General features: G+C 60.1%; 99 protein-coding genes and 1 pseudogene (1 of these 100 only partly in view). 57 read left to right on the top strand and 43 right to left on the bottom strand.

The window, feature by feature from the left end:
• Positions 1–66 carry the 3' portion of an AraC family transcriptional regulator gene (locus tag J3A64_RS01005; RefSeq protein ID WP_286176124.1) on the top strand. 711 nt of this gene lie to the left of the window's left edge, so 66 of the gene's 777 nt are visible here — the last part of the coding sequence; the start codon falls outside the window, past its left edge; it ends in the stop codon at positions 64–66.
• A 26-nt stretch (positions 67–92) separates the two neighbouring features.
• On the opposite strand, the pseudogene J3A64_RS23550 reads toward J3A64_RS01005, so the two are convergent.
• Positions 93–173: pseudogene (locus J3A64_RS23550) on the bottom strand (VOC family protein); the annotation flags it as partial.
• 168 nt (positions 174–341) lie between these two features.
• Between J3A64_RS23550 and J3A64_RS01000 the strand changes: the two are divergent.
• Positions 342–1,130 carry a hypothetical protein gene (locus tag J3A64_RS01000; protein ID WP_210063462.1) on the top strand — a complete coding sequence of 263 codons (789 nt, stop codon included), beginning with the start codon at positions 342–344 and terminating at the stop codon, positions 1,128–1,130.
• A gap of 42 nt (positions 1,131–1,172) precedes the next feature.
• Here the strand turns inward: J3A64_RS01000 and J3A64_RS00995 are convergent, their stop codons facing one another.
• The 6 genes from J3A64_RS00995 to pdhA all read right to left on the bottom strand — a co-directional run bounded on the left by J3A64_RS00995 (position 1,173) and on the right by pdhA (position 6,417).
• Positions 1,173–1,460 (bottom strand): helix-turn-helix domain-containing protein, encoded by a 288-nt coding sequence (locus J3A64_RS00995; RefSeq protein ID WP_210063461.1) that lies wholly within the window; start codon positions 1,458–1,460, stop codon positions 1,173–1,175.
• The gene (locus J3A64_RS00990; protein WP_043806617.1) at positions 1,457–1,861 is read right to left on the bottom strand and encodes a VOC family protein; all 405 of its coding nucleotides are present in this window, start codon (positions 1,859–1,861) and stop codon (positions 1,457–1,459) included. Before J3A64_RS00990 ends, J3A64_RS00995 begins: the two co-directional genes overlap by 4 nt.
• A 132-nt stretch (positions 1,862–1,993) precedes the next feature.
• Complete coding sequence (locus J3A64_RS00985; RefSeq protein WP_210063460.1) at positions 1,994–2,299, bottom strand: glycine betaine ABC transporter substrate-binding protein; 306 nt, start codon at positions 2,297–2,299, stop codon at positions 1,994–1,996.
• A gap of 322 nt (positions 2,300–2,621) precedes the next feature.
• Entirely contained in the window at positions 2,622–4,103 is a 1,482-nt protein-coding gene (locus tag J3A64_RS00980) for a dihydrolipoamide acetyltransferase family protein (RefSeq protein WP_286176122.1), read from the bottom strand.
• Between the two features lie 2 nt (positions 4,104–4,105).
• Positions 4,106–5,206 (bottom strand): alpha-ketoacid dehydrogenase subunit beta, encoded by a 1,101-nt coding sequence (locus J3A64_RS00975; RefSeq protein ID WP_210063458.1) that lies wholly within the window; start codon positions 5,204–5,206, stop codon positions 4,106–4,108.
• Positions 5,203–6,417, bottom strand: a complete 1,215-nt coding sequence (gene pdhA, locus J3A64_RS00970) for a pyruvate dehydrogenase (acetyl-transferring) E1 component subunit alpha (RefSeq protein ID WP_210063457.1) — start codon at positions 6,415–6,417, stop codon at positions 5,203–5,205. Before pdhA ends, J3A64_RS00975 begins: the two co-directional genes overlap by 4 nt.
• Before the next feature lie 171 nt (positions 6,418–6,588).
• Between pdhA and J3A64_RS00965 the strand changes: the two genes are divergently transcribed.
• Complete coding sequence (locus tag J3A64_RS00965; RefSeq protein WP_043806261.1) at positions 6,589–7,053, top strand: Lrp/AsnC family transcriptional regulator; 465 nt, start codon at positions 6,589–6,591, stop codon at positions 7,051–7,053.
• Positions 7,050–7,598 carry a YdcF family protein gene (locus J3A64_RS00960; RefSeq protein ID WP_210063456.1) on the top strand — a complete coding sequence of 183 codons (549 nt, stop codon included), beginning with the start codon at positions 7,050–7,052 and terminating at the stop codon, positions 7,596–7,598. The genes J3A64_RS00965 and J3A64_RS00960 overlap by 4 nt, the downstream gene beginning before the upstream one ends.
• 205 nt (positions 7,599–7,803) lie before the next feature.
• Here the strand turns inward: J3A64_RS00960 and J3A64_RS00955 are convergent, their stop codons facing one another.
• Both J3A64_RS00955 and rfbA read right to left on the bottom strand, forming a co-directional pair.
• The gene (locus J3A64_RS00955) at positions 7,804–7,995 is read right to left on the bottom strand and encodes a hypothetical protein (RefSeq protein ID WP_210063455.1); all 192 of its coding nucleotides are present in this window, start codon (positions 7,993–7,995) and stop codon (positions 7,804–7,806) included.
• Between the two features lie 223 nt (positions 7,996–8,218).
• A complete protein-coding gene (gene rfbA, locus J3A64_RS00950) occupies positions 8,219–9,115 on the bottom strand; it encodes a glucose-1-phosphate thymidylyltransferase RfbA (protein WP_210063454.1) in 897 nt (298 codons plus the stop codon).
• A gap of 55 nt (positions 9,116–9,170) precedes the next feature.
• Here rfbA and rfbB point away from each other — a divergent pair, with 55 nt between their 5' ends.
• The 14 genes from rfbB (at position 9,171) to J3A64_RS00880 (ending at position 29,038) form a co-directional block, all read left to right on the top strand.
• Positions 9,171–10,169: a dTDP-glucose 4,6-dehydratase gene (rfbB, locus tag J3A64_RS00945; protein ID WP_210063453.1), complete on the top strand. Its 999-nt coding sequence runs from the start codon at positions 9,171–9,173 to the stop codon at positions 10,167–10,169.
• A gap of 1 nt (position 10,170) precedes the next feature.
• Positions 10,171–11,586: a bifunctional dTDP-4-dehydrorhamnose 3,5-epimerase family protein/NAD(P)-dependent oxidoreductase gene (locus J3A64_RS00940; RefSeq protein WP_210063452.1), complete on the top strand. Its 1,416-nt coding sequence runs from the start codon at positions 10,171–10,173 to the stop codon at positions 11,584–11,586.
• A 289-nt stretch (positions 11,587–11,875) separates the two neighbouring features.
• Positions 11,876–13,360 carry a polysaccharide biosynthesis tyrosine autokinase gene (locus J3A64_RS00935; RefSeq protein ID WP_210066035.1) on the top strand — a complete coding sequence of 495 codons (1,485 nt, stop codon included), beginning with the start codon at positions 11,876–11,878 and terminating at the stop codon, positions 13,358–13,360.
• A gap of 147 nt (positions 13,361–13,507) precedes the next feature.
• On the top strand, positions 13,508–14,623 hold the full coding sequence (locus J3A64_RS00930) for a glycosyltransferase (RefSeq protein WP_210063451.1): 1,116 nt from the start codon (positions 13,508–13,510) through the stop codon (positions 14,621–14,623).
• A gap of 7 nt (positions 14,624–14,630) precedes the next feature.
• On the top strand, positions 14,631–15,821 hold the full coding sequence (locus J3A64_RS00925) for a lipopolysaccharide biosynthesis protein (protein WP_210063450.1): 1,191 nt from the start codon (positions 14,631–14,633) through the stop codon (positions 15,819–15,821).
• Positions 15,822–16,047: 226 nt separating this feature from the next.
• The gene (locus J3A64_RS00920; protein ID WP_210063449.1) at positions 16,048–16,971 is read left to right on the top strand and encodes a glycosyltransferase; all 924 of its coding nucleotides are present in this window, start codon (positions 16,048–16,050) and stop codon (positions 16,969–16,971) included.
• Positions 16,972–17,023: 52 nt separating this feature from the next.
• Positions 17,024–18,172, top strand: a complete 1,149-nt coding sequence (locus J3A64_RS00915) for a glycosyltransferase (protein WP_210063448.1) — start codon at positions 17,024–17,026, stop codon at positions 18,170–18,172.
• A 182-nt stretch (positions 18,173–18,354) separates the two neighbouring features.
• Complete coding sequence (locus J3A64_RS00910; RefSeq protein ID WP_210063447.1) at positions 18,355–19,791, top strand: sugar transferase; 1,437 nt, start codon at positions 18,355–18,357, stop codon at positions 19,789–19,791.
• Positions 19,792–19,835: 44 nt separating this feature from the next.
• On the top strand, positions 19,836–21,149 hold the full coding sequence (locus J3A64_RS00905) for a UDP-glucose/GDP-mannose dehydrogenase family protein (protein ID WP_210063446.1): 1,314 nt from the start codon (positions 19,836–19,838) through the stop codon (positions 21,147–21,149).
• Positions 21,150–21,152: 3 nt separating this feature from the next.
• A complete protein-coding gene (locus J3A64_RS00900; protein ID WP_210063445.1) occupies positions 21,153–23,030 on the top strand; it encodes a DUF4012 domain-containing protein in 1,878 nt (625 codons plus the stop codon).
• 174 nt (positions 23,031–23,204) lie between these two features.
• On the top strand, positions 23,205–23,831 hold the full coding sequence (locus J3A64_RS00895; protein WP_210063444.1) for an LPXTG cell wall anchor domain-containing protein: 627 nt from the start codon (positions 23,205–23,207) through the stop codon (positions 23,829–23,831).
• A 281-nt stretch (positions 23,832–24,112) separates the two neighbouring features.
• Positions 24,113–24,589 (top strand): VanZ family protein, encoded by a 477-nt coding sequence (locus tag J3A64_RS00890; RefSeq protein WP_286176119.1) that lies wholly within the window; start codon positions 24,113–24,115, stop codon positions 24,587–24,589.
• Positions 24,590–26,134: 1,545 nt separating this feature from the next.
• Positions 26,135–28,588 carry an acyltransferase gene (locus tag J3A64_RS00885; protein WP_307807223.1) on the top strand — a complete coding sequence of 818 codons (2,454 nt, stop codon included), beginning with the start codon at positions 26,135–26,137 and terminating at the stop codon, positions 28,586–28,588.
• 177 nt (positions 28,589–28,765) lie between these two features.
• Entirely contained in the window at positions 28,766–29,038 is a 273-nt protein-coding gene (locus J3A64_RS00880) for a hypothetical protein (protein WP_210063442.1), read from the top strand.
• Between the two features lie 170 nt (positions 29,039–29,208).
• On the opposite strand, the gene J3A64_RS00875 is transcribed toward J3A64_RS00880, so the two are convergent.
• From J3A64_RS00875 to J3A64_RS00855, 5 genes are all read right to left on the bottom strand, one after another.
• Positions 29,209–30,030: an alpha/beta fold hydrolase gene (locus J3A64_RS00875; protein WP_210063441.1), complete on the bottom strand. Its 822-nt coding sequence runs from the start codon at positions 30,028–30,030 to the stop codon at positions 29,209–29,211.
• Between the two features lie 369 nt (positions 30,031–30,399).
• A complete protein-coding gene (locus J3A64_RS00870; protein ID WP_210063440.1) occupies positions 30,400–30,630 on the bottom strand; it encodes a helix-turn-helix domain-containing protein in 231 nt (76 codons plus the stop codon).
• A 162-nt stretch (positions 30,631–30,792) separates the two neighbouring features.
• Positions 30,793–31,953 (bottom strand): acyl-CoA desaturase, encoded by a 1,161-nt coding sequence (locus tag J3A64_RS00865; protein WP_210063439.1) that lies wholly within the window; start codon positions 31,951–31,953, stop codon positions 30,793–30,795.
• A 13-nt stretch (positions 31,954–31,966) separates the two neighbouring features.
• Entirely contained in the window at positions 31,967–33,067 is a 1,101-nt protein-coding gene (locus tag J3A64_RS00860; RefSeq protein WP_210063438.1) for a ferredoxin reductase, read from the bottom strand.
• A gap of 462 nt (positions 33,068–33,529) precedes the next feature.
• Positions 33,530–33,670 carry a hypothetical protein gene (locus J3A64_RS00855; RefSeq protein WP_210063437.1) on the bottom strand — a complete coding sequence of 47 codons (141 nt, stop codon included), beginning with the start codon at positions 33,668–33,670 and terminating at the stop codon, positions 33,530–33,532.
• 165 nt (positions 33,671–33,835) lie between these two features.
• Here J3A64_RS00855 and J3A64_RS00850 point away from each other — a divergent pair, with 165 nt between their 5' ends.
• The 8 genes from J3A64_RS00850 (at position 33,836) to J3A64_RS00815 (ending at position 46,059) form a co-directional block, all read left to right on the top strand.
• Positions 33,836–34,348: a hypothetical protein gene (locus J3A64_RS00850; protein WP_210063436.1), complete on the top strand. Its 513-nt coding sequence runs from the start codon at positions 33,836–33,838 to the stop codon at positions 34,346–34,348.
• Positions 34,349–34,382: 34 nt separating this feature from the next.
• On the top strand, positions 34,383–35,339 hold the full coding sequence (locus J3A64_RS00845) for an FHA domain-containing protein (RefSeq protein WP_210063435.1): 957 nt from the start codon (positions 34,383–34,385) through the stop codon (positions 35,337–35,339).
• A complete protein-coding gene (locus tag J3A64_RS00840) occupies positions 35,336–37,999 on the top strand; it encodes a penicillin-binding transpeptidase domain-containing protein (RefSeq protein WP_210063434.1) in 2,664 nt (887 codons plus the stop codon). Before J3A64_RS00845 ends, J3A64_RS00840 begins: the two co-directional genes overlap by 4 nt.
• A gap of 12 nt (positions 38,000–38,011) precedes the next feature.
• The gene (locus tag J3A64_RS00835; RefSeq protein ID WP_210063433.1) at positions 38,012–39,028 is read left to right on the top strand and encodes a hypothetical protein; all 1,017 of its coding nucleotides are present in this window, start codon (positions 38,012–38,014) and stop codon (positions 39,026–39,028) included.
• Entirely contained in the window at positions 39,025–39,729 is a 705-nt protein-coding gene (locus J3A64_RS00830; RefSeq protein ID WP_011775811.1) for a PP2C family serine/threonine-protein phosphatase, read from the top strand. The genes J3A64_RS00835 and J3A64_RS00830 overlap by 4 nt, the downstream gene beginning before the upstream one ends.
• A 5-nt stretch (positions 39,730–39,734) precedes the next feature.
• The gene (locus J3A64_RS00825) at positions 39,735–42,635 is read left to right on the top strand and encodes a hypothetical protein (RefSeq protein ID WP_210063432.1); all 2,901 of its coding nucleotides are present in this window, start codon (positions 39,735–39,737) and stop codon (positions 42,633–42,635) included.
• Between the two features lie 185 nt (positions 42,636–42,820).
• On the top strand, positions 42,821–43,771 hold the full coding sequence (locus J3A64_RS00820) for a hypothetical protein (RefSeq protein WP_210063431.1): 951 nt from the start codon (positions 42,821–42,823) through the stop codon (positions 43,769–43,771).
• Complete coding sequence (locus tag J3A64_RS00815; RefSeq protein ID WP_210063430.1) at positions 43,768–46,059, top strand: hypothetical protein; 2,292 nt, start codon at positions 43,768–43,770, stop codon at positions 46,057–46,059. Before J3A64_RS00820 ends, J3A64_RS00815 begins: the two co-directional genes overlap by 4 nt.
• 7 nt (positions 46,060–46,066) lie before the next feature.
• On the opposite strand, the gene J3A64_RS00810 is transcribed toward J3A64_RS00815, so the two are convergent.
• Together J3A64_RS00810 and J3A64_RS00805 are read right to left on the bottom strand one after the other, a co-directional pair.
• Positions 46,067–46,975, bottom strand: coding sequence for an alpha/beta hydrolase (locus tag J3A64_RS00810; RefSeq protein ID WP_307807154.1), 909 nt, complete (start codon positions 46,973–46,975; stop codon positions 46,067–46,069).
• 153 nt (positions 46,976–47,128) lie between these two features.
• Positions 47,129–48,376 carry a VCBS repeat-containing protein gene (locus J3A64_RS00805; RefSeq protein WP_210063428.1) on the bottom strand — a complete coding sequence of 416 codons (1,248 nt, stop codon included), beginning with the start codon at positions 48,374–48,376 and terminating at the stop codon, positions 47,129–47,131.
• A 349-nt stretch (positions 48,377–48,725) separates the two neighbouring features.
• Here J3A64_RS00805 and J3A64_RS00800 point away from each other — a divergent pair, with 349 nt between their 5' ends.
• Positions 48,726–48,890: a hypothetical protein gene (locus tag J3A64_RS00800; RefSeq protein WP_210063427.1), complete on the top strand. Its 165-nt coding sequence runs from the start codon at positions 48,726–48,728 to the stop codon at positions 48,888–48,890.
• 57 nt (positions 48,891–48,947) lie between these two features.
• On the opposite strand, the gene J3A64_RS00795 is transcribed toward J3A64_RS00800, so the two are convergent.
• Entirely contained in the window at positions 48,948–50,372 is a 1,425-nt protein-coding gene (locus J3A64_RS00795; protein ID WP_210063426.1) for a TrkH family potassium uptake protein, read from the bottom strand.
• Between the two features lie 375 nt (positions 50,373–50,747).
• Between J3A64_RS00795 and J3A64_RS24035 the strand changes: the two genes are divergently transcribed.
• The 8 genes from J3A64_RS24035 to J3A64_RS00755 all read left to right on the top strand — a co-directional run bounded on the left by J3A64_RS24035 (position 50,748) and on the right by J3A64_RS00755 (position 59,324).
• Positions 50,748–50,846: a potassium-transporting ATPase subunit F gene (locus J3A64_RS24035; RefSeq protein WP_081765928.1), complete on the top strand. Its 99-nt coding sequence runs from the start codon at positions 50,748–50,750 to the stop codon at positions 50,844–50,846.
• Positions 50,847–50,852: 6 nt separating this feature from the next.
• Positions 50,853–52,520, top strand: coding sequence for a potassium-transporting ATPase subunit KdpA (gene kdpA, locus J3A64_RS00785; protein WP_210063425.1), 1,668 nt, complete (start codon positions 50,853–50,855; stop codon positions 52,518–52,520).
• Positions 52,517–54,652, top strand: a complete 2,136-nt coding sequence (kdpB, locus tag J3A64_RS00780) for a potassium-transporting ATPase subunit KdpB (RefSeq protein WP_210063424.1) — start codon at positions 52,517–52,519, stop codon at positions 54,650–54,652. The genes kdpA and kdpB overlap by 4 nt, the downstream gene beginning before the upstream one ends.
• Before the next feature lie 9 nt (positions 54,653–54,661).
• Complete coding sequence (locus J3A64_RS00775) at positions 54,662–55,276, top strand: potassium-transporting ATPase subunit C (RefSeq protein ID WP_210063423.1); 615 nt, start codon at positions 54,662–54,664, stop codon at positions 55,274–55,276.
• Positions 55,277–55,305: 29 nt separating this feature from the next.
• Positions 55,306–57,951: a DUF4118 domain-containing protein gene (locus tag J3A64_RS00770; RefSeq protein WP_210063422.1), complete on the top strand. Its 2,646-nt coding sequence runs from the start codon at positions 55,306–55,308 to the stop codon at positions 57,949–57,951.
• Positions 57,948–58,625, top strand: a complete 678-nt coding sequence (locus J3A64_RS00765) for a response regulator (protein ID WP_210063421.1) — start codon at positions 57,948–57,950, stop codon at positions 58,623–58,625. The genes J3A64_RS00770 and J3A64_RS00765 overlap by 4 nt, the downstream gene beginning before the upstream one ends.
• On the top strand, positions 58,615–58,872 hold the full coding sequence (locus J3A64_RS00760) for a hypothetical protein (RefSeq protein WP_210063420.1): 258 nt from the start codon (positions 58,615–58,617) through the stop codon (positions 58,870–58,872). Before J3A64_RS00765 ends, J3A64_RS00760 begins: the two co-directional genes overlap by 11 nt.
• A 134-nt stretch (positions 58,873–59,006) precedes the next feature.
• Positions 59,007–59,324, top strand: a complete 318-nt coding sequence (locus J3A64_RS00755) for a hypothetical protein (protein ID WP_286176117.1) — start codon at positions 59,007–59,009, stop codon at positions 59,322–59,324.
• A 21-nt stretch (positions 59,325–59,345) separates the two neighbouring features.
• Here J3A64_RS00755 and J3A64_RS00750 read toward each other — a convergent pair whose 3' ends face one another.
• Genes J3A64_RS00750 through J3A64_RS00735 form a run of 4 tightly spaced genes read right to left on the bottom strand, consistent with a single transcriptional unit; the run spans position 59,346 to position 61,381 of the window.
• The gene (locus J3A64_RS00750; protein WP_210063419.1) at positions 59,346–59,747 is read right to left on the bottom strand and encodes a hypothetical protein; all 402 of its coding nucleotides are present in this window, start codon (positions 59,745–59,747) and stop codon (positions 59,346–59,348) included.
• 56 nt (positions 59,748–59,803) lie between these two features.
• Complete coding sequence (locus J3A64_RS00745) at positions 59,804–60,229, bottom strand: hypothetical protein (protein WP_210063418.1); 426 nt, start codon at positions 60,227–60,229, stop codon at positions 59,804–59,806.
• Between the two features lie 36 nt (positions 60,230–60,265).
• Positions 60,266–60,688, bottom strand: a complete 423-nt coding sequence (locus tag J3A64_RS00740; RefSeq protein WP_011775819.1) for a hypothetical protein — start codon at positions 60,686–60,688, stop codon at positions 60,266–60,268.
• Between the two features lie 45 nt (positions 60,689–60,733).
• Positions 60,734–61,381, bottom strand: a complete 648-nt coding sequence (locus J3A64_RS00735; protein WP_286176116.1) for a hypothetical protein — start codon at positions 61,379–61,381, stop codon at positions 60,734–60,736.
• 217 nt (positions 61,382–61,598) lie between these two features.
• Between J3A64_RS00735 and J3A64_RS00730 the strand changes: the two genes are divergently transcribed.
• Complete coding sequence (locus tag J3A64_RS00730) at positions 61,599–62,621, top strand: hypothetical protein (RefSeq protein ID WP_286176115.1); 1,023 nt, start codon at positions 61,599–61,601, stop codon at positions 62,619–62,621.
• Positions 62,622–62,669: 48 nt separating this feature from the next.
• On the opposite strand, the gene J3A64_RS00725 is transcribed toward J3A64_RS00730, so the two are convergent.
• A complete protein-coding gene (locus tag J3A64_RS00725) occupies positions 62,670–63,029 on the bottom strand; it encodes an iron chaperone (protein WP_014922566.1) in 360 nt (119 codons plus the stop codon).
• A gap of 201 nt (positions 63,030–63,230) precedes the next feature.
• Between J3A64_RS00725 and J3A64_RS00720 the strand changes: the two genes are divergently transcribed.
• Positions 63,231–63,674 (top strand): peptidase inhibitor family I36 protein, encoded by a 444-nt coding sequence (locus J3A64_RS00720; RefSeq protein ID WP_011775823.1) that lies wholly within the window; start codon positions 63,231–63,233, stop codon positions 63,672–63,674.
• 198 nt (positions 63,675–63,872) lie between these two features.
• Here J3A64_RS00720 and J3A64_RS00715 read toward each other — a convergent pair whose 3' ends face one another.
• The 3 genes from J3A64_RS00715 to J3A64_RS23540 form a co-directional block, all read right to left on the bottom strand.
• Entirely contained in the window at positions 63,873–64,292 is a 420-nt protein-coding gene (locus tag J3A64_RS00715) for a GNAT family N-acetyltransferase (RefSeq protein WP_210063416.1), read from the bottom strand.
• A 171-nt stretch (positions 64,293–64,463) separates the two neighbouring features.
• Positions 64,464–65,039 carry an Ltp family lipoprotein gene (locus tag J3A64_RS23545; RefSeq protein WP_286176114.1) on the bottom strand — a complete coding sequence of 192 codons (576 nt, stop codon included), beginning with the start codon at positions 65,037–65,039 and terminating at the stop codon, positions 64,464–64,466.
• 17 nt (positions 65,040–65,056) lie between these two features.
• Positions 65,057–65,413 carry a hypothetical protein gene (locus tag J3A64_RS23540; RefSeq protein ID WP_286176111.1) on the bottom strand — a complete coding sequence of 119 codons (357 nt, stop codon included), beginning with the start codon at positions 65,411–65,413 and terminating at the stop codon, positions 65,057–65,059.
• 329 nt (positions 65,414–65,742) lie between these two features.
• Here J3A64_RS23540 and J3A64_RS00705 point away from each other — a divergent pair, with 329 nt between their 5' ends.
• From J3A64_RS00705 to J3A64_RS00690, 4 genes are all read left to right on the top strand, one after another.
• Positions 65,743–66,324, top strand: coding sequence for a DUF1349 domain-containing protein (locus tag J3A64_RS00705; protein WP_210063415.1), 582 nt, complete (start codon positions 65,743–65,745; stop codon positions 66,322–66,324).
• A 127-nt stretch (positions 66,325–66,451) separates the two neighbouring features.
• Positions 66,452–66,964, top strand: coding sequence for a hypothetical protein (locus J3A64_RS00700; RefSeq protein ID WP_011775827.1), 513 nt, complete (start codon positions 66,452–66,454; stop codon positions 66,962–66,964).
• Between the two features lie 108 nt (positions 66,965–67,072).
• Complete coding sequence (locus tag J3A64_RS00695; protein ID WP_210063414.1) at positions 67,073–68,293, top strand: VCBS repeat-containing protein; 1,221 nt, start codon at positions 67,073–67,075, stop codon at positions 68,291–68,293.
• A 165-nt stretch (positions 68,294–68,458) separates the two neighbouring features.
• Positions 68,459–68,866, top strand: a complete 408-nt coding sequence (locus J3A64_RS00690) for a MarR family winged helix-turn-helix transcriptional regulator (RefSeq protein ID WP_014922573.1) — start codon at positions 68,459–68,461, stop codon at positions 68,864–68,866.
• A 399-nt stretch (positions 68,867–69,265) separates the two neighbouring features.
• Here the strand turns inward: J3A64_RS00690 and J3A64_RS00685 are convergent, their stop codons facing one another.
• Positions 69,266–70,729, bottom strand: a complete 1,464-nt coding sequence (locus tag J3A64_RS00685; protein WP_210063413.1) for a YdiU family protein — start codon at positions 70,727–70,729, stop codon at positions 69,266–69,268.
• 255 nt (positions 70,730–70,984) lie between these two features.
• Here J3A64_RS00685 and J3A64_RS23535 point away from each other — a divergent pair, with 255 nt between their 5' ends.
• The 4 genes from J3A64_RS23535 to J3A64_RS00670 all read left to right on the top strand — a co-directional run bounded on the left by J3A64_RS23535 (position 70,985) and on the right by J3A64_RS00670 (position 74,704).
• A complete protein-coding gene (locus J3A64_RS23535; RefSeq protein ID WP_286176109.1) occupies positions 70,985–71,116 on the top strand; it encodes a hypothetical protein in 132 nt (43 codons plus the stop codon).
• Between the two features lie 432 nt (positions 71,117–71,548).
• Positions 71,549–72,634, top strand: a complete 1,086-nt coding sequence (locus tag J3A64_RS00680; RefSeq protein ID WP_286176108.1) for a hypothetical protein — start codon at positions 71,549–71,551, stop codon at positions 72,632–72,634.
• 147 nt (positions 72,635–72,781) lie between these two features.
• Positions 72,782–73,450 (top strand): hypothetical protein, encoded by a 669-nt coding sequence (locus J3A64_RS00675; protein ID WP_043806278.1) that lies wholly within the window; start codon positions 72,782–72,784, stop codon positions 73,448–73,450.
• Positions 73,451–73,696: 246 nt separating this feature from the next.
• Positions 73,697–74,704 carry a PASTA domain-containing protein gene (locus J3A64_RS00670; RefSeq protein ID WP_210063411.1) on the top strand — a complete coding sequence of 336 codons (1,008 nt, stop codon included), beginning with the start codon at positions 73,697–73,699 and terminating at the stop codon, positions 74,702–74,704.
• Positions 74,705–74,934: 230 nt separating this feature from the next.
• Here J3A64_RS00670 and J3A64_RS00665 read toward each other — a convergent pair whose 3' ends face one another.
• Entirely contained in the window at positions 74,935–77,643 is a 2,709-nt protein-coding gene (locus J3A64_RS00665) for a S8 family serine peptidase (RefSeq protein ID WP_210066030.1), read from the bottom strand.
• Positions 77,644–77,939: 296 nt separating this feature from the next.
• Here J3A64_RS00665 and J3A64_RS00660 point away from each other — a divergent pair, with 296 nt between their 5' ends.
• On the top strand, positions 77,940–80,099 hold the full coding sequence (locus J3A64_RS00660) for an S-layer homology domain-containing protein (RefSeq protein WP_210063410.1): 2,160 nt from the start codon (positions 77,940–77,942) through the stop codon (positions 80,097–80,099).
• Positions 80,100–80,227: 128 nt separating this feature from the next.
• Complete coding sequence (locus J3A64_RS00655) at positions 80,228–81,739, top strand: DUF1524 domain-containing protein (RefSeq protein WP_210063409.1); 1,512 nt, start codon at positions 80,228–80,230, stop codon at positions 81,737–81,739.
• 58 nt (positions 81,740–81,797) lie between these two features.
• Here the strand turns inward: J3A64_RS00655 and J3A64_RS00650 are convergent, their stop codons facing one another.
• Together J3A64_RS00650 and J3A64_RS00645 are read right to left on the bottom strand one after the other, a co-directional pair.
• Positions 81,798–82,376 carry a hypothetical protein gene (locus J3A64_RS00650; RefSeq protein ID WP_286176107.1) on the bottom strand — a complete coding sequence of 193 codons (579 nt, stop codon included), beginning with the start codon at positions 82,374–82,376 and terminating at the stop codon, positions 81,798–81,800.
• Between the two features lie 297 nt (positions 82,377–82,673).
• A complete protein-coding gene (locus tag J3A64_RS00645; RefSeq protein ID WP_210063407.1) occupies positions 82,674–83,864 on the bottom strand; it encodes an S-layer homology domain-containing protein in 1,191 nt (396 codons plus the stop codon).
• A 159-nt stretch (positions 83,865–84,023) separates the two neighbouring features.
• Between J3A64_RS00645 and J3A64_RS00640 the strand changes: the two genes are divergently transcribed.
• Both J3A64_RS00640 and J3A64_RS00635 read left to right on the top strand, forming a co-directional pair.
• On the top strand, positions 84,024–85,529 hold the full coding sequence (locus J3A64_RS00640) for a PQQ-binding-like beta-propeller repeat protein (RefSeq protein ID WP_307807153.1): 1,506 nt from the start codon (positions 84,024–84,026) through the stop codon (positions 85,527–85,529).
• Between the two features lie 374 nt (positions 85,530–85,903).
• The gene (locus J3A64_RS00635) at positions 85,904–88,372 is read left to right on the top strand and encodes a choice-of-anchor L domain-containing protein (RefSeq protein ID WP_286176106.1); all 2,469 of its coding nucleotides are present in this window, start codon (positions 85,904–85,906) and stop codon (positions 88,370–88,372) included.
• Between the two features lie 75 nt (positions 88,373–88,447).
• Here the strand turns inward: J3A64_RS00635 and J3A64_RS00630 are convergent, their stop codons facing one another.
• The gene (locus J3A64_RS00630) at positions 88,448–90,748 is read right to left on the bottom strand and encodes a glycosyltransferase family 2 protein (RefSeq protein WP_210066029.1); all 2,301 of its coding nucleotides are present in this window, start codon (positions 90,746–90,748) and stop codon (positions 88,448–88,450) included.
• A 284-nt stretch (positions 90,749–91,032) separates the two neighbouring features.
• Between J3A64_RS00630 and J3A64_RS00625 the strand changes: the two genes are divergently transcribed.
• The gene (locus J3A64_RS00625; protein WP_011775843.1) at positions 91,033–92,592 is read left to right on the top strand and encodes a chitinase; all 1,560 of its coding nucleotides are present in this window, start codon (positions 91,033–91,035) and stop codon (positions 92,590–92,592) included.
• 470 nt (positions 92,593–93,062) lie between these two features.
• Positions 93,063–94,514 (top strand): PQQ-binding-like beta-propeller repeat protein, encoded by a 1,452-nt coding sequence (locus J3A64_RS00620; RefSeq protein ID WP_286176105.1) that lies wholly within the window; start codon positions 93,063–93,065, stop codon positions 94,512–94,514.
• On the opposite strand, the gene J3A64_RS00615 is transcribed toward J3A64_RS00620, so the two are convergent.
• From J3A64_RS00615 to paaA, 6 genes are read right to left on the bottom strand one after another with little or no spacing between them, the layout of a single operon-like run.
• Entirely contained in the window at positions 94,511–95,290 is a 780-nt protein-coding gene (locus tag J3A64_RS00615; protein WP_210063403.1) for an enoyl-CoA hydratase/isomerase family protein, read from the bottom strand. The genes J3A64_RS00620 and J3A64_RS00615 overlap by 4 nt on opposite strands.
• A 9-nt stretch (positions 95,291–95,299) precedes the next feature.
• Positions 95,300–96,505 (bottom strand): 1,2-phenylacetyl-CoA epoxidase subunit PaaE, encoded by a 1,206-nt coding sequence (gene paaE, locus J3A64_RS00610; RefSeq protein WP_210063402.1) that lies wholly within the window; start codon positions 96,503–96,505, stop codon positions 95,300–95,302.
• 8 nt (positions 96,506–96,513) lie between these two features.
• On the bottom strand, positions 96,514–97,083 hold the full coding sequence (gene paaD / locus J3A64_RS00605) for a 1,2-phenylacetyl-CoA epoxidase subunit PaaD (RefSeq protein WP_187329897.1): 570 nt from the start codon (positions 97,081–97,083) through the stop codon (positions 96,514–96,516).
• A 5-nt stretch (positions 97,084–97,088) separates the two neighbouring features.
• Positions 97,089–98,006, bottom strand: a complete 918-nt coding sequence (gene paaC, locus J3A64_RS00600) for a 1,2-phenylacetyl-CoA epoxidase subunit PaaC (protein WP_011775849.1) — start codon at positions 98,004–98,006, stop codon at positions 97,089–97,091.
• On the bottom strand, positions 98,003–98,380 hold the full coding sequence (gene paaB / locus J3A64_RS00595; protein WP_011775850.1) for a 1,2-phenylacetyl-CoA epoxidase subunit PaaB: 378 nt from the start codon (positions 98,378–98,380) through the stop codon (positions 98,003–98,005). Before paaB ends, paaC begins: the two co-directional genes overlap by 4 nt.
• Positions 98,377–99,372: a 1,2-phenylacetyl-CoA epoxidase subunit PaaA gene (paaA, locus tag J3A64_RS00590; protein ID WP_011775851.1), complete on the bottom strand. Its 996-nt coding sequence runs from the start codon at positions 99,370–99,372 to the stop codon at positions 98,377–98,379. Before paaA ends, paaB begins: the two co-directional genes overlap by 4 nt.
• Before the next feature lie 189 nt (positions 99,373–99,561).
• Between paaA and J3A64_RS00585 the strand changes: the two genes are divergently transcribed.
• Positions 99,562–100,158 (top strand): low molecular weight phosphatase family protein, encoded by a 597-nt coding sequence (locus J3A64_RS00585; RefSeq protein ID WP_011775852.1) that lies wholly within the window; start codon positions 99,562–99,564, stop codon positions 100,156–100,158.
• A 10-nt stretch (positions 100,159–100,168) separates the two neighbouring features.
• Here J3A64_RS00585 and J3A64_RS00580 read toward each other — a convergent pair whose 3' ends face one another.
• A complete protein-coding gene (locus J3A64_RS00580; protein WP_210063401.1) occupies positions 100,169–101,182 on the bottom strand; it encodes a LysM domain-containing protein in 1,014 nt (337 codons plus the stop codon).
• Positions 101,183–101,684: 502 nt separating this feature from the next.
• Here J3A64_RS00580 and J3A64_RS00575 point away from each other — a divergent pair.
• Positions 101,685–102,752 carry an LCP family protein gene (locus tag J3A64_RS00575; RefSeq protein ID WP_051025018.1) on the top strand — a complete coding sequence of 356 codons (1,068 nt, stop codon included), beginning with the start codon at positions 101,685–101,687 and terminating at the stop codon, positions 102,750–102,752.
• A 44-nt stretch (positions 102,753–102,796) separates the two neighbouring features.
• Here the strand turns inward: J3A64_RS00575 and lepB are convergent, their stop codons facing one another.
• The 3 genes from lepB to J3A64_RS00560 all read right to left on the bottom strand — a co-directional run bounded on the left by lepB (position 102,797) and on the right by J3A64_RS00560 (position 104,927).
• A complete protein-coding gene (gene lepB / locus J3A64_RS00570) occupies positions 102,797–103,480 on the bottom strand; it encodes a signal peptidase I (RefSeq protein WP_307807152.1) in 684 nt (227 codons plus the stop codon).
• 79 nt (positions 103,481–103,559) lie between these two features.
• Positions 103,560–104,201, bottom strand: a complete 642-nt coding sequence (locus J3A64_RS00565; protein ID WP_238324368.1) for a hypothetical protein — start codon at positions 104,199–104,201, stop codon at positions 103,560–103,562.
• Positions 104,202–104,438: 237 nt separating this feature from the next.
• Positions 104,439–104,927: a VanZ family protein gene (locus J3A64_RS00560; RefSeq protein WP_210066028.1), complete on the bottom strand. Its 489-nt coding sequence runs from the start codon at positions 104,925–104,927 to the stop codon at positions 104,439–104,441.
• Positions 104,928–105,098: 171 nt separating this feature from the next.
• Here J3A64_RS00560 and J3A64_RS00555 point away from each other — a divergent pair, with 171 nt between their 5' ends.
• The 3 genes from J3A64_RS00555 (at position 105,099) to J3A64_RS00545 (ending at position 111,766) form a co-directional block, all read left to right on the top strand.
• Entirely contained in the window at positions 105,099–108,560 is a 3,462-nt protein-coding gene (locus tag J3A64_RS00555) for a response regulator (protein WP_210063398.1), read from the top strand.
• Positions 108,557–109,465 carry a diguanylate cyclase gene (locus J3A64_RS00550; RefSeq protein ID WP_014922594.1) on the top strand — a complete coding sequence of 303 codons (909 nt, stop codon included), beginning with the start codon at positions 108,557–108,559 and terminating at the stop codon, positions 109,463–109,465. The genes J3A64_RS00555 and J3A64_RS00550 overlap by 4 nt, the downstream gene beginning before the upstream one ends.
• 75 nt (positions 109,466–109,540) lie before the next feature.
• Positions 109,541–111,766: a S9 family peptidase gene (locus J3A64_RS00545; RefSeq protein WP_210063397.1), complete on the top strand. Its 2,226-nt coding sequence runs from the start codon at positions 109,541–109,543 to the stop codon at positions 111,764–111,766.
• A gap of 114 nt (positions 111,767–111,880) precedes the next feature.
• Here J3A64_RS00545 and J3A64_RS00540 read toward each other — a convergent pair whose 3' ends face one another.
• Both J3A64_RS00540 and J3A64_RS00535 read right to left on the bottom strand, forming a co-directional pair.
• Entirely contained in the window at positions 111,881–112,684 is an 804-nt protein-coding gene (locus J3A64_RS00540) for a class I SAM-dependent methyltransferase (RefSeq protein WP_011775861.1), read from the bottom strand.
• Positions 112,685–112,703: 19 nt separating this feature from the next.
• On the bottom strand, positions 112,704–113,087 hold the full coding sequence (locus J3A64_RS00535) for an STAS/SEC14 domain-containing protein (protein ID WP_011775862.1): 384 nt from the start codon (positions 113,085–113,087) through the stop codon (positions 112,704–112,706).
• A gap of 220 nt (positions 113,088–113,307) precedes the next feature.
• Here J3A64_RS00535 and J3A64_RS00530 point away from each other — a divergent pair, with 220 nt between their 5' ends.
• Entirely contained in the window at positions 113,308–114,951 is a 1,644-nt protein-coding gene (locus tag J3A64_RS00530; protein WP_210063396.1) for an ATP-binding protein, read from the top strand.
• A 168-nt stretch (positions 114,952–115,119) separates the two neighbouring features.
• On the opposite strand, the gene J3A64_RS00525 is transcribed toward J3A64_RS00530, so the two are convergent.
• Positions 115,120–115,290, bottom strand: a complete 171-nt coding sequence (locus J3A64_RS00525; RefSeq protein WP_017199100.1) for a hypothetical protein — start codon at positions 115,288–115,290, stop codon at positions 115,120–115,122.
• Positions 115,291–115,343 lie beyond the last annotated feature (53 nt).

Here is a 115,343-nt window from a genome sequence, read left to right as displayed (position 1 = left end):
CAGTCGCACCTCACCAGGCATTTCCGTCGTGTTCTGGGTACCACGCCGGGAGCCTTCACGGCCTGACCTTCACGCCGTCGCGGTTGTAGCGGCTAAGACCGGTCGTGAAGCGTCACGTGGTAACTGTCGGCGTCGGCGAAGGTGAACCTGCGGCCGAATGGACCGTCAATGGGGGGCGGTGACCCCCAGCGTGAGTTCGTCGAAACTGATCTCCTTACAACTCTTATTGTCATGGGTTCTGTGCCGGAGGAGACTTGTGGCGACGGCATCCCATCTGGGGCCGCCCGCGAGGCCACTGAGCTGCGGGGCATCGCAGTACCCAAAAGCGGCTTGGTGGATCGATGAGCTCCATGACACCCCTTGAACTGGCCACTCAGCGATGGCGCTATCTCTTACCCTTGCTGGTTATCGCACTCATTGGATGTCTCGGTGGGTGCGACTCCAAGCCCGACGACGCCTCCCTCCCGTCCGCAAGTTCTTCGACAACGGAGGCTCGCACGGCCCCGGCACAGCCGGACAGTGGCGCCCCTCGAACAGTCCCACTGCTGCCGGAGAGTGGCGACCTCGACGCCGGCACCTACCGCGTCCTCGTCAAGGGCTACCCGGCGCCTTTCGAGATCACCGTCCCAGCCGGTTGGTCGACTGACGACGGCGATGGTGTGGCCAAGGACGACCCGAATCACCCTGATGAATGGGGGGTCTTCGTGGGTTGGTGGCCCGCCGAGTATGTGCCGACGGACGCATGCGCTTGGGAGGGCGCGCTCGTCAAGATCGATCCGTCAGTTAAGGACTTCGTCGACGCGTTGACGGCGCAGACGTCAACGGCGAGCACCCCTCCCGTCAAGGTCAAGGTGGGTGATTACTCCGGCTTCGAGTTCGACCACTTCGTCAAGGGCGACGTGGATATCACAGCCTGCGACCGCGACAAATTCTGCATCCACTCTGAATTCTCAAACGAATGCACACGCTGGTACTCGAGCGCCGCTGAGCGCGAAACCTACCGGGTGATGGACTTGAACGGCAAGCGCGCTGTGAGCTGGGTGGTCCAATTCCACGAATCGATCAATCCGGAGCTGACGAGAGAGGCACGCGCCGTTTTCGACTCGATCGTGTTCAGTCCCGGCAACTGATCAGGTGATGCGGTAGATCGGAGCGCATCGCGATTCTGCGCCTCACCCAGGCCATTCCTCGTGGCCCCAGCGAGCCAGCGCATCAATCGCCTCCCGCAAGGCGAGCCCCCTATCGGTCAGCGCGTAGGCCCGCGTGTTGTGCCGGAGGGGCAGGCGGGACAGTACGCCAGCGGCCTCGAGCTCGCGCAGTCGGGTCGCGAGAATGTTGGTCGGCACTCCGAGGTCGCGCTGCAGATCGCCGTAGCGCTGTGGCCCGTCGAGGAGCCGCTCCACGATGAGCAGGGCCCACCGCGCTCCGACGACGTCGAGGGCCGCGGCGAGGCTGCTCACGCGGTCGGATCGACGTCCGGCTTCATCCAAAACGGCGAGTAGTGGTAGCCGTCGGGGTCGTCGAATTGGCGCTGGTACATGAAGGGGTAGTCGTCGGTGTCACCGATCCGGCCGCCGGCGGCACCGGCGCGTTCAATGAGCTCGTCCACCGCCTCCCGGCTGCCGAGGTCGAAGGACACCGTGACCTTCGAGGGGGTGTCGGGTCCGCCGACCAGTTCCTCGGCGCCGCCGACGCTCGCGTACATCTCGCGGCTGCCGAGCATGACGTACTGCTCCGGTGCGATCGCGAAGCATGACACGTTGTGATCGGACATCTCGGTGTTGAGGGTCCAGCCGAGGGCGGTATAGAAAGCGGTCGCGCGCTCGACGCTGTCAACAGGGCAAGTGATGAAGAGGCTCATGCGGCCCATACTTGCAAAATGCAAGTGCGGCGTCAATGGTTGTTCGCGCACAATGTGCCCTGCGCGTCCTGCACGCCAGGCCGGAGGCTCGTGGTCTCTCCTGTTAACCGAATGACTTGTATTAGTGGTGGATCACCAGACTGGGAAAAACAGGGTGCGCCCACGCCGCAGGGCTCTCCCTAACTGATCGACAGCATGGGCAGATTCAGCCGTTCCGACGTCGGAGAAAGATCCGTTGCCGCCGTAAAGCGAGAGCGCCGAAGCCGCGGCCTCACGGAGAGTTGGAGCGTCGTCGACTCCAACAAACTGTTTGTCGAGCCAATCGGCGGTGCGCTGGCGCTGCACGTCGTGCTCGAGTTGCGCGACTGACCGCACCTCGGCAATTGCGGATGTGATCTCGTCTCGGACGGCGTCGACGTTTCTGTGCTGGTTTCCCATCATCCAAGCGTACGGAGTTGGAAGACATACAACAGAGGCCACGGCCCGAAGGCTCGTGGTCTCTGCTGTTCGCTCTAGAGATGAGATGTGAGAGAGGGACCCGCCCAAACCCGCGGGATGTGAGAGAGGGACCCGCCCAAACCCGCGGGATGTGAGAGAGGGACCCCCCCCAAACCTAGGGATGTGAGAGAGGGACCCGCCCAAACCCGCGGGATGTGAGAGAGGGACCCGCCCAAACCCGCGGGATGTGAGAGAGGGACCCGCCCAAACCCTTGGGATGTGAGAGAGGAACCCGCCCAAACCCGCGGGATGTGAGAGAGGGTTACATGTCTGCGAGCGCGCCGCCAGGGTTCTCGATCGCGTCGGCAACGTACCGGAGGAAGCCGGCCGCGGTTTCGCCGTCGCACACGCGGTGGTCGAAGGCGAGGGTCAGCTCGGTGACCTTGCGAACGGCAAGCTCGCCGTTGACTACCCAGGGCTTGTCGATGATGCGGCCAACGCCCAGCATCGCGACCTCGGGATAGTTGATGATGGCAGCCGAGCCGTCCACACCGAACACGCCATAGTTGTTCAGCGTGAACGTGCCCGAGCCCAGTTCCGTGGGGGTCGCCTTTCCGTCACGTGCGACGGCGGTGAGTCGGCGGATCTCTGTGTCCAGTTCGCGGGCACTCAGCTGGTGCGCGTTCCGTACCGACGGGACCACGAGCCCGCGGTCGGTTTGGGCGGCGAAGCCGAGGTTGATTCCTTCAAACCCGACGATCTCCTGAGAGCCATCCGAAGCGGTTTCAAAGCGCGTGTTCAAGGCCGGGTACTTTTTTAACCCAGCCGTGACAAAACGGGCAATGAAGGCCAACAGGCCAGGGGTATCGTGCGGTGCGCGCTTCTTGAGCTCGGCACGCATTTCCAGCAGTGCGGTTGCATCGACGTCCACCCAAACGGTGGCTTCAGGGATTTCCGAGCGGCTGCGGGTCATGTTTGCGGCCACGGCCTTGCGGACTCCACGGACAGGCGTCCGCGCAGAGACAGACAAGCCGGTACGGCTATCAACGGCACCCGCAGAAGCAGGAGCAGAAACGGGAGCAGCAGGAATGGCAGCAACAGAAGGCGCAGCAGCAACCGAGGGCGAAGCAATAACAGCCTCCACATCCTTACGCATGATCAACCCGCTGGCGCCCGAGCCCTCAATAGCGTCGAGGGAAACACCGTGGTCGCGTGCCATTTTGCGGACAAGCGGAGAGATGACGGCACTGAGCTTGCCCGGGATGCGCGTTCCGGCCACAGCCGGCTCCATCTCTGGCACAGCAGCAGGCTCAGCAACAGCAGAAGCAACAACAGAAGCACTCGCCTTCCGCGGCCGGGTCCGGCCACCGGTGGCTCCCCCGGGCGTACCGTAACCAATCAGCACATTGCCCGAGCCTGCCTTTTCCTCGGTCCGGTACGTCTCGGCAGCAGCTTCCACGGCGGACGAAACGTCAAGACCCGAGGACACCGGCGATGGATCCACAGAACCAGCCGGAGCAGGAACAGGCGCGGCAGCGGGCGAACTCGCCGCAGAACCAGCGCGAGCGATCGAGATCAGCGGCTTGCCGACGTCGAGCGTTTGACCGGCTTCACCGTGCAACTCGGCGACGGTGCCGGCGTAAGGCGAGGGCACCTCAACCATGGACTTGGCGGTCTCAACCTCGGCGATGGGCTGGTCAACTACGATCTCGTCGCCCACGGCAACGAGCCAGTTCACCAGTTCGGCCTCGGTGAGGCCCTCCCCAAGATCGGGCAGTTTGAAGACCTGCATATCTGAACTCATGGTCAGTCCTCCCATTGAAGGTCGTCGACGGCGTCGAGGATGCGGTCGACGCTTGGCAGGTAGTAGTGCTCCAGCTTGGGAGACGGGAACGGGACATCGAAGCCGGTCACTCGAAGGACGGGCGCGGCGAGGTAGTGGAAAGCGCGTTCCTGGACGCGGGCCACGATCTCGGAGGACACGGACGCGAAGCCATGCGCTTCGGCGATCACGACGGCGCGTCCCGTCTTGCGTACGGACGCGCAGACGGTTTCGTCGTCGAAGGGGACCAGGGTGCGGACATCGATGACTTCGAGTGAGCGGCCCTCTTCGGCGGCGGCAGCGGCAGCGGCGAGCGCGGTGGGGACGGACGGGCCGTAGGCGATGAGCGTCGCGTCCGTACCGGGTCGGGCAACAGCTGCGCGGCCCTCGGTGGAGGTGCCGGCGTCGTGCTCTGCTCGCAGGGCACCCAAGTCCACCTGGTCCTTGGACCAGTAGAGCTTCTTGGGTTCCATGAACATGACGGGGTCGTCGGAGTCGATGGCTTCGCGGAGCATGCGGTAGCCGTCGGCCACGGTGGCCGGGGTGTAGACCTTCAGGCCGGCAGTGTGGGCGTAGTAGGACTCGGAGGAGTCGCAGTGGTGTTCCACTCCCCCGATGCCGCCGGCGTAGGGAACACGGATGACCATGGGCATTTTGAGCTTGCCCTTGGTGCGGTTGTGCATTTTGGCTACGTGGCTGACGATCTGTTCGAAGGCGGGGTAGGCGAAGGCGTCGAACTGCATTTCGACGACTGGTCGCATGCCGTTGATGGCCATGCCCACGGCCATGCCGACGATGCCGGACTCTGCCAGCGGGGTGTCGAAGCAGCGCTGTTCGCCGAACTCGGCCATGAGGCCGTCGGTGATGCGGAAGACGCCGCCCAACATGCCGACGTCCTCGCCGAATACCAAGACGGAGGAGTCGGCGCGCATGGCGTCGGCCATGGCAGTGTTAAGGGCCTTGGCCATGGTGAGGCTTTGCGGGCCGGTGGCCTCGGCAGTGGCCGCGGCGGAAGCGGCGGCGCTGGCGGTGGCTGCGCTGACGTTGGCTGTGGTGGTGCCGGTCGCACTGGTGGTGACGGTCATTTTGCGCTCTCCGTTCCGTGGTTGGCGCTTTCGGCGCGGGCGAGTTCGCCGGCGAGCATCTCGGACTGCTCTTTCAGCTGCGGGGTTTGCTTGGCGAAGACGTACTTGAAGAGGTCCAGCGGCTGCACCGGAACCTCCTCCCCCAGGCCTTCACGAAGCTGGGTGGCCACGGCTTCGGCATGCGCAGCGATCCGCTCATTGGCGGAATCGTCCAGCAGGCCCTTATCCGTGAGGTATGACTTCATGCGCGTCAGCGGATCCTTGGCCTGCCATTCGGCAACTTCGCTGTCCGGACGGTAGCGGGTGGCGTCGTCGGCGTTGGTGTGGGCTTGCATGCGATAGGTGTGGGCTTCGATCAGGAGCGGGCCGGATCCTTCGCGGGCCAGCTTCACGGCCCGGTCCATCACGGCGAGCAGTGCGACGAGGTCGTTGCCGTCAACGCGCTCACCGGCCATGCCGTAGCCAACAGCCTTGTGGGCCAGCGACGGCGCCACGGACTGGTGGCTGAGCGGTACGGAGATGGCGTACTTGTTGTTCTGCACGAAGAAGATGACGGGCAGGTGGAAGACTGCGGCGAAGTTCAGTGCCTCGTGGAAGTCGCCTTCGCTGGTGGCGCCGTCGCCACACATGGCCATCACTACAGTGTTTTCACCGCGGAGCTTGGCAGCGTGCGCGACGCCGACGGCGTGGAGCAGCTGGGTGGTCAGCGGGGTGCATTGGATGCCGACGTTGTGCGCGCTGGGGTCGTACCCGCCGTGCCAGTCGCCGCGGAAGATGGTCATCACCTCAACGGGGTCCACCCCGCGGGTCATGACGGCGACGGCGTCGCGGTAGGTGGGGAACAGCCAGTCACCTTCGCTGAGGCACATGGCAGCTGCAACCTGGCAGGCTTCTTGGCCGTGGCTTGAGGGGTAGACGGCCATGCGGCCCTGCCGGACCAGCGCAGAGTTCTGATCGTTGACGCGGCGTCCGACGACGAGCTGCTCGTAAGCGGCCATCAGTTCAGCGTCGCCGGGTGTGGGGTATTCGTGGCCGGGTTCGGTGCCTTGCTCGTCATGGGAGCGGAGGGTGCCGTCCGGGTTCACCATTTGGATCTGGTGCCGGGCGGGGAGCATGTAGTCCTCAACGCTGATGCCGAATTTTGTCCGAACGTCAGCAGCTTGGTCCTCTACAGCCGTTTCCGGCGCAGAGTGATCTGCGTGGATCGTCATTGGTCCGTCCTTCTCTAGCCACTATGTGCTTCCAGTATGTTCCCCGGCTCTGTTTCGTATCCAGCTTTCCGCCGAATCATGGAAGCCCTTGCCTAAACTGGGTATTCTGAAAGACGAATTGCAATTGTGAGCTGGGTAACGTGCCCGTGCTGAAGACGAATTGGAGAGCCAGTGAGCGAGGCCGAGGCGGAGCAGACCGCCGTACCGCTGGACAGTGTGGACCGGGACATCATCCGCGAGCTGACCACCGACGGGCGCATGTCCATCACGCAGGTGGCGGAGAACGTGCACATCAGCCGGGCCCACGCGTACTCCCGGATCGCCCGGCTCACGGGCGAGGGCGTGCTGACCAAGTTCACGGCACTGGTGGATCCCATCAAGGCGGGCCTGCGGTCCTCTGCCTACGTGACGTTGAAGGTTCAGCAGCACTCCTGGCGCGAATTGAAGGAACAGCTGCGGGCCATCCCGGAGATTCACCACATCGCTTTGGTGGGCGGCGACTTCGACGTCATCCTCCTGGTCCGCGCCACAGACAACATCCACCTCCGCCGCGTCATCTTCGATCAACTGCAGTCCATGGACGGCATCCTGGACACCCAAACGTTCCTGGTGTTCGAGGACGTCGATACCCGGTGACCTTCAAGCGAAAGCTCGCCTGGACGCTGGTGGCTTGCGTCCTGGCGGGTGTCCTGTGGCTGGTCGCTGCCTTCCAGCTCTTCCACAACCCGCCCCGCGCCACTCCCCAGAAGACCGATGCGATTGTGGTGCTGGGCGGCATGAGCGACGAACGGCTCCCGGTGGGCCTCGAGCTTCGGGACCAGCTGGGCATAGAAGACTTGGTGGTCGTCACCACCGGTCTACCGGCCAACGCCGGGTCGGATGAGTTTTGTGAAGAGCACGACGGCGCCACTCACCTGGACTGCTTCCGTCCGGACCCGCTGAACACCCGAGGCGAAGCGTTGCGGCTGCGCGACCTTGCGGCAGAACACGGATGGACGTCCGTGACCGTGGTGACCTCCGACTATCACGTCCAGCGGGCCGGCACTCTCATGAAGCAGTGCATCGCTGCCGACGTACATATGGTGGGTACCGAGCCGGAGCTCTCCCCAGTGGCGTGGGTGTGGCGATTCGTGGTGGAAACGGGTGGTCTGTTGGATGTGTGGGTGCGGCCGGAATGCTGAGTGTTCTGCGGATGGCCCTGCGCCGGAGCGCACGATTGCGGCTATTGCTGAGCTCCTGGACGTGCTGCGGGTGGATGAGTTCGGGAAGAGTCTGTTTCCTTAGACGCAAGGCATAAGGATTCCGCGGCCTTCGAATCCGCCGGCGTGACGCCTGCAGCGTGCACACTGAACCCGACGCAGGTCCCCTCATCCCGGCGCACTCGGATCAGTAGACGTGACGGCTGCGCCTTCCTGACGGCATAAGTGCGCGTAGGGCTTCGTCGATTGCGATCACAGGGAGTAACACCAATGCCGTTGTGATCGACAACGCTGTCCACCCGGCGTCTTGGAGTACCTCAACAGCCCTGCGACCTGCTTGTTCCGGGGACTCACCGCCGGCATTTAATAGGGTGATCATGCCTCGACACTAGAGAAGTTCAGGCAGCAAGCACACGAGTAGTTAGTACTTGTGTTTTTTGGGCCCACTACTTGGTCTCAGCTTCGAAGTACTCGGCAATTTTGACCAGAATGGCCCTGACCACGCGTCTACTTCGCCCCAGTGGCTGGCGCCCCGGGGTGGCGCCAGCCCACCCGAGGCAGCATGCTACCCGGGCAGCATGACAACCTGCGAAACCACCGCCTTAGTGAACGGGAACCGAGCTTGAATCGGATTTCCTCGCTTCGAGAAGACCCAAGAGGTACGAGCCGTAGCCGCTCTTGACCAAAGGCTCCGCCCGCTCACGTAGTTCATCGTCCGTGAGGAAACCCGAACGCCAAGCGATTTCTTCAGGAGCACCGACCTTCAAACCCTGCCGGTTCTCAACAGTTCGGATGAAGTTCGATGCGTCGCTCAGGTCCTCGAAGGTTCCCGTGTCTAGCCATGCGGTTCCCCTACGCAACACTTCGACCTGCAGTTTGCCTCGCTCCAAGTACGTTTTGTTGACATCAGTGATTTCAAGCTCACCACGATCTGATGGCTTAAGGTTTCGGGCAATCTCAACAACGTCATTGTCGTAGAAGTAGAGACCGGGGACAGCGTAGTTACTGCGAGGGTTCTCGGGCTTTTCCTGTAGAGAGATCGCACGACCGTCCTGATCGAACTCGACCACACCATATGCTTTGGGGTCCTTTACCCAATAACCAAAGACCGCACCACCGTCAACGTCTGCGTATCGGCGCAGTTGGGTGCCCATGCCCTGGCCGTAGAAGATATTGTCGCCGAGGACCAGGGCAACGGTATCGCTACCGATGTGGTCAGCTCCCAACGTGAAAGCCTGCGCCAAGCCATCGGGCGAGGGCTGCTGGACGTAACTTAGGTTCACACCAAAACGGGAGCCATCTCCCAAGAGACGTTGGAACTGCTCCGCATCATGAGGAGTCGTGATAATAAGAATGTCGCGAATGCCAGCCAGAATCAGCGTCGACAAAGGGTAATAGATCATCGGTTTGTCGTAGACAGGGACAAGTTGCTTGCTGATGCCGAGGGTGATCGGGTGCAGACGCGATCCAGTTCCCCCAGCCAAGATGATTCCTCGCATGATCAGATCATTCCGTGTTCGTGCGGGCATCCGCAAACCCGTAAGGTTATGCGTCATGGGGCAGATACTCGTAACCGGCGGCGCCGGCTTCATTGGTTCAAACTTTGTTCACTTTGTTGTTGAAAACACGGATCACACCGTCACCGTGCTTGACAAGCTGACATACGCCGGGAACTTAGAATCCCTGGCAGGGCTTCCCAGCAACCGCGTCACGCTGGTTCAAGGTGACATCGCGGATGCAGAGGTCGTCGATGGCCTCGTCAAAACGCATGATGTGGTAGTCCACTATGCAGCTGAATCGCACAACGATAACTCGTTGCATGATCCGCGCCCTTTTCTGGACACCAACATCATCGGCACCTACACGCTGATTGAAGCCGCACGCAAGCACGACAAGCGTTTCCACCACATTTCGACTGACGAGGTGTATGGGGATCTGGAACTCGACGACCCGGAGCGATTCACCGAGAACACTCCATACAACCCCTCCAGTCCGTATTCGTCGACTAAAGCGGGTTCGGATCTATTGGTTCGGGCGTGGGTGCGTTCATTTGGCTTGCAGGCCACAATCAGCAACTGCTCCAACAACTATGGCCCTTACCAGCATGTCGAGAAGTTCATACCTCGCCAGATCACGAACGTCATTGATGGTGTCCGCCCCAAGCTCTATGGCAAGGGTGAAAACGTCCGCGACTGGATCCACGCCAACGACCACTCTTCGGCCGTGCTTGCGATCATCGAAAAGGGCCGCATTGGTGAGACTTATCTGATCGGCGCCGACGGCGAAAAGAACAATAAAGACGTAGTGGAACTAATCCTTGAGCACATGGGGCAAAGTCGCGATGCTTACGACCATGTCATCGATCGTCCAGGCCATGACCTTCGATATGCAATCGACTCCTCCAAGCTGCGCACGGAGTTGGGCTGGAGCCCTGAGTACTCAAACTTTGACTCTGGCCTTAAGAACACCATTGAGTGGTACCGCGACAACGAAGCATGGTGGCGTCCGCAGAAAGCCCAAACCGAGGCCAAGTACACGAAGCAGGGGCAATAGTATGTCCATCGAGTTCTCCAAGCAGTTGACAGCGACAGAAACGTCCATTCCCGGCGTGGTACTCTTTGACCTTCCCGTCCACGGTGATAACCGGGGTTGGTTCAAAGAGAACTGGCAACGCGAGAAGATGCTGGCACTAGCCCTCCCCGACTTCAAGCCTGTCCAAAACAACATTTCCTTCAACGAAAAAGCGGGGACAACGCGCGGCATCCACGCGGAACCCTGGGACAAATTCATCTCGGTTGCCAGCGGCAAGATCTTCGGAGCCTGGGTCGACCTCAGGCAAGGGCCCACATTCGGGAACGTGTTCACTGCGACTCTGGATGCGAGCCAGGCGATCTTCATTCCTCGGGGCGTCGGAAATGCCTTCCAGACTCTCGAAGACAACACGGCCTACACGTACTTGGTTAACGATCACTGGAGCGCCGACGCCCAGGGACAATACACGTTCTTGAATTTGGCGGATGAGACCGTAGCTATTCAGTGGCCTATCCCTCTGTCCAGCGCCGAACTCTCAGAAAAGGACAGAGTTCACCCGCGTCTCGCACAAGTTGTTCCCATGCCACCGCGGATGACCCTGGTCTTGGGGGCGAACGGACAACTTGGGAAGGCACTCCGCGAAGCATACAAAGATGACCTGTCCGTACAGTTTGCTGGCAGGGCTGACTTCGACCTCAATTCGGAGAAAGCCTTCGCTTCTCGCAACTGGAAGAACTACAACACCGTCATCAACGCGGCTGCGTACACAGCAGTCGATGCTGCAGAATCTGCTGACGGCCGCAGAGCTGCTTGGCAGACCAACGTTACTGGCGTAGCACGGCTGGCGCGCATCGCAGTCGAACACGACCTGACCTTGGTGCACGTCTCGTCGGACTACGTATTCGACGGGACAAAAGACCTGCATTCTGAGGATGAAGAGTTCTCCCCGCTCGGGGTGTACGGTCAGACCAAAGCCGCAGGCGACGCGGTGGTAAGCGTGGTTCCCAAGCATTACATCGTCCGCGCCAGTTGGGTGATTGGTGAGGGTAACAACTTTGTCCGTACGATGGCCAGACTTGCAGCCGCAGGAGTCAAACCTGCCGTCGTAAATGACCAAACCGGGCGGCTCACCTTTGCCGTGGACATAGCCGAATCCATTCGGCATCTGCTCGAATCAGGAGCAGAATACGGCACGTACAACCTGAGCAGCGAAGGGACGACCCAGTCGTGGGCAGATATCGCCGCCGACGTCTTTGAGCTTGCGGGAGCGTCTCGAAACGACGTGAGTGGCGTAAGCACTGCCGAGTACTTTCACGGCAAAGAAGCTGCACCCCGACCGCTCAAAAGCACGCTGGATCTCCAGAAGATCAGCACCGCCGGGTTCATTCCGCCACACGCAAAAGATCGTCTCTCAGCATCCCTGACCGTCGCGCCTTGACTAGTGCCGGCAGGGTTTGTGACTGTTTTTACCAGATCTTAACTCTCCCGTAACACCGCGTGGTGTGCTGGGTCGCTTGAGTTGCAAGCGTCCCAAGGATTGGTGACTTCTGCGCAAATTCTGGCTTACTTTTGCTCTTACACGTCATTCTTGGATGAAGAAATGCGTCCTCACCTCAAGTAAAGACCCACCGCATGAGACGGGTACAATTGCCCTGAGGCGCAGTCCCAACGACTCATGCGGACGCAGCACGAGCGCCTTCAGCTTAACAACACAGGGGGAATCCGGTTTGGACCTACGCGATTACCTGCGCATTCTGCGCCGTAATTGGATACTGATCACAGCGATCACAGTTGGCGGTGTCCTAGCAGGAGGCCTCACCTCCGTCCTGGTGAAGCAGAGCTACACGGCTGAGACGCAATTGTTTGTAGCTATCCAAAGTTCCGGTTCTGTCCAGGAACTCCAGCAAGGCAATACGTTCACCCAAGCCAGGGTGCAATCGTATGTGAAGACCGTTGACACCCCTGTAGTGCTTCAGCCTGTAATCGACAGCCTGGGTCTACCAATCGCAGCGGAAGATCTGGCCCCCAAGGTAACAGCAAGCACAGATGCCAACACCGTGCTCATCAACATCGCTGTGACCGATGATTCACCTGCTCAATCCGCAGCCATTGCGCAAGCTGTTGCTGACAGCTTGATCAAAGCCGTCGATTCATTGGAAAAGCCCAAAACCGGCGGCTCATCTCCCGTAAGCCTTTCGGTCATTAAGCCGGCCAAGGCGCCCTCAAGTCCCTCAGCACCGAACACAAAGCTAAATCTACTGCTGGGCCTGATCGTTGGACTCGCTGTAGGTGTCTCCGCAGCTGTCCTGCGCACCACGTTGGACAGCCGCATTCGTGGTGAAGAGGACCTCCGGCGCATCACGGATGCCCCCTTACTGGGTGCCATCACGTATGACCCTGATGCGAGCGATAGGCCGCTTCTGACCCAGGCTCCAGCACAAAGCCCGAGAGCGGAATCGTTCAGGCAGCTTCGTACAAATCTTCAGTTTGCAAATGTCTCAGGCCAAGCCCGGACGGTACTCATGACGTCCTCGCTGCCTGGCGAAGGTAAGAGCACAACAGCAACAAACCTGGCACTGGCGCTGGCGCAAGCCGGCCAAACGGTGTGCCTCATCGACGCCGACCTACGACGGCCTATGGTAAACGAGTACCTCGGGCTGGATCGAGGAGCGGGGCTCACCACTGCGCTGGTTGGTCTTGCAGACGTTGATGACCTGCTGCAGCCCTGGGGAGAGGACAATCTCTACGTCTTGACCTCGGGTCAAATTCCGCCGAATCCCAGCGAGCTATTGGCTTCGAGCGAAATGAAGCACCTTATTTCGAGACTGGAAAAGGTCTTTGACTCCGTAATTATTGACGCCCCACCTCTCCTTCCGGTGACGGATGCTGCTGTCCTTTCACAGCATGTCGGCGGTGTGGTGGTCGTCGTTGGATCACAGAAACTCCGACACCACGACTTGGAAAAGTCGATGTCTTCGCTGAAGTTGGTGGGAGCCTCCGTTCTCGGAATTGTCCTGAATCGCTTGCCATCCAAGGGCCCCGACGCCTACGCATACAGTTACTACAGCCATGACGAGAAGGCTCAGCTAATGGACGCCGAAGTGCGATCGCGTGCTGGCTCCCGTGCGAAAGTTCGGTCGACCGCTGTTGTCAATGAGCATCTCGATCCCGACAGCACTCGCCCTGCCACTGTTTTCCCTTTGAAGCGCTAACCGACAATACGTAGCATCAACCCGATTCTGCTTCCTAGTCCCAAATCAACATGATCTGGGACTAGGACCAGGGGTGTCGTATATGCCGATTTATGCCGAAGTTGTCACGACGAGTGTCGACTCCCATGACCCCTTTTGGAGACGTTAATGCCAGCCGACGAAAAGGAACACGATCACGCCTTCGACTTCGTGGTCATTGGCCACGCCATCGACTCAAACGCCCTCGGCAGGGCAATTTCCATGGCAATGGTGGCCGAGGCTATCGGTCCCACCCGCCTCCTGGCCTTCGGTGACGGCCCGATTTGGAAGGGTGCTAGCCAATTTCAGATTGAAACCGAACGACTGACCAAAACGTGGAAGAGGGATCTTGCCGCGCTTACCGGGCAGTCCAGCAATCGTACGGTTTTCTGGCTATCAAAAGGGATCTCGCCCCTCGATCGTCTCGCCACCTACATCAGTCGAACTTTGCCGGATGCCCTCATCATTTTGGATCTCGATGACGACGATGCAGGATTGGCGGAGGCCTTCACCCGTCAAAACCTTGTCAACAGACTGAAGTTAAATCCCCTTCGTCGCGGCAGTGCTCGTAGGATCCGGCAAGCCCAAGGTCGCATTGCCCGTGTAGCCCATGGGTTTACGTTCTCGAGTAATTCATTAGCTAGTGTGTACCCAAAATCCTTCCAGCCTCTGGCACGGATTCCACACGTGCGTGAAGACATCGGAGACCATACCCAAGGACGTGGCTTGACGGCTAAGATGACTTTCGGTTCGTTGGGAACGCTACGTCCCCATAAGGGCAGCGGTCTCTTGTTGGATCTAATGCGGCACAACAAAGATTTGACGCTCGTGACTTTCGCCAATTGCGGCCTCGGAAAGCCAGAGAGCACCGACGAGAACTGGATTGAAATTCCGCCAAATACGCCTTTGCATGAGGCCTATTCACAGGTCGATGTGTCGGTAATACCGATAACCGACGATGGACCGGGAGCTCAGTTCCAGCTCCCCGCCAAGCTGGTTGACTCCATGAGGTCGGGAGTTCCTGTACTGGCATCTCCTACGCCGGCCATCAATGAGATTGCTTCGGAAGCCTATACACCCCTCCAGGCTTCACTCAGCCCTTCAGCTGTTGCTGACCAAATCAGAACCTTGGCGAACGGACAGTCTGGTCAATTGGCTAGGCAGCGCTTCGAAGAGTTGCTAACGCCGGCGGCGGCCGCAGGGCAGCTGACGTCACTTCTTTCAGTGCTCGATTCGAGACAGTGACAACATCATGAAGCGGTTAAAGCGCGCCGCACGGGCTCTCTTCCATCAGTCCTTGCTGGCACAGGGACTGACAGCCGTAACAGCCCTTGTTACAGTCTCCCTGCTGGCACAAGGCATGCCCACGGCCGACTACGCTCACTACGCTGTTGTTACTGCTCTTTGGGCAATAGGGAACGCCGTTGTTGGGACTGGGACTGGGACGCGTATTGCCAAGATGTCCGCTGACGGACACAGGCGAATCCGATTCCAGCAGTCCGAACTGTGGGTTGCCGTTGCTGCTGCTGCCGGAGTAGGGCTCTACGTAGGGGCGGTTCGGGAATACAACTTTGACGCCCTGATTGCCGGTTTGTGCATGCTTAGCTTCGTATTCGCCGAATCGAGCACATCTTTCGAACTCGGCGCTGGGCGATTTAATCGCTACCTCATCATCCTCGCCACAAGAGCACTGACTCCTCTTCTTTTCCTTGGAACCCTCTTTGTTCTTGATGCAGTTACATTCACAACTGCGATATGCAGTACGTTCGCAGCGAATCTCATCTCTCTTTCATTGTGGCCAAGTCGCTGGAGCGCTGCCCTAGAACGGGCCAAGGGCATATCGAGTCATTCTGTGGGTGCCATGAACATGGCCCTGTGGATTATCGCCAGTGCTGACCGCTTGATCTTGGAAGGTATCGTCCAACCGTTGGAGCTAGCGACGTACGCGATGGCCTACGGCCTGGTAGACCGCGTCTTCCGATCACTATCCAATGCCTACATCGCGAGAAATCTCCGCCGATCATTCCAAGGGACCACGTCAAAATCAGGTCTGCTCTACTTAGGCGGCATGGCACTGATAGCTGTCTTGCTGGTTCCAGGAGTCCACTGGGGAACCAATATTCTTTCTGGCGGCCGTTATGTAGCGGACTTTGACATAGCAATCGGCGTCGTTGCTGCAGGACTCTTCATGGTCTGGAGTGCACCTCGGTATGTGGCACTGATGGCGTCGGGATCATATCGCTCAAGCATAGGAATACTGGGACTGCTGGCCGCCATGAACATCGGCGGTAACTTCATTTTTGCTCCCTCTTTTGGGATTGTTGGCGCCGCATTTGTTTCTGCGGCCACTTACTTGTTATGGCTCACTTGGCTCGTCGGCCGTTCGATGCACCAAAAGAGCACTGTTCTCATGATCGGACGGCATGTTCGAGTCGCAGCGTAAACCCATACAGCCCAACCAGAGGATGTCATCCTTGCAGAACTCAAACCCTTCAGTCCTGGCGTTCCCCATGCACGGTCAACAGAAACTGCTAAGTGAAGGTTATCGAACACGCGATGGCCACATGATCGAATGGCTTGGAAAGCTAAATTCGTCGGTTGGCCCTGTTGCTGTACTCTCACGACCAGAACCCCAACTGCTCCGACCCCTCACACGCAAAATTCTCCGGATGCCAGCTGCAGCCAACACAGTGGCCTTTGATTCGTATTCTTGGGCTATCCCCAAGTTCAACGATCGGCGTGCTTGGTGGTTACAGTCGAAAAATGACTACACGCTACCACACGCTGACGTAGAGATTCCTGCGGTGATTTGGAACCCGCTAGTAGCCCTCTCAAACATATGGAATGAGCTTCAAAAGGGGAAACGAAAGATATCCGTCGACCTCTTGGACGACTGGTCGATTCACTACGCATTTGAATCTATTTGGCCGGAGCTCGAAACAGCCTACCGGCGTATCTTTGATCGAGCTGACTCTGTTACAGCCAATGCTGAGGGCACACTCGCGCTGGCTCATCGTTTCGGTCGACACGATGCCACTCTGCTGACAAATGGCTGCGATCCAGAACGCTTCGATCCGGCATCCAACGCGTCGGGACCAGTTACCGTCGGCTATGTCGGGAAAATCGGGAAGCGAGTTAACCTGGAACTCGTTCGAGAGGCAGCGGAAAAGCTGCCCGAAGTGAAATTTGTTTTCGCCGGACCAATTCTGGACAGTGAATATAAGCCAGTCATGGAGAACCTCCCGAATCTCCAGTTGCTGGGTGACGTACATTACAAGGATGTGCCCGCGCTTCTCCAGTCCTTCGATATTGGATGGGTCCCACATAACGTGGGCGAGTTCGAAGTAGGCGGAGACGTACTCAAAACTTACGAGTACCGGGCTGCAGGCTTACCAGTTCTATCGACCCCCGTGGCGGGCGCAGGACAACGGGACCTGGGATCTATTTACGTTCGCCCCGCAGAAGAGCACGTCGCCTGGATTGAGGCGACAGTCGGATCTCAAGAGAGGATTCCGCGCGAGCCGGGGAACATCCCAGAGGTCCACACCTGGCGGCACAAAACAGAGTTCGTCCTCAATGAGCTCACCCGGTGACGCATCAGCAAGGTCAGCCGGAACTGAACATCATCAAAGAACGGAATCATTCATGAAACGATCTGTAGCCATCATTGGAACAAGGGGCTACCCCAGCTACTATGGCGGATTTGAGACGGCTGTCCGACGGCTCGCGCCTTATCTCGCTGAGCGCGGTTGGGACGTAACTGTCTATGGTCGGAAGAACGCGACCAAGGTCAACGACAGCACGAGGGATCCTCGCGTTAAGTCAGTCGTAATGCCGGGCGTCGAATCGAAGTCGTTGAGCACTCTCTCGTACGGACTAACATCCTCACTCCACGCTCTCGTCAAGAAGCCAGATGTGGCATTGGTGATGAATACCGCCAACGGCTACTTCCTACCGATGCTAAAGATGAGACGTATTCCGACGCTCGTAAATGTTGACGGCATCGAGTGGGAACGCGCCAAGTGGGGACGGCTTGCAAAAAAGGCATTCCATTTGGGGGCAGTCATGACAGCCAGGTTTGGCACACGCATGGTCTACGACGCAGATGCCATCGGTGACTACTGGCGCTCAGAGTTCAAAGTTGACGGCGAATTTATCCCATATGGCGGTGACGTTCCAGAAGAATTGCCCGTAGAAGAACCTTTTACCCACCGAGGGTACATTCTCGCGGTTGCCCGCTTCGTGCCCGAGAACACGATTCCAGAATTCATGGACGCAGCTGAGACCCTTGCAGAATCTTGGCCTGTGGTTCTTGTTGGCTCCTCAGGCTACGGGGGTGAACTTGACGAGCGGGCAGCTGACCTTAGCGCCAGGTCGGCAAGCTTTCACTGGCTGGGCCATGTCAGTGATGACCGGAAACTCCACTCACTTTGGCAGCATGCCGGGGCTTACTTTCACGGGCACAGCGTTGGGGGCACTAACCCCGCGTTAGTCCAAGCAATGGCATGCGGCTCACCAGTTGTGGCCCGGGACACTGTCTACAACAGAGAAGTTTTGGGCAGCGGGGCAGAATTCGTCGAAGCGACTCCTGCATCGATCATTGCCGGACTCTCCGCTGTCATGAATGATGCCGAGAAGCAGCAGGAACTCTCGGAATTGGCACAGAAACGAGCTATCTCCGACTACTCGTGGGAGGGTGTTTGCGCGGCTTACGAGGCGGCGCTCACTGCTCTAGTGAAGCGCGCCGATACCCCGGCGAAGTTCAGCGTCCGACGTTTCCAACGTGCAAAGTGATTTCATAAGGCCGCGTAACGAGGGCGCAGATTCTCTACTTGCTAATTCAAGCGAGGCCAACTTGCCCGCCCCCGCCGACGTTCGCGGACGGGTATCGAAATATTACGGCACCAAGAACGGCGCCTGTATCCTAGCAACGGGGGTCTCCCCGATCAAGATTATCTATGTCATGGGGTTGATAATTGGACACGGATTCTGATTGGCGGCAGCGTACATCCAGCATCCTTCGTGTTGTTGACGGCTTTGTCATTATCTGGGCTGTTGCCGGTGCATATGTCATAAGATTCGGGCTTGAACCTGACTTTGTGGTATCCGGTCAGGAACTGAACTATGCCTGGCTGTCGGCCATCTTGGCTACTGCTTGGTGGTGCATGCTAGGCGCATGGAACAGTCGCCAAAGCCGCATCTTGGGCGCTGGCCACGATGAGTACAAGCGCGTGGCAGCTGCTTCACTGTGGTTGTTCGGTCTCATAGCTATCTTCTCCTACGTGTTTCGGATTGAGACTGCCAGAGGCTACGTCGGCATTGCGCTGCCGGTCGGCCTTGCGGGACTGCTGCTGGCTCGCTGGCTACTCCGTCAGCACTTGAGCGTTGCTCGACAAAAGGGCCGCAGCATGTCACGCCTGCTGTTGCTGGGAGGTCCCAGCGCAGTTGCGCACTTGGCATCATCCCTCCATAGCGCTAAGCACGCTGGATACCTTCCGATAGCGGCCTATACTCCTGGGGCGCTAAACGAAAAGTCGACGGATCAAGGGTTAGCCCTTCCGATTCTGGGCAATGGCACGGACACGGCATCGGTCTTAGCGGCCATAGATGAGTGTCGAGCTGATGCAGTTGCGGTTTCTGCTGGCGTGCAACTTCATCCCCAAACGATCCGGCAACTTGGCTGGGAACTCGCCTCGCGTAACGTCGGCCTGATCATGGCGCCGGCTCTCACCGATATAGCTGGTCCGAGAATTCACACCCAGCAGGTGGCAGGACTACCCCTGATCCACGTGACAACGCCTACTTTGGAGGGCGGGCAACGAGTTGCGAAACGCCTATTCGACATCCTGGTTTCAGGCATCTTGATTCTTGTCTTGTCTCCACTCATGGCGGTGGTTGCCCTTCTGGTACGGCTAGACAGCAAAGGCCCGATTCTATTCAGGCAATCTCGCGTAGGCATGGAGGGGCGCCCATTCCAAATGCTCAAGTTCCGGTCCATGGTGGTAGATGCGGAAGCTCGTCTCGCCGAGTTGGAACATCGCAACGAAGGCAAAGGTCTTCTCTTTAAGTTGAAGGATGATCCCCGTATCACCAGAGTTGGCGGATTCCTTCGTAAGTACAGTCTGGATGAGCTCCCACAACTTTTTAACATCTTGGGAGGCTCCATGAGCCTCGTAGGCCCGCGGCCACCACTCCCGCGGGAAGTTGAAGCTTATGAACAGGATGTTCGCCGCCGCCTGCTCGTTAAGCCAGGGCTAACCGGACTCTGGCAAGTAAGTGGCCGTTCCAACCTTTCCTGGCAGGACTCAGTTCGCCTCGACCTTTACTACGTTGAAAACTGGTCTCTGGCCGGCGACCTTGTCATCATCCTTCGAACAGCCCGCGCCGTGTTCCACAGCACCGGCGCTTACTAGGCCCAACCTCCCACGCAGATCGCTGCGAAAGGAATCGACTCACAATGCGTATATCAGTAATTGGCTGCGGCTACCTTGGTGCTGTTCATGCCGCATGCATGGCAAAATTAGGCCACCACGTGGTGGGCATCGATGTGGATGAGCGCAAGATCGCTGAGCTCTCCGCAGCAACTGCCCCTTTTTACGAACCCGGCCTTGAGGACCTCCTGAAGGAGGTCCAAGAAACTGGCCGTCTTTCCTTCACAACAGACATGGCATCAGCTGCAGGGAGCGATGTCCACTTCATTTGCGTCGGTACCCCGCAAAAAAAGGGGGAAAACGCCGCGGACATGAGCTACGTAGACGCTGCCCTTCGCGGGCTTCTGCCGCACCTTTCTGCAGGAGACGTCGTCGTAGGAAAATCAACAGTCCCAGTTGGCACAGCCTCTCGCCTCGCCGAGGGGATCGCCGAAGTCCAACCAGAAGCGCACCTCGTTTGGAATCCTGAATTCCTTCGTGAAGGCCACGCGGTATCCGACACTCTCAATCCGGATCGCTTTGTTTATGGTGTCGCCGATGGTTCTGAGGATCACCCAGCCGTTGCCATCCTGGACGAGGTATATGATGCGCCTCTGTCTGCGGGGACTCCCCGACTGGTTTCTGACCTTGCGACTGCAGAGCTCGTAAAAACTGCCGCTAATTCATTCCTTGCAACAAAAATCTCGTTCATCAACGCCATGGCGGAGCTTTGCGAAGCAGCAGGAGCGGACGTCACGCAGTTGGCAGACGCGATCGGCATGGACGACCGCATTGGACGGAAGTTCCTCCACGCCGGGATCGGCTTCGGAGGAGGCTGCCTTCCCAAAGATATTCGCGCCTTCATGGCTCGCGCGGGAGAACTCGGTGCTGACCAGGCACTGACGTTCCTGCGCGAAGTTGATGCCATTAACATGCGCCGACGAACCCGTGTAGTCGAGCTGAGCCGGGAGCTATGTGGCGGCAGCCTGCTCGGCAAGAGAATTACCGTTTTGGGCGCGGCGTTCAAGCCAGAAAGTGACGACGTCAGGGACTCACCGGCGCTCAGCATCGCCGCTCAACTTCAGTTGCAGGGAGCGGTGGTGACTGTCAGCGACCCCAAGGCTCTAGCCAACGCGGCCCGCCGGTTCCCGGAACTACAGTACGTGGAGGACACCGATACGGCAGTCAAGAACGCCGACGCCCTCCTGCTGCTTACTGAGTGGCAGCAGTACCGCGAAATGGATCCGCACACGGTCAAGCAGTATGTGACTGAGCCGCGGATCCTCGACGGAAGAAATGTTCTTGACCCTGGAAAATGGCGAGCTGCTGGATGGCACTACCGTGGTCTGGGTCGGCCGTAGCCGATGAGAACCGAGGGAAATCCAGAACAACAGCTTGGTAATGACGCCGCCCAAACGGATGTTCGCCGTCACGGAAGATTGAAGGCCCAGCGCCGACGCCGTTTCTTGATTGCTAGCGTAGTGTCATCAGTCATAGTCGTATTGCTCCTTGGTGCAGCAGCCTGGCTGGGCTCTAAAGCGCTATCGGTAAAGAGCGAACTGCAAGCAGCCACCGCTATCGTGCCTAGGCTCAAAGCCGCTCTTGCTAATAATGACGCGGTGGGAGCCGAGGCAGCAGTTCAGTCGATGGTCAAGCACACTGAATCCGCCAGAACTGCAGCATCAGATCCAGTCTGGAGGTTTGCAGCTGTTCTCCCGTTCTTGGGACCAAATTTCGAAGCAGTCAGCGAGGTGGCCACGACCGCGGATGACGTTGCCCAGTTGGGAGCGGTACCGCTCGTCACGGCTTTTCAGTCGCTGGATTGGAAGGCCTTAACGCCAACTTCCACAGGCATGGATCTTGCGCCACTCAAAGCGGCCGCGCCTAAAGTTCAGGCCGCTGCTCATACGATCCGCGAATCTGCGGAGCGACTCAACGATATCGACACTAGCTCATTGCTACCCCAGGTATCGGAACCCTTGGTGGATGCCCGCGACCAGCTAGCGTCGCTTCAAGGCGACTTGAACTCAGCATCTGACGTGGCCACACTGGCTCCTGACATGCTCGGGGCCGAAAGTCCACGCAGATATCTGCTGTTGATGCAGAATAATGCAGAGTCCCGTGCAACCGGAGGAATTCCTGGGGCGTTGGCCGTGCTGAAGGTCGACAAGGGCAAGCTGGAACTGGAGTCGCAAACGAGTGCTACAGCTTTGGGCTCGTTTGTTCCGCCGGTTGCTGTCGAGGATGAACAGCGGGCAATATACTCAGCACGACTGGGCAAGTTCATGCAGGACGTTAACCTGACTCCGGACTTTGCAACATCGGCCAGCAGCGCTCGTGCAATGTGGGAAAAGCGTACGGGAGAACAGCTCGACGGAGTCTTGTCTCTTGATCCGGTTGCACTGAGCTTTATCCTCGAGGCCACCGGTCCGGTGGAGGTCAAAGATCCGGTAGTTCGGCAAATTGGCCGTAACTTGCCACAGGAACTGACCGGAAAGAACGTTGTTCAGACGCTGCTGTCTGATGCTTACGCCAAGATCGAAGAACCAAAAGACCAGGACGTGTACTTTGCAGGCGCGGCCAATGAGGTCTTCTCGGCCCTTTCATCTGGTAAAACGGACGCCAAGAAACTCCTGGAAGCCCTTTCGAAGGGGGTCGGAGAACGAAGGATACTTCTGTGGTCCAACTCCGCTGACGAACAGGCCAAAATAGCCCGTTACACCCTCAGTGGAACTATCGTAGGTAACTCGATTTCACCGGCCCAGTTTGGCATCTATTTCAATGATGGGACCGGGGCAAAAATGGACTACTGGATGAAGCGAAGCGTCCAAGTTGTGAAGGACTGCACACGAGACGGCTACCGAGAAGTCACGGTGCGGGTCACGAGTACCAATACGGCACCTACCGACGCTGCCACTTCCCTGCCAGGATATGTGACCGGCGACGGGGCGTTTGGCGTACCTGCAGGAACAGTTCAAACCAACGTCGTAGCCTACGGGCCAGTACTTTCGAATATTGACACAGTTGTCAAGGATGGTGAACAAATCCCCTTCGCAGCGCAACGCCACAGTCAGCGAGCGGTCGGCACGTCTACCGTCAGGCTCGCTCCAGGCGAAAGTACCGCGCTGGAGTTCAATTTCGGCCATATCGTTCAGCACACAGAACCGAATTTGGTTGTCACGCCCACGACGCAGCTTTTCAAGGATGTGATCCAAGCCACAGATGCTGCGGGTTGTGAATAGGAAAAGACGTGCTCGTTAATCCTTTGTAACGGGTATGGATTTTCTTTGCAGCCAGCAAGCATTGAATGGTAAGTTCTACGTGGGCAGCACAAATGAGATTTCACTTACGGTCTCGTAGGGTCTCGGAAATCTCCAACACCACGTCGTACCACAAAGGTCTCAGGGGGGACACACATGAGGAAATCTCTTGCAGCGCTTACGCTCGCAGGCTCCATCGCACTTCTCGGCGCAGTTCCGGCCGTAGCAAACAACGCCAACTACCCGGCACCGAACACCAGCGTCGCCGTTTCCGATGCCTCCGTGGCACCGGGTGAAGCATTTGTCTTCAGCGGCACGGGCTTTACGCCGGGCGAAGGCATTACCATCACAGTAACGCCGACGGGTACGCCTGCGGCCAGTGGCAGCAGCGTTTCCGCCGGAAGCCTGTCCGTCTCTGCTCGTATCCCGCTGGCACCGTCCACCCTTTCGGCCACGGCCGATGGAAACGGCGCATTCTCGGCTCCGATCGTCATCAACGAACCGGGCGCATACGCAATCACTGCCACTGGCAACTCTTCCGGCGTGACCGTTGGACCGGTCACGGTTGTTGTCGGCGGCGCAGCGCTCTCCAACACTGGCGGCAACGCCGGTACCGGCACGGGCACGGGCCTGGCGAACACCGGTGGCGTCCCGTTGGCCAACACTGGTGCTGACTCAAGCCTCATCCTGTGGTCCCTCGTGGGCGCAGGCGCCTTGGCAGCTGGCACGGCATCCGTCGTGGTAGCTCGCCGCCGCGCAAAGGGCACTGAGGTCTCCGCCTAGTTCAAGTACGACTACTAGAGGGTGGGTTGCTGGCCGGCATTTGGCCAGCAACCCACCTTCTTTAGTTTGTCCTCTTCCCCATCCACATTTGCTGTGGTAATCGTATGAACCATGGGGCGGCATTGGAAAAAACATAGGTGGCATCTCACAGTACCTATCGCTGCGCTATCCCGACCAACATTGTCCCAGGACTTCACTCAATACGCCCTGCTGGGGTTGTTGACTGTAGCTGCGATAGGCGTCAGTGCCTGGGCTCTTATTAGGACTTCCTGAAGGCGCCCTTGAAAAACCCACTCCCCTGGCGCGTAGCCTTGGCAGCTTATCTGGCAGGCTTCGCGATGGTCGGTTTCTGGCCAACACCCGTCGACCAACCAATTCATGGCACACTTACTGCTGCTCTAAAGCATCTACATGAACTCGGCGGCACCGAATGGTTCGACTACCACTTTGTTGAGGCTTCAGCGAACGTTGTGATGTTCATACCGCTCGGAACTTTGGCAGCCATGGGCCTACCGGCCGTGCCTTGGTGGCGCCTCGTCGGAATCGGCTTTGCCGCGTCGGTATTCGTGGAGCTTGGGCAGCTGTTATTTATTACCGACCGATTCTCTAGCCATGTGGACGTTGTCACTAATACATCTGGTGCTGTCATCGGGATCCTCTCAGCGCGAGTGGTTGATCGCAGGATTATCCCGAAACTCACCACGGATAAGCGCGTCTCACCGCTAAGGGCATCCCGTTCGGTCGGACTTAGGCGATGAAGCCCTCCACAACCACTAGATCGTTCAAGGACATGCGCGCTCCTTAGACCAGCGGAACCCGAGAGGGCCGTGAGCCCTCTCGGGTTCCGTCAGAGGGCAGCAACGTCGTTGCACGCCAGGGCGTGAATAGCTGGCTGCCGGATTGCGCACCTTGCTACGGGCACCGAAATCTGGCACGAAAATAGCGAATGCCGGAAGCAATGGGGTCAACCGCACAAGCTCAGCCAAGTTTCGCCCCTGGCATGCAGCAGGAGCCGGAAATTAAACCGCGGGCTACCGGTTCCGTAGGACGTCCAGGCCTGAAAAAAGTGCACGCTGATCCCCATGTGCAAGGGAACAATCAAGACCTCGGACTTCATTGCCTTTTCAGCCGGTTCGTCGTGAGGTTGCAGGGCCCTCTCCTATGGAACCAAAGAAATTGTAATTCACGCGAAACATTCAGGAATGTTGGAAAGTGGCCTTATGATTATGCGGGCGGCACGCCCCGTCATCTGTTGCCCAAACAGGGGCGTGCCGCTGCCTCCACATCAAAGGGGCGACTGTGCACGGACAAAATTCTCCTCATGCCCAGAATCAGCTTGCATGCTGCTCATTGAAAGGACTGCGCTTGCCTTACGTCGACATCAATCCCCACAAGACGAGGTCCAAGTGGCCCGCCTACGCCGGGTTGGCCGTGTTGCTCATTGTCACAATCGCATTCGTCGTTGTCGTCCTAACCAGTCACTAGCGTCGAGCAGCCACCACGTCAGCTGCTGTAGCGACGCGACCCGTAACGAGAGCCACACCGGCAGTTGGGGCGTCAAAAGTCCACTTTCACGCAAAGGTTCCAAAAGGACAGGCCAAGACCGTGTGTATCGCGAACGTTCGGGTCTTCGCGAGGGCATGGACCGGGTCATGTGTCCTCCGCTTGGTGAGTCATCGAATTCCTAGACTAAGTGGAGTGAAGAGTGACCGCCAGGAGCTGCGGAACGATCAGTGCGTGCGCTGCTCCACTGTCTTGCCCGATGACGTTACGTATCGCTTCTGCTCAGTTGAGCAAGAGAAGTACTGCCTACTCGACACAATGGCCTGGAGCCATGCCCAGCCCCGTATCATGAGCACATGGGATCTCGGGGCGACAACAGTATGTGCGCTTCGTTCGCCATCATTGGTGGCCTCTTTGTGCTAAGCCTGAACATCGTCTGCGACAGTGTCCGACAACGCTACGGAGGGCTCAAGATCTCTTCGTTCATCGGTCTCGCCGCTGGCCCCGCATTCATAAGGGCATGGCTCAAAACGCAAATGTTCTCTGACGAGCGAATCAGCACCTGGACGTACAATCGGATACGTGGTCTGTGCCCTCCGCGAGGGTTCGCTGGGGCCAATGCAGGAGATGCGCGATGGTCTTGACCGACGGCGCCATTTCTCACTTCTTCTCTGACTGGCACTTTGGGTACTGTTTCCAGAACGCGTCGGCCAGCTTCGCCGGTACATAGCAAGAATGAATGAATCTCAATAACCGAAGGGCTCGATAATTTGGGGGGCGCATTGACGACCAAGTCCCGCGTGGATTGGGTAGATACTGCACGTGGCATTTCGATATTCTTGGTCGTTTTAACGCACGCGATCCACTGGCTCGGATTCGCTGGCGTTACTGCCCCAGATGAACTCCGAGCGTTCGATGCCGCCGCTGAGGGCATCCGCATGCCGTTGTTCTTCACCGCAGCGGGGTTGTTTGCCGCGAAGTGGGCCACTGTGGGATGGAGGCAACTCTTCAACCACAAGCTTGTCCTACTGGTCTGGACGTTCTTGATCTGGCAGGCAGCCGTATTCGCCTATAAGTTTGGGGCAGCTTCGATCCTTCCAGATCAACAGGACGGATCCCTTGCGTCACACCTTCTCAGGGTTGTCGTTTCCCCTGTTCGTCCCAACGCCGAACTTTGGTTCCTCTGGGCACTCGTGGTTTTCTTCATTTCGGCGAAAATGCTGCACAAGGCACCTAGCTGGCTGGCGATCGGTGGTGCATTGATGCTCTCCGTCCTTTGGTCCGGTGTAGTGCGTGAATTTGCAGGCGATGACCTGATCCGCCTTATGGGCCCCGGGCTCAGCAAGTTCCCGATGTACTTCTTCTTCTTCATAGCGGCGTCGCGGTACAAGGAACAATTGATGCGGTTCGTTTCGAACGTGCCAGTTGTAGCTTGGATTCTCGTATCGGTGTCGTGGGCGATCGTAATCCCGGTGACAGGCTGGATTACCTTACTGCCCTACACCCCAGTCAACGGCCTCATCACGCAGCTCTTCGGCGTCGCCGCTGGCATCGGATCCGCCCTCGCACTGACGCGGATCCGACCCGTGAGTAGGCTTGGCCAGCAAACTCTCCCGATCTATCTGTCGCATACAACATTCGTTGTCGGCATCGCCTGCGGGATCTTCGCGCTTGGTGTCAATGTTGACGGCCTAGCAGCCTTGGCCATGATCTTTTCCGTCGTTTTCATTGCCATTCTTTTGGGGCTTACATTGCAGCGTATCGCGGGAACCACCTTCCTGCTTCGCCCGCCAAAATGGTTCAAGGTCGCTGCCAGATCCCGCAAGGAGACTCTTGGCACCGCTCAAAGGCGGCGAGCAGGAGCAGAATTGAACTGGGGCACAATGCTGTGGCCCCTTTGTTCCGTGCTGGCCATCATAGTTATCGTCCCGCTAGTCATTCTGGCGCCCATGTACGCTGCCGCAGCCACTCTGGTGGGCCTTGTGATTCTCAGCTTCGGACTACGACCCAATCGCTTCGTGTTGCTTTACTTCTTTGTAGCTTTGGCAGTCGTTGTCTGTGTCCCAGTCCTGCGCATCGAAGGCTCCGGAGTCCTCCGTTTGGCGGTCCCGGTGGTTCTTGTATCAGCTGCAACACTAGTCCTAATGCGCACGCGGCTAACACCCGCGGCTCGACTCGTTTGGCCTGTAGCCGCCTACTTCATCCTCTCTGCTCTAGCGACGGCCAGCATGCCTGACGACAACGAATGGGCTGCCTACGCAATCACGGTGACCGTCGCATATGCCGCTGTCATATTCGGCACGGCACTTCTGAAAATGAGGTTGTTGAAGCAAGCTGCAACCGTCGTCGTTGTCATCGCCCTTGGTCAGGCGCTTCTGGGACTATTTGAAGTCCAATTCCTGACGGAACCGCTGTGGCGCGGTGCCAAAATCGCTGACAATGGGGTTTCCGTCTCCCTCCGGAACGAACTAATCGCCTCCATTCCGAGAGCACAGGGCACCTTCGGTCACCCACTTCCATTCGCTTTCATGATCACCCTCGGCGCGGTATTGGTGGCCAAGGCTCAAATCAAGGTGCTACCGAAATCTGTCCTGTTGGTCGTCCTCGCCGCCGGCGTAGTCGTTTCCGGGAGCCGAAACGCAGTCCTTCTCTATGTGGGGCTGGTCCTTGTTACATTGATTCTTCCCTCTATCATCGTCCGCCTACAGTTGGTTCTCATCCTCGTAGTCACGGCCGGTGTATTGGCCGCACCATTCCTCATTGACCAGCTACTGACCCTAACTAACTCAGGTTCGGTGGTTCACAGGCTGGGGGCCATTGACTCCATTGGGCGACTGCTGAACCTCCGTGACATGCAACAGGTATTCCTCGGTGACGGGGCATCTTCAACTCCACGCTTGTTCAGTGAAGGCCTCCTACAAAGAGACGGCTTTGAAGCAGTAGATAACCAGTACGTACTGCTCCTCGCTCAAAGCGGCATTCTCGGACTGGCTGTAATTCTGGGCCTCTTCATCGCCGCATTCAGGAGAAGTTCAGGCGTGCTCCGGCTAATGCTGCTCGGCGTATTCGCAGAGGCCATGATCTTCGATCTCCTCACCTGGCCATCTACAGCATTCATTCTGTGGACTTTGATTGCTGTCGCACTGTCTGCCGAGAAGGAGAAGAAACAAGAGATCGGCGTCCGCGAAACGGACGCCAACACCCAGTCTCAAGACGAAAGTAGCGTACCGGCGCCCAAATTTGCGCTGACGTGACGACAGAAAGATGGTCTTGCGATTGCTCAAGACCCTCTATTGCACCGATATCTAATAGGTCCGTCAAGGAGCCCAGCGCAGACTCTGGGTGCATCGTTCGCGGCACTTATTGGCATGATCCTAGCTTTATCTTTTGCCTGGGGCTGACTTGATTCAGCGCCGAGGCACGCTCCCCGCGTGCGTGTGGTGGAGGTAGTGCTCGCCGGGGAGGGGCACCACGATACCGTCGGTGACGCTCGCGGCTTGGCGATGGTGCAGCTCGAGCCACTCCGGGGTCTGCTTGTTCTCCGCGGCCACGAACAGCAACAGCGGCAGCTCCTTCGGGAGGCCCGTACCCCCAGGGCGCGTTCGAAGTTGCTCTGGATGTGGCCCATCTCGTTGAGGTACGTGCGTGAGAACGAGTTCCGGTTGGTGAGCATCTGCATCTGCTCACGGGCACGGTCGGTGTAGTTCTCGGTGGTGTCGTTGACGTCAGCACGTAATCAACGAAGGACTCCAAACCGGCGAATTCATCTGGGCGGCGAGAGCGACCGAGGGCAACATTCAATGGTGGTTCTACGACGCCAGTGACCGTACAAAACAAACGCGGCTGAAAGGCCACGTCCAAACGATCCAGGAAGTTACCCGCATCCGGACAACCCTTCGAGGAAGCTCGTCACATCCTCTGCCACTCGTTCCGGACACTCCCACAGCACCAGGTGACCGGTGTCCTCGTAGATCTTCAATCGTGCGCCCTTGATGCGGCCTGCCAGGGTTTCTTGATGCTGTCGCGGCACAAGGTGATCGTGGGCCCCCCAGAGTATGAGTGTAGGGGCGGAAATGTTGCCTGTTTCCGTCGGCGGGAGGGCTTGGTAGTAGCCGCGGAGGGATTCTTTCCAGATGGACGCAGGCATGGCCAGACCGTCCCGTACCCGCTCCTCTATGTAGGCTGCAGGCACTGTGTGCAGCAATCGGTACCAGGACAAAGAATCCCGAACCCAGTCCTCTGAGATTGGATCGGTCAGTGCGTCCACCTCATCCGCAAACGGCGGTCTCGTATGGAGGCTCAGTGGAGTTCCTACCAGGACCAGCGAAGCCAGCAGATCCGGACGCATGACCGACAGTTGCTGAGCCACGTAGCCCCCGCTGGAGGAACCCAGTACATTGGCGCGTGCCATGCCCAGAGCCTCCAGCACTGCGGCAATATCCTCTGCTACCTCGGACAGCGTGTACCCGCCGCTGGGTTTATCGGCGTCGCCGTGGCCGCGAAGGTCCGGTGCCACGATAGTGAGATCGGGAAGCGAGGCAATCAGCCGTCCGAAACTCCGCCAGGATTCACTCCACGCATGCAATAGCAGCAGCGGTGAGTCGCCGTCGTCGGCTGTTCGCTCAAGATTGCCTTGGACGAAACACGGCACTCTGATCCCGGTGTTCAAAGGGACGGTCCTGACTTCGGACTCCATGGCCCCAGCGTACGCTCGCCCCGCCGCTGATAGGAGGGTGTGCACCTACCCCCGCCCCCTCCCACTCCCTCACCCCATCAGCGATCTCCCCCACGTGCGTGTGGTGGAGGTAGTGTTCGCCGGGGAGGGGCACCACGGCGCCGTCCGTGACGCTCGCGGCCTGGCGATGGTGCAGATCGAGCCACTCCGGCGTCTGCTTGCAGAAGGAGCCTCTTCAGGGACCGGTACAGCTCGGCTTCTTCGCTGTCCGCTGCTGCTGCCACGGTAGGCAGGTTCCATGGGCGCGGTAGTACGCCGCGATGAGTTTGACTGCGGCGACTGGTCCGCCGGCAGCGATGGGCGGAGGGTGTTCGGTGTAGCACCGGTCATTCACTCGGGCAGCTCCCCCGCAATGATCCGCTCCGCCGTGAGTCGATAAGCCTCAGTGATGTAGTCCTCAACATCGCTGATAGCAATACGCCACACACTCCGGCCACCGACCTGGATCCCACGGAGTTCACCGGACTTCAACAACGCCCGGATCTGGCTCACGGACACGTTCAGTTCCTCGGCAACCTGCTCAATAGTCAGGAACCGGTGCTTCTTGGCTTCAGTGGACATCCATCCATCGTAGAAGTGGCTAGGGCCGGAATACGAGGCCCAACGGGGTGGACCTTCAATTTTGCCTGAACTATGTCACCAATTCACAGATGCAATGCCCCAGGGTGTCCGCCCCCGGGTCTCGAGGGCTTTTGCAGCGCCAAGTGGACGGAGGGTGCCTCCCTACGGCCGTGGTGGTAGGGCGAGCTTGAAGACTTTGGCCCACGCGGAGCCGACCTGTTTCAGCAGGGGCCCTGTGGTGTACTTCAGGTCGTAGCGTTGGCAGATGTCTCGGACCCTCGGGGCGATCTCGGCGTAGCGGTTGGACGGAAGGTCCGGGAAGAGGTGGTGCTCGATCTGATGCGACAGGTTTCCGGTCATGAGGTGCATAAATCGGGGCCCTGAGATGTTGGCGGATCCGATCATCTGACGTACGTACCAGTCGCCGCGGGTTTCGCCTTCCACCATTTCCTCGGTGAACGTGTCCGTTCCTTCGGGGAAGTGGCCGCAGAAAATGACAGCGTGGGCCCAGACATTGCGGATGGCGTTGGCGGCCAGTGTGCCGTAGAGGGCTTGCTTCCCGGAGCCTGTGAGCATGGCCAACGCGGGAGTGGCTGCGTAGTCTTTGGCGAACTGTTTAGCAGCCTTACGCCCCAGCGCTTTGAGGTCTTTGTTCATGGCCTCCTTGGATTTCAGGCCCTCTTTGTATTCGGGGATCTCCAGGTCGTAGATGGCTATGCCCCATTCGAAGACGGGCGCGAGCAGGGCGTTGTAGAGGGGGTTGCCCAGGTTGAAGGGCTTCCATTCCTGATCGGGATCCATGCGCAGAAGGTTGTATCCGACGTCGCGGTCTTTGCCGACGACGTTGGTCCAGCGGTGGTGAAGGTCGTTATGCGTGTGTTGCCATGAACGTGACGGAGTAACGAAGTCCCATTCCCAGGTAGTGGAGTGGATGTCCGGATCACGCATCCAGTCCCACTGGCCGTGGAGGATGTTGTGGCCCAGTTCCATGTTCTCCAGGATCTTGGCGACGCTCAGGAGCGCTGTGCCGGTGATCCATGCGGCCTTATTCTTGCTGACCAGCAGCGCGGCACGTCCAGAGACTTCCAACGCCCGTTGAATCTTGATCATTCGCCTGATGTACGCGGCATCGCTTGAGCCGCGCTTGCCCAGGATGTCGTCACGGATGGCATCGAGCTCGCGGCCCAGTTCAGCCACTTGCTCGTCACTCAGGTGCGCGGCTGCCGGTGGACGCACCGTTGGCCTGCCGTCCTCGGCAAGGGCTCCGGGCCGCGTCTTGAGCCCGACGGCGGTGGCTGGGCTTTTGGCTGAAACTACTGACATGCGGTTGTACTCCTCAGATTTCGAGGTTGACGGGCCCGGCGGCTGCCGAAACACACGTTTGGATGAGTTCGCCGGGTGCGCCATGCACTTCACCAGTGCGCAGGTCCCGGACGCTACCTGACAGCAGCGGAGTCAGGCAGCTGTGACAGATGCCCATGCGGCAGCCACTGGGCATGAGGACACCAGCGTCCTCGCCGACGTCGAGGAGGGGGACGCCGCCGTCGGCCAGGACCTCACGATCGGAAGCTTCAAAGGTAACCAAGCCACCTTCGCTGCCGCTTCCTCCCTTGAACTCGGTACTGAACCGCTCAATGGTGAGCGATCCCTGCCCCGCTCCGCTGTCTGATTTCCCTCCCGCGGTGATGGCCTCAGCCGCCGCTGCTTGCTGCCACAGTGCCTCAGCATCGTCCAGGAAAGTCTCTGGGCCGCAGGCATATGCGGCCCTGTCCCGCCAGTCCGGGCATATTTCTTCGAGATCGGCTGTAGATGTAAAGTCCATGCGTCCACGACCGTGAGTGTGCCATTGCACCTGGCGGAAATTGGGAAACTGATCAGCAAGTTCAGCCACTTCCTCGCGGAAGATACTGTCACCTTCCCCGCGCGAGGAATGGATGAGTACAACGTCCGCGTCGGGACGGCTCGGAACAAGTGTTCGGATCATTGACATGACCGGAGTGATGCCGCTTCCCGCAGTGAGCATCAGAAGGGACCGGGGGTGCTCCGGCAGGACAAAATCGCCCTGAGGCGGGGCCAGGAAGAGAACGTCACCGACCTTTGTCTCACGGACCAGGGCTCCGGACACGGAACCAACATCGGTAACTGTTATGGCCGGGTCTTCGCCCGCCGGCGCACTCAGGGAATAGGAACGCCACTGACGCACCCCATTGAGCTCCACCCCGACCCTGGCCCACTGACCAGCAAGGTGGGCATGCCAGCCCCTGCCGGGCCGGAAAAAAATAGTTGCCGACTGAGCAGTCTCCGGGACCACCCTCGTGACCACTGCACGCAACTGGCGAGACGAATAGACCGGATTGAACAGCGCCATGACATCTTCCGGGGCGAGCGGAGTGGTCAAAACAGAGGCGATACGGGCCAGCGGCCGAAAACTGAACATGCACTACTCTTCACAACGAGGGAGAACGAGGACTGTGACCGTATGAAGCGGAATTTCCGTACTAGCAAAATATCATAAGCATACTTACAACATTTCTTGCCAGTGCAGTACTACTGGACAAAGGGAAAGCCCCTCGGGAGGGGCTTTCAACGGAAACGGGACATAGTGCTTGGATTGGTCAGCGGTGATGCGTTCCTCCTCCCCGGGCCCTGGAGCCCATGCCGGTTTCAGTAGCAAGAGAGTAATACCTTCCCGGGATTTCGTGCAAACCCCCGCCGGCGGCTCAGAAGGGTAGCGTTCCACTTTTTTTAAGAACGGAACATCGTCATCGGGCCACTCCCCCACCCACCCGGGTCTGTCACTTTCAAGAGTCGTCTACACAAGACGAGCACCAACACCGGCGGCGTGCGCACGAGTAGGGCCTCAGGGGACAACGGCGCGGCAGCACCGGCGTGGTGAGTCCTACCCGCGCCCCGCCTCCCACTCCCTCACTCCGTCAGCGATCTCTCCCGCGTGCGTGTGGTGGAGGTAGTGCTCGCCGGGGAGGGTCACCACTGTGCCGTCGGTGACGCTCGCGCTTGGCGGTGGTGCAGCTCGAGCCATTCCGGGGTCTGCTTGTTCTCCGCGTTCGACCTCGACTACGGTTGGGGCGCCCCCCTGCGGGCAGCCACGTGCAAGTCAGGTGAATATCTCGTAGAAGATATTTGCGCGACCACAGCAGCCAGCCGGAAGTACGTTGTTCCCACGAACCGTTCAAAGGGGCAACGAATGGCACACTTCAGCAACTCCTCCAACTACAGCTGCGCAGTAGGCAACCGCACCCTCCACGCGATTGACCTTGAGAACGAACTGGGCGGCGTTGATGCATCCCCGCAGGAAATTTCTGATTTCTTCCATGTTTGGAGCCTCCACACCAGCACGGTAACCCCCGGAGATCGCGTCATTGTTGCCATGAGCCACCGCCTGGCGAAGCGCGCCTGGTTTGTCCTTCCCCGGCAAGGCATTCAGCGGGTAGTGGGGTCCGGCCAGGACGGCGCCGACAATGCACTGCTCCATGCCATCGACATCACTCATGATTCGCGCCGCTTCTCCCGGCTGGTGATCGGCTCGGGCGATGGAATCTTCACCGACCTCGCCTTGAAGGCGGCACGCAGCGGCATGCAGGTGGAGCAGGTGGTTGGCCGAGGACGCCCATCCCGCCGCCTCATGGCCGCCTGCACCCTGACCACACAGCTTCCTTTCGACCAAGTGTGCGGGCACGGTCTGGTGCTTGCCGCTTAGCGGACCCTTTCAACCACATTCGATGGAGGCGGAAATGAATCTTCAATCAGGCGGGATCATCCTGATCGTGGTGGTCACAGTGATCTGCATGATCCTGATCAAGCGGAAGCGTGGTCGCTTCGCTGAGTCCGGGTCTGTGCGGGCGTGGCTGTCCAAGGTGCTCCCGGCAACGGACACCGTGGATGAGGACCCCGTGGAGATGGGGGCAACCGCATTAGTGGACGGTGCCCGGGCCTCCAACAAAATCCTCTACGCGCCATCACACCTTTGGTATCAGTGCGACGTCAATACCCGGGGCTTCATCCTGGCCAACCCGGCGGGCCTGCACAACCAATTGGTGGTCAGGGCCAACGAGCTTGGTGAAAATGAAGCCCGACGACGCAACTGCACGTGGAACCGCATCAGAGGCGTGACCATGAATTACCCCATCGCCATAGGGCCCAACGCGGTTGAGGTTTCCTACACCGAGTTCGAAACGTCGCCCTTCCAGTCGCCGGACTTCGAGTCCGCTGCCTCCCCCTCTCCCTCTGCGGCTACCGATTTTCTGCGTCGGGAAGCCGAAACGGTCCCGCACGCTGACCCCTCTGCTCCTGACCCGCGCTGGACGGCTGGCACGATCCCTCCGCGCCAGCGGTCGCCGCATGCCGGCCATGCAGTGGTCGTCACAGCCCTGATCGCAGGAAACGAGCCCAGAGAAGCAACAATTCGCCTTCGCGAAGGCGAAACAAGTTTCCAAGTGGGACGTGACTCCAGCTGTGAACTGGTGCTCCCCAACCTGCCCGGCATCTCGGCCAAACACCTGATGATCACGCTCGAATCCGGCAACCGCTACGTGACCGACATGTCCACGCACGGAAGCTGGGTCGAATCAGAAACGGGCTGGAAAGCATTGCCAGCAGGACAGAAGACGCCGGTCCCGGCCGGTTCCCGGTTGCTCTTGGACGCAGATCAACAAGTCGTTTTGTCCCTCGCCGAAGGAGAACGTCAATGAACGGGCCGTCGCTGGCCTCGCCCCGGGCAACATCGCCTCAAGGCGCCGCCAAGCGGCGGGCGACCTTTCCCGCCGTCGTACTTCAAGGGGCCATTCCGTTCAGCGTCTTCTGGATTCTGGCGGACGTCGGCGACGGTTCCCGCATCTTGGGCGCCATGGCGCTAGGCCTCTGTGCCGCAGTGTGCGGGGCCGTGGCCAAACCCACCCGGTACCTCGTCGCAGTTGTTTGGGGTGTCACGGCTGTGGGCATCGCCATCCAGCTCCGACTCGGCGCAGATCTTGGCACCATGCTGACCTTCGCAGTGGCTTCAGCGCTCCTCTTCGTCGGTGCCTCTGCCGTGCTTCCCCGCATCCTCCGGCACTTTCGCACCCCGGAGAAGCTTGCGCGCCTGGGACAACTCGCACTCGGTGCGGCACTGCTGCTCCGACTCATCCCGGGGCTGCAGGGGCACATCAATTCCGGTCAGCTGGCCATCGGTTCCTTCTCCCTGCAGTTGGGCGAATTCAGCCGCATCCTTGCGATTGCAGGTGTGGGCCTGATCGGCTGGAGCACCTTGGGAACCCTCGGCTTGCGCCGCCTGTTCCGTAGCGAATCCAAGGCCTCCAGCATCGGACTCATCCTCCTGGCGGGAAACCTCGGCCTGCTGGCTGTCGTGGACACCGGCCCGGCGATTGTCCTGACCGCCGCCGCCGCCGTCATGGTGGTGGCGTCCGTCGCCCGAATCCGGCCCATCCTGCGCCGGATCGAAGTCTGGCTGACCGCCGGCGCAATCGTGTTCCTGAGCGTCAGCTTCGCTGCACAGTTCAACGTTCTGGACCGTCTGGAAACCCGGTGGTCCAACGTGTCCACGCCAGATGAACAACTGGCCGCAGCACTGCGGGCCGCCCAAGGTGGCGGCTTGATCGGGCACGGCGTTGGAACCTCCCCGCTCGCAGGCCACATCCCGGTGGCCGCCTCCGATTTCGTCCCGGCCGTAGTCGCGGCGGATCTCGGCTACCTTGCACTCGGCGCGATAACTGCTGCGCTGCTGTGCTGCTACGGCATCATGCTGAGCCGTATCAGCCGGGGACGCACTCCCCTGGCAATCACGGGGATAGGCGTGCTCACAGCCTTGCTGGTTCAAACGGTGATTACGGTCCTCGGTTCGATGGGAGCAATCCCCCTCACCGGGTTAAGCACGCCGGCATTGGCGGCCACCGGCTCCACCATGCTGTCAACGTTCATCGCACTCGGCATCGCCTCCGCGGCGGTCCGGGAGATGACCGCCGTCGAGCCTGCAGGGCGCCCACCAACGGTTGCGCCGCCGCGAGCGGTGCTGGGCATCAGCGCGGGAATAGTGGCGTACCTCTGTGCTTTGGCCGTCCTGCCCATCGACACCAGCTTGCAGGGACTGTACCTGGCGCGCGGCGACATCCAGACAGCGGACGGCGCCATCATTGCAAGCACCGACAGCGACGGCGAGCGCATCTACCCCAGCGGCGGACTCTATTCAGACGTGGGCTTGGTGGTCCGCGGCTATGCGGACTACGGGGTGGAAAGCATGTACCGCTCGGAGCTGACCTGCGGAGGGCCGGCAAACCCACTGGATGTGCTCTTGGGCCTCTTCCGGCCGCCGGCCTGCGTCCCCGCCGACATCGAGACGACTCTCCAAAGCCCTCTTCAGAAGGCCATCAAGGAAGCCGCCGGTGACAGCTCAGCCCAAGTGGTTGTTACGGACAGCATGAACGGGAGCATTCTGGCTCTCTACTCATCCCGGCAAAAGGATCCTGCAGATCTTGCTGCAGGCACGGCACCGGAAGCCCCCAGCCGGCTGAAGAGCTCTCCGCCGGGCTCCACATTCAAGGTGGTAGTTGCGGCCGCCGCCCTTCTTAACGACATCGATGCGGATGGAGCTCGGACGGACGTTGTGAAGGCGAACGGCGCGGAATTGACCAACAGCAGGAATCTTGAGTGCCCCGACACTTCCATAACCACCATGCTCGCTTTCTCCTGCAATACGACAGCGGGATACCTGGCGTTGCACGTTGGGCAGCCCGAACTGAACCGGGTTGCGGAAGAATACTTCGGCGCTAATACGCTGACGCGTTTCGACGGCGGCGATGTCGCCCCGCTCGCCCTGGCGCAAGAAGACACAAGCCTGTCAGCCCCTCAACTCATGCGCACGGGCATTGGCCAAGAATCGGTCCAGTCCAGTCCGCTGGCGATGAACGCCGCGACGGCGGTTATCGCCCACTCCGCGCTAAGCACCGACGGCAGCCCGACGCCGGCACTGCACTTGGTGGCGAGTGTCTGCTCAGGAACGCCAACCGTCACAGCCGCTACCACCTTCGGGAAAGCCCTACCTGCACCCGTTGCGGTTGAAATCCTGCGAGGCATGCGCCAGGCCGCGGAGGTGGGAACGGCAACCCACCTAGGTAAAGCCGGTCACTCTCTAGGGCGGGACATAGCAGCGAAGAGCGGAACGGCCGAGGTGAGTATTTCTGGCTCCGCAGCCGCAGTGGATTCCTGGGTTACAGCAATTGTTGATGGCCGCTGGATCATCACGGCCCGTGTACAGAATGCGACGTCGGCGCAAGCCAACAATGCGCAGGAAATTGCTGCCCGCATTCTGCCTCTGATCCCCCGAAGCAATATTTCGTACAAAACGCCCTGCAGCTAGGAGGCATCTGTAATGTCATCAACAACTACGGCCCTTCAGGGGGGAAACATGCTCGATACGCACTCGTTCTCCGTTATTCTCGCCGTCCACCCGGTTGTTCAGGGCCAATCCTCGCCTGAGCATTCCGTACCCTTAACGCCCCGTCCTGTAATGGTGCCCGCCGGGCGTGGCCTGACAGTGGGAAGGCCACTCAAAGTAGCCGCTGAGCACTACGATCACGTGGCCATTCCGCAGGAAATAATCGGCTCAATTCCCGTAGGAATCGTGCCGGAACGTGCATTAAACCTCATTCCAGTACGTCTGCCGGACGGCTCCCTGACCGTGGCCGCATCCCTAACGGCCAGCAACCCCGACTATTGGTGCATTGGCGCACGCGGCCAGCGCACAGGTCCCGATGTTTGGCACCAACTGTACGATGGCGACGCGGTGACGATCCTTCGCCGGGGATCCATCCGAGATGACTGGGATTTTTTCCTTCGCGCACAAATCCTCAACAAGAACATGGAGCGCCCTGATTCGCCCGTGGGAAGCGGAACCCTTCTCTCCGAACCCGCAATGCTGGAACGCGAGGCCAAAGGGATGGCAAGTAACCTTCGCCGGGATCTGTTCGGACGGGAAATCCAGTACTGGGGTCCCTGGGCCCTGGTCATTGCGGCCGTCGCCGCGCTTATCAGCGCCAACAAGACAGATCGGCTGCAGGAGCGGATCAACGCGGTACTCGACAACAACCCTGCCCTCGCAGCAACGGCACCCTCCGCCAGCCGGAGCGATGCACGTGCCACAACCCGAAATACGCAGTTCATCCGGCCCCAGGACACCTTTCGGGTCCTCAGCGTCCGTTATGAAAGCCTCGCTCCAGCGGCTTTGAAGGGATATTCCTTCGAGCGGCTGTTCGGTATCGATTCACCCCTAAGTTCAGGCGACGATGCACGCAGGCTTTTCTATAAGCAACTCTGGAGGTCCCAGATCATTACCAAGGACGAGCTTGACGCTATTGCGCCCTACCTGGGACTCGGAGCCAAGGCATGAGCAGCAAGCTACTCTTTCAGTTCAAAGCAAGCCAACTGACCGGTCCCCGCCAGTTCCAAAACGACTCCTTCTATGTGGGCAAGCGCTGGCTGGTAGTTGCAGATGGAGCCGGTTCCCACGCCTCAGCCCGCGATGTGGCGGACCGTGTGGTGGACCATTACGGCGACCTGGCACAGACGGCGCCGGCACGCTCAATCGGCGACGCACTTGCCTCCGCGCCCAAGGACCTGGGTACCACTCTCTCCCACGTCGGCTTGGAGGACGCCAGCACGGTTGTGGCCGCCCTTCTTGACGATGCCGACCAACTGTGGCTGAGCTCTGTGGGCGACAGCAGGCTACTGGTTGTGCGGGAAGGACAAATCATTGCGACGAACGCCTTGCATAACGCGAAGGCCGACTTCCTCCTGGCCCACAACAACACCCTCCCGCCGTTTGGAGCTGACGCTGTTCTGACGCGCTACATAGCCGCCGGCGAGGGTTACCCGGCGGACACTTTTTCCCTCCAGGCACAGGCTGACGACGTGGTCCTTCTGCTCAGCGACGGGGTAGAAGGTGCCGTCGACCTGGACCACATCAGATCCACTGTTGAGGCCAACGGCTTGGACGCCGAGGCAATTAACCGCGACATTATGGCCACCGCATCAAAAAATGGGCTGGTCGACAACGCCACGTGCGTGGTCGCCCGTATCACAAGGGGGTAACTCACATGGCATACACTCTGGACCCCAACCTGGAGAAGCCATTCACGCTGAAGAAGGCTCGACTACCTGATGGCACTGAACTTTCAGATGTAACCGTGCAAATCACGGAGTACATGTTGGACGCGTCAACCCTGGGTGCTGAGTTATTCGAAGCGGTCCTGACCCATTGGGACAATGAGGGACGGCCCACGCAGGGACTCCCCCGTGTAGTTTGCAAAGTAGTGCCCATCAACTCTCCGGCTCCAAAGTTAGTTCCAGAGCATCTGGGACTCCGGGAGGAAATCGCCTACCAACAGATCCGGGATGCTGCTACCGGTACGCCCATGCCGTTGGCCCACCTAATCGGCCATAAGAAGACGAAAAGAGACTACTTCTTCGTCATTGAACGTTACGATGTCAACGCCCTGAAAAAGATTGCTCCGCTGGAGGATCCTGCCGAACGTATCGCTTGGGTCCAGCGCTTTTTCGCGGCGGGCTACGTGGCGCTGCGCCATCTAAACCAGCGTGTGAACATCTCTATGCGTGACGCCCACCCGAAGAACTTCCTGTTTCGAAAGCCTGAGCCAGGGGAACCCGGTTTCGAATTCGTGGCCGTCGACTTCGGGCACGCGAGCGTCGGGCCGGTTAACACGCTCGGGGGCCCCCTTCAGGCCATGGCCGTCATTCAGCACCCGGAGGTCCTGTCCCCCGGGGGCTTCCACGAAGGACTCGAAGATGACATCTTCTCCTTGGCTGTCTCCTCGCACATCCTCCTGTCAAAGACCCAAGCCACACCGTGGGTGGGCAAAACGGGAAAGCGAATCCACTTTGACGTGGAAAGTGAAGTCCGAGAGATCAAGTACGGAATGCCGGACGCCGGGAACTATCTCTTGGCTGACCGGAGCGTAGTGGAGCAGGACGAATCTTCTGAATTCCTGAGTATGCTCGACGACCTTCTGAGGGCCGACCAGACGCGCGAAGATCGCCGTCGGTACGTCACCCATGAACTGCCCGCCTTGGTCGCGCGGCTGGAACCATGGGCAGCGGCTTCCATCGCGGAAATGGAGGCGAGCGTAGCTGAGGATACACGGAACCCAAAAAGGAGTCCCGCGACCGTTCCCAACACGCCAGTAGGCGCCACCATCCCCATACCGGGCGCGGCGCAGCCCGGTATGGTAGTCCGGCCACCCCACCGGGTGCCCTATCTGGCGGAGCTGGAGGACTTCCGTCCGCCACCGCCCGTTCCCGCGCCACCGCGGCAAGTCTTCCCTAAACATCAACGAGAGGTTGTTGGACAGAGGACCCAGGCGTTCGCCGTCCGGGCACTCCCCTTCGCACTGGTCGCCTTGCTGTTGGCATTCATCAAATTTGTTCCAGGAATCGGCCTTGACGCTCTGACCGACGCCCAGATTGTGCCGCAAGGCTGGCGGGTGCCTTCCGCCGTGCTCTTGGTGATAGGCCTCTTTGGTGGTTGGGGATGGTTGTATAGCAACCGGTCGTCGAGACGGCCATCAGTTTCCTTAGCACTAAGGCAAGGCTTCTTCGCGGGACTCCTGGCCTTATTGATACTGGTAGTTCCTACTGCCGTGGTTAGTGCTACACAAGCGCTCTTCTACGTGATGCCCGGCATATCCTGGCGATTTGATGACTGGGCGTTCTGGCCACAGTGGTTCTTCGTCATCGTCCTCGGCGTCCTCACCACCCTGGCGATTCTGGCGCGCGCTATCTTTACAAGGTCAGGAACGAAGACCTTCCTGAAGGTGGGCGCCACTTGCCTCCTTGTGGCCGTCGCGTCAACGGTACTCGCGTCCGTTGAACCGAACATCAGCCCGGCAAATCACGTAGTGGAACTTGACTGCGGCCCCAAGACCTACGAGTTCACACATCCTACTCAGAGCCTCTGCATTCCCTTCTCCTCAGACTGGGAGCAAATGGAGAACTTTAGTGCTGACCCCTTTGCACAGTGGATGAAGCTCGCTGGGAAAGCAGATCTCGGAAGCGGGCCCACCAGGGTGGCAACCGGCCTGTCCTCCAACCAGTTCACGTGTCTTTCCGTGTTCGTACGTTGGGACCTGTGGGAACCCAACAACACCACGGAAATCATCGTTCCTGTAGCGCCGAATGACCCGGCGTCGCAGCCAGAGGTGCCAACAGCCAAGGGAACCGACGGACGTGTTGACCGACTCCGCCTTGGCGGCGGAACCTATGTGGTCTATTCACCTTCTTCCGGTACGGGCGACTCGGTGTCCGGAACTACCGTCTACTCGGCCGTGAAGGGCGGCGTTTTCGGGAACCCCGAGGACCTCCTCCTAGAAGGCTTCCAGGGAGCCCGGATCTTCCAAGTACAGCGGGGTTGCACTGAGGCCGAGCAACCTGGGATTAAGCAAGCTACCGAAAAGCTCATATCATCCATAAAGCTGAACGACCGCTTCCGGTTGGATATCTCGGAGCTGAAGTACAAGGCCACAGCGCTGGTCACGAAAGGCCTTGATGCTTCACGCATCAAGATCCCCCGTCCTGCCGGGACCTCCGCCGCTCGCTTTGGCCCGAACAATACCCTGCTTGAAGACAACTCGGTGTTGGCGGTCGGGGGCCTTATCCTCACCAACAACCTCGACTTTGAAAAGACTGCCTACGCTACGGTATTAATCGCCGATGTCCCCCCGGAAGGATACGCTTCCGCAACCGCCTCCAGCACTGACCCAGCATGGTCGTCCGCTGCACTACTAAGCGCTGGTAACGGATTCACCCAGGACCACTATCAGAAACAAACCGTAGGAACCACCGACTACTACGTGACCGTCCGCCTCACCGTCCGTGATCTAGGGACCTACGATGACGCGGCCAAACAACGATTCAAGAACAGCCTTTCCGGGGTGCATGTACAGAGCAACTCGGTCGATTTTTGGAAAGGGCTTTTCCAGTGAAACCACGTAACGTTTGCTTGGCGTGCAAAACAGTGTTCAATGGCGAATCTGATCCACGGATCAGGTTGCTCAACCGGCAGGGTGAACAAGTCAGCCCCGACGATATTCCGACCGGCGACTCAGAGGAGTTCTACAACACGGAGACGGTCCCTGTGCACCTGGTTTGTCCCAGGGATCACCTCCTAATGGAGGGCAGCGCAACCCGGCCCCTCGTGGTCATTTCCCTGTTCGGCGAAACCCGCTCAGGTAAGGACGCATTCAAAAACGGGCTGCTTTCCGTGCTTGAGAACCATGGACTGTTCTATAGGCAGTTCAGTTACAAACTGCATTCCCTTCAATTGGAGGCTAATGCTGCCCGTGATCCCCTGACCCACCTCGCGGAACAAACGCAGGCGGCAACGATGAACCAGAAGCACGTGCCGCTGCACATTGCACTCACGGACCTCAGCAGAGACACGGACGACAAAATCAACGTAGCGCTCTTCAACACCGGCGGTGAGGACAACAACGTCGAAACCGGGGAAGACCTTCGAAAAGCGTTGCCGTTTATTTCCCACACCGATGTTTTTGTGGTGATGATCCCACCACCCACGCTCCCGGGTCTGCCCGAACACGTCAGAATGCCTCCAGGCAGTGAGGGCGATAGTACACAGAGCCGAAAAGTCACCTTCCGCCATATCGAACGTTTGGCCGAGGCCGTTCGCGATGGACGCCTCGCAGAAGAAACCGCTGCCCTCAAGGCGGGTCAGCCCGTGCCCGAGCCCGCAGCAAACCCCATAGTGGTGTTCGCGCTGACCAAGTGCGACCGCTACGTGGACCTCGAAGGGTTCCCCCAGGAAACCTTGCTCGAGCGCCGACACGACGACCAAGGGCTGGACGCCTTGGATATCGCCATGTTCAATGAGCAGGAAGCTCTGAACAAGTTTGTGGTGGACAACGGAGGACACATGCTCCTCAAACAGGCGGAACGGATCGGAAAGGTATTCATTACCGCCATCAGCGGTACTGGAAGCGACAGGGAAGGGCACGCGGCGAGTCAAAAATCCGCGCTAAACCGTTGCATGGATCCTTTGCTCCTTCCGCTCATGCGTGCAGGCCGCGGAAGGATGAGTCAGGCGGACATTGAGGCATCATGAGCAACGAAACGGATACTCGCACGGTCATACTGGACCAACTCGTCTACACCTGGGCTGAACGAACGCTCACAGGAACCGGCAATGGCGTTGTGCTGCGCTCAAGTCAGTGGCCAACAGGTATCAGCGCTGCCACAGACGCCGCCCTTGCCGACTTTGTGGAGTACATTCCCGCAAGATTGCAGCACCGGCTTAGCGGTGGCCTGACACCCCCGTTGGGCGCCGATTTTTGGGAGCACCCCGAGTACGGGAACGTCGTTTCCGTGCACCGCTATCTAGGTGTTGACAGCGCTGGCAGGGGCGGCAGGAGTATCATCCACGTGCTGCTGGACCGGGAACGGAGACTCGATGCGCTGTCGGCCATGGACCTGTGCCGTAGCCAGCTCATAGCCACCGAGTGGGATCTGAATTCTGACCCGGTCCATGACATGGACGCTGTCCGCTTCATACCCGGGCAAAGGCTCGAGCAACTGCCGCAACTAGATGCCCAATTGTTGATTATGACAATGTCCGGGATCTTGGAAAACATCCTCCATGGGCGCCAGATCGTGTTTACCCACGAGCAAGAAGTAGATGCCTTAGGTCTTCTGGAGACCTGTCTCCGGATCCTGCCGAGGAGCTTGGCCAAAAAAGTCACCTTCTCCACATACCGCGGAATTCCGCAGCGCAGCAAGTTTGCTGTCTCTTTCGCTTCCACTATCTTCAGTGAAGTTCTGCCGAAAGCGGACCTTCAGAAAACGTATGTCCCCTTACCAGAGTCAGACACCGGTCAGCCAGCGGCAGAAGCAATTGCCGCGAGCATCAGTCCCGCGGCTGTAAATGCCGCCACTGAACTGTTGCGCCTGCGGGAGATCGGTTCGATTTGCCCACCGGACGTTACTTCTTTCGTCGGGCTTGAGCAGTGGATCAGCCATCACAGGCTGGCAGTCGGGCCGTCGGAATTGCTGGACCTGGCCGGTTGCACGGCGCTCCTCGCTCTTCCATCAGACACAGGTTGGGTCCACCGCGATCACATCATCCGACGAGCGGCTGAAATTGTCGCCGGGACCACGCAGAAACCGACTTTCCTCGGCTTGTTGACCGCATCGGAAAAAGAGTACTTCGGCCTTGCCCTGCATTCTCAGGCCGTGGCCGCGATCTCTTCGTCACCGAGCCTCGCCCTGAATGCGAAACACCAAGCGGACGCCTTGGGATATCCCGCGCAACGCTTGGCCGAGCTGGCCATCCCGGGACTCGACGCTTTGCCACTGGAGCAACCGACCGACAATCCCGCTTTGGCGCAGTTTATAAGCGAGATCGCCGCGTTCCTGCCGCTAAGCGTCCGCGTCGGGTGGGTTTCTGCCGGGCCCCTGTTCCGTGACGCCCTGCTGAAGGAGTGGGAACCCACGAGCCGCGCGGTTGCGACTCAGACATGGACGCAGCCCCGGTGGGCGCGAGCGCACTCTACGCCAGCCAAGTCCGTAGCACTGTTGCATCCAGTATCGTCGGCTGGAATCGTGGCGAAGGCACTCGCCGACAACACCGCATCATCAGCGGCTATCGACTCTGTACTGGAGGCGGACCACGAATTTGGGGATGGTGCCTTCACAGAAGTCATCCGCAGAGTGGTGAAAACAACACCAGGAATCGGGAATCATCATCTGCGCAGACTAGCCGAGTGTGATCTGTTACCGGCATCCATACTGGCCGACATCAAGAGGATTACCGACACGCCAAAGGCGGAGAAACCCACACTCGCGCCGGCCGCATCGATGCAACCTTCCGCAGCCTTTCGGCCTAGCTATGAACCCTTCCAGAGTCCGACTCGGGCCCAACCTTGGCTGGTTGAACCCGCTCCCCTTCCGCAATACAGCGAATATCGCCGGAACACAGCTCAGGAGTGGGACCATCGCTGGCAGGCTTTCGCTCCGGAACCTTCGCATGAATCCTCAGCAAGTGTTCGGAAACCGTCGGAAGGAACAGCTGACCAGCACGCCACCGCCCGCCGGAGAACAATAGTTCGAGTCCTGGCTATCGGGTTTTCAGCGGTTGCCGGCTACGCCGTGGCGGCTACTCAGTGGAATGTGCTTGTTTGGCCTCCGGCGGTCTTGGTCGTGCTCATGTCAGTGGTGCTGACGATCCTGCCTATTAGGCGCCAATCAAAGCCAGCTGAAAAGCGGTCATCTTCATACCGCCACCAAAGGATGGGAGTCCTGACGGGGAGCTACAGCGCAAACTCGTTGGCACAATCCAAGAAGGGCGCCTTAAACCTGTCCCGACTAATGCGACGACGATCAAAAGACAGCGAGTGAGGTCGCCTCACCGCCCCGCCTCCCACTCCCTCACCCCGTCAGCGATCTCTCCCGCGTGCGTGTGGTGGAGGTAGTGCTCGCCGGGGAGGGGCACCACGGTGCCATCGGTGACGCTCGCGGCTTGGCGGTGGTGCAGCTCGAGCCACTCCGGGGTCTGCTTGTTCTCCGCGACCACGAACAGCAGCAACGGCAGCTCCTTCGGGAAGCCCGTTCCCAGTGCCCGTTCGAAGTTGCTCTGGATGTGGCCCATCTCGTTCAGGTACGTGGGTGAGAGGGAACTCCGGTTGGTGAGCATCTGCATCTGCTCACGGGCGTGGTCGGTGTAGTTCCCGGAGGTGTCGTTGGCGTAGGCGGCAGCGGTCATGATGCGGAGCAGGCCGAGGTTCTTTGCCGCGGACATCAGGCCCGTGGGGAACTGCGTGTCCATGCCGGGCTGTCCGGGGACGCTCGTATCGATGCCCACGAATGCCATCACCTCGTCCGGGTAGCGGGCAGCGTATTCGATGCCGTAGATGCCTGCGATGGAGTGCCCCATCAGCGTGTAGCGGTCAATGCCCAGAGCCTCGAGCGCCCCGTGAACCTCTTGCACGATGTTCTCCGTGGTCCGGTCTTTGTCCGTGCCATCGCTTAGTCCGTAACCGAAGGGCTCCACCACAATCACCCGATGGTCCGGGGAAAGGTCCTTGACCAGCGGCCCGAAATCCAGGACGGGCGACGACGTGCCGAACCCCGGCAAGAGCACCACGTTCTCCTGCCCGGCACCGGTGACAAGGACGTTCATCTCGCCACCGTCCACCGACACCCTCTGCCCGTATTGCTCGATCCGGTGGCTCTCCCCCTCGCTCGCCACCATATTCACCACGGTGGTGGTCGCCAAGCCGACCGCCAATACCGCACCAACCGCGGTGACCCCCACGAGGAACTTCCTAACAGACCTCTTCAACCGTGCCTCTCCCAGGGCACACCGTGCGCCCCTGGCATCCAGCCTCGCCTGCCAGGGCGCCGTGCGCGTCACCCCCAGGTGTTCACTTGAGTACTACTTTCTGAGTAGTTTGGGGGTGCGCGGGAATCAGATCAGGTTCTTGAAAATGTCCCAGCCGTTACCGATTTCGCCAACTTCGTAAAGGCCGGTGTCGTACGGGTAGGCGCCGCTGGATAGCCGCAGGTCGCCTTCCTGATCTATTGCGATGACGTCATTTCTAGGTCCCCGCCCGGCACTTGCCGGGTTGTAAGTGACCCAGTTTCGGCTGAACACGCCGGCGCCGCCGATCTCAGTCATGGCACCCCATCCGGAACCCACCACAGCGGGGGATTTCCAGCCGCCCTGCCCGTCTGCCGGGTACTGGTGAAGGACACCGTTGCGGTCCCGGGCGAAAATATCCACTGCTCCGTCGCCGTTGGTGTCCCCGGGGGCGATGATTTTATTGAAGATCTGCCAGCCTGCGCCCACCTGCGAGGGCTCCAGCCAACCACCTTGGCCGTCGCCGGGGTACAGGTGCAGCTTTCCATAGCGGTCACGGGCGAGGACGTCGTTGTTCCCGTCCCCGTTGAAATCCCCTGGCCCCACGATGGAATCGAACATGTTCCAGCCTGAGCCGACCTGGGAGGGCGCCAGCCAGCCCCCGTCTCCGTCGCCCGGGTAAAGGTGCAGGTTTCCATAACGGTCACGGCCGATGGCATCGTTGTACCCGTCGCCGTCGAAGTCCCCTGGGGAGAAGACAACATCAAAGATGTCCCAGCCCGTACCGACTACCCTCGGTTCATCCCAGGAGCTGCTGTAATAGCGCCCCTCAAAGGACATGTCCCAGAATCTCCATGTTGACTCGTACGTGCGGGGGTACAGGACAAGGTCACCATCGTCAGTTCGGCCCAGAAGCTCGAAGTTCCCGCGCCCTGTCCAACCCATGGCCCGGTTGGACGCGGCAATGGGCGGTGTTTCGGCGCTGTGATACACCGTTCCTTCCCTGCAAGAGGACTGAGCAGTGAAGGAGATGCGGTTACCGCGATCCGCCGGGATGAGTTTCAGGAATTCGCCTTGCCGCTCGGCAGGCAGGGGCACACCGTTACTCAGCCACTCCATGGTGAACCCATGCGGGGCCTCCTCCGTCACGGGACAGGAACGCGTGAAGAACCTTCCTATCGTCAGCTCTGATCCCACGTTTGGCATTCCATGCATCAACGGCACAAACTCGCTTGTGGATGCTATGGACCCGTCGCCCTCTTCAGCCGTGGCCGGGGCTATGCCCGCCATTGTCGAGCCCACCATCAACACGGCAAGTGCCGCTGATTTCAACGCAAATGCACGAAAAGTTCCCATGATTCCCCCAGCCCAGATACCAATTTGAGCTGAGCCTAGCACTCGGCAAGATCAATCCGAAGGCGGGGGTTTGGTAGGGCGAGGGGCCGGACAACAGTATTTGGGTACCTTGTCCGGCCCCGGCCCGCGGTTCGTACAACCACCAATTATTGGGGGTTTATTGGCGGTCGGTTCGTGAGCCGCTGTGTTCAGTAAAGACCCTCGGATACTGTTTGAGCACGAGTAGTCGGTACTTGTCTTTCAGCCTTATTTGAGAGCCCGCTACTTGCTGCGAGGGCGATTTTCCTTGATTTTTCGCCGGCTGAATGTCGGAACACTCTGTCGACGTTGCGATGGATAGACTTCGCTCATGCAGGCTCTGGTTCTGATGGGCTTTGTCCTTGTGACGGCCGTGATGTGGGTGGGAGTCATCATGATGATGCTCACTGGGCTGTACCGGGCAGAACACCGTGGTGGCGTCGAAGCCCCTGACCACGCGCAGGAGAAGGACCGGGAGAAAAGTGAGGCGGCCTGAGAGGGCGCCCCTGAATTGCGGAGTGACCTCAGCGCTTCGTTTTTCCTTCTGAAAGTGTCATCCGATGATGGGCCGTTCTTCGGGCAGCATGAACAGCCGGGGCCGGGAGGCCAGGGCTATGGCTGAAGCAACCGTGACCGTTCCAATTCGGCCGGCGAACATCAGTGCCATGAGTACCCACTCGGCAGTGGGTGGAAGGTTGTACGTGATTCCCGTACTCAAGCCAACCGTTCCGAAGGCAGAAATTGATTCGAAGAGCACTTTCTCCAGGCTGTAGTCGGTGGACATGAGGAGCAGCAATGTCCCCAGGATGACCGCCCCGACCCCCAGCAGGGCGACGGTGAGAGCCTGGCGTTGAGTGGAAGAACTGATGGAACGGTGTGCGATGGTGACTTGCTCGCGGCCACGGACTTCGTTCCAAATTGCGAAGCCCAGAACCAAAAAAGTGGTGATCTTGATACCGCCGGCCGTTCCTGCGCTTCCGCCGCCGATGAACATCAGCACGTTGGTGATCATCAGCGTCTCCGGGGTTGCCACCCCGTAATCGATGCTGTTGAAACCTGCCGTTCGCGGGAACACGCCGCCCGCCAACGAGCCCAATATCTTCCCGCCAAAGCTCAGCGGCCCAAGTGTCTCTGCCCGGTTCCACTCAAAGGCACCAAAGAGAACTATGCCCACTGTCAGCAGAAGCAATGAACCAAAAATGGTCAACCGGAGGTGAATGGTCCAGTTCTTAAACTTGGGGCGGTTCCTAAACAATTGGATGATTACCGGGAAACCGAGTCCTCCGGCAATGATGGCGGCGCAGATGGGGACGATGATCCAAGGGTCTTCCGCGAAGCCGATGAGATTATCGCTGTACAGGGCAAAGCCTGCGTTGTTGAATGCGGAGACGGCGTGGAAAACGCCGTGCCATAGAGCCGTACCGGGGTTGTCGTCATACGCCACCCAAAAGCGTGCTGTCAGGATGAGGGCCGTGATCGTCTCAAAGACAGCCATAATCTTCACCACCCTGAAAAGAACAGACTTGACGTCACCGAAGTTCAGCGTGTGGGTTTCGGACTGGGCCACGAGCTGGCCTCGCAAGCCGATGGTCTTCCGGACGAACAGAGCCAGCAGGGTTGCCAAGGACATGATCCCGAAGCCTCCCACTTGGATGAGAACCATGATCACGGCATGCCCGAACGGGGTCCAGTAGGTAGCTGTATCCACAGTGACAAGACCGGTGACACAGACAGCCGATACTGCAGTAAAGAAGGCCGTCGTGACGATCTCTTCGCCGCCGCCGGTCCGGGATATTGGCAGCATCAGTATTCCGGCGCCGAGGATGATCACGGCCAGGAATGCCAAGGGCACTAAACGGACTGGGTGCAGCAGCGCTGCCTTCAGTCGATCCCCCTCGTGGCCGAGGGCCTGCAGAACCGGGTTGCGGCGGATCACGGGGCGTTCAGACGAAGGCAGTCTTTCAGGGGCGCGAGTCATGCGGCATGCACCCAAGGATGTCCGCTCACAGATCCCCATTCGCACAGCTCATTAGCATCCAACACGTGCCGAAATTAGCACCGATGAGGGACCCGCTGGCCGGAAACTGACATTTCTTGACGAATCCTTAACGCCGGGCCGTTAAGACCACGTCAAGATTTCCGGCGTCCGCATTAAGGATTCGTAAGGAACGCCTTTTCGCCACTTTTCCAAGAGTTGACTGACATCAGCCCTGCAAAAGGGGCTCTGATGAAAGGACGTTCCAGTGGCCAACGTGGCTGTTGTGGTGATTCTTGTGGTGAGCATGGGAATCGTGATGTGGGTGGCCCACCTTTTGGGCAAGATGGTGGACGGCGATGGCCCGGTGAGCGGGCAATGAACGTGGATGCCATCATGTGGGTTAGCTTGTTCATCCTTGGCTTGGCCGTTGCCGGGTACTTGCTTGCGGTGTTGCTCAACCCGGAAAAGTGGTGACGGCGGGTGGTCTTCAGTACTGCATCCTTCATTACCCAGATAGCCGTGTTGGTACTCGTCCTGGCACTGCTGCACAAGCCTTTGGGTTTGTATATGGCGCGGGTCTTCTCAAGTACCAAACACGCTAAAGCTGAAAGGGCCATCTACCGCCTGGTCGGCGTGGATTCAGGGACTGAACAGAGCTGGTCTGTGTATCTGCGCAGCGTTCTGCTCTTCTCGTTGATATCCATCCTGGTGATCTTCGCTCTTCAGCGCCTGCAGGCTGTGTTGCCGGGCAGCAATTCCCTGCCCGGCGTGGACCCTTGGGTTGCCATGAACACAGCCATCTCCTTTGTCACCAACACCAACTGGCAAACATATGTGCCTGAGGCCACTGTGGGCATCTTCGTCCAGATGTGCCTGCTGGCCGTACAGAATTTCCTGTCCGCCGCCGTCGGAATTGTGGTGGTGGTTGCCCTGATCAGGGGCATGGTGCGGACCACAACTGATCGCTTGGGCAACTTCTGGGTGGACCTCGCCCGTGCCTCGTTCCGCATCCTGTTGCCCATCGCCACGGTGGCGGCAATCGCCCTGGTGATTGGCGGCGTCGTACAGAACTTCTGGTCCACAGAGGTAACCAACACTGCCACCGGCGCCAGCCAGTTGATTCCCGGTGGGCCCGTCGCTTCGCAGGAAGCGATTAAGGTTCTGGGAACCAATGGTGGCGGATACTTCAACGCCAACTCTGCCCACCCCTTTGAAAACCCGAGCGTCTTCACCAGTTTGTTCCAGGTGTTCCTTATCCTCCTGATCCCCTCAGCGCTGCCCTACATGTACGGGCGGATGGTGGGTGACCAACGCCAGGGCTACACCGTGGCTGCTGTCATGGGAACGCTGTGGCTGACGTCCACTGTGTTGATGGCCTGGGCGGTTTCTTCCGGGCAGGGAACCGCAACGGCGGCAGCCGGAGGCTTGGGAGAAGGTTTCGAACAGCGCCTTGGGCCGGCAGCGAGCTCCATCTTCGCGGCCTCCACCACCCTCACGTCCACCGGTGCCGTCAACGTTGCCCACGATTCCCTGCCTCCCCTGGCTGGCGGCATCGCGATGCTGAACATGATGCTCGGCGAGGTGGCTCCGGGCGGAACCGGATCCGGACTCTACGGAATGTTGGTCCTGGCCATCATTGCGGTGTTCATTGCCGGGCTGATGGTGGGGCGTACCCCGGAATTCCTGGGAAAGAAGATCGGCCCCCGCGAAATGAAGCTCGCGGCCCTCTACATCCTGGTCACCCCCACCTTGGTGCTGGTGCTCGCCGGGATCTCAGCCCTCCTCCCGGAGGTGATGGCAAACGCTCCGGCATCAGGGCCGCATCAATTCAGCGAACTGCTCTATGCGTTCACCTCCGGTGCCAACAACAACGGCTCAGCTTTCGGCGGCATCACCAGCTCCGGCCCCTACCTGTCCACGCTGCTTGGGTTGGCCATGCTGTTGGGCCGGTTCCTGCCCATCGCGTTGGTCCTTGCACTGGCTGGCTCGCTGGCGCGGCAAAGAAAGATCCCGGCTTCATCCGGAACGGTTCCAACCCATGGCCCGCTGTTCGGCTCCTTGCTGCTGGGCGTAACCGTGATCCTGACCGCTTTGAGTTACTTTCCGGCCCTGGCACTGGGCCCCCTCGCAGAAGGACTTATTCAATGACCAGCTCCAGCACGGCTCCGGCCGCGGAGACCCCATCACCCCTCAACGCCAGCGGCACTCCTGCCCCAGGTCAGCCCGGCCACCACCACAGCAAGGCTCCGGCGAAACTCAACGCGTCCACCCTTCTGGCAGCGCTTCCCCTGGCTTTCAGCAAATTGGATCCGCGGCAAATGATCCACTCCCCCGTGATGTTTGTGGTGCTGGTGGGTGCAGCGGCCTGCACGGTGATCTGCTTCCTGAAGCCTGACGTTTTTGGCATCGCGGTGACCGTATGGCTTTGGCTGACGGTCCTGTTCGGCACCCTCGCCGAGGCCATCGCCGAAGGGCGAGGGAAGGCGCAGGCGGACAGCCTCCGGGCGAGCCGTCAGGGCGTGATGGCCCGGCTCCGCCTGGAAGATGGAACCACCAAAGAAGTTGCCGGCACAGATCTGAAGCTAAATGACGTGGTTATCTGTGAGGCCGGGGATGTGATCCCCTCCGACGGAGAAATCATTGAGGGCCTGGCCAGCGTGGACGAGTCCACCATCACCGGCGAATCAGCGCCCGTGATCAGGGAGTCCGGTGGAGACCGGTCCTCCGTCACCGGCGGCACCAAGGTCCTCTCTGACAGGATCGTGGTGCGCATTACTGCTGAGCCCGGAGCCACGTTCATCGACAGGATGATCAAGCTGGTTGAGGGCGCCGTCCGGCAAAAGACCCCCAACGAGATCGCGTTGCATGTCCTCCTCGTCTCGCTGAGCATCGTGTTCCTGGTGGTCACCATGGCTTTGGCACCCTTCGCGTCCTTGGCGGACGCTACCCCGTCTCCGATCGTCCTGGTGGCGCTGCTGGTCTGCCTGATTCCCACCACCATCGGGGCCTTGGTTCCGGCCATCGGCATAGCAGGCATGGATCGGCTGGTGCAGCACAACGTCCTGGCCACCTCGGGACGAGCGGTGGAAACAGCCGGCGACATCACCACACTTTTGTTGGACAAGACCGGCACCATCACCTACGGCAACCGCCGGGCCGTCAACTTTTTCCCGGCCAACGGTGTGGAGATGACGGAACTCGTCACCGCCGCCAGGCTCTCCAGCCTCGCGGACGAAACCCCGGAGGGCCGCTCAATTGTGGAGCTCGCCACCACCAAAGGCACAGACGGCCCCGACTTGGCGGCTCTTCGTAACAGCTACTCAGAGATCACGATTGTGGAGTTCACGGCCAGCACACGCATGAGCGGACTGGATCTGGACGGGCGCCTCATCCGCAAGGGGGCGGCATCCGCCGTCGGGAATTTTGTCACCGACGCCGGAGGACGCCTTCCAGCGGAAGTCCAGCGACGTGTTCAAGAGATTTCTGCCCACGGTGGCACGCCGTTGCTGGTAGCCGAGAACACGCACGACGGCGGCGCCCGGGTTTTGGGAACCGTGCACCTGGCGGATGTGGTCAAGCCTGGCATGAAGGACCGTTTCGCCGAGCTGCGCAGAATGGGTATCCGCACGGTGATGATCACCGGTGACAACCCGGTGACGGCCAAGGCGATAGCGGCCGAGGCCGGCGTCGACGACTTCGTGGCCGAAGCCACGCCCGAGGACAAACTGGACGTCATCCGCCGTGAACAAGGTGAAGGGCGTTTGGTGGCTATGACAGGTGACGGCACCAATGATGCCCCAGCCTTGGCGGCAGCGGACGTAGGGGTGGCCATGAATTCAGGGACACCGGCCGCGAAGGAAGCAGCCAACATGGTGGACCTCGACTCGGACCCTACCAAGCTGATCAACATTGTGGGCATCGGGAAGCAGCTTCTGATCACGCGTGGTGCGCTGACCACGTTCTCCGTCGCCAACGATGTTGCCAAGTACTTCGCAATAGTCCCTGCCCTGTTCACCGCCGCATTTCCTGGGCTTGGGCTGCTGAACATCATGGGGTTGGCCAGCCCGGCGTCGGCCATTCTGTCTGCGGTGATCTTCAACGCCCTCATCATCATCGCCCTGGTTCCCTTGGCGCTCCGAGGCGTGAAGTACCGAGCAGTCACCGCCAACCAAGCATTGGGCAGGAACCTGCTGCTCTACGGACTTGGCGGGCTGGTAGCCCCGTTCCTCGGCATCAAACTCATAGACCTGGTCATCTCCCTCATCCCAGGCATCGGCTAGGAGCTACTCATGAACATCATTTCCGGATACCTCCGCCAAGCGGGCACGGCCATCAGGTTCCTGTTGCTGGCAACTATCGTGTTGGGGTTGCTTTACCCCCTCGCAGTCTTCGGCGCAGGACAGCTCGCGGCGCCGTTCCAAGCCAACGGTTCCATCGAGAAGGACTCCTCCGGTCAGGCTGCGGCGTCCGCGCTCATCGCTCAAGCCGCAGCGGATGACGCAGGAACGCAGGACCCGCAGTGGTTTCACCTCAGGCCCTCCGCAGTGGGTTGGGACCCGGCAACGTCCTCGGCCAGCAACTTAGGACCCAACGCTGCCAAGCTCCTGGAAATCGTGACAACCAACCGCGCAGCAGTGGCGGCATCGGAGGGCGTCAGCCCTGAGCAGGTCCCAGCCGATGCCGTGACGTCCAGCGGGTCCGGACTGGATCCGCACATCTCCAAGGACTACGCCACCATCCAAGTACCGCGGGTTGCCCGGGCCCACGGGTTGGAACCACAGGACGTCCAGGAGCTGGTAGACAAGCAAACCACCAGCGGTCTTGAGGCTTTCCTCAGCCAGCCATCAGTCAACGTAACCTTGCTGAATCTGGATATCGCCAACCTGGCCGCACACCGGAACTAGCAACCTTATCCGAGTGGAAGAATGAGGACATGGCGCGGGCAACACTGAGGATCTTTCTGGGGGCTGCACCGGGTGTCGGCAAAACCTACGCCATGCTCGAAGAAGCTCACAGATTGTTGGGCCGGGGCGAGGACGTAGTGGTGGCATTCGCCATGCACCACGGACGAGCCGACACCCTGGCCCTCACGAACGGGCTGGAAACCCTGCCACCACGGGTCATCGAGTACCGAGGAAGCGCTTTTGAGGAAATGGACCTCGACGCTGTCTTGGCCCGGCGCCCCCACACAGCGATCGTGGATGAATATGCCCACACGAACATTCCGGGCAGCCGCAACGAAAAACGCTGGCAGGATATTGAAGAACTGTTGGGGGCAGGCATCAACGTCCTGTCAACGGTGAACGTGCAGCACCTCGCATCTTTGGGCGACGTCGTCAGCGCGATTACCGAAGTAAAACAGGCCGAAACAGTCCCCGACGAGGTCGTGCGCCTCGCCGACCAGATCCACTTGGTGGACATCTCACCGGAACTGCTGCGGCAGAGACTGGGTGACGGCAAGATCTACGCAGCCGAGAAGATCGATGCCGCCCTGTCCAACTACTTCCGCGTGGGCAATCTGACGGCACTGCGCGAACTGGCCTTGCTGTGGCTCGCAGACCGCGTGGATGAAGGACTCACGCGATACCGGGCCGAGAACCAAATTGAGGAAAGCTGGCCCGCCCGGGAACGCATTGTCATTGGCCTCACCGGCGGCGCCGAGGGCGAAGTGCTCATCAGACGGGCGGCCCGGATCCTCAAGCGGGTAAACGGCGGGGACCTTCTGGCCGTCCACGTCCGCGCTGCCGATGGTGTGGCTGCCGAATCCCCCCATGATCTGGAAGCCCAACGAACCTTGGTCAAGGACCTCGGCGGCAGTTACCACACAGTGTCCGGTGAGGACCCTGCTAAGGCGTTACTCGACTTTGCCCGCAGTGTGAATGCCACCCAGATTGTGGTGGGAGTGTCACGCCACAAGCTTCTGACCAGTTTCCTGAAAGGTGGCGTTGGGAGCCGCGTGGTCAGGGGCTCCGGCGACATTGATGTGCACATGGTTTCCCATCCACTGGGAGGCCGCGGCATAGAACGCACCCGGAAACGCGACCTTGGCCGAGTGCGGGTAGCGGTGGGATTCGCCATGGCCCTCGTGGTGCCGGTGCTGCTGCAACTCTTGCTGGCAGTAGCACCGTCCCACAACATCGCCACCGCGGTGCTCATACAGCTCACCGGATCCGTTGCCGTCGCCTTGATCGGCGGCCTTTGGCCCGCACTGCTGGGTGCACTCTGGAGCAGCTTCCTGGTGAACTTCTTCTCCATTCCGCCGCTGGGCACCTTGACCATCAGCGATCCCCAAAATCTTCTGGCCCTCCTGGTGTTTGCCGGAGTCTCCTCCGCTGTGGCCGTGGTGGTGGACCTCTCCGCCCGGCGATCGAAGGAAGCTGCACGAGCCCGGTCCGAAGCGGCCACACTCGGGGATCTCACCCGCGGAGCGTCCACCGCGGAAGACCCCGTCCAAGGTCTCTTGGAACAGGCCTTGGACGTTTTCCAAGTACGGACCGCTGCTCTGTACGTTGCTGCGGAGCGGACCCAGTCTTCCTCCTCTTCCTCCACCAGCGGCGGCACTTGGCAGCTCGTGGCATCGGCAGGCAACCCACAGGCTGACCCCGACGATCCCGATGACCCCGAGAATGACGATCCCGATGACCCCGAGAATATAGAGCAGGTTGACGGCAACACCCGCCTTGTCCTCACCGGCAGAGTCCTTCCCGCCAGTGACCGCCGGCTGCTGGGCGCTTTCGGGGCGCACCTCTCAGCGCTGCTTGAACGCCGACAACTCGCAGCCACCCGCCGTGAAGTGATGCGCCTGGCCGAGAGCAACACCATGCGGACATCCATCCTGCGCGCCGTGTCCCACGATCTGCGAACTCCGCTGGCCGGCATCAAACTCGCAGTGGGAGGCCTTCGCCAATCAGGTGTTCAGTACACCGAACAGGAAGAAGAGGAGCTGCTGGCCACCATTGATGAATGCTCGGATCGCTTGGACGGGCTGGTAGGCAATCTGCTGGACATGTCCCGCATCACCTCAGACTCCGTGAATGCCCTCATCAAACCCATCCGCTGGTACGACGTGATTCCGGCTGCCCTGCACGGCATCACGCCCGGCAGGGTCAGGGTGGACCTGCCACCGAACATGCCCGCCGTGGACGCCGACGCCGGCATGCTGGAACGAGTCATTGCCAACATTGCGGAAAACGCGGTGAAGTACGCCCCCGACTCCGACATCGTGATTGTGGGTGCCGCCGGTGGTCTCAGCACTACCACTCTGGCCGGCAGGCCAGCCAGCGAACTCCGGATCATCGATCACGGCCAAGGTGTACCCGCAGCCAATGTGCTCAAAATGTTTCAACCCTTCCAAAGGCTCGACGACGTGCCTGCAGCCACGGGCGTAGGTTTAGGACTCGCTGTGGCACAGGGCTTTACTGAAGCCATGGGCGGGACCCTCACCGCCGAAGAAACGCCTGGCGGCGGGCTGACTATGCTGATCAGGCTGCCCCTTTCAACGGGTCCCTCTCTTGATGTGCCGCAGCGCTTCACAGCCCCTGGACATACTGCCCTGCCCGCCCCGAAAGGCCTTGAGTGAACACCATCCTTATAGTGGACGATGACCCCCACATTGTCAGGGCGCTCGCCATCACGTTGAAGGGCCAGGGGTACACGGTGGTCACTGCAACTGACGGGCAATCGGCACTTCACTCAGCGGCGCAACGGCCCGTTTCGGTGATGATCCTGGACCTGGGGCTACCGGATATGGACGGCAAAGCTGTCATTTCGGCCGTGCGGGAGTGGAGCTCCGTACCCATTCTTGTCTTATCAGCCAGACATGGATCCAGCGACAAAGTAGAGGCCTTGGACGCTGGAGCTGACGATTACATCACCAAGCCCTTTGGACTGGATGAACTCCTGGCGCGACTCCGGGCGTTGCTGCGTCGCAGGGACGATTCCAGCGAGGAAGTCACCCTGGTGACAACCAGCTCCTTCACCGTGGACCTGGACAAGAGACAAATCACCAAGTCGGGCGCGGATGTTCGGATGACCCCAACGGAGTGGAACATTCTGGACATCCTGCTCAGGAATCCGGACAAGCTCATTACCCAGCAGCAGCTCCTCACAGAGGTGTGGGGGCCCGCCTACGCCAAGGAAGCAAACTATCTCCGCGTTTACATGGCGCAGCTCAGGCGCAAGCTCGAGACAGAGCCGGGCAACCCCCGGCATCTGATCACCGAGCCGGGCATGGGCTACAGGTTTGTTCCGTAGCTGGTTTGTCGGCGCTGGCGGAAACGATCTGGCCGTCCCAGACTTCTACGCCGACTACGGAACAGCCCGGAACAAGCCGATCGCCATCCCCGAAACCGCTGCACTCACAGTGGCCTCAGGGGAGGGCGCCGATGCCTTGGACATCAAGGAAGCCTGGTGGGGCCAGCTCTTCGATCTCGCCATCCCCCGCGACTACCCTGCCCTGAAGATGATCAACTGGTTCGAGTGGGAGAAGAACGAGGTTTAGGTCAAGGCCACCGTGGACTGGACAGCAACCAAGGAACCTCAGGTTCGTGAGGCCTACACTGCGGCCCTCCCCGACTGGTTCACCTTCGCCCAAACGCCTGCCCCGTGCTCGCCAGCGGAAAGTGCGGCTTCCTGATGCCGACACTGTCTGGACCGGCGGTGGCGACAGAACGGCACCTCTTGCAAGAAACTCGACGGCGGCAGTACCGGTGGGCGGGTGCGCTGCTCCTGGCTCAGGGCATCCTGATGGAGGGGCTCGTATTCATCGGGCTGCTTGTGCCTCTCGCCATCGGTGTCCCTCAGGAATTGATTGTTGAAAGAGCCGATGTCTTCGCTTTGCCGTACCTGCAGGAGAACCTGTATCTCATGATGGCGATGAGCGGAGTCTTTGCTGCACTCCGTGTTCTTGGCGCCATCGGCGCAGCAACGCCGTCGTACGCGTACCGCTCCTGATTCGCAGTGCCGTACGCGCGGTTATGACTTATCCCGGCGAGGGACCGGCTGAGGCGGAACGGCAGGGTCCGAGACCGGTATGCAGAATCGCAGCCTGTCACCCGCAAAGCCGTTGTTGGTGCAGTAAAGAGGCACCTCCTCGTCGCCAATGAGGAGGGTGGGCTTCTTTATGCCATATTTGGATTCATTGAAAGTCAGCACAACCGATCCGTCAGGTGAGGCGCAACTGTAGGCGACATCCCACGGGCTCAAGTCCTCGCACTTATCGAGTTCCTTGGTGGTGCCAGCCCCATCCACGTACTCCCAGGTCCTGTCCGTGTACTCGCCCACCTGAATAGCAGAGTTTGGAATGGACCGGGCATAGTCGCGGGTGAATGGCCTGTCATCGCAGCTCGCTGCAGTGAGCGTAAGCAATGCCAGCACGGCTAGGCCTATTTTTGTTCCACGTCGCATTCCGGTGTCCCCCAAGGCACGTTTAACTAATGATTCGAGGGTATGTCTACCCTGCCGGATGAGCCCGGCTTCGGTGACCCGCGCAGCTTTCGGAGCTGCGTCGCCCGGTATTCCTGGCGGGCCAGCGTGAATGCATAGAACGTGAAGGCACCAGCCAGAGCAGTCAAGAACAGCGCGCCCCACATCGGACCCTGACCCTGTTTCAGCGGGGCCAGCAAGAGCACCACCGATAGGACAGTCAGCAGGGCGGCGAAGACCGCGAGGATCCCCATTCCCCACCAAGTGCTGACCTGAGCTTGACCGCTGCCTGGAGTAAAGCCAATCTCGTCGGCCGGGTAGCTGTGCAACTCGCCCGTGCTGGTGTTGCGAAGTACCCGCTTTTCCCCGGCTGCGACTGCCGCCTTGTGCTCGGCGTATACGGCATCGTTGTGCCGTTCGCGGTCGGAAATCATGGTCCATTCTTCCTTTGCTGTCAGCTAATTAGAGTTTCACAACATGCTGGGGTCAGCCGTGATCAGCCCGATGAGGGCCAATGCAGGCAACGCAGCAAGAATGGGGCCAGCAACCAAGATCCAGGCAGTCCCCAGGTGCCGGCGGTAACCTCGGCCTCGCAGCTTGGTGGCCCACAGAGCAGCGTAGATGACGCTGGCGATCACGTAGGGGATTGCCAGCAGGAGCATTCCCAGGCAAAGCCAAATGACAGCCTGTAAAGCGCCAAGGCCGTCCTCGGTATACATATCGATAGATCCGGTGCCCACAGCAATGAGAAGCAGCAGCAGGACCACCAGAACGCCAGCGAGGATGAGGAGGATTGTCCGAAACGTCCTTGCCCATGCAGGCAACGGCGGAACTTGGACCTGTCCGGGCTGGTGCGGGAAATAATTCGGCGGGTACGGGCTGTGGGGTTCCACGGTGCTCTCTTCCTGGTGAAAATCTTGGCGAGGGACAGGTACGGGCTAGACGGGGTGAACGTGCACAATAATCACTTGCACGTCCTTTGAACCGTCGTAGCGGAGGTCATACTGGACCCGAAGGCCTGTGGAAGTGCCCGGCGCCAGGGCAAAGTCACTCTTGTCCTCCGGCCGGCTGGACACAGATTCGATCCAGTCCTCTGCTGATTCGCTCGGAATTCCGTAGCGGTCCACGCCGTCGCGGATCAGAGCAATGAAGTCCTTCAACGATTCGGTCTTAAGGAAGTACGTGATTTCACGAAATTCCGGGCCGCTATTCATGCCGTTGAGCCGGAGCCGATCCGTCTCGGCTCTTATCAGACCTGTAGGCGCTTCGATTTTCAGTTCCATCACGCCATCGGACATCAAGACATCCGGGGCCTGGTTGGTGCCGTCTTCCAGGCCGACACTCTCTTTGGTGAGCGTCCCGAACTTCATGTCGAAAATTGCCGTCCTGGACGTCTTGATCTGTTCAATACCCGCCGGATCAAGACCTGCGTAGGTCTTTGCACCAGATGGTGGTGATGGCGCAGTTGACGCTGTTGGAGGGCCGCCGGGAACAGTGACAGCACAGCCTGTGAGCGCCAGCGACGTGAGTAAAAAAGTGGCAGCCAAGGCCTTCATACCTATCCCCCAGGAGTATGTGACGGTCATGTCAGTACATCATCCTCGTGGCTGGGCAGTGAACTTGCCGTGAGGGCAGTTGTGCCCATTGCGCCGCCCGCGCCGTCGCCGCATAGGCCCCGTGAGAAGGGAAGCACGCTCTTCCCAAAGATTCTTGGCCTCGCGTGTAATCAATGGTCCCTTGCCGGAAACAACATGTATGAGCACCCAGTTCTGCTCAATAACTCCGTGGGGGAAGGAACCCAAAATGAAGTACCGCCGATCCGGAAATGCCAAGTACGCCACCCTGGTAACGCTGACCCTGGCACTCACACTCGCCGCCTGCGCATCATCCACCCCGGTAGCCAGTAGTTCATTCACATCTGCAACAGAAGAAGCCAACACCCTTGCCCTGTCCCCTGCAGCACCATTGGAAGAAACACTCGCTGCCCCGGCTTCTGAACAAGGCACTCCGCCACAGCTAAGTGAACCGGCATTGGTCAATGTTTCGGTACCCGTTGTGGCGGCACCGGTTGCTCCCATTCCCGTGCAGGAAGAAACCGCTCCGGCTCCGGCAGCACCTACTGCGCCTGCCGTGGCGATCGACCCTGTTGTTCCCGCTCCGCCCGTCGCTTCGCCACCGCCCGCAACCATTCCGCCGTCGAGCGTTCCGCCGGTAAGCACCCCGCCCACCGCACCTGAGATAACACCGATCACCCCCGCCGAACCTTCAACGCCGCACGTCTCGCCAAGCTACCCGCAGATCGGCTTGTTCACGTTCCCCGACGGGCACATTTCCTTCCTGCTGCCGGCAGGTTGGACGGCACAAACTGAAGAAGAACCCGTATTCGGAGAGGACCACTACGCTGACGATGATCACTTTGTCGTAGCCCAGGTCTACGACGAGACCGGCGACAATGTAGCGCGCATCTACAGCGGCGCAGGCGGTGGTGTGGTGGGCGGACCGGTGAACCGCACCATCCTCGACTCACAGAAGCTCACCGCCTTCGACAGCCGATACGGAGCCTCCCACTTCGCCTTCTTCAAGGATGAATACCCCTTCGACACCACAGAGACCCGGTACTTCATGGGTGTAGTGGCAGAGCCTCTCATGACTGAGGGCCCCGACAGCACCTCAGCCTCCAGCTTCCTCATCATGGGCAACGGAGCAGCCTCTGCGACTGCACACATCGACGTATCAATGTCCGCGGAAGATGCTGAAGCGTGGATGGAAACCGAGCAGTACAGGAACCTTAAGGCCCTCCTGACCAGCATCCAGTACGCGGAGTAGCCGCCCAGGCACGATGCCCGGCAGACCCGTACAGGGTTTGCCGGGTATCTAGACCGCGTCAGAAGGCAGCTGCTGCAGCCGCCACGCGATCATCTCGCGGATGAGCTCGAGGGGCAGCGGGGCGTCGTGGCGCAGTTGAACAAGGTGGTCAGTGGTTCCGTAGCCAGCCAACTCTGTCGAGAAGTGCTCCATCGCGTCCGGGGTCGGGTAGAAACCGATGTGTTTCTTTGTTGCAGTGAAGAAGAACAAAGGCTCGGTCCCGAGCTTGAACGTCGGCATGCGCCAACTGATCGATTCTTCAGCTTCATCGGGCACCGCCGACCGGATCAGTTTGTACACGGTCATCAGCCGTTCCCGTACGTCACCGTCGTACTGCTCGATGTACTCGAGGATGGAACCCGCTGTCATGTGGTCTCCCTTTCGCCGCAAGGCCGATCCTATTACAGCCGCACTCACCCCCCGGACTTGTTGGCCCCATACTCATCAGCGCTGAGCAGACATCGTGGGTAGTTCACCCCATCGCGAACACCTCAGCCGTGCGCGAAGATACGCAGACACGCTTCCGCGAAACCGGACGGCCACCTACATTCCCGATAAGGAGCAAGAACCATGAAACTCGCCTCAAAGATCGCAAGCGCCGGCGCTCTGCTAGGACTCGCTGCAACGTCCCTGCTAGCGGGGGTACCTGCGGCTAATGCCTCGGGTACGGGCAAAGCCTGCCCGGCAAACCGTGTGTGCCTGTACTTCAACAGTAACTTTGAAGGAGCACGGGCTGACTTCGCATACAGTGATGCCGGCCTGAGCAACGAGCTCTTCACCGATGGCCCCGCCGGCGTGAACGGCTGGGGAGTCCAAGTCAACAACAACGCAGCGTCACTCATCAACAACACCCCAGGCGGAGCCAACATCTACGACGGACCCAACTGCACGGGCGAGGCATGGGCTACCTACGGTGGAGAACGCGTCAACTTGGCTTCAATGGGCATGAAGAACCGGGTGACCTCAATTTACATCGAAGGCGCATGCATCAACCGGGATCAATCCTGGGCATAGCCGGCCGACGAAAAGATCAGGGACGTCTTCAAAAGGAAGCACCCCAATTTGATGGCTTGGGCGTGGCGGGTTGTCGGACCTGAGCCCGCCAGACCCTCGCTTCGATACGGCGCCGATGCCAGTCCCAAACACAACCTGACGTCCCCTTTTCTTGGAACTAGAACACCCAATGTCGGCACGCTGTAATCCGCTAAGAGATCAACGAAAACGAACAAAAGACCGAAGCTGGTGCGGGGCAAAGTCGTGTGCCTCTGTAAATTTTCGGGACTCGTAAAAGGCGCGCTGTGCGTGCTCACCATCCGTGAGCAGGACTACCTGTCTGATCCGCTCGGTTCGGTGCAGCAATTCGTCCAGCAGTGCTCCGCCGATTCCCAGTCGTTGGTGCTCTGCCGATACCACAATGTCCTGGATATAGGCGATCGTGTAACCATCAGAAAATGTCCGCGCTAGCCCGACCAACTTACCTACTGCGTTTCTCGCTGTTAGGACGCAGAACGAACCATCAACGGCGGCGACAAGAGCTGCATGGTCGTCGGTATAGGCGGTCCATTCCACCGAGCCATACAACTCGATGAGCTCGTCAGCGGTGGGTATCTCAGCGGTGATCACGTAATCCATGTGTCGATCTTCGCAGCCATAAGCCTTTACGTTGCGCGTAGGCCGGTCCCCCGTAGGACGCCCCACAGAATCCGGTTATCCCTTAGCGTGCTGGGGAACAGTTTCGAACATCGCTACATCGGTTGGCCCAGTTCCAGCATCGGCCGGCACAGCCACAACTGGGTCGTATCGTTAAAGCCCGGTAGTGCTCACGCCGTACTCGGCTTGCTCAGGAGTGAAGCCGTTGTAGATTAGCTGGTCGACAAGCCCGGAACGCGAGAAGGAGCTGTATTTCAGGTAGCTCGCGGCTTTCTTGGCTGCTTGCTCGTTCCAGTCGACTTTCATGGTGTCAACCGCCCACGTTGCATCTGCAGTTGAGAACTTGTTGTACTCCAGTTGTCCGATGAGGCCGGTGCGCGAGAATGCAGAGAACTTGAGGTAGCTTGCAGCTTTCCCCCGAGCGTTCTGCTGGCTGACCGTTCCAGCCTTGGCAGCGGCTTCAGCATCGGCGGCAGCTTTAGCGGCTGCGGCATCGGCGGCCGCTTTGGCCTTGGCCGCGGCGTCGGCTTCAGCTTTGGTCTTGGCCGCTGCATCTGCGTCGGCCTTTGCTTTGACCGCAGCTTCTTTCTTCAATTTTTCATCCCCATAGGCTTCCGCCTGAGTTGGGCACAGGTCGATAAGTTTGCTTCCGGCCGATTTGAAGGAATCAACGTTGACGTGCACTTTGGCGCCCTCAGCTGAGGCAAAGCCGTCCAGCGTTTTAGCCATGTCAATGATGAGAGGTTTCATCTCATCGTTGGCGGTGCCAGCCACGTACTCAAGGTCAGCGACAATAGTTTTTGCCTTGGTTTGGTCGTTCTCATTGACAGGGTCCGGTAGGTTTGCAAGAAGGCTACCGCTCCGAACATTCGACCTTCGTCACCCTTGTCGAAGAGCTGGTCGCAGGTCTGATCGGCCGAAAAGACAGCCTTGGTGGTTTCTGGAGCGGGTTCCGCTGGGGCCTCGGAGCCTCCGCCGCCACAACCGGTCAATGCTAGGACGGCGACAGTGATGGTGGCCGGAAAAAACTTATTCAATTGTTCCCCCATGAGTTCGATATTTGTCAGCATTGTATGCGACCGGGACAGCTGGCCGGACTCCATGTCATTTATCTGCCGCCCTGATCAGCGGTGAACCAGGTGGTCCCCGGATTGGAGGGTTACGAGAACCTAGTCAGGGGCATCCGCATTTTCGCGCCCGTAAGACGGTCCCCACGGGCCACATCAAACGCGCATCGAAGTCCCGCCGTTCAAGGGCTACTGGATTCCGTAAGACCTGCCCGCAAAATGCCCTGTGAAGGTGCCCTAAACGCTATACGGGTCACCATTCCCACGTCCTTGGAATAGGAACGCCATAGTCGATTACCCTGATCCAAACACCGGATGCCTGAAACAACGCAGCTGCATGCATACCGAAACATTTGAGGAGTCCTGTGATTACCGATATCCCCTGGAACCGCGGCGAGTGGACAAACCAGCCGGCCGCCGTCGTCGAGCAGGCAGGTGACCTCCTGGTGACTGCAGCCGAAAGCAGCGACGCTTGGCGCGTCACGTCCTACGGATTCATCCACGACACCGAGCACGCGCTGCTCGCCCCCTTCCCGCAGGACAGCGCGATGGAGGTTGAGTTCACGGCCGCGTTTTCCCAACAGTTCGACCAAGCGGGCATCTTTGTCCGCATCAGCGCCGAGCATTGGATCAAGGCGGGCGTCGAATTCGCCGACGGCGCCGCTCAAGTGGGCGCGGTGGTCACCAACCGCTTCTCGGACTGGTCCTTGGCGCCTGTTCCGGAATGGAACGGCGGGCGGGTCCGCATGAGGGTCAGCCGTTCCGGCGACGCCCTCACCATAAGGGCCGCATCGGGCAGCAACGAACTCCGACTAGTACGTGTTGTGCCGCTGGCACCTGACCTGGTGACCGTCGCCGGGCCGTTCACCTGCGCACCAACACGTTCAGGGTTGACCGTCCCTTTTCACTCCTGGCGGGCTACGCCAGCCGACAGCCAGCTTCACTGAGGCCAGCCCCATCGGAGCGAGCTTGCGGGCCCAAGCGTTCATGAGATTATGGAAGTTCCGGCAGCCTGCGATTGGCAGTGCTGCGACTCAGTTGGCTCCATAACAAGCCTATGGGGGGCACATCACGGTGGAAGATACTGCAAGTCTTTGGCGTACTGATCCTGCGACGTTCCGCGACGTGGTGATCAACCGCAAAGCCCTGGAAGCTGCGTTGGCAGGCGAGTGCCCTCCGGTGGAGCGCGTCAGGTATCTGGCGCTACTTGGCCGGGACACCGAAGCCCTGGACGAAGGCTTCAAGTTGCTGCCTCATACACCTGACCGCCGAGAGCTGTTGCTGGTCCTGGCCCAGATCAATCAACGCCAATACCGCTGGCACGACGCCGCAGTTCTCCACGAAAAAGCACTCCGAACAGTCCAGTCACCGGAAGAGGAGGCCTACGTTCGCCACCACATCGGGCGGCGGCTTTTCGACGAAGCCCGTTTCCGTGCCGCCGCGGATGAATTTCAGTGGGCAGCGGACCTTTACCGTGTGGCCGGCCACCCTCAATTCGCCGAAGACAACCGCCAAGCCATGCGCCACGCCCTGCATGTGCACAGCGCCGAGCGAGGCGGCGGTCGTCCTGCGTTTGAGCTCTCCTGACAATCCCTCCCGACCCGTTTTTCGTGGAACCGAGGCATCAAAATCTGCCCAACATGAATGCTAGGCTCGGCTCAAATCAGAGCTTGAATGGGTGGGGCTTGGGGGATCATGGGAACTTTTCGTGCACTTGCAGTGAAATCGGCTGTTCTTGCCGCGGTGTTGTTGAGTTCAACGGTGGCTGGGTTACCGCCGGCCGTAGCTAAAGACGGCATCGAGTCCGCGCCACAGGCATCGTCGTACATACCGCCCATAGTGGGCTTGCCCTTTGTGGGGTCCGAGCTGACCTTGGGGATAACACAGTTTCAGAAGTGCAAAACTGAGGAAGCCCCGAACGGGTTTGTTCTTGAATGGCTCAGTAACGGCGTTCCCCTACCAGCCGAGCGGCAAGGGGAATTTCTGAAACTCATCCCCGAGGACCGGGGTAAGCGTATCTCCATGAACGTCCACACCCAATGTGCGGTACCACAGGTCTTCTACAGCAGAGTGACGCGTCCCATCGAAGCATCCAGCCGGGCCATGGGCTGGACAGGCCGGGGGAACTTTGAACTGCTGGGCAGAACCGACGGTGGGGACCTTGTCCTCTACCCCCGGACGTACGAGCCGCACTGGGTTTACTGGGGGCCTGGCATGGAGCTCCTCCAGTTCCCCAGCTCTTGGGATGAACCCAGGGTGGTAGGAACGGGGTGGAACATCTTCGATATCGTCTTCTCCCCCGGTGACTTTGATGGAGACGGGCATAACGACATATTGGGACGGGACAGCGCCGGTAACCTGCATCTGTACCCCGGTGACGGTGAGGGAGGCTGGCTCCCACCCAAACAGGTTGGTTCCGGCTGGGGCATCTTCGATTCGATCGTTGGGCCTGGGGATTTCGACGGTGACGGCCTCAACGACGTCCTAGCGCGTGACCGTTCGGGAAACCTGCATCTTTACCCGGGTAGCGGCGACGGCGGCTGGCTCGCGCCTTCACAAGTAGGAGCAGGCTGGCAAGTCTTCGACAAAATCATTGCAGCCGGCGATTCCACCGGTGATGGGACAGCGGACATTTTCGCCCGCGATCGCAGTGGCTTCCTCTACCAGTACCCCTCTGACGGATATGGCGGTTGGGCCGGACCATCGTTGGTAGGCCACGGTTGGGACGAAATGGCCGAGATCAGCAGCGCCGGCCCCTCCGAGAAGTCGTACAACATTTCCAGCAGTGAGCTCATCGCCTATACCCACGACGGAGATCTCTTTCGCTACGACAACATCGGCATTGACGGACGCTACTCGCTGTTCAAGCAAGGCCAGATCGGCAACGGATGGGACATCTTCAGCAGTCTCATCTAAAACGTAAGGCGCGGGACGCTGAGATCATCGCACTATGTCCGGCGACTCCGCCTTACTGCGAAACCGGCCAGTGCAGTGCCCCAAGCGTCACCGAAGAGCAGCTGATGTAGCCTTAGTAAGGAAGCTGACTATTTCGGAAAGCATGGGGGTGCCAGAATGCCTGATATGGAGCGATGGCCAACCAGCCGGCTGCTGTCCACAGCTGCGCGGCTCGTGGAGCTGGCGTGGAACGACAAACTACGCCCGCTGGGGTTGACCTATCCGGCGGTACTCACCCTTGACGCCTTGGCAGCGGCAGGGCCCATCACGCCCGGGGAACTTGCCCGGAGCGTCCGCGTCCAAGCCCAAACCATGGGCCCGCTGCTCACCAGGCTGGAATCGCGGGGTTACATCCGCCGTCAGCCCAATCGATTCGACCGACGCAGCCAGCTGATATTCATTACCGACGTGGGTCTGACGCTGCTGGAGCAATCCCACCGCCAAGAGAACACCGTGCTGTCAGCCATCGATCTCGACTCGGAGGACCTCCGGGAAGCGCTGCTGGCAATCGTGCGCCACACAAAGTTCAACTGATCGTGACTCATCCCGCGTAGACGAATGTCCGCCCATCAGGGCAGTATGGTGTTATCCGCTGATGAAGTCCGGCGTTCCAAGGGGAAAGTTCTCTCCCCCACCAACCGGGCTAGAGACACTTTAGAAGATACCCGGACCAGCAAAAGGGCATCATGAGTGAACTCAAAATAGGCGACAGCCTGCCAGTGGAACTCCTAAGTTTCAAGGCAGCCGAATGCCTCGTATCAACAAGCACCTCCGGCACAGAAGACTTGTGCGTACTGGATGCAGGACACACAGGAAATCATTTGTCTGCAGGTGCAGACATGGTTGTTCGGGCCGTCTGGAGCTAGGCCAACCGGCCGGCGACCAGCCCGGCACGGCTGGCTCGCTGGCCGGCGGCTTTACCCGCAAGCAGCTTTACGTGCCGCAGAAGGTCCGGTAGGGTCCGAAGCTCTCCGGCGCAGGCTCGGCATACTTTTCCAAGCCAGGACGTTCGCTGTACGGGTCGGATACAGCGGCCAGCAACCGCTCAGCCGGACCTATGTCCCCTTCAGTTGCGGAAGCAAGGGCTTCCTCCACCAAGTGGTTCCGTGGAATATAGATCGGGTTGACCTGGTCCATGGCATCGGCATCCGGATTAAGTGCCTGCCAGCGTTCCAACCAGGAATCGAACGCGGCCAGATCCAGGATTTGGCTGCGCGCGGGTTCGACCTCCCCGCGCGCCGCTTTTCCGAGGCTTCGGAAAAACGAGGTGTAGTCCGCGCGCGTCTCCTGAACCAGCTGCAGGAGGTCATCCACCAAAGGCGAGGCAACGTCGTCGTCAATTCCCTCAGGCAGCCCAAGCTTGGCTTGCATGCCGCTGAACCACGCGGCGCTGTACTCCTGGCGGAATCCATTGAGCGCCTCAACAGCCAGGGCCACCGCCTGCTCCTCATCCTCGTGGATCAAAGCGGCAATTGATTCGGCGAAACGGGCAAGGTTCCACTCCGCAACCACAGGCTGGCTACGGTAGGCGTAACGTCCCATTTCATCAATGGAGCTGTACACGGCTCCCGGATCGAAACCCTCCATGAAAGCGCACGGACCGTAATCGATGGTTTCGCCGGACACCGTCATATTGTCCGTATTCATGACACCGTGCACGAAGCCGACCAGCATCCACTGCGCCACAAGTTTCGCCTGGACTGAGATGACGCCCTTGAGGAGCGCAAGGTAGCGGTTGCTTTCACCGGCCGACGACGGGTGGTGGCGTTCGATCGCATGGTCAGCAAGCCGACGAAGCAGGTCCATGTCGTTGGAAGCCCTGGCGTACTGGAAGCTGCCCACCCGCAGATGACTGCCGGCAACCCGGGTCAGAACGGCCCCCGGCAGGAGGGTCTCCCGCTGAACCTGACGCCCGGTGGCCACAACCGCGAGCGACCTGGTGGTGGGAATGTTCAGGGCATGCATCGACTCACTCACGATGTACTCCCGCATCATGGGACCAACCGCCGCCAGACCGTCACCGTTCCTGGCAAAAGGCGTCCGCCCCGATCCCTTGAGATGAACGTCGCGAAGCTTCCCGTCAGCGCCGGCGATCTCACCCAGCAGAAGGGCGCGCCCATCCCCCAACCGCGGTGAGTACCAGCCGAACTGGTGACCGGAGTAGCCCTGGGCTACCGGAGTTGCCTCTTCCGGCAAGGCGTTGCCGACCAGCAGCCGCACGCCCTCCGGGCTCCGGAGAAAATCAGGATCAAAACCAAGTTCGACGGCGAGTGGCTGGTTGAGCGTCAAAAGCTGCGGATCAGGAGCTTCCTCCGCCCGCCAAGGAATAGCCAGCTCCGGGAGCTCCCTGGCGAAATGCCCTTCAAAGGCGACGGTGGAATGCGCAACTTCACTCATCTATCAAGGATATAGATGCCGTTGCCGGGGCGAAATGACGATGACATCCGTTGCGGGACCTTCGTGCGCTACTCCCCGAGCTCAAGCCGAGATGGACGTCTTGGTCGCGGAACAGATGAGCACGGAGTCGTTTGGCGCGCTCATCAACGAATCCGGCACACTTCCCGCGTCCTAGAGAATGGCCCGTTGTTGCGTAGCATAGGGACCCAACGACTCTTGGGGGGACCAATGAATTTAAGTCCGGCCTTCGGAATCATGGGGATTCTGTATGCTGTTTTCACGATCGCGGTGGCCGTCCTGGCTGTCTATGCCTTGGTCTTGGCCATCATCTTCTTACGGCTGCGGATCGCTGAGCTGAAGAGGACAGCGCGGTCAGAGGACGGTTGAACCGCCGCCGTATTACCGCCCACCGCCTAAAACAGGTAAGCAAGTCCTGACCCCCCAAGCTCCATTGTTCAGGGAGGTTCGACATGCCCGGTATGGGATCCCCTATCTAACGCGCAACTGACCGTAGGCATGCTCAAGCTTTCACTGAGGAGTGGTGCGAATATCAACCCGGCGGCAGAGGCAATGCCGAAATTCGCTCGCTGGATGAAATTCCGGCTGTATGCCTCTAGGCCGTTAGAGCACAAAGGCTCCTGCCTCGATTTCCGGCTAGCATGTGAACCACTGCCTTTTGGCAGGAGATCAATGGGGGGCGGTTTCCGCCAAAAAGTTAGGCGATATGTGGGTTCAATTGCGCAAGCGCGCCGATTTTCAGCAACCAGAGGTTGGGCCGTTGGGTGCGCAACTGCATCTTTGCTCGCGTTCCTGGGCGGCATGGCCCTCTTTTTCAGTAACACTTTCCATGTCCCGTGGACAGGATCTGCCCACCTCGTCCTGACGGGTTTCGTCGGCCCGCTCACGGCGAGCCTTGCCGCCGTCGTGCTTCTGCGACTGAACGGTCGCCTGCCCGCCGGCGTTGCCCGCTTCACGGCGGTAGGTGCGGTGCCGGCATGGGCTCTGGCTGTGACCGCCGCAGCGAGTTGGTCTGTGCGTTTTGACGAAGCTGACATGAATCAGGGCTTTAGCTGGTTCGGATCCTCGACGCTGCTGTTCATGATTCTGGGCTGGATTGCCGGGACCGCGTGCCTGGCAGTTCCGTTAGACTCCCTGCTGGCCAGCCGGCGGTCGCTTCCCATCCGCGTCACGCTAGCCGTTCTCCTGGCCGCACCTATGGCGCTTGCTCTCGGGGCACTCATGCTGATGCCACCCATGATGGGCACGTTGGGCGCCGTCGTGCTGCTTATTGTGGCCCTACGGCAGGGACGTTCGGCCGCAGCAGTAGCTGCGGCTCCAACGCACATGATCCGCCGTCAAGTGGTCGCACCCAGCCCTCGTGCTGTGGGCGGTGCGGCGCTGGCGTTGCTCGTAGTCGGGCTGGCGTGCGCCGTCTTTGCCGTCACGGGAAGTACGTGGGCGCCCATGGTCACTGACTCCACCCACGCCATGAACCTTGGACTGGCCTACGGTGCATTCGCAAGCATCCCCCTGCTAATACTTGCCGGGCGGGTGCTGGCACCACGGCTAGGGTCAACCACGCCGTGGGCCGTCCTTCTTGGATGCGCATCCATGGCGGTACAGGGGTTCGCGCAGTTCCTCGGGGCGGGCCACGCTTCGCAGTGGAATGCCATCCTTGTTGCAGCAACGCTCTTGGGTTTCGCCATCGCACTTCCGTTGGGACGCCTGGTGGTGGCCGGCCGCTTCGGCCGAATCGCCGTGGTCGCTTTGATGGGGCTTGCGGCATCCGTAGTCGGCCTCCAGTTGGTCGCGATGTCCGCTTTCCTCGCCCCGGTTGGCTCGGCCGTCCTCCTCATCTGGTCCCGGAAGGCCGGCAGCGTGCGGCAACCGCGGCTCAATTCCTGATGTGGAACTATCACTAAAAAAACATGCTGTTCATTCCGAAGTTGATGAATTTTACAACACAAATTAATGACAAGCACAAGCATCAACCCTTACCGCCGCATGCCGCTTATACTTCTCCAAAGAGTTTCAACACAGGAAGCAGTCGAAATGTTCAAATACAATGTCGGAGACAGGGATAGTCTTGGTGGATTCTTCACCACTTTTAATAGTTTGGCGATTCCCATCATCGGAGGTGACAACGCCAAACTTGAAAGTTGGCTCGGCTTTCATCCTGGACGGTTAGCAGACGGATTTACCGTGATGTTTCTTCAAGAAATGCCGGCTGTCGGCGATGTGGTGCTGGCCGGCACTACGCTGAATTCTGGGGGCAGGGTGGGCCCGCCCGCGTCGACCGAAGCAGAGGACCGGATGCGCCCATTCGTCTCTGCTGAGAGAAGAGCAGCCAGACACGCTGAGTTTGACCGATATAGGATCAGTCCCCAGGTGATTGCAAAGGGTAAAGCATGGTCAGATTTTGATGCACTCAGTAACGCCGTCGACCTGATCCAGTTGAGAGGTACGGATCGGGCTACGAAAATAGTTCCTGCGATCGATCATGACACGAAGATGCCACCCAATGAGCAATATCCAGTTGGTGGTGGGGTTACACAACTCGTTCTTACTCAGCCAGTTATATGGAAAGCTGCCGTCAATATCGCTGGCAATGGTGATTGGGAGCTGCCCGCTGGGTGGCCACCCGTAGATCGAGAGTTCCTTCAGAAAGACCCTTCGTTGATAAAGAGAAGAGTCCGAGTAGCTCTCGAAAATATGGCGTAGACAGAGGCTTTTCCTCCGACTTCGACGGCGCCGACACGACATCATGCGTTGGCGCTCCCGGACGTAACCCGTCGCCTTGCCCTGCTAGTGCCGCTACTTTGCCTATTCGACCTGGTAGACCCGCTTATATCCGTTTCGGTGCGTCAATTCCCGGCAGAGGGCGCTCGGCCGTTATGGTTGTGCCATTACCTGCCCGCCCAGAATAAGCGGGCATTATCACCGCACCTTGAACGAAACTTGGGGGACATGAAGCTCCGTATCCCTGCCCTCTTGGCAGTATTAGTGGTCGCACTCACCGGTTGTGGAGAAGGTGAGACGCAATCATCCTCGGCTGTAGCGTCAGCAAAATCATCACCCACGGCAACGCACCGGGCGATCGTCCCCAACCTCGTCGGGAAGACGTATTTGGAAGCTGAGTCCGAGCTGGAAAAGCTCGACTACCGAGCGCGCATCGTCGATTCCGAGGGGATTCCGTGGCAACGGGAGACTGTTCCGGATGAAGGCGTACTCACAATTTCCACCTCACCCGCTGCGGGCAGCTTCTCAGGCAATGAATACGTCGACGTCAGAGTCAACACCACGGAAAAGGACTTCCTTGCAGGCGCGAAGGCGAGGACAGCGGCCGCTGAAGTCGCTGACGCCGAGGCAAAAATTGCCACACGCTACACGTACACGTGCGGTGGAGTGGGCCGAAGCCGCGAATACAAGACGTTCAAGGATGTTTGGGTTGGCATCAATTACAAAGACGGGGGGACCGCATGCACCATAAAGATTCTCGGGATCTCACCATCGAGCAAGACCGATCTGTTGCCAACCGAACTTAAACTCGTGGACACTGTTGCGGCCAAAGGGGTGACCATCCTGAACCCGGGCTCCACGCTCGAAAGGATCATGAACCTTTGCGCAAAGCTCGACAGCGCCTACACCAACCAAGCAACCACTGTAGAGAGGCAGGCTGAAGCCGAGGTGGCCCTAACCATCTGCCCCGATGCCCCGCACGCGCCAGCCCTGCGCAGCACAGTCAGCAACCCCAGGATCGTCGACGGAACCTGGACCGTCGGCCAGACCATGGAGCCCGGAACCTGGAAAACAAATCCTGGCGTCAAAGGGTGCTATTGGTCCCGCAACTCCGGTGGAGGCGACATCATTGCTAACGACTTCGTCGATTTCGCTCCCGACGGCGTAACGGTGCTAGTTTCAGCCGGGGAAGGCTTCAAATCCAGTAATTGCGGAACTTGGTCGAAGCTGGGCTAGCCCCCGATCCGGGCCAGAGCAGTAAATTTAGAGCTAGAGGTACGGCGATGTCTCTGGCTTTGGTTATTGCCCTGGTCCTTATGGGCTTAATTTCCGTGGCCGCTGCGATAAGCACAGTGGTTTTGGTGATCCGCGACGGCCGAGGCCAAATCCCGCTGGAACCATCCGTCCGCCCGTGGGTTGCAGGACACCTTCCGAGTCGCCCCTACTCCACACTCCCCCGTATTTAACTAGGGCATGCGGTAAAGGAAAGCCGCCATCGCGTCGCGGTTGATGGGCGTGATTGGCTTGTAGACCCGGCTTCCATCCGTGTCAATCCAGCCCGACGAGATTTCCATCTCTGACATCCATGCCATTTCATAAGAGAACTGCTGGCCCGGGACCACGTCCTTGAAGGGCATCAGGTCCATGTTGTCTATCTGAGGCGATCCAGACAAGCGGTAAAGGAACGCAGCCATGGCATCGCGGTTAATCGGCGTTAGAGGCCTGTAGGTCCGAGACCCATCGCTTTCCGTCCAGCCGGAGGAAATCTTCTGGTCTGCCAGCCACGCCATTTCCTTATAGAACTGCTGGGTGGTCAGGACATCCTTGAACGGCGAGTTGGCCGGCGGGGTGTACGCCGGCGAACCCGACAGGCGATACAGGAATGCAGCCATGGCATCACGGTTGATGGGCGTCAACGGCCTGTAGGTGAGCGTTTTGTCCGCCTCTACCCAACCTGTGGATATGCGCTTATCCGCCAGCCACGCCATTTCCCTGTAGAACTGCTGGGTGGTCAGCACGTCCTTGAACGGTGACTCAGTGGGCGGCACGAAGTCCGGGCCCTTGGCGCTGAACCGTTCCGTCCAGGCTGTGGCACCCGGAAGCAGCACGTAGCCGTCCTTGGCAACCGCCGTGACCGTGACCCGCCCGGTGGCCGGATGATTCCCGGAGGCAACCGTCCCGCCGTCGACAACGTAGTTAATGCCGACCACGTCAGGAATGACGTAAGTGTCGTCTTCCGTGTACGGAGCGTCCGTAAAGACCACAGGCTCCGGAGTCACTGCCTTGTCCGCAGCCACCACCAGGCCAGTAGGCTTACTGACCAGTGACTGCGGCTGGTAGCCAGGCTTTGAGCCGGAAACCCTGAGGGTGATCGCCTTGCCCAGGTCCGATTCAGTGGCTGTGTGCGTCTGGCCGGTAGCGCCCTGAATGGGTGCTCCGTCGCGTAGCCACTCCACAGCGAGCTCCACCGGTGCGGGCGCCCATGCGCCCGTGTCTGCCGTCAGCACGCCCCCGACATATGGGGTGCCCTCGATGACGGGCTCATCAACCGTCAGTTTCCCTATCGCCACGGGCTGGGTCGGCGCCGAGGTCACCGAAACGTTGGGTTGCTTTGCCTTCTTGCCCGTCACCGTCACCGTGATGGTGGTACCCAGGTCTTCGGGTCCCAGGACGTACTGCGTACCGGTGAAATTGGTGGCAACGTCATTTCGATTCCACCGCTGTTCGGTGACGACGTAACCAGCTGGCCCCCATGTTCCGGGCGACATGGTCAGAGTTCCGCCGACTGCCGCCTCGCCAGAAATCGTTGGCGTGCCCGGGACCATCGGGGCTGCGTCCGCTGCCACGTTGTCAAGGGCCGCCCCGGCGTCCACCAAGCCTCCGCCGCATCCGCCCGGGCAATCGCTCACAGGCCGCGCCGTTGCCTTCAACTTCTGTTCCACCTCGTCAGGAGTCAAAGCGGGCAGCGTGGAGTACATCATCGCTGCCACCGCAGCTACATGCGGGGCAGACATTGAGGTTCCCTGCTTGAAGAAGTAATCGTTTGAGTGCTGCGTGGACACCACACCATTGAGTGCCTGACCGAACATGTCTCCCCCGGGCGCAACGACGTCAACGTTTACCCCGAAGTTGGAGTACCAGGCTTTGCTTCCATTGCGTGTGCTGGCACCAACAACGAGGACACTCTTGCAGTTTGCCGGCTGGACCTCCGAGACGTTGATCCTCTCGTTGCCCGCTGAGATGACAACAGACACTCCCTTGCTCCGGGCGAAGTCGAAAGCGTCCTGATAAAGAGAGGTGCACTGTCCGCGGCCACCAAGGCTGATGTTGATGGCCCGTGCAGGATTAGCGTTGGTGGGTACGCCGGGAACGGCTCCGCCTGCGGCCCAGATGACGGCGTCGGCAACGTCTGACGAATATCCACCACACACGCCCAGAGCCCGGATGGGGACTACCTTGGCCTTTGGAGCCACGCCGGCTACGCCTATTCCGTTCCCGGCCACTGCGGAGATGATCCCAGCGGTGTGCGTACCGTGCCAGGAGTCGCCCGCCGCAGGCGTGCCCGCGCCACATTGGCCGTAACTGTTGGCATCGCCTTCATCGCGAGGGTTTGGATCCCGCCCGTCCCCGTCCTTAGCCATCGCCGGGAAACTCAACATGTCATAGCCCGGCAAGATGTTCGCGTTCAGGTCCGAGTGGCTAATGATCCCCGAGTCGATGACGGCAACTACTGATCCTTCACCTTGGCTGACGTCCCACGCCTTGAGTACATTCATGCCGCCGGTCTGCGGGATGTGCGGCCATTGAAGGTTGTAGAACTTGTCATCCGGCGCCACTGCGAAAGGGCGCATGATGGCGTCCGGCTCGGCATACTCCATGTTCGGGTCCGAGGCCAGGGCTGCGACCAGTACCGCACTCTCGTCTGCGTCAAGCCTCCTGCTGGTCTTGAGGACCTCCTGGCCGGTGGCACTTGTCCGCAGCACCGTGACCGCCACGCCCAAAGCGTTACTGGCACGGCCCAGCGCGGATTGACGGTCCAGAGACTGAATCCCGGCGCGTTCCTTGAACTTCACTATGAACTGGTCGGTGGGAATTGGTTCAGACCCAGCAGACATCGCCAGAGGTGCAGCACCGGGTAGCTGAGCGTCATCAGCGACGGCGGGAATCGCTGGCATGGACGCACCCACCATTGCGATAATGCCGGCAAACACCAGACGGGAGCGCACACTTGCTCTTGGCTGGTTTTTCACTACGATCGCCCTCTGCTCAAACGCCCCCAGAGAGCGCGGAAATAGGGCCGCGAGTCAACGGCCAGCACGAGTTTAGCCAACAAGTAGAATTTTCCGCGAATCACCTGGGAACTGCCGTTGGAGTGTGGCGGAAGGCGTTCGGCTGACTCCATGCAGTTCCCTTATGATCACCTCGGGCCCGATGTGTCGAGGCCCTTCAATCGCACGGAAAATGGGGACCCATGAGGGCAAAATCGCGAGGCCGTATCAGGCTCGCTCTAATACTGGTGGCAAGCATTCTTCTGGCCACACTGCCCGGCGGGTTCGCACCCCCCGCTTTCGCGGCAGCCACCGGGAGCATCTCAGGAACAGTCACGGTCCCGGCAGGTGTGGACGTGAATAACATCCTTGTAACCGCCGGTGGACCAACCTACCGAACCATTCAAGTGAATCCCAGCGGGCAGTTCACGATTGTAGGGCTCCAAGCCGGTGAATACAGCGTGTATTTCTACGAGGATGCAAGCCCTAGACACGTATACAGCACGTACTACGGCTCTGCCGTCTATGCGGAATCGACGCCGGTTGTCGTCGCCGCGGGTACGGCCGTTACGAGTATCGACCAGCAAATGTTCACGGGTGCGCGTATTCAAGGCAAAGTCTCGGTTCCCGCTGGAACCAAGGCTTCTGACATGTACGTGGGTGTTAGCTCAGACTCGTATCACGAGGGCGTGGCTGTTTCTCCGGACGGTTCCTACGATGTGGGCCCGTTGACCCCCGGCGACTACACGCTGAACTTCAGCACGTCGGTTCAACCGATCCCGGTGCTTCAGGCCTACTACCCAGGAGTTAAGGACCACGAGCAAGCGCAGAAGATCTCCGTGGCCCAAGGAGACATCGTCACAGGGATCAACCAAATTCTGCAGCCGGCCGCGATAATCTCCGGTCGCCTCGCACTCCCCGCTGATGCAGTACCTTTTTCCATATTCGCGGAGGCGAAGTCGAGCTATGATCTCCAAGTAGTTTCCGCGGTGTACGTTGAAAACGGGGTCTACAGCATAGGCGGACTTGAGGCCGGAACATACAAACTGTTCTTCCATGCCAGCGATATCAAGATTGCCTCCATGTGGCACGGCGGGCTGCCCACTGCAGCGGCGTCGCCCACCATCACAGTGGCCGCAGGCGAACGTCTAACCGGTCCGACGGACACGGCAGTTCCGGCAGCCACGATCACAGGTTCCCATGCTTCCGGGGCATCCAACACGGACGTTCAGGTCGTCACGGCCGATGGGACCATTGTCCAGGGCGGTTTCTCCACAGGGCCCCAAACGTTTATGGTGGCCAACCTTTTCCCGGGAACCTACAAAGTCCAGTTCAACCGCTCCAGCGGCTTTGCTACTGCTCAGGAAGGGCAGTATTACAACAATCTTCCAGAGAGCTCCGGCTTGGGAAGCGCGACGTCGGTGACAGTAGCGGGAGGGCAGACCCTCAACAACATCAACCCAACGTCACGGGTGGGTGGAACCCTCTCGGGCAAGATCCTCGGGCCCGGCGGCGCCCCGCTGACCAACACACCGGTCCGTGTGTACACGAAAGACGGCACACTGGTGACCCGTAAAGCCAACACCCAGGGGGACGGAACCTTCCAAGTCACCGGCCTGAGCACAGGCAACTACTTCGTTTCGGCTGCACCTGAAGGTGGCACTGGCCCAATCTTCTCCGGCAATGTGCTCTCCGAAACCAACGCCAGGTCTGTTTCCACAACACCAGGCCGGAACACCGACGTCGGGACGCTCAGCTACGCAACTGCCACCCAAGGCACTCAAGCATTCGATGACGTCCCGCTGAACGCACAATTCGAGAAGGAAATCCTCTGGTTGGCCAGCAAGGGAATCTCCACTGGCTGGGAAGCGAACGGAACCAGGACCTACAAACCCTTAAGCCCCGTAAATCGCGACGCCATGGCTGCCTTCATGTACCGGCTTTCAGGGAAACCTGACTTCGCCGCGCCCGGCGCTTCCCCGTTCAAGGACCTACCAGTTGGAGCACAGTTCTACAAGGAGATCACTTGGCTCGCTGACAAGGGCATCTCTACAGGTTGGGACGAGGCGGACAAGACCAAGACCTACCGGCCACTACAGCCCGTGAACCGTGATGCCATGGCTGCCTTCATGTACCGCTTGGCGGGCGAGCCGGACTTTACGGCACCAGAGGTTTCGCCATTTGTTGACGTGCCGGTGGGTGCGAAGTTCTATAAGGAAATCACGTGGCTCGCAGCTCAAGGCATCTCCACAGGTTGGGCCGAAGCAGGCAACACCAAATCCTTCAAACCATTGCTGCCCGTAAACCGAGACGCAATGGCAGCGTTCATGTTCCGATACAACACCAAATTCGGCAGCAGCTGACCGTTATCACTTTTAGGGAAACTATGCCCCCGCCACGGTCATAAGGTCACCTCATTGTCCGTTTCCGCGGGTAGCATCCCAGAGAATGCGCTGCTCAGAGCGCACAAAATCGAATATGGGGAACCCAGATGCCCAAGGCACTTTCGTGGTTGGCGATTCTTTCGCTGACCGCGTCGGCGGCTGTCTTCACGCCGCAAACCGCGATGGCCTCAGAGACGGCCAGCGTTTCAACTCTCTTCTCGTCATTGACTGTCACCTCTGAAACGAACACCGGCTACGACCGCGAGCTCTTTCAGCATTGGATAGATGCCGACAGCGACGGCTGCGACACACGCTCGGAGGTGCTGCAGCAGGAGTCGCTGACGCCTGTGACCTTCGGCTCGGGCTGCACCGTAGCCACGGGCCAGTGGAACTCCTGGTACGACGGCGGCACCTGGACAAACGCGTCCGACGTCGACATAGACCATCTGGTCCCACTCGCCGAAGCCTGGGGTTCCGGCGCTAGCGCCTGGACCGCTGAACAGCGGCGCAACTACGCCAACGACCTCACGTTGGACGTAGCCCTGGAGGCCGTGACGGACAACGTCAACCAGTCCAAGAGCGACCGCGATCCCGCCGAGTGGATGCCTCCCCTGACCGGAACCGCGTGCGAATACATCACGGACTGGGTGCTGGTGAAGTACCGCTGGCAGTTGGCCGTTGATCCGGCTGAATCCGCGGCGATTTCGTCCACGCTGCAGGGTGGCTGCGGGACCAGCTTGGTCCCCGTACCAACCATCGCTGTTGAACCCACCCCCGTTGATCCGGGCCCCATCACCTTCAGCGACGTCAATGGATCAACGCAATTCAACGTGGAAATCTCCTGGCTTGCTTCGCAGGGCATCTCCACCGGTTGGGTGGAATCGGACGGTAGCCGGACTTATCGGCCGCTGAACGCCGTGAATCGCGATGCCATGGCCGCTTTCCTGTATCGCCTCGCCGGCAAGCCGGCCTTCACTCCCCCGGCAACATCCCCCTTCGCCGACATCACCCCATCAAGCCAGTTCTATAAGGAAATCACCTGGCTGGCAGCAAGCGGCATCTCCACGGGGTGGACGGAGCAGGACGGTACCAAGACCTACCGTCCGCTCAGCGCAGTCAATCGTGACGCCATGGCTGCCTTCCTCTACCGGTTCGGCGGCAATCCCGCCTTCTCGGCACCGGGCACCTCGCCGTTCGTGGACGTCCAGGTTGGAAGCCAGTTCTACCAACAGATCACCTGGCTGGCATCCAAGGGCATCTCCACAGGTTGGGACATCGGCTACGGCTGCCGCGCTTACAACCCGGTCCAGCCAGTGGCACGTGATGCCATGGCCGCGTTCATGTACCGGTTCGTCAATGGCGGCACCGGCGGGATCACGGGCAGCAACTGTTCGCCTCCCCCGCCACCTGTGACGCCGCAGCCCCCGGTTACGCCTCCGCCGCCAGTAACACCGCAGCCACCGGCAAATCCGGGTAACACCAAGAACTGCACGGACTTTGCCACCTGGCGTCAGGCCCAGGACTGGTTCAACTACTACTTCCCGTGGTACGGCGACGTGGCAGGTCTTGACAGCGACGGCGACCGCATCGCCTGCGAGACCCGCCCGGGTCACCCGTAGCGGAAGGACGACGGCGGGTCCGGCTCATTATGAGCCGGACCCGCTTTTCGTGTTCAGGTCAAGTAGCCGGTTTGGCCTGAAGTGAACTCATCATGTTTTGCAATTGCAAGTGCTCCCTTGACGCGGTGTAGGCCTTCGCCTCGGTCAGCGTTCCGAAATATCGGTAGGCGCCGAAGATTATCGGACGGGTTGAGTCGCTGGCTGACGTGGTCTGAATGCCGGCCCAGGTTGTGAAGTGAAAGGGATCCTCCTCAGCCTGCGTTGCGGGCTTGCCCGCAACCCCAGTAATCAGCCGGACATTGTCCCTCCAGCGGTTGGCCTGCTGAAGATCCTTGCGGGTTGTGAGGTCCATCGCCTTGGTCTGAACAGAATACGACGTACCGTTCAGTGATCCTTGCCCAGGGGCTTCCGCAAGGTATGAAACCGCCACATCACCGCAAACCCCCGTGCATGGATCAACCGATAGAACCGGCAAGACTGCGAGCGAGGCGACCTCCACTCCTGCCTCATCTGAGATGACGAAGGGTCCGCCTTGGAGCTTTTTCGCCGCCCCGGAGTCTGTCACTGTCCACGCAGCCGGGTAGTCGAAGGAGAAAGCCACATCCCATGCAACGCCGCTGTAGGTGGCACTGGGCACGCTAGGTTTGGTGGTGGCGCTCTTAGGTTCCGTGGTTGCTGTTGTGCTCGGAGCAACCAATGCTGCCTTCGTGGATTCCTGAGCTGAGGGAGCCGGCCCTAGTGTACATGATGTCAAAAGAGCTGCGACAGCCAAGCAAATACCCCCGACCTTGGCGCCGCCCGACCCCCGCACAACTGATCGTTTACTCACAGCGCCTCCTCCGAAGTCACCCACTGCTTCAGATTATGGCCCCGGCACCACTGCTTCAGGGCAGGACACGACGACTTGGGCTGCGTGACAGACGGCTGCGACGCCTTAGCGGGCCTTGTCCGCGATTCGATAAAGAAACGCCGCCATTGCATCACGCGTGATCAAAGTCAGGGGACGATATGTCCGCTGCCCGGTGTTTTCCGTCCAACCCGTCGAAATGCCGCGTGCGGACAGCCAGGCCATCTCCTTGTAGAACTGTTGTTGCGGGGCTACGTCCTGAAAAGGGGACACGGCCGGCGGAGTGTAGGCCGGATAGCCTGATGCCCGGTAAAGGAACGCAGCCATCGCGTCACGGGAAATAGGTAGGCCTGGCCGGAAGCTGCTGCTGCCGTCCTGATTCTCCCATCCGGTTGAAATGCCGGACATGGCAAGCCACGCAATCTCCTTGTAGAACGGGTGGCTGGTCGGAACGTCCACATAGGCGGAAGTCTGAGGTGGTGTCCATGGAGGTGAGCCGGCCATCCGGTAGATAAACGCAGCCATTGCCTCACGGCTGACCGACGTGAGCGGTCGATACGTGGAAGATCCGTCGTTCTCCTTCCAGCCCGCCGAGATACTCTTTGCGGAAAGCCATGTCATTTCTTTGTAAAATTGCTGGTCGGTTTTGATGTCCTGAAACGGGGAAGCAGCGGGCGCAGTGAATGCATTGGCGGCATCGACATAGGCGAAATACTCATCCACTGTGGTGAAGACCGTTGACGGAGCAGAACTGGTGAATTCGTAACCAACCACCTGCATCCTGAGGCTTCCATGCAAACCGGGGGCCACCCCTACCCCCAAAGCGTAAGCGGACTCGGGCGATGCCCCTTTCATGGAGTCACCGTTGTACTCAATCCAGGCTTTAACGGCCTCGGACTCTTGACCGCTCATGCAGGCATACGACAAGTAGCCTGCCCAGCGGAGGCCCGGCAAATCATCCGTTGTGTCAGCAGGCCGGATCCCCAGACGCTGCCAATCATTTGTCCATCCCTGTGACTGATCCGTCCCGGCAAGCGTCAGCACAGCCGGGCTCAGACCATTTGCTTTGCGGTACTTGTTGATGCCATCAAACATTGCCCTAACTGATGGGCGGTTCGAGTAAAGCAGGTTCAGATCTGTAACGGCATTAGCAGTGGAAGAAGCGCTCGCTTGCGTTGGCGCGTGGAGCACGCCGAGTAAAAGCCCGAAACTCAGAACGACGACGGCTGCCAGAGCCCGCCTGGTTACCCCGCGGCTGTGACGGAAAACTGTTTTCATGAAATCCCCATTTTTACAAAGCACGGCAACGGAGCCGCAACAAATTTAATATATCGGAAGGAAGCATGCTTACGAGTATTCTTGCTTTGACGGCCGCTAACTGACCGTATTGGACGTAAACGCATCTTGGGGGAATCAATGTACTCACGGACGTCTGCCGTGAATGGGCCTACGCGCCAAAAATCTGCTGCACTCGCCGTCGTAGCCGTCGGGGTGTCACTAATCCTGGGGGCATGCACTGTTCCTGCCTCTAGCGGGACTCCTTCTCCGTCCACCAATGTGCTGGACCGGAGCACTACAAGCGCCGCTGCGATATGGGAAGTAGCCCTCAGCCCTATCGCCCAACCAGAAGTGACCGACGGCGTCGCGCTGGTCTACGCAAAGACTGCCAGCGGTGTGACTGCCCACGCCGTCTCCGTCACTGACGGGAAGGAATTATGGACCCAAGCGGTTCATCCCGGCATTGGAGCCCCCGGCGTTAGTCTGTCTCCTGCCGTAACCAAGACCTCCACAGGCGAAAGCGTCGCAGTGTTCTTGCAGGAGTCCGCTGCCCCAATCACTAGCGGCGGCACGTCGTGGTGGACCGCTCCGGTGGCCGTCGACTTGAAAAGCGGCAAAGAGCTTTACCGGGGAGACCCGCAGCTGGTGGAGTCCCGTCCGGCCGCCTGCGACGATGAGAAGGACATGTGCTTCACGTCGTTGAACGCCCAAACCCGCCTGACAACACAGCACAGAGTTGACTTGAGTACGGGCGCGGATTCGACGGGTCCGGAGGTGAATCCCCTTACCGGCAATTTCAGATTGGTGGGCGACGGACTTTATTCCGTGGTGGAAGGCGGCAAAGAACGGCTCGCCAGAGTATCCGCCGGCAACAAGCTTTGGGAGGCTGACGTTGAGTCCCTCTTCGGACCAGGAGCAACTACCAACCTCGGATGGTCTTTTGAATACTCCAAAAAACTAGACCTCTACATCGGTTCTGTAGGCATCAATCCCACCACGGAAACTGACTACGTCAGACTCATGGAACAAACCTTTACTGTAGACCTGACCAAGCATAAGACTGTAGGTTTCCGTGCCTCTACCGGGGAGAAACTTTGGACAGTTGAGGGTTCCGAAAAATGGTGTTCCAGCGGTGTGGGAAAGACCGAAACCAAGCTTATGGATGGCAATGCGTTCCCCGTTCGCTGCGAATACAACCAAGGAACCATGGCTGTGCCAGGCGGAACTTACCAAAATGCTGAAGGCAAGCTCGTGGGCTATGACCCGGTCTCAGGCGAGGCAAAGTGGCAGACCACATCCACGCCCATCAAGGCAGCAGCAGATTTGTTGGTTCCTTCACCGAGCCGGGGAGACGTGGTGCTGACCGGCGGCCCTGATGGCATGACCATGGTGGACACCCTCAGCGGAGCGAGCCGGGCGGCGACGAGCGATGACGTGTTCCTTTGCTCGGAAGCGGCCAAGTACCCTCTGCCAGCCGACGCACCTTTCCCCGTTCAACCCGAAGGAAACCTGGGGACCGGGGGGTCAATGCTGTTTCCCTGCGATAGGAATGCAAAGGCCGTCCCAGCGCTGACCACGGGCACACTCCGCGACATCCCCACGGCGGACGACGGCGTTGCCGTCCTCGCCCAGGAGGGCGTCCTCTCCGGGTTCAAGCTTCCGTGACTCAAGCCGCGTAGCGGAAACGGACGCAGGGCATGCCCGGGCTGACCCGCAACCTTGCCGGCTGCTGGAAATTCACATCCGCCGAACTGATGGACTTATTTACTAAAAAGCCTTTATGATCACCGCACCAGCAGATTTACACATCCCGTGAAAAGACGCTGATTCCAACCCACCGCAATAGCTCAGTATTGCAACTAAAGCAACACATAAATTTCCGTTCGCACCCAGGTCCATCACCAGTGAGGCAATTGGTGACGGGCACATGACGTTTTATGAGAGAGCGCCCCTTGAGCAGATCGCCTGACCCCACCATGCCCATACCCCCTGCGCGGTATCAAAAAAGGCAACGCTTTTCCCGATCCAGCCGTACCGTTATGGTTGGTTTTTTCTGTGCTTCGTTGGTCCTCACGGGCCAGACAGCAGCTACCGCCGCTGGTGAAACCGAAAAGGCCGTTACTTTCACCGATGTACCCGCAGGCATGATGTTTGCCAAAGAAATGTCGTGGCTGGCAAATGAGGGAATCTCCACCGGCTGGTCCGATGGAACATACCGCCCCCTCACTGCCATCAACCGTGACGCCATGGCGGCATTCCTCTACCGGCTTGCAGGCAGCCCTGAGTTCACGGCTCCCGGCACCTCTCCGTTCCAAGACGTCAGTCCGGGCCAGCAGCATTACAAGGAAATGGCTTGGCTGCATCAGCAACAAATCTCCACTGGCTGGGACGTGGGAAACGGCAAACGGGAGTACCGGCCCACATCCGCGATTAACCGGGATGCGATGGCGGCCTTCCTCTATCGCTTTGAAAATAAGCCTGATTTCCAAGCGCCAACAACGCCTCCGTTCTCTGACATCAGCAGCACCACTCAGTTCTACACTGAGATTTCCTGGCTCCATGCGAAGGGAATCGCCACGGGTTGGGACAACGGAGACGGTACTGCTTCCTACCGTCCCCTTTCGCCCATCAATCGTGATGCCATGGCGGCCTATCTTTACCGTTTGTCTTTGCCACCAGCCGAGGACGGCGTGGTCACTTCGCCGGATACGCTCATCATTGACAGCGCCACGTTGGCACAGAAGTACGTTCAGGGCGATACCACCATCACTTTCAACTCCGCAGGAGCGGGTGCCCCGGATATCGATCCCGGAAACGTACTTGTATCCGGATTCTCAGAATTCACCCCTGACGGGATGCTGGTTCGGGTCCAGCAGGTGACTAATGCCCCCGACGGCAAACAAACAGCCGTTGTTCAGCAGGCCACTCTGCCTGACGCCATCTACGACACCAACGGCCTGGTGACGCCAACCACCACCATCGTTAAGCAGGAGTTCCTTCCCGCCGACGGCGTCGAAGTGATCGACAACGCCCAGGCATCCGCTGCTCCTTTCAACCGCAATGGCGGGCGAATCCCGGCAGATGAACTGGCCACAGCCAGTGATGTGTCCCTGCCCATTTTCGAAAAGACCTTCAAGTTCTCCGACACCCTGAGTAAATCCGTAACCGGTACAGCGTGGAAGACGGTGGATGTAGAGGGCACCGGCACGCTGGCACTCAGCAGCGAATTCGGCGTCAGTTCCGATGTCAACGCGGAAGTAGATATCCACTGGGCCTCACTTAAGCAGGCTAAGTTCACACTGGACACGGGCTTGTCCGCTGAAACGACAGCCAGGGCAACGGGTACTTTGACCGGAACGGCCGAGAAGAACCTGGGAACCGTCAACACCTGGGCTCACGTCCAAGTGGGACCTGTACCTGTGGAAATCCAGTTCATTTCCTCCATTGATCTCAAGGCCAAGAGCGAATGGACGGCAGATACGTTCGTCACGGCGGCTGCGTCTGCGACCACCACGGTTGGTATGTCCTATAAGGACGGCAACTTCCAGCCTGTAGCTGAGTACGGCGGCAACGCTGAGGCAACGTTCCAAGGACCGCAGTTGACCAGCGAGTCTTCTGTAACCATCGGCCCCACACTGACTGCCAAGTTGTACGGAATTGCGGGCCTCACGGGTGGCTTCGACGCTTATGCAAAGTATGCCACCGGTCCTGAAACGTGCGCCCACGAGGTGGGACTGGCAGGGCGGATAGGCGTGATTGCCGGCGTAGAGGTCTTTGGCATGAAGCTGACAGACGAGTGGAAGAAGGAACTCACCAAGAACCTTGTCCTATGGCAAGGCGACCTCTGCAAGCCCGTCACCCCGCCTGTGGACGACGTCACCGAGGAAGTCTTTGGCGACGGCATCGCCGTACAGGAAGACGGCGGAGCCGGAGACTCATCCCAGTGGGGCCGGGCCACTGACTACGGCCCCGGTGGAGCTGCGTGGATCCTGTCAACAGGCAACATGCAGAACTCTGTGGGAACACCTGGACAGGAGGCATCCAGCGATTTGGGAACCCCTGGTAACACCACATTGTCCGAATTCATTGGAGGTCTGCCCACGTTCGATGCAGCCTCGTATTGGGCAAAAGTTGTTCCGTCCGGTGACACCCTCCACGTTCGGTATTTCTTCGCCAGCGAAGAATACCCGGAGTATGTAGGCAGCAATTACAACGACGTCATGGGCGTTTTTGTCAACGGCACCAACTGCGCTTTGGTACCGGGGACACAAACCCCGATCAGCGTAAACAACGTCAACGATCACACGAACCAAAACTATTACCTCGACAACACCGCCGGAGCAAGCGGATTCAACACCGCCATGGACGGAATGACCACCGCCCTCACGTGCTCCGTTCCTGTGCAACCAGGCGTCCCTGTCACCGTGGAAATTGCTGTTGCGGACACCAGCGACGGCATCCTCGACAGCGCAGTTGCGCTGCTCGACGGAGGTATCTGGTCTGACTAGCGCTTAGAGCAGAAACAGGGCCCTCCGTCATAATGGCGGAGGGCCCTGTTTTTATAGTCAGCGCAGTGTTTTAGGTCAACGCAGTGAAATTCGACGACGGCGGTCGGTGCCGCCGCGAAGGTCCCGGTTCAGCCTGCGGTCGCCGTGGTAGAGGATGGATTCCCAATCCACTTCTTCGGCAGTCTTGGGAACCACCAACGACTCAGGTTTCGCCTTGGGCTTGGGCTTGGGTGCGACATAAAGCCAGTTGACCGCTCCCAAGACAACATCCACCACGGAGTTCCACAGGCCGATGTACGCCTGGATGCACATCATGGCCAACACCGCATTCAGTGAGGCGAAGGCGACGTTGCCCCAATTGCCCTGCTGGGCGTCTCTCCAAACCGTCAGCACAGAGAACGCGACGATGGCGTAGGGAATCAGGACGTAGATGGCGGGGGCAGCTGTCCGATCCTTGACCTTGGGGGTTCGGACAAAGGGAATCTTGTCGCCTGTGAGGCCCTGCTGGAGCGACTTCAAAACGCCGGCGAGGTTGACCGGCAGCAGGATGAGGTTAAAGCCGTAGATGCGGAAGATGTCGCTGAAGCGGTGCCCGCAGTCGCGAAGGTCGGAGCCCATGCACAGGAAGTACGGCAGTGCTGCAATGAAGACTGCGGGGCTAAGGAGCCTGCTGTCATAGGGGTATGCCAGCAGGAAGAGCAGCCCGAAGCTGGCCCAAGTAATTGACGCCATGTAGTTCACACGCAGGAGAACCTCGCGGAAGAGTATCCGCTGCCGTTGACTTCGCCGCTGCGAGAGTTGGTTCCAGAGCTTGGGCAGGATCAGCAGACCGCCGTTTGCCCAGCGTCGACGCTGCACCACCAGTGAGCCGAAGTCGGGTGGTGTGGCGCTGTAACTCAAACGCTCCGGATAATTGACCAGGGTCCATCCGTGGGTGCCGAGGTCAATGCTGGATTCGGTGTCCTCGATGACCGTTCGGTCCTGGATATAGGTGCGAATTTCGAATCCGCCCACCGTCTCAACTTCAACGATGTCCTCCAGGGCGCATTTGCGGATAATCGCATTGGCGCCCACCCAGAACGTGGCTCCGTAGAATGTCATGCCTTGATGAAGAATGTGCTGAATGTCCGTGGTGGCACCGGCGATCCTCTCAATACGGGTCGGAGCACCACGGAACGAAGAATAGGGCGTTTGGGTCACGGCCACGCGCTCGTTACCTGCAGATTCCAGGAAATACACCAACCGCAGGCAATAGTCCCGCAGCAAGAGGGAATCGGCGTCCAAAGTCAGCAAATAGGTACTGTCCGGGACCAGCAGATCGTCATCACGCGGAACCAAGGACGGACGAAGAACAACACTTCCAGCGGTTTCTTCCCGCCTCCACCGCTTGCCCATCAGCGAAATGTAAGCGTTGAGGTTCATGGCTTTGTTGGCCTCGTGGGAAAGGCTCGCGTACCGCTTACGCTCAAAAGTTTCAGTTCGAACGTTGAAAATCCACGTGAGCCTCAGATAGAGCTGTTCCATCCGCTCCGGGTTGGGGGCCGTGTTTTGAGCCTTTGCGGCTTCCAGCGCCAACAACACCAAGCGAAGTTCACGCGCCAATCCCATGATCACCAAGTCCACGAAGAACTCGTCCACATGGTCTTCCACGTTTTCGGCCTCAGCCATCGCCTCCAGCCACTCCACTGCTGCCTCATACTCCGTGATCAGGAGTTGGAGTTCATCGGCTTTGTCCGCACCCGGTGCATGCGCAGCAAGGGGCGAAGCGTGTCTCTCCCGGAAGGTAGCAAGGGCCTCGTTGGCGCGTGCTGCCGGAGCCGACAACGCAGCTGAGATCTGACCCGCCAGCGCCCGGGTCTGTTCAAGGCGGTGAATCTTTTCCGGCTCGGTAGGGTGTGGCGGATCGTCCAGCAGCAATACCACGCGCAGATCCGGGAACTCCTGAAGGGCGGCTGACCACAGCGTTCCCCTGACCACCTGGGGTTCTTCGGCGTAGGACGGCACCAATACCGTCACTGCCTCTTTGTAGTTGGCGAAGTGATTATCGAGTTCCCCACGAGGTACCCTGCGGTGTTCCTTGAACCGGTACAGTGCCCCTTGCCGTGCCATGAGATACATCAGGGCAGAGAACGTCAGGAACGTGACAACAATCAGGTAAGAGATCGACTCAAATCCGAATCGGAAACCCGGGTTCGGATTATTAACAAACTGCCTGATGATGGTGGAGACCACGTAATAAAGCCAAGCCCCCACCGTCACAAGTATGGCAAGCCTGCCGAGCACGATCTTTCGTGAAGTGGGGGTTGGGTGAACAATGGCCAACGGCTCAGACCGCCGCTCCGACCCCCATTGCCGCTTTCGCCCCGCGTTTTCCATACGCTCAGCGGGAAGCTCCTTGGAATCCCGCGCAACATCGGATAAATCAACCAACTGGTCCGTCATAATTCCCCATCAGACTGTGAACCGCGACTTCCGGCTCGATAGCCGGTTGAACGTCCGACTTCTGTAACAAAAGCATCGCCGATTGCCCTTATAGTAATCGATAACAGCAGCCTTACGATTCCGGTGTGGTCTACGGAAATTGATGGAACGATTCTTGGCCTCATCCAATGGCTTGGCGTCTGCTCGCTGTAAATTCAGGTCTCAATCTTGGGGGAACCATGTCGAAACACTTTCCTGGACGAAAGCTGTCCTGGATTCGGCTCTCCGTGCTGCTGGCCGTCATAGCGGCAGTTGTAGGGGCCGGCGTCGTTTCCTGGCGTAACTACACCGATACCCGTGCCGCGGCAGCGTCACCATCGTCCTTCGCGGGATACGTTGATGTGACGGCAACACCGCGTTACGCATTCGAGCAACCGGTCAGCGACAACACAAAATCAGTGGTTTTATCGTTCATCGTGGCGGACGCGAAGGATGGATGCACGCCGTCCTGGGGCACCTTCTACAGCCTGGACGCAGCGGCCTCGGACCTTGATCTGGACCGGCGTATCGCCCGGCTCCGCCAAACCGGCGGCGATATCGCCGTCTCCTTCGGGGGGCTATCCAACCAGGAACTCGCCACTGCATGCACCGACGACGGCCGGCTCCAGCAGGCCTACTCAACCGTGGTTGACCGATACGACCTCAACACCATTGACCTGGACATTGAGGGCACGGCGCTGACGGACAAGGCAGCCATCGCACGGCAAGCCAAAGCCATCACTGCAGTACAGAAAGACAGGCAGGCCGAGGGCAAGAGCCTATCCGTGTGGCTGACGTTACCCGTGGCTCCGTCGGGGCTGACCGCGGACGGGACAGCCGCCGTCGAGCAGATGCTGTCCGGCGGAGTGGAACTGGCCGGTGTGAACATCATGACCATGGACTACGGCGAAAGCCGAGTGCCAGGACAGTCCATGCTGCAAGCCTCAATAGCGGCAGCCGAAGCAACCCACGCCCAGTTGGGTGACGTCTACTCGGCAGCCCAGCAGAACCTTGGTGCGCAGACCCTATGGCGCAAGATTGGCCTGACCCCCATGATCGGCCAAAACGACATCGTGGCTGACGTGTTCACTCTGTCCGACGCCCAAGGTTTGCACGACTTCGCACAGGGCAAAGGCATCGGGCGGATGTCCATGTGGTCCTTGAACCGGGATGCCGAATGCGGGCCCAACTATCCCACCCTGACCGTGGTGTCCGACGCTTGCAGCGGTGTGCCGCAGGGTGCCGCACGTTTCTCCGACGTGCTGGGCGCAGACATTGACTCCAAAGCAACTGCCTCCCCCAGCCCGGTGCTGCCGACAGGCACAACCACTGCCACCGCCGTAGTGGACGACCCCGCCACCAGCCCTTACCCGGTCTGGTCTCCCGTGGCCACGTACGTTCAAGCGGACAGGATCGTTTGGCAGGGGAACGTCTACGAGGCCAAGTGGTGGACCAAGGATGATGTGCCCAACGACCCCATCCCGGACCGGGCCGCGGCACCATGGAAGCTGATCGGCCCCGTCCTGCCCGGCGACCGGCCCAAGCCGCAAATCACAGTTCCAGCCGGAACGTACCCGGCGTGGTCATCCAGCACCGTCTACAACAAGGGCGACCGGGTAATGCTGGACCAGCACGTCTTCGAGGCCAAGTGGTGGGTTCAAACTCAGAGCCCGGAAGCCGCGTTGCAGGGCTCCACAGATTCGGCGTGGATGAAACTCTCCAACGAGGAACTGACAAAGGTGCTGGCTGGCGGGCAGTAACGCGAACATGGGCGGGGTCCAGGCGGGCCTCGCCCGTGCTCAATGCATGAAGCCGCTGCCGTCCCAGTCCCGGTCGTACTTACCGCAGCGTGTGCAGCGCCTGTACCGGCCGCTGCCATCCTCCGCGGATTCCACGTGCCAGCGGTGGTGGAGGTTCAATTTGCACATGATCGCCTGGAGCATGGCATTCTCCGTTCGAAGCACGCTGCCCCGCGAGACGACGCGTTACATACGTGTGGTTAAGTTTAGGCCGTGGCTCTTTCCGGCGGGTAGTGGAGCTGTATTCTCTTTCTGAGCCACCACTTGATGGCCTTTTCAGGTTTGGAACTACGCCCTGCAGGTGCTGAACCATTGATGTTCCTGGGGGAACCATGAATCGATCCCGATCCGCGCGGCTCTTTGGCCGTCTGAAGTCAGTGAGATTCGGGGTCACGGCCGTCGGTGCCGCGGTATTGCTGTCAGCGTGCACCATGATTCCTTTTCCGCCGGCACCCATTGCAACTACGCCACCTGCAAGCACGGCTCCAGCAGCGCGAAATACAGAAACCGCGACGGCGGCATGGGAAGTTGCGCTCGATCCCATCGGTCAGCCTGTGGTGGCCGACGGCGTCGCCCTGGTTTACGCGAAGACTGCAACCGGTGTGAATGCCCATGCGTTCTCAGTTGCGGATGGCAAACAGTTGTGGACCCAGCCCGTTCACCCGGGACTCGAAGCAGTCGGCGTTCCCCTTGAACCTGCTGTCACCAGAACCGCCGGAGGAAGGAGCGCGGCGATCTTCCTGCAGGCAGCAGCTCCCCCCGCGGATGATGGCGGCGTCGCGTGGTGGACTTCCCCCGTGGCCTTCGACCTGCGAACCGGCAAGGAACTTTACCGCGGAAGGGAAGAACTGGTCAGCACGCGCCCCTTTGCCTGCGACAACCTCCAGGAAATGTGCTTTATCGCCTACGACGAGACCTCCCAGTCTGTAGAACATTGGGTGGACCTTGAATCCGGTGAGGACCTGGCCGGTCCCGAGATTAATCCGCTTCCCGGCAATTTTCGGCCCGTCGGCAAGCAACTGTACTCGGTGGTGGCTGACGGCATTGAAACGCTTGCCCACGTCTCTTTCGGCGAGGTCCTGTGGGAAGTAGAGATAGAAACCGTTTTTGGGAAGGGCGCCACCACCGACATGGGCTGGCACTTCAACTACTCCGAAAAACTGGATCTTTATGTTGGCTCCGTTGGCATCAACCCTACGAACTTCTCTCCCGACAAATTTACGGAACAAAGCTTCTCGCTGAACCTGCGTGAAACTACCAAAACCGTTGGACTCCGGGCTTCCAGCGGGCGGGTTTTGTGGACGGCTGAGGGCACGCAGCTTGAGTGCGCCAAAACCCTGGGCACTGCCGCTTCCAAACTGGGCGGCGGGGATGGATATCCCGTCCGGTGCGAGTACGTAGACGGTCACATCGAATTTCCCGCCGGCACATACCGGGGCAGCCACTCGAAAGTGGTGGGGTACGATCCCCTCACCGGAAAGGCCGCATGGGAATCCAAGCCAGTGGAAGTACACAGTTGGGAAACCACCGGCCTCATACCGTCAGCAAGCCATGGCGACTTCGTGATTACGGGCCACTACGCGGACTCAACCCTGGTGGACACCCGCACCGGGAAATTCCGTGGGGCAAGCTTCCAAGACGGTTTTGTCTGCTGGGAGGAAACCACGTACACCATGCCGCTGAATGGGCCCAACAAGGATCAGCCGGGTGGTGGGATCGCAGCCGGCTCGCGTACGGCCTTTCCGTGCCTCAAGAGCGGCAGCCCTGCTCCATCACTGACCTATGGTGCCCTGACCGACGTGAGCACTGTGGACAGTGACATGGCGGTCATCTCCTTGAAAGGAAAAGTGGCCGGATACAAGCTCCTCAAGGAATTCGTCTAGCCCTTGAAAACGGGCGCCCGCTTCTCTTGGAACGCCCGGAAGCCTTCGGCGTAGTCGTCGGTCTTGCACAGCCGTGCCTGCTCCGTGTTCTCCTCCGCCATGGAAGCCCAGAGGCCCAGGCGCTGGTCACGGATGTGGGCCACGAGTTCCTTCGACGCGTTGAACGCCGATGTCGCCCCAAGAGCAACTCGTTGCACGATCTCCCGGGTCACGGGCAGCAATGAATCTGCCGGCATTGCGCGGCTGAACATCCCCTGCTCCACGGCTTCCGCGCCGGAGATAAGGTCCGCGGTGTAGATCAGATCCAGTGTGCGATGCATGCCCAGGCGCTCCGTGAAGTACCAATGCCCGCCCGAGTCCAGCGTGGCACCGAGCTTGGCAAAGGGTGAGCCGAACTTGGCGTTGTCCGCCACGTACACAACGTCCGTGGCGAGCAGCAGTCCCAGCCCAACCCCCAGGCAAGCACCGTGAGCAGCGGCAAACGTCGGCGCCGGGAACGCGGCCATCTTCTTCAGCAGTGGCTCCACGAGTCCGCCGAGGTACGCCTGGGCGTCGTCGGTCTCCGGTGTCACTCCTGAGATGTCGCGGCCGGCACAGAAGGCGCGGCCCTCTCCGCGAAGCAGCAGCGCCCGCACCTCACCGCGTGTGGCGGCGGCAGCAGCGTCGTCGTACGCTTTGTCCAGTTGGGCAAGCGCGTCCTCGTTGAGCGAGTTCAGCTTGTCCGGGTAGTTGAGGACGATTTCGGCAATACCGTTGGCAATGGAGAGCTCGATCATGGGGACTCCTTAGACGTCGAAGTCGACGGTAACTTCTTCGCTGGTGGGGTGGGACTGGCAGGTGAGGACGTAGCCCTTGTCCAGCTCGTCCTGTTCAAGGGCGTAGTTCTCATCCATGGTCACCGTACCGGTGATCAGCTTGGCGCGGCAGGTGCCGCAGACACCGCCGGCGCACGCGAACGGAACGTCGGGGCGGACACGCAGCGCGGCGTTGAGGATGGATTCGCGGGCGTGCGTGGGGCTGGCGACATCGCCGGTCAGGCCATCGAGCTTGAAGGTGATCTTGTACGTGTCCTGCGACTCGTCCTCCACAACCGGGCGGCCGGCGTTGCCCTCGGGGCGGTCCGGGCGGCCAGTGGTGAACAATTCGAAGCGCACGTGCTCGGGCTCCACGCCGCGGGAGGCGAGGGTGTCACGGCACAGTTGGACCAGTTCGAACGGCCCGCATAGGAACCACTCGTCCACGTCCTCGGCACGGATGGCGCTGCTAAGAAGCGTCTGCAGCTTCTCGGAATCGATGCGGCCGGTCATCAGCGGTGCGATGCGCTGCTCGCGGGACAACACGTGATGCAGCGCCAGGCGCGACGGGTACTTGTCCTTCAGGTCCGCCAGCTCCTCCAGGAACATGACATCCATGGCAGCTTTGTTGGCGTAAACGAGGTCGAACGTGGTTTCCGGGTTGGCTGCCAGGAGCGTCCGCGCGATCGCGATCACCGGCGTGATGCCCGAACCGGCGGCAATGGCCACGAAGCTGCCAGGCTCCCCGGCCAGCTCCTCCGGGTGGTTCATGGAGTTCATGACGTTGTGCTGGACCGAGGCGCCGTCCTTGCCGTGCCTCGAAATGAACGCACCCTGCGGGCTCATGACGTCCAGGACGTCGCCGGCCTTGAGTTCGGCGTTAGCCCACGTAGAGAAAACGCCGCCCAGGTCCTTCTTGATGGCCACGCGAATTTCGCTGCTGCCGTCCTCAAAGCTGCGCGGCTCTGCGCAAATCGAGTAACTGCGGCGGACCTCGTGCGGCTCGCCGCTCTCATCCGGCAGCGTGGTGCGCAATGCAACGTACTGGCCGGGCAGGTAGTCGTACTGCCCCGCCAGCTCGGCGGGAACCCCGAACGTGACCTCAATGGCATCGTCAGTAAGGCGCCGGACTTCCGAGACGGTCAGGTTGTGGAAAGACGCACGACGGCGGCTGGCCGTCTGGGTTTCGGTGGTCATGGAATTCCTTAGAGGACTTTGAAGTAGTCGAACGGTTCCTTGCAGTCCTGGCAGACGAACAACGCCTTGCAGGACGTGGAACCAAAGCGGGTGAGTTCCTTGGTGTTCAACGACGAACACTGCGGGCATTTCACGGCCAGGCTCAGGCGGACAGGACCGGAGTGGCCACCTGCGGCAGCCATGCCGCTGGGCGGAGCGATCCCGTATTCCTCCAGCTTGGCCTTGCCGGACTCGGTCATCCAGTCAGTGGTCCACGCCGGCGACAAAACCAGGTTCACGTGAACGCTCGCGTAGCCCTCCTTCTGGAAGGCTGTCCGCAGGTCGTCACCGATGGCGTCCATCGCGGGGCAGCCCGAGTACGTGGGCGTGATGGTGACCTCGACGGCGGTACGTGAGGCACCGCCGTCGTGCTGGTTTCCAGTGGTGGCCGCCTCAGGCGAGTCAACGACGCGCACGCCGCGGAGGATCCCCAAGTCCTCGATGGTGAGGACGGGGATCTCCGGATCGCAGACCGTGGAGGCGATGTCCCAGGCCCGCTGCTCAGCGGTCTTTGACTGCGTCCCTGACAGGGTAGTCATGCTGGTCACCAGCTCGCGCCGGGATGCTCGCGGGCCAGGACCTGCATTTCAGCAAGGATGTAGCCCAGGAACTCGGAATGCTTGCCCTTGCGGCCGCCGCCCAGCGACTGCGGGACGCCGGGGATTTCCAGCTCGGCCTCAGCCATGATCTCACCGGTAAGGCGATCGAATTCGGCGCGGAGGCTGGAGGGCTGAACCGCGACACCGGCCTCGGCCAGGCGCGTGGTGAGCTCGTCGTCCTCGAAGAGTTCGTCCACATACGGCCATACGAGCTTGAAGCCTTGGATGATTCGTGCGCGGGACTCGTCCGTGCCGCCGGCCAGGCGAAGCACCCACTGCGCGCTGTGGTCGCGGTGGTAATCCACTTCCTTCACGGCCTTCGCGGAGATGGCTGCCAGGGTGGCGTCCGTGGACTCCATGAGCTTGGTGTAGAGCTCGAACTGGTAGAAGCTCACGATGAACTGCCGGGCGATGGTCACCGCGAAGTCGCCGTTGGGCTGCTCAAACAGGTGTGCAGAACGGAATTCGTGCTCGCGGCGGAAGTACGCGAGGTCGTCCTCGGACTTGCCCCAGGCAGCACCGGCATAGGTCAGGAAAGACCTTGCGTGGCCCAACTGGTCCAGCGCGATGTTGCCGAGGGCGATGTCTTCCTCGAGCTCGGGAGCACGGGAAATCCAGTGGCCCAGGCGCTGGGCGAGGATCAGGCCGTCGTCGCCGATGCGCAGCGCGAACTCTGCAACATCTTCGCTGGGCTTGACCTGTCCGCGGCTGATTTCCAGCGCGATATCCTCAGGGCGCAATGCGTTGCCCGGCGTAATGCGCGTGGCGCTTGCCGAACCGTCGCCGGAAGCACCGGCTCCCTGGACGCCAACGGAAATGTCGCCGTGGCCTTCGATGGCGAAGTCAGTATCTTTAGTGCTCACAGGTGCTTCACGCCTTCGCTCTTGGTGTAGTACGTTGCGTGGCGGTAATCCTTGCCCTGCGGGGACTCGAAGAAGGAACCCTTGGAGTCGGGATCGCTGGAGGAAATCGCCTCCGCCGGGACAACCCAAATGGAGACGCCTTCATTGCGACGGGTGTACAGGTCCCGGGCGTTCCGGAGGGCCATGGCCGCATCCGGAGCGTGCAAGGAACCTGCATGCACGTGGGACAGGCCGCGGCTAGAGCGCACAAAAACCTCCCAGAGGGACCATGGGGATTCCTGGTGCTCTTCAGTGGTGGCCGCAACCTTGGGGGCTTCGCGGTTGATTTCGCTGGCGGCGCTGGCCGGTGCTTCCGGGTTGCCGTGGGGGCTCATGCTGCGTGTTCCTTCTGTGCTTGCTTGCGGGCGTACGCCACTGCGGCTTCGCGAACCCAGGCACCGTTTTCGTGTGCCTCACGGCGGCGCTCGACGCGCTGCGAGTTGCAGGGACCGCGGCCGGCCAGGACTTCCTTGAACTCGTTCCAGTCCAAGGGTCCGTGCTCCCACTTCTTGGTTTCTTCGTTGAAACGGATGTCCTTGTCAGGCAGGGTCAGGCCGAGGACCCGGACCTGCTCCACCATCATGCCGACGAACCGGCTGCGCAGCTCGTCATTGCTGAAGCGCTTGATGTTCCAGGCCATGGATTGCTTGGAGTTGGGTGAATCGTCATCCGGCGGGCCGAACATCATCAGGGACGGCGCGTACCAGCGGTTTACTGCGTCCTGAGCCATCTGCTTCTGCGCAGGAGTACCGTTGGCGAGTTCCAGCAGGATCTCGAAACCCTGGCGCTGGTGGAACGATTCTTCCTTGCAGATGCGCACCATTGCGCGCCCATAAGGACCGTACGAGGCACGGCACAGGGGCACCTGGTTGCAGATGGCGGCACCATCCACAAGCCAACCGATAGCCCCCATGTCCGCCCAGGAAATGGTGGGGTAGTTGAAGATGGACGAGTACCGGGCCTTGCCGGCGATCAGGTCTTCCATCATCTGGTCCCGGGACTGGCCCAGGGTTTCGGCGGCCGAGTAGAGGTACAGGCCGTGACCGGCCTCGTCCTGGACCTTGGCCATGAGGATGGACTTGCGCTTCAGGCTCGGTGCCCTGGTGATCCAGTTGGCTTCCGGCTGCATGCCGATGATTTCCGAGTGTGCGTGCTGCGAGATCTGGCGCAGCAAAGTCTTGCGGTAAGCCGCCGGCATCCAGTCGCGCGGTTCGATGCGCGAGTCCTCCGAAATAATGCGATCAAAATACGCCTGTCCGGCTGCCTCCCGCTCCTGCTCTTCCGGGGACAGCTCAGCGGGCACTGACTGCAGATTCTGCGATGCCATGGTTGCTCCTAATAAATTACCGACCGTTCGTTCAGAATATGCGGAGCGGGTGATTTCAGTCAAGCGTTCGTTCCCGGGTTTGGACTTGATTCCGCGGCTCCGCGTTGTTGACAAGATCCGCGCTGCCCGCCGTGTTAACTTGGGGTGGGACCTCAGCTGTCCCCAGCCAACGCTAGAAAAGAGCCTTACGTGGAATCGCCCCAGCCCTTCAGGATTCTCACCGTCTGCACCGGGAACATCTGCCGCTCCCCCGTGGCCGAACGACTGCTGCAGACCGGGCTCAACCAGGTCAGCCCCGGAGCATTCGAGGTCCGCAGCGCCGGAACGCGGGCCATGGTGGGTGAGCCAATCCAGCCGCTCTCAGCCCAAATCATCAGCACGTTCCACGGCAGCCCCGACGGTTTTGCCGCCAGGCAACTGACCCCCAAGATCCTCAAAGAAACCGATCTGGTGCTGGCCATGACGTCCAAGCACCGCGGCGAAGTTCTCCAGCTGGATGCGTCCCTGTTGAAGCGCACCTTCACCGTCCGGGAATTTGCCCGGATGCTGGCTGTGCTGGAGAACCGCGGAGATACTGCCCAGGCCAGCGACATCACGGAATTCTGGCGTGCACTTCCCAGCAGGGCGGCCTCGGTCCGCCACCTCGCGTTGCCACCCGATCCTGCAGACAACGACGTGGTAGACCCCTACCGACGAGCGGAAGAGGTCTACCACCAGATGGAGGATGAGCTGGCCCCGGCCATCCTAGGCATCCTCCGGTTCGCGCGCCTGACGGCGCCGGCCTAATTGGTCATCACTAGTTGAGGGCAATCACCAGCATCTGGCTGGTGCCCGGAATGCAGGTCTGCAGGACAACTGCGGGGAACCCACCGAAGACTGCTGCCACATCGTTGGTGCTTCCCGGGTTGGGTACCTGGCCCCTGCCGGTGGCAGTGAAGGTTCCGTAGCCCGGGATGGAAACTGTCTCGCCGACGCCGATTCCGGAGAACCGTCCCCAGCCTCCGCAGAAATCATGCTCCGTGATGAACGTGGCGTAGGCGTTGGTTGGCGTGTAATGAATCGGCCCGATGCAGGCATCCACCATTGATTGTCCGCCGGCTCCTGCTACGTAGATGGTCCTGACAGCAGGTGCGGGAGCAGGTGCTGGTGCGGGTGCCGGAGCCGGGGCGGCAGCAGCGGGAGCGGCCGCGGCCGGTGCTTGGACAACAGGTGCAGCGGGAGCTGCGGGAGCCGGCGCCGGTGCGATCACCGCAATGGGCGGTCCGGTGAGCTTCAAAACCTGTCCCGGCACGATCACCGAGTAGGCGCTAAGGCCATTGGCAGCCAACATCGCAGTGACATCCACGCCGTAGCGCGACGCTATGGCACCAACAGTGTCCCCGGATACCACCGTGTAGAGATTGGGGTCACCAGCCGGGGCAGCAGGGGCCGCCTCGACAGGAGCGGGAGCTGGGGCGGCTGCTTCGGGAGCTGGGGCGGGTGCTTCGGCAGCGGGAGCTACTGGCACTTCAGCCGCCGGAGCTGCTTGTACTTCCGGCGCTACCTCTGCTTTCACATCCTGGATTGGCAAAGCCGCAGGTGCTTTAGCATTGTCGTCTTTTGTAAATGGCACCTGTTCATTTGAAACAGTTTGCTCACCCGCAGGCTGCGTCGCCCAGTTGACGACGCCAAAAAACAGCGGGATCAGCGCTAATATCGCGAGCACTGCGCCGGCAATCAACAGCTTGGATTTACTGGACTGCGGCCGCCGAACATCGCCATTGCTCTTGGTTGACAGGGACGTCTGAAGATCTAAGTCATTCATGTTCATGGGAAACCCCGGGACTCCATGGCTCTGGACCGCGCGTGACAGGCCCAGTGGGCCCGCGTGAGAGAAGCGCAGCAACGTATTTGGGAGGAGCACCACCCACAAATAGATGGGGGGTGCGGTCCACCGCTGAGCCGGAGGAACGGAATTGCAATAACCCTAGGAATTTCAATAGTAGGAAAGGGCAATGCCCGCCGCACGAGTAGGAACTACTCGACTTTCCTGCTTTTGGCCTTAACGGTTACTTGGGTATTACGCAGTTTCCAAGAAATGGACTACTTGCTTTTGGTGCGGGCTGGGTGCCGCGGCGCATGGTTACGCTCACGGACAGTACGACGGCGGCACTAAAGACGGGCGCGGAGGCGGCAGGCCGCCGTCGTACTCCCGGGAAAAGCTGATCCTCGGGCATGGGCCAAACGGATCAGCGATCGGCTTGCCCCGGCTCCGTCGCAGTACGTTGAGCCCAACCCAAGCCCTCGCTGCGGCTGCAACAACCAAGGAATTCATGACACTCTCCAACCATGCCCAAAACCCCTCCGCGGAATACGGATCACACCGCACAAAGAAGGGTAAGAAGACCGCCCGGAATGTGCTCCTTGGTTTTGCAGCTGCAGTTCTTTTGCTTGGCCTTGTTGCGGGCTCTTATGTCTTTAATCTGATGCAAAGCTTCAACTCCGGCTCTACCAAGATCCACAATGCCTTCCCGGAAGAATCCACCCGGCCCCAGAAGGCCGAAGGCAACACGGCAATGAACATTCTTGTCCTGGGCAGCGACTCGCGTGGTTCATCAGACGCGGATGTGGAGGCCAACACGGCCACCGATCAGCGTGCGGACACCCTGATGTTGGTGCACGTTCCCGCCGACAGGAAAAAGACCTACGCGATATCCCTGATGCGGGACCTGTGGATAGATATCCCCGGAGTGGGAGAATCAAAAATAAACGCCGCCCTTGCGTACGGTGGCGTCCCGCTGATGGTTCAGACGGTCGAGTCGCTCCTTCAGCAGCGCATCGACCACGTAGCAATGATCGATTTCCAAGGCTTCAAGGGTCTTACCGATGCCCTTGGCGGGGTTGAGGTGGACGTCAGGATTCCGTTCGCACCAAGCTCAGGACCCAAGGCAGGGCAAGTCTACGACGCCGGCAAGCAGACCCTCAACGGTGATGAAGCCCTCGCCTTTGTCCGCGAGCGCAAAGCGTTCAGCGACGGCGACTACCAGCGCGTTCGCAACCAACAGGCATACCTCAAGGCCATCATCGGCAAGGTCATTGCCCGGGAAACCCTGACCAACCCGGTCACCATCAGCAATATGGTCTCCGCTGTGTCCCCGTTCGTCAGCGTGGACAAGGACTTCGATGCCGCGGCAATCGGCAGTCTCGCCTTGTCCATGAAGGACGTCCGGGCGCAAGACACTGTGATGTTCACCCTTCCGACCCTTGGCACGGGAACATCGCCGGACGGGCAGTCGATCGTCCTGGCTGACACCACCGCGATCGCCGATGTCACAGCGGCACTCGCCAAAGATCAAGTGGATGCGTACGTCACGGCCCACGCGCTCGACAAAGGGTTCTGAGCGGCAGCGGCTACTGAGCGGCAGCGGCTACTGAGCGGCAGCGGCTAATGAGCAGCGCCGGCTAATGAGCAGCGCCGCAGGGTGTTGGCGCTTAGGGTGTCGGCGCTTCCCCACTTAGTGAACGGAAACAGGAAACCGTCAACCCTTCCAATGATGTCCGCCCGGCTTGCTGTCTTGACGCAACCGGCTGGCGCTCCCACGTTCCGGCATGCGGAGACGGAATCCTCGGAATTGGAGCGGTGGTCGCCTAAGAAAAGGTACTGATCCTCACCCAGAACGATCGGACCGAAGCATCGCGGTGACCTGGCCGCCGTCGAACAGTCCAGCTCATCGCGGATGAACCCGAGGTCTTGGAAGATGTATGGTTCCGCAACAGCCGCACCATTGACTGTGACCTGGCCGCCAACATCGCAGCATTCCACGGTGTCGCCCGGCAACCCCACCACCCGTTTGACCAGGTACTCCGTGTTGGCGGGACCGATCCCCGTCAGCTCACCAAACCAGCCGACGCCTGTGCGCAGGGCACCGCGTTGGGGCGCAGCACCCCATCCGGCTGGCTTGCTGAAGACAACAACGTCACCCCGCTCGGGTGCGGAGCCGATGTAGGCAGTACGGTTCACAAGCACCCGGTCTCCTACATTGAGTGTCTGCTCCATGGACCCTGAAGGTACGGAGTAAACCTTCACAACAAAACCTTGGACCAAGGACACAACCATCAACGCAAGCACGACCTGAACCCATGGTGAGCGAAGCAGCCGACGGCGACTGACGCCTTTCGCTGACTCGGAACTCATCTGCGAAGAACGTTTAGAGGATGCCCGCACCGACAGGAACGGAGATGCTGCTGGTAGCTACAAGGGTGCGGCCGCCAATAACCACGGTCACTGTGACAGCGAAAGAAGCCAGCAGACTGACTGACACGCCCGTACTGGTGCCCGCCAATCCGAAAACAATCGGGAGATTCAGCGTGCCGTTGCTCGCGACGGTGACGGGCACACTATTGGTCCACGTGGTGGACGGGAAGCCGAACTGTCCCACCAACGGTGCGGTCTGGTACACCGTGGTGCGCTGGCTGGCGGTGGTGGCTGTCCCGTCGAAGGAATACACGCCAAAGCCGCGAGCCCGGCCGACGGGGATGCTGATGCCCGCAGGGCGGGCAACGGACACCGTCACAAGAGCGTCCTCCGTCACCGCACCTGGACCGTTGGTGAAAGTAAGCATGGTGGGAACGGTGACGAGTGACTGGGCCTGGAGCAAGCTAGTGCCGTCCAGCAGTCTGAGGCTGAGCAGCGAGGTGGACGAAGCCGTGAAGGCAAGACTCAAGGTGCTCACTGAAGCCACGGCCGCAGGGGCGGCGACTGCGGCAGCGATAACCGGCATGGACCAAGCAGCGCCTTTAACTACAGTGCGGCGGGAATGCGACTTGGAAACGGTAACTTCGTGGCTCATTGCTCTTCTTTCAGCTCGGAATGAAATCCAGCGGTTGGAACGCAGCGCCTTCCGAATTCCCGCCCTTGAGGAATAGACACCACCCACGGGTGGATACTCATAGTGAGCCGACGTTACGGCACCCAGGACGCAGTGCAACAGGTGACGTAGTCAGAAGGGCTACGCTCACATTCGTTCTCCAGACGTAGTTCGAAAAGGCGATCCGGGAAGCACCTCCCGGCAACCAACCGCCGGGGCCTACGCCAGCTTCTTCGCTACTGCCAGGCCTGCCAGGGCCCCGAGTGTGTTCGCGATGACATCGGACAGGGCGGTCACCCGGCCAGGTATCGCCAATTGGAGAACCTCAATAGTCCCTGAGGAAGCAGCCGCGAGAAGGGCCAACGTCCACCAACTCCACAGCACAGGCCTCAAGAGACGGACGAACGCCCCGAACGGGACGAACAAGACGATGTTCGCGACGAACTCCACTCCAATGCCGGCCGCATCCGGTGGGAGACCGAGAAAAGAAAGCCAGCCGGCAATGACCCCCACAAAGCCTGTGACAGTGCTTGCTTCACGCGCGGGCAAAAAGACAACGAAGGCCAACGAAACGAGGTAGGCGATGAACAACGCTTTGAGCCACCACGTGGAGTACTTCCGGGCAAGCACCGCTGGCCTTTCCTGGCGCCTGGGACGCCACAGGTATGCGTCCGCGCTTCCATCCAAGGGCAGCGCCGGGGCAATCATGAACAACAGCAACTATAGAAGCGAACCGGACTCCGGCCGGGTGCACCAAGCGGCATGGGCTAAAACTGCTTGATCTGCTGCTCACCCGGGCTTTTTCGGCGTATGCTCTCCTCAGCGCAGGATAGACGCGTTGTTCGCTTTGGTGGGGCCACTTTTGAAGGCGGGGGTTCAGTGGCAGGAGTGAAGCACGGAGTTCTTCCTTTGCGCTCGTCGTTGCAGCAGAAATTACCGCTGTTCCTGGTGCCGGTTGGCGTCTGTTTGGTGCTGCTTGCGTACGGTCTGGCAAGCGGAGCGGGCACGACGACGGCGCAACTGGCCGGCGACCTGGCCATCCTTCTCGCTGCACTCACCGCGCTGACCACCCATACCCTCGCTGCCCGGAAGCGCCAGGACAACAACCCGGGCCGCTGGTTCATCGTGGCGGGCTTGGCTATCTGGAGCGCCGGGCAAACGGTGTGGACCATCAATGGCATCACCCTGAACCACCAGTACCCGTTCCCCTCCTTCGCAGATATCGGCTTTGTTTGGTACGCCCTGCCCACGTCCATCGGACTGGTGCTGCTGTTAAGGGGCCAGGGGCGGCGTATTCCACTGCGCCGCACCATCCTGGACGCGGGAGTGGTGGCTAGCTCCACGTTCTTCATTGCGTGGAGCTCCGTGCTGGGCCCCTTGGCCGGAGCCACGGGCCAGGACGCTTTTGCCCAGGCCACGCAAATGGCTTACCCCATCGCAGACGTTTTCATGGTCTCCGTGGTGATCGTCCTGACCATGCGCGCAGCCCGGGGCCGCCGGCTTCCTTGGCTGAGCCTGGGAATTGGCTTCTGGGTCCTCGCCATTACAGACCTGGCGTATATGAGCTTCACGCTCCAAGGCATCTCCGGTGTCACGGGATCCCCCTTGGCGCTGGGGTGGGTGCTCGCCTTTCTGTTGGTGGGGCTCAGTCCCTTGCTCCCGGAATCAGGCACCCCGCAAAAAGACGGGCGGGTCTACGCCGCAGCCCTCGAGCTGCTTCCCTATCTGCCCGTGTTCAGTGCCGTGTTCTTCTCGCGCAGCCGTCCCATCGGGGAGGACCGCATCCTGCTGGTCACCGGGCTGGTGGTGATTGTCTTCGTGATCGTGCGGCAGGTTCTGATCGTCGTCGAAAATGTGACGCTGACCCGCGAACTCGAATCGAAGGTGGCCCAACGCACCGCCGAGCTTGAGGGTTTGGGGGCAATCGTCAATTCCTCCGGCGACGCCATCATCGGCGAAACCCCCGACGGCGTGATCACCAGCTGGAACCCCGGCGCCGAGCGCATCTTCGGCTACCCCGCTTCTGAAGCAATCGGCCGGCAGGGAGACTTCTTCGTTCCACAGGACGTGATGGAGAACGAACGCCGGGCGTTGGAAAGCACCGCCCAAAGCGGCCAGGTGCAGAACTACGAAAGCCAGCGTCGACGCGGCGACGGCAAGGTTATCCCCGTGTCCGTGACGCTCTCGCCCGTCCGGGGCGAATCCGGCATCCGCGGCGTCGCCACCATCTCCCGCGACATCACCGAACGCAAAGCCGCCGAGAAGGAACTCCTCGCAGCCCGCGAAGCAGCTTTGGAGGCCAGCCGCCTCAAGTCCGAGTTCCTGGCCACCATGAGCCACGAGATCCGAACTCCACTCAACGCCGTGATCGGGCTGACCTCGCTCATGATGGACACGCCCCTCAGCGAAGGCCAGAGGCAGTACGCGCAAGGAGTGAAGGGTGCGGGCGAGGTCCTGCTGACACTGATCAACGACATCCTTGACTTCTCCAAACTTGAGGCCGGCAAAGTGGACCTGGACATCAACGTCTTCGACCCCCGGGAGCTGGTGGAAGAAGTAGCAGGACTGGTTGTGGAAGCTGCACAAGGCAAGGACCTGGAACTCATTTCCTACTGCCACCCGGACGTTCCGGCTCGCCTGATGGGCGACGCCGGGCGCATCCGGCAGATCCTGCTCAACCTGTCCTCCAACGCGGTCAAGTTCACTCCCGACGGTGAAGTGGAAGTCCAGGTCTCCGTTCTTGCCCACGACCCAAATCTTGCCCACGACCCGAACAAGGCATCCCTGCGCTTCGAGGTAAGGGACACCGGCATTGGCATCAGCGCCGAAAACCATCAGAGGCTCTTCGAATCCTTCGCCCAAGCGGACGCCTCCACCACACGCCGCTACGGAGGAACGGGACTGGGCCTGGCCATCTCACGGCGCCTCACGGAAGTCATGGGTGGCAGGATCGGCCTGGACAGTGAGCCTGGAGTGGGCAGCCGCTTCTGGTTTGATCTTGAACTGCCTCTTGGCCCGGCCGCCACAGATACCGAATCCTTGCCTGCCACGTTGGCCGGACGCCGGGTGTTGGTGGTGGACGACAACGCAACCAACCGCTTGGTGCTCGATACCCAACTGGCCAGCTGGGGCATGGTCCCCGTCTCGGTTGCCGACGCTGCCTCTGCACTGGACGAATACCGGGCTGCGGCTTCATCGAGCCACCCGTACGACATCGCCGTTGTGGACATGTGCATGCCCGACACGGACGGGCTTCAACTTGCCCGCAACATCAAGAACGAGAGCAACGGTTCCGGCGGGCCGGGGATCATCCTGTTGACCTCCACCATGCAGGTGGAAAGGAGCGACCTTACCTCGGCGGGAATCCGCGAATACCTCACCAAACCCGTGCGCAGCTCCGAGCTCTACAACCGTCTCCTGCGCGTGCTGGCCACAAAGACCACCGGCGCACCTTCAGCGCCGGCGATTAATCACCCCGTTGAAACAGCCGATCCTGTGCCGCGGCTCGGGAAGCTGCTGGTAGCGGAGGACAACGAAGTCAACCAGCTAGTGGCCCGTGGCATGGCGAACCGTCTCGGCTATGAAGTGCACATTGTGGACGACGGCGAGCAGGCCGTTTCCGCCGCACTATCCGGCACGTACGCGGCGGTGCTCATGGACTGCCACATGCCCGTCATGGACGGCTTCGACGCAACCAAGGCCATCCGTGCCCGCAACGGTCACTCCGCCAGGATTCCCATCATCGCCATGACGGCCGGCGCCCTGGATGAGGACCGCGAGCGCTGCTTCGCTGCGGGCATGGACGACTACATCAGCAAGCCCGTGGATCTGGCCAAACTCGCTGAAGTCCTCGCCCGGTGGGTACCGCAACAAGAGCAAACGTCGACGGCGGGTGGCTGGGTGGACGCCGCAGCTTCGGCGGCCGTCGCACAACAGCCGGCGGAAGCACCGGCGTCGAACGTTGTTGTTCTTGACGAGGAACGGCTGCAGATCCTGCGGGAGCTGGGACCCGCCGACGGTTTTGGTCTCTTGCCCGAGGCCATCAGGGCTTTCCGGCAGGATACCCAAAGTGCCTTGGAGACGTTGCGCGCTGCCCTGGCAACCGGTCAAGCCGCAGCTGTGGAGGCGGCAGCGCACAAGCTCGCGGGCGCGGCAGCCAACATAGGAGCGGTTGGAGCTGCCGGCCTTTGCAAGGATCTGGAACGGCTCGGACGCGATGCAGGACCGCAACTGGGAGCCGATGGAGCGCTGTTGCTGGGCCACTTGGACACTGAACTCACGCGTGTGAACCAGGCACTCGAACGCACCCTCACCGGAGCAGACTTAAAGGGAACACCATGAAAATCCTCATCGCCGACGATGACCAGATCTCCCGAATGATTACCAAGGCCGCCGTGGAGCAGTCCGGCCACGAGTGCATCGTGGCCGTTGACGGCGACTCTGCGTGGCAGCTCTATAAGGAACACAGCCCTGAAGCTGTGGTGACCGACCTCATGATGCCCGGCCTCAACGGGTTGGATCTTTGCCGCGCCATCCGGGCGGCCGAGGAAGATCGCTATACCTACGTGATCCTGGTGACCTCGCACGGTTCCCGGAAAGATGTCTTGGCCGGAATGGAAGCCGGAGCTGATGACTACGTCACCAAACCCTTGGATCCGTTCAGCCTCCACATCCGCCTCCTGGCCGCCCAACGCATCACCTCCTTGCACGCTGACCTCGCCCGATACCGTTCTGCGTTGACTGAACAGGCGCGGACGGACCCGCTGACAAAACTGCACAACCGCCTGAAATTGGCCGAGGACCTGGGCACACTGCACGGCGGAGGCGCGCCGGATCTGGACTACTGCCTGGCCATGGTGGATGTGGACAACTTCAAGAGCTACAACGACATCTACGGTCATCAGGCGGGCGACGCTGCACTGATTTCCATCGCGTCAACGCTGGCCGGTGAGGTGCGGAAGTCTGATGGCGTTTACAGGTTCGGCGGCGAAGAATTCCTGTTGCTCCTGCGCGATCAACGGGCCGCCGACGCACGGACGGTGATGGAGCGTGTTCGGACCGCGGTGCAGGAGCTGCGGATCGAGCATTCCGGCGATCCCGACGGCGTCCTGACCATCAGTGCGGGCATCTCGGCCTTTACCGACGGTCACCGTGCCGGAACCGAACAACTCCTGCGTGAAGCCGACCTCGCCCTGTACGCAGCGAAGGCCTCCGGCCGGAACCGGGTGTCCTTGGCAAAGTCGTGACGCTGATCCGGAGGTCCCGGCCGCTCTGAGCGAAATAGCTGGTTCTGTGTCAGAGCCCGTCTATAGAGTGGCCACATGAGCCACACTTCTTCCGTGCCTGCCACCACCGCTGCCAAGGCACCCACTCTCCAGCCTCCTGTCGCCAAGCAGATTCCCACGCGCCGCGAACACCACGGCGATGTCTTCGTGGACAATTACGAGTGGCTCAGGGAAAAGGAATCCTCCGAGGTGGTGGACCATCTCAAGGCAGAGAACGCCTACCAGGAGGCACTGACGGCGCATCAGGAACCGCTTCGCGAAGCGATGTTCCAGGAGATCAAGGGCCGCACCCAGGAGACGGATCTTTCCGTGCCCGCCCGCAAGGATGGCTGGTGGTACTACAGCCGTTCCGTGGAGGGCAAGGAGTACAGCATCCAGTGCCGTGTCCTGGCCCGGGACACCGGCGATCCTGTGGCGGACTGGACTCCCCCGTCAGTCGAGGCAGGCGTTGAGCTTCCCGGCGAGCAAGTACTTTTGGACGGCAATATCGAAGCAGAAGGCCAGCCGTTCTTCAGCATGGGCGGTGCCGCCGTGACCATCGACGGCAACCTGTACGCCTACGCGGTGGACAACTCCGGAGACGAACGCTTCACCCTCCGGATCAAGGACCTGCGCACAGGTGAACTCCTCCCGGACATCATCGAGGACATTTTCTACGGAGTGGCTTTCTCCCCGGACGGTATGCGCCTCTTCTACACAGTGGTGGATGATTCGTGGCGCCCCTACCAAGTGAAGTCCCATATCCTGGGCACGCCCGTGGCTGAGGATGAGGTCCTTTACCAGGAGGACGACGTCGCCATGTGGCTCGGCTTCGACCTCTCCTCCGACCGCCGCCACCTGGTGCTCAGCATCGGCTGCTCCGAGTTCAGTGAGACGCGGCTGCTCCGTTTCGAAGACTACGACGCCGGCCTCCACACCGTCATTTCCCGCGAGCATCATATTCTCTACGAGGCCGAACCCTTCCTCCTGGACGGCAAGGAAACCCTGCTCCTGACCCACAACAAGGACGCCATTAATTCGATGGTGAGCCTGGTGGACCCGGCTGAACTCAGCAAGCCGCTGGCCGAGCAGCACTGGCGTACCGTCGTGGAGCATTCCGACGACGTTCGCGTCAACGGCGCTGGCGTGACGTCCACGCACCTGGTGTTGTCCGTCCGCAAGGACACCATCGAGCGCGTGCAGGTTCTCCCGCTGGCGGGTCTGGGCACAGCGACTCAAGGCGCGCCTGTGGAGCCCGCGTTCCATGAAGAGCTTTACACCGCGGGTGTATCCGGCTCCGACTACGAATCCCCCGTAATCCGCATGGGCTACACCTCGTACTTCACGCCGTCGCGCGTCTACGACTTCGTCCTGCCCACCGAAGAACAGCCCGGTGGCGAGTTGCTGCTGCGCAAAGAAAGCCCCGTGCTGGGCGGCTACTCCGCCTCGGATTACGTGGCCACCCGCGAATGGGCAACGGCCGACGACGGCACCCAGGTCCCGTTGTCGGTGCTCCGTCACGCTTCGGTTCAGCAGGACGGCACCGCCGCCGGGCTGGTGTACGGCTACGGCTCCTACGAGCTGAGCATGGATCCAGGCTTCGGCGTTGCCCGATTGTCCCTTCTGGACCGCGGAATCGTCATGGTGATCGCCCACATCCGCGGCGGCGGCGAACTGGGACGCAAATGGTACGAGGACGGCAAGAAGTTCACTAAGAAGAACACTTTCACGGACTTCATCGCGGCCACGGACTGGCTGGCTGGCTCGGGTTGGGTTGACCCTTCGCGCATCGCCGCCATGGGTGGATCAGCGGGTGGCCTGCTCATGGGCGCCGTGGCCAACATGGCCCCGGAAAAGTACGCTGCCGTGGTGGCGCAGGTGCCGTTCGTGGATGCCTTGACCACCATCCTGGACCCCGAGCTTCCGCTGTCCGCCTTGGAATGGGAGGAATGGGGCAACCCCATTACAGATCCCGAGGCTTACGCGTACATGAAGTCCTACACTCCGTACGAGAATGTGGGGGCCGTGCCCTACCCCAAGATCGCTGCCGTGACGTCGTTCAACGACACCCGTGTGCTGTACGTCGAGCCGGCCAAGTGGGTCCAGGCGTTGCGTTCGGCGTCCACGGGTTCCGAGCCGATCGTCATGAAGATCGAAATGGACGGTGGCCATGGCGGTGCGTCGGGCCGGTACGTGCAGTGGCGCGAGCGCGCATGGGACTACGCGTTCATCGCCGATTCCGTCGGCGCCACGGAACTGCTCCCGGGCGCCGGCCTCAAGTAGTAGGCACCCGCACCCATCTACATAGGAGATCAGGCCGTTCTCAGCCCTGAGAACGGCCTGATCTTCGACTCAGTTGGGCTATGCGACTTAGTTGGGTTATGCGACTTAGTTGGGTTAGCGGGCGCGGAGCAGCGCGTAATAGCCGGGGATGAGGTCCGGGGACGACGGATTACTCAACGGGCGCGTCTCGATGCTCGCTGAACCTTCCTCCACGAGGTTCCAGTCCGCCGTCGGGAAGGCCTTGGCACGTTGCGCGGCACCGAAGCGGCCAGGCATCGGCAGTCCCCGGATAGCCCCCTCAAGCGGCGCCGGGATGGAGTTACGAGTGGCTCCAAGGTGACTGACGTAATCCACAGGGGTACCGGGGAAGTTGGTCTCGGCCAGGAACACGCCACCGCGGGTCCCGACGACGGGCAGCAGGTTTGCGGCCAAAGCCGCCCGGTCGCTGCGGTCCAATACGTGCAGAACCCCGCGGATGAACACGTTCGCGTCCCCCTCCCAGCCCTTCGCTTCCAAAGCCGTTGCCACGATCTGCGCAGCGCCAGGTGCCGTCATGTCGCACACAGCGAACGACGCCGTCGTGATCCCTTCCGCCTCATGCCGGGCACGGTCCACCGCGTTGGCGGAATAATCAAGCCCCAACGCATGCGGGAAATGCTGCGCCAGCAGCCGGGTGAAACTGCCGTTGCCGCACCCCACATCAACTATGGGCAAGGCCGGGTCCAACTGTTCCAGCGTGGGGAGATAGCCATGCAGTTCATGGGCGCTTCCCGAATCCCACAGGACATCGCCCGAGGCACCGGTTGAACGGACCCTGCCCCAATACTGGTCCCACGCCGTGAGCGGGTCCTTGGGCGCGGCCGAGGACAGCCTGATGAGGCGGGGTATCAGCAGGTACTTCCTCAGCGCGGAGAACATTCTCCAAATATATGGGGCGCTAAGCCTCCACCAGCCACTCCAAGGCTTCTGTTTCGGATGTGAAGAACTTGGTAGGGCACGGCGGCTTCATGATGCCCAGGAAGAAGTTGGCAATGACCCTGTCCACAGGGGACGAACCCCACAGGGCGATCCGGGAAGCCTGGCAAGGCTTGGCAAACACTGACCGCGCGCCCCTGGTGACATCGTCCGTAGTCGCCATATCAACAATCATGGGGTGCCGGTCCGCACCGCAGAGTTCGTTCACCCTGTCCATGGCCCTTTGGGCATCCGCTTCCTTGATCCTGGCGCCACGCGGCCACGTCAGGCGCAGGATCCCGGACTCTTCGAGTTCCAGATCGAACATCACCTGTTGATGGTCTTGCGGTGTAGCTGGGTGGTCCACAATTCTCCTCGCACAGTTCAGGAAAGCTGCTGGGGACACCGGACCGGATCCCCCGCACTCACTCCCCCAAGGCTGTCTAATCCTGGAGCCAAAGTAAAGATGTGTCCCACGACTCAAAAAGGCCCATTTACAGTTAGGCCGCCATTGGCCGCGGTGCCGCTGATAGGGTGTTGCCAAATCCGGAATTACCACGGACGAATGTTGGAACGGAAGGGGCTCAGTGGGCGAGACCGTTGCCGGTGAACAGCATGCCTCGCGTTCGGCAGTCGTGGCCGACTCAGACCATGACCGTTTGGCGGCCACTACGTCCGCGCTCGATGCAGCGGGCTTCCAGGTTTTTGCTGTCAAGGACACCGCTTCCATGGCCATCCATCTCCAGCAACACCGCCCGTCAGTGGTGGTGGCGGAGAACTCCCTCGCCCACGGACTCGGCAGCCCCGGAGTTCCCGTGCTGCTGATTCTGGATGCGCAGGAGTTCGTGGACCTTGAGGAAGTGGAATCCTGGCGTGTAGCTGACTACGTCATCAGCCCGGTCCGTGCCGGTGAGCTCGTCCACAGGGTTGAAACCCTGATCGGCCGGTCAAGGGAACGCGCACGCTCACGCGGCGAAATCGAAGCACTCCGGGAGAGCCTCCGGAACGTCTCGGCGGCAATCCGGCAGACCAATGACCCGCAGCTGATCGCAGAGCATGTGGTTCGCGGATTTGGCGAGGCCTTGGCCGTGGATCACGTTTGGTTCGCCACTTTTCGCGATGAACGAGTCCCCAGCATCCGGGCGCAATGGAACCGTCCAGGCCTTCCGCTGCTGCCCGCCAGACTCGGCGAGAGCGAAAACATCATCACCGAAACTGCCAACCGGCTGTGGGCCGAAGCAGACGTCCTCGCCGTGGTGGACCACCGGGAAAACGCCGACTCAAAGATCGCCAAGGCACTGCTGGACTGGTCCGGGGAACTCAAACCCGTTTCCACCGTGCTGCTTCCCGTTGGCGAAGGCGCTTCCGCACTGGGCATCATCCTGTTGTCCACTGTGCAAAAGCGGCACGACTGGACCCGTCCCGAGATCGCCTTGATGCAACACGTTGCCGGGAACGTAGCCCACGGGCTCATCCAAGGCCACCTCATCAGCGCTCAACAGCGCGTCCTGCACCAGCTGAGGCAACTGGACAAGGCCAAGACAGACTTCCTGGCCACCGTGAACCACGAGCTGCGAACACCGCTGACGTCCATCACCGCCTACTTGGACATGATCCAGGACGGTTCCGGGGGCCCGGTCCCCGAGGGCATCCGGAAAATGCTGGATGTCATCGCCCGGAACTCGGACCGCCTACGCAGGCTCATCGAGGACATGCTCACGGTCTCCATGCAGGACGGCAGCAACCTGGACCTCAAACCGGTTGATATCGACAAACTCCTCCAAGTGGTGGTGGCAACGCTCCGTCCACTGGCAGAGTCCCGCCACGTTTCCGTGTCCTTCACGGAGGCCACCGAGGACATTGAGGTCACGGCAGACGAAGCAAAGCTGGAACAGGTGTTTACCAACATCGTGGCCAACGCCATCAAGTTCACTCCCGAGGGCGGCAGCGTGGGCATCACCAGTGCCATGTCAGCAACCGAGAACGGCCGGCTCTCAGCCCTTGTGCGGATTGCCGACAACGGCCTGGGTATCCCGGAGCACGATCTCCCCCATATCCTGACGCGCTTCTACCGGGCATCCAACGCCACCTCAGCGGCCGTGCCCGGCAGCGGACTGGGGCTGGCGATCGCCAACGACATCATTGGCCGCCACATGGGACGCATGGTGTTCGACTCCACCCTGGGCTCCGGGACCACAGTGTCCGTGGAGCTGCCGGTGGGAGGACCGTAGCTGGGAGGGTGCTGCTTTGTGGCTGTGACATCTGTGTCAAGGCCAAGCCTCAGAAATCTAAACCGCGGTCACTAATGCTCGACACGGAACGAAACAAACTGATGCCCCGGGCATCAGCCCGGGGCATCAATTTAGCTCAAGAGGCCTTGAGAGGCGCTCCCCCAATGTTTAGTTCGGCCACCAACCGATGCTGGTGGTGTTCGTCTTACCTGTGGTGGTGCTGTTCGGCCACCAGCCGATTGCCGTACTGTCCTGCGTAGGCTCGGCATTGGCCGGAGCAGCGAATCCTGTTACTGCCAGAACCGCCGCCATGAGCAGGGTTGCCGCAAATTTCTTCATCCGCTATGCCCTTTCGTACTGATGCGAATTTGTTGACTGTGACTTGAATAAAG

The organism is Pseudarthrobacter sp. PvP004, from assembly GCF_017876035.1.
In the GTDB taxonomy this organism is placed as follows: Bacteria; Actinomycetota; Actinomycetes; order Actinomycetales; family Micrococcaceae; genus Arthrobacter; species Arthrobacter aurescens_A.
This window is presented reverse-complemented; position numbering and strand designations above follow the sequence as displayed.

Bases quoted from the DNA above. Each gene is read 5' to 3' on its own strand.
- rfbB (WP_210063453.1), top strand. From the start codon at position 9,171: ATGGGGCAGATACTCGTAACCGGCGGCGCCGGCTTCATTGGTTCAAAC.
- J3A64_RS00580 (WP_210063401.1), bottom strand. From the start codon at position 101,182: ATGAACATGAATGACTTAGATCTTCAGACGTCCCTGTCAACCAAGAGC.
- J3A64_RS00715 (WP_210063416.1), bottom strand. From the start codon at position 64,292: ATGGATTACGTGATCACCGCTGAGATACCCACCGCTGACGAGCTCATC.
- J3A64_RS00825 (WP_210063432.1), top strand. From the start codon at position 39,735: ATGGCATACACTCTGGACCCCAACCTGGAGAAGCCATTCACGCTGAAG.
- J3A64_RS00680 (WP_286176108.1), top strand. From the start codon at position 71,549: ATGGCCCTCTTTTTCAGTAACACTTTCCATGTCCCGTGGACAGGATCT.
- J3A64_RS00625 (WP_011775843.1), top strand. From the start codon at position 91,033: ATGTCGAAACACTTTCCTGGACGAAAGCTGTCCTGGATTCGGCTCTCC.
- J3A64_RS00615 (WP_210063403.1), bottom strand. From the start codon at position 95,290: ATGATCGAGCTCTCCATTGCCAACGGTATTGCCGAAATCGTCCTCAAC.
- J3A64_RS23545 (WP_286176114.1), bottom strand. From the start codon at position 65,039: ATGGCTAAAACGCTGGACGGCTTTGCCTCAGCTGAGGGCGCCAAAGTG.
- J3A64_RS00635 (WP_286176106.1), top strand. From the start codon at position 85,904: ATGGTTGGTTTTTTCTGTGCTTCGTTGGTCCTCACGGGCCAGACAGCA.
- J3A64_RS00545 (WP_210063397.1), top strand. From the start codon at position 109,541: ATGAGCCACACTTCTTCCGTGCCTGCCACCACCGCTGCCAAGGCACCC.
- J3A64_RS00655 (WP_210063409.1), top strand. From the start codon at position 80,228: ATGCCCAAGGCACTTTCGTGGTTGGCGATTCTTTCGCTGACCGCGTCG.
- J3A64_RS00670 (WP_210063411.1), top strand. From the start codon at position 73,697: ATGAAGCTCCGTATCCCTGCCCTCTTGGCAGTATTAGTGGTCGCACTC.
- J3A64_RS00755 (WP_286176117.1), top strand. From the start codon at position 59,007: ATGCCGACACTGTCTGGACCGGCGGTGGCGACAGAACGGCACCTCTTG.
- J3A64_RS00525 (WP_017199100.1), bottom strand. From the start codon at position 115,290: ATGAAGAAATTTGCGGCAACCCTGCTCATGGCGGCGGTTCTGGCAGTA.
- J3A64_RS00865 (WP_210063439.1), bottom strand. From the start codon at position 31,953: ATGTCAGTAGTTTCAGCCAAAAGCCCAGCCACCGCCGTCGGGCTCAAG.
- J3A64_RS00925 (WP_210063450.1), top strand. From the start codon at position 14,631: ATGAAGCGGTTAAAGCGCGCCGCACGGGCTCTCTTCCATCAGTCCTTG.
- J3A64_RS00735 (WP_286176116.1), bottom strand. From the start codon at position 61,381: ATGACCGTCACATACTCCTGGGGGATAGGTATGAAGGCCTTGGCTGCC.
- J3A64_RS00550 (WP_014922594.1), top strand. From the start codon at position 108,557: ATGAAAATCCTCATCGCCGACGATGACCAGATCTCCCGAATGATTACC.
- J3A64_RS00860 (WP_210063438.1), bottom strand. From the start codon at position 33,067: ATGTTCAGTTTTCGGCCGCTGGCCCGTATCGCCTCTGTTTTGACCACT.
- paaB (WP_011775850.1), bottom strand. From the start codon at position 98,380: ATGAGCCCCCACGGCAACCCGGAAGCACCGGCCAGCGCCGCCAGCGAA.
- J3A64_RS00565 (WP_238324368.1), bottom strand. From the start codon at position 104,201: ATGAGCCACGAAGTTACCGTTTCCAAGTCGCATTCCCGCCGCACTGTA.
- J3A64_RS00990 (WP_043806617.1), bottom strand. From the start codon at position 1,861: ATGAGCCTCTTCATCACTTGCCCTGTTGACAGCGTCGAGCGCGCGACC.
- J3A64_RS00915 (WP_210063448.1), top strand. From the start codon at position 17,024: ATGAAACGATCTGTAGCCATCATTGGAACAAGGGGCTACCCCAGCTAC.
- J3A64_RS00645 (WP_210063407.1), bottom strand. From the start codon at position 83,864: ATGAAAACAGTTTTCCGTCACAGCCGCGGGGTAACCAGGCGGGCTCTG.
- J3A64_RS00800 (WP_210063427.1), top strand. From the start codon at position 48,726: ATGCAGGCTCTGGTTCTGATGGGCTTTGTCCTTGTGACGGCCGTGATG.
- J3A64_RS00620 (WP_286176105.1), top strand. From the start codon at position 93,063: ATGATTCCTTTTCCGCCGGCACCCATTGCAACTACGCCACCTGCAAGC.
- J3A64_RS00850 (WP_210063436.1), top strand. From the start codon at position 33,836: ATGGCACACTTCAGCAACTCCTCCAACTACAGCTGCGCAGTAGGCAAC.
- J3A64_RS00540 (WP_011775861.1), bottom strand. From the start codon at position 112,684: ATGTTCTCCGCGCTGAGGAAGTACCTGCTGATACCCCGCCTCATCAGG.
- J3A64_RS00630 (WP_210066029.1), bottom strand. From the start codon at position 90,748: ATGGAAAACGCGGGGCGAAAGCGGCAATGGGGGTCGGAGCGGCGGTCT.
- J3A64_RS00845 (WP_210063435.1), top strand. From the start codon at position 34,383: ATGAATCTTCAATCAGGCGGGATCATCCTGATCGTGGTGGTCACAGTG.
- J3A64_RS00955 (WP_210063455.1), bottom strand. From the start codon at position 7,995: ATGATCACCCTATTAAATGCCGGCGGTGAGTCCCCGGAACAAGCAGGT.
- J3A64_RS00835 (WP_210063433.1), top strand. From the start codon at position 38,012: ATGTCATCAACAACTACGGCCCTTCAGGGGGGAAACATGCTCGATACG.
- J3A64_RS00770 (WP_210063422.1), top strand. From the start codon at position 55,306: ATGGCGCGGGCAACACTGAGGATCTTTCTGGGGGCTGCACCGGGTGTC.
- J3A64_RS00665 (WP_210066030.1), bottom strand. From the start codon at position 77,643: ATGCCAGCGATTCCCGCCGTCGCTGATGACGCTCAGCTACCCGGTGCT.
- J3A64_RS00940 (WP_210063452.1), top strand. From the start codon at position 10,171: ATGTCCATCGAGTTCTCCAAGCAGTTGACAGCGACAGAAACGTCCATT.
- J3A64_RS00930 (WP_210063451.1), top strand. From the start codon at position 13,508: ATGCCAGCCGACGAAAAGGAACACGATCACGCCTTCGACTTCGTGGTC.
- J3A64_RS00815 (WP_210063430.1), top strand. From the start codon at position 43,768: ATGAGCAACGAAACGGATACTCGCACGGTCATACTGGACCAACTCGTC.
- J3A64_RS24035 (WP_081765928.1), top strand. From the start codon at position 50,748: ATGAACGTGGATGCCATCATGTGGGTTAGCTTGTTCATCCTTGGCTTG.
- J3A64_RS00840 (WP_210063434.1), top strand. From the start codon at position 35,336: ATGAACGGGCCGTCGCTGGCCTCGCCCCGGGCAACATCGCCTCAAGGC.
- J3A64_RS00870 (WP_210063440.1), bottom strand. From the start codon at position 30,630: ATGTCCACTGAAGCCAAGAAGCACCGGTTCCTGACTATTGAGCAGGTT.
- J3A64_RS01000 (WP_210063462.1), top strand. From the start codon at position 342: ATGAGCTCCATGACACCCCTTGAACTGGCCACTCAGCGATGGCGCTAT.
- J3A64_RS23540 (WP_286176111.1), bottom strand. From the start codon at position 65,413: ATGGAGTCCGGCCAGCTGTCCCGGTCGCATACAATGCTGACAAATATC.
- J3A64_RS00805 (WP_210063428.1), bottom strand. From the start codon at position 48,376: ATGGGAACTTTTCGTGCATTTGCGTTGAAATCAGCGGCACTTGCCGTG.
- J3A64_RS00795 (WP_210063426.1), bottom strand. From the start codon at position 50,372: ATGACTCGCGCCCCTGAAAGACTGCCTTCGTCTGAACGCCCCGTGATC.
- J3A64_RS00730 (WP_286176115.1), top strand. From the start codon at position 61,599: ATGAAGTACCGCCGATCCGGAAATGCCAAGTACGCCACCCTGGTAACG.
- J3A64_RS00695 (WP_210063414.1), top strand. From the start codon at position 67,073: ATGGGAACTTTTCGTGCACTTGCAGTGAAATCGGCTGTTCTTGCCGCG.
- J3A64_RS00560 (WP_210066028.1), bottom strand. From the start codon at position 104,927: ATGATTGCCCCGGCGCTGCCCTTGGATGGAAGCGCGGACGCATACCTG.
- J3A64_RS00905 (WP_210063446.1), top strand. From the start codon at position 19,836: ATGCGTATATCAGTAATTGGCTGCGGCTACCTTGGTGCTGTTCATGCC.
- J3A64_RS00900 (WP_210063445.1), top strand. From the start codon at position 21,153: ATGAGAACCGAGGGAAATCCAGAACAACAGCTTGGTAATGACGCCGCC.
- rfbA (WP_210063454.1), bottom strand. From the start codon at position 9,115: ATGCGAGGAATCATCTTGGCTGGGGGAACTGGATCGCGTCTGCACCCG.
- J3A64_RS00980 (WP_286176122.1), bottom strand. From the start codon at position 4,103: ATGAGTTCAGATATGCAGGTCTTCAAACTGCCCGATCTTGGGGAGGGC.
- J3A64_RS00675 (WP_043806278.1), top strand. From the start codon at position 72,782: ATGTTCAAATACAATGTCGGAGACAGGGATAGTCTTGGTGGATTCTTC.
- J3A64_RS00725 (WP_014922566.1), bottom strand. From the start codon at position 63,029: ATGACAGCGGGTTCCATCCTCGAGTACATCGAGCAGTACGACGGTGAC.
- J3A64_RS00895 (WP_210063444.1), top strand. From the start codon at position 23,205: ATGAGGAAATCTCTTGCAGCGCTTACGCTCGCAGGCTCCATCGCACTT.
- J3A64_RS00575 (WP_051025018.1), top strand. From the start codon at position 101,685: ATGACACTCTCCAACCATGCCCAAAACCCCTCCGCGGAATACGGATCA.
- J3A64_RS00660 (WP_210063410.1), top strand. From the start codon at position 77,940: ATGAGGGCAAAATCGCGAGGCCGTATCAGGCTCGCTCTAATACTGGTG.
- J3A64_RS00855 (WP_210063437.1), bottom strand. From the start codon at position 33,670: ATGGCTCGAGCTGCACCACCGCCAAGCGCGAGCGTCACCGACGGCACA.
- J3A64_RS00775 (WP_210063423.1), top strand. From the start codon at position 54,662: ATGAACATCATTTCCGGATACCTCCGCCAAGCGGGCACGGCCATCAGG.
- J3A64_RS00830 (WP_011775811.1), top strand. From the start codon at position 39,025: ATGAGCAGCAAGCTACTCTTTCAGTTCAAAGCAAGCCAACTGACCGGT.
- J3A64_RS00975 (WP_210063458.1), bottom strand. From the start codon at position 5,206: ATGACCGTCACCACCAGTGCGACCGGCACCACCACAGCCAACGTCAGC.
- pdhA (WP_210063457.1), bottom strand. From the start codon at position 6,417: ATGACGATCCACGCAGATCACTCTGCGCCGGAAACGGCTGTAGAGGAC.
- J3A64_RS00820 (WP_210063431.1), top strand. From the start codon at position 42,821: ATGGAGGGCAGCGCAACCCGGCCCCTCGTGGTCATTTCCCTGTTCGGC.
- kdpB (WP_210063424.1), top strand. From the start codon at position 52,517: ATGACCAGCTCCAGCACGGCTCCGGCCGCGGAGACCCCATCACCCCTC.
- paaD (WP_187329897.1), bottom strand. From the start codon at position 97,083: ATGACTACCCTGTCAGGGACGCAGTCAAAGACCGCTGAGCAGCGGGCC.
- J3A64_RS00920 (WP_210063449.1), top strand. From the start codon at position 16,048: ATGCCAGCTGCAGCCAACACAGTGGCCTTTGATTCGTATTCTTGGGCT.
- paaE (WP_210063402.1), bottom strand. From the start codon at position 96,505: ATGACCACCGAAACCCAGACGGCCAGCCGCCGTCGTGCGTCTTTCCAC.
- paaA (WP_011775851.1), bottom strand. From the start codon at position 99,372: ATGGCATCGCAGAATCTGCAGTCAGTGCCCGCTGAGCTGTCCCCGGAA.
- J3A64_RS00685 (WP_210063413.1), bottom strand. From the start codon at position 70,729: ATGAGTGAAGTTGCGCATTCCACCGTCGCCTTTGAAGGGCATTTCGCC.
- J3A64_RS00985 (WP_210063460.1), bottom strand. From the start codon at position 2,299: ATGGGAAACCAGCACAGAAACGTCGACGCCGTCCGAGACGAGATCACA.
- J3A64_RS00720 (WP_011775823.1), top strand. From the start codon at position 63,231: ATGAAACTCGCCTCAAAGATCGCAAGCGCCGGCGCTCTGCTAGGACTC.
- J3A64_RS00875 (WP_210063441.1), bottom strand. From the start codon at position 30,030: ATGGAGTCCGAAGTCAGGACCGTCCCTTTGAACACCGGGATCAGAGTG.
- J3A64_RS23535 (WP_286176109.1), top strand. From the start codon at position 70,985: ATGGGGATTCTGTATGCTGTTTTCACGATCGCGGTGGCCGTCCTGGCT.
- J3A64_RS00690 (WP_014922573.1), top strand. From the start codon at position 68,459: ATGGAGCGATGGCCAACCAGCCGGCTGCTGTCCACAGCTGCGCGGCTC.
- J3A64_RS00745 (WP_210063418.1), bottom strand. From the start codon at position 60,229: ATGATTTCCGACCGCGAACGGCACAACGATGCCGTATACGCCGAGCAC.